The organism is Paenibacillus sp. JT31N11 (assembly GCF_056269285.1).
This window is the reverse complement of record NZ_JBWDNQ010000005.1, coordinates 115,344-230,686: the sequence shown is the minus strand read 5'-3', so window position 1 is coordinate 230,686 and position 115,343 is coordinate 115,344. Positions and strand designations below refer to the sequence as shown.

General features: G+C 53.2%; 106 protein-coding genes and 2 riboswitches (2 of these 108 cut by a window edge). Of the genes, 28 read left to right on the top strand and 78 right to left on the bottom strand.

Going from position 1 to position 115,343, the window contains the following annotated elements; all coding sequences use genetic code 11:
* The 9 genes from AC0YNV_RS19635 to AC0YNV_RS19595 all read right to left on the bottom strand — a co-directional run.
* On the bottom strand, positions 1–1,762 hold the 5' portion of the coding sequence (locus AC0YNV_RS19635; protein WP_475769539.1) for a DEAD/DEAH box helicase. The gene continues 296 nt to the left of window position 1, outside the view; 1,762 of the gene's 2,058 nt are visible here — the first part of the coding sequence; its start codon is at positions 1,760–1,762; its stop codon lies off the left edge, out of view.
* Between the two features lie 143 nt (positions 1,763–1,905).
* Positions 1,906–2,988, bottom strand: coding sequence for a GerAB/ArcD/ProY family transporter (locus AC0YNV_RS19630; protein WP_475769538.1), 1,083 nt, complete (start codon positions 2,986–2,988; stop codon positions 1,906–1,908).
* 16 nt (positions 2,989–3,004) lie between these two features.
* The gene (locus tag AC0YNV_RS19625; RefSeq protein ID WP_210039124.1) at positions 3,005–3,229 is read right to left on the bottom strand and encodes a hypothetical protein; all 225 of its coding nucleotides are present in this window, start codon (positions 3,227–3,229) and stop codon (positions 3,005–3,007) included.
* A 1-nt stretch (position 3,230) separates the two neighbouring features.
* Positions 3,231–4,448 carry a Ger(x)C family spore germination protein gene (locus AC0YNV_RS19620; protein ID WP_475769537.1) on the bottom strand — a complete coding sequence of 406 codons (1,218 nt, stop codon included), beginning with the start codon at positions 4,446–4,448 and terminating at the stop codon, positions 3,231–3,233.
* A gap of 7 nt (positions 4,449–4,455) precedes the next feature.
* Positions 4,456–6,000, bottom strand: a complete 1,545-nt coding sequence (locus AC0YNV_RS19615; RefSeq protein ID WP_475769536.1) for a spore germination protein — start codon at positions 5,998–6,000, stop codon at positions 4,456–4,458.
* Positions 6,001–6,193: 193 nt separating this feature from the next.
* A complete protein-coding gene (locus AC0YNV_RS19610) occupies positions 6,194–8,419 on the bottom strand; it encodes a methyl-accepting chemotaxis protein (protein ID WP_475769535.1) in 2,226 nt (741 codons plus the stop codon).
* A 170-nt stretch (positions 8,420–8,589) separates the two neighbouring features.
* Positions 8,590–9,699: a nitric oxide synthase oxygenase gene (locus AC0YNV_RS19605; RefSeq protein WP_475769534.1), complete on the bottom strand. Its 1,110-nt coding sequence runs from the start codon at positions 9,697–9,699 to the stop codon at positions 8,590–8,592.
* Positions 9,700–9,734: 35 nt separating this feature from the next.
* Complete coding sequence (locus tag AC0YNV_RS19600) at positions 9,735–11,732, bottom strand: GTP-binding protein (protein WP_475769533.1); 1,998 nt, start codon at positions 11,730–11,732, stop codon at positions 9,735–9,737.
* 157 nt (positions 11,733–11,889) lie between these two features.
* The gene (locus AC0YNV_RS19595) at positions 11,890–12,780 is read right to left on the bottom strand and encodes a DMT family transporter (protein WP_475769532.1); all 891 of its coding nucleotides are present in this window, start codon (positions 12,778–12,780) and stop codon (positions 11,890–11,892) included.
* A 155-nt stretch (positions 12,781–12,935) separates the two neighbouring features.
* Between AC0YNV_RS19595 and AC0YNV_RS19590 the strand changes: the two genes are divergently transcribed.
* The 5 genes from AC0YNV_RS19590 (at position 12,936) to AC0YNV_RS19570 (ending at position 17,980) form a co-directional block, all read left to right on the top strand.
* Positions 12,936–13,799 (top strand): LysR family transcriptional regulator, encoded by an 864-nt coding sequence (locus AC0YNV_RS19590; protein ID WP_475769531.1) that lies wholly within the window; start codon positions 12,936–12,938, stop codon positions 13,797–13,799.
* A gap of 184 nt (positions 13,800–13,983) precedes the next feature.
* Positions 13,984–15,588 (top strand): plastocyanin/azurin family copper-binding protein, encoded by a 1,605-nt coding sequence (locus tag AC0YNV_RS19585; RefSeq protein ID WP_475769530.1) that lies wholly within the window; start codon positions 13,984–13,986, stop codon positions 15,586–15,588.
* 11 nt (positions 15,589–15,599) lie between these two features.
* On the top strand, positions 15,600–16,520 hold the full coding sequence (locus AC0YNV_RS19580; protein ID WP_475769529.1) for a cupredoxin domain-containing protein: 921 nt from the start codon (positions 15,600–15,602) through the stop codon (positions 16,518–16,520).
* 141 nt (positions 16,521–16,661) lie between these two features.
* Positions 16,662–17,234: an RNA polymerase sigma factor gene (locus AC0YNV_RS19575; RefSeq protein ID WP_210039132.1), complete on the top strand. Its 573-nt coding sequence runs from the start codon at positions 16,662–16,664 to the stop codon at positions 17,232–17,234.
* Complete coding sequence (locus tag AC0YNV_RS19570) at positions 17,231–17,980, top strand: anti-sigma factor (RefSeq protein ID WP_475769528.1); 750 nt, start codon at positions 17,231–17,233, stop codon at positions 17,978–17,980. The genes AC0YNV_RS19575 and AC0YNV_RS19570 overlap by 4 nt, the downstream gene beginning before the upstream one ends.
* A gap of 66 nt (positions 17,981–18,046) precedes the next feature.
* Here AC0YNV_RS19570 and AC0YNV_RS19565 read toward each other — a convergent pair whose 3' ends face one another.
* From AC0YNV_RS19565 to AC0YNV_RS19540, 6 genes are all read right to left on the bottom strand, one after another.
* Positions 18,047–20,422, bottom strand: coding sequence for an ATP-dependent DNA helicase (locus AC0YNV_RS19565; protein WP_475769527.1), 2,376 nt, complete (start codon positions 20,420–20,422; stop codon positions 18,047–18,049).
* Between the two features lie 138 nt (positions 20,423–20,560).
* Positions 20,561–20,788, bottom strand: coding sequence for a cold-shock protein (locus AC0YNV_RS19560; protein WP_210039135.1), 228 nt, complete (start codon positions 20,786–20,788; stop codon positions 20,561–20,563).
* Between the two features lie 78 nt (positions 20,789–20,866).
* Positions 20,867–21,067 (bottom strand): cold-shock protein, encoded by a 201-nt coding sequence (locus tag AC0YNV_RS19555; protein WP_040951936.1) that lies wholly within the window; start codon positions 21,065–21,067, stop codon positions 20,867–20,869.
* A gap of 334 nt (positions 21,068–21,401) precedes the next feature.
* Complete coding sequence (locus AC0YNV_RS19550; RefSeq protein WP_475769526.1) at positions 21,402–21,851, bottom strand: peroxiredoxin; 450 nt, start codon at positions 21,849–21,851, stop codon at positions 21,402–21,404.
* Positions 21,852–21,917: 66 nt separating this feature from the next.
* Positions 21,918–22,385 carry a MarR family winged helix-turn-helix transcriptional regulator gene (locus tag AC0YNV_RS19545; protein WP_475769525.1) on the bottom strand — a complete coding sequence of 156 codons (468 nt, stop codon included), beginning with the start codon at positions 22,383–22,385 and terminating at the stop codon, positions 21,918–21,920.
* A gap of 131 nt (positions 22,386–22,516) precedes the next feature.
* Positions 22,517–23,341 (bottom strand): helix-turn-helix domain-containing protein, encoded by an 825-nt coding sequence (locus tag AC0YNV_RS19540; RefSeq protein ID WP_475769524.1) that lies wholly within the window; start codon positions 23,339–23,341, stop codon positions 22,517–22,519.
* A 117-nt stretch (positions 23,342–23,458) separates the two neighbouring features.
* Between AC0YNV_RS19540 and AC0YNV_RS19535 the strand changes: the two genes are divergently transcribed.
* Positions 23,459–24,682 carry an MFS transporter gene (locus AC0YNV_RS19535; protein WP_475769523.1) on the top strand — a complete coding sequence of 408 codons (1,224 nt, stop codon included), beginning with the start codon at positions 23,459–23,461 and terminating at the stop codon, positions 24,680–24,682.
* 33 nt (positions 24,683–24,715) lie between these two features.
* Positions 24,716–25,498 carry an ABC transporter ATP-binding protein gene (locus AC0YNV_RS19530; protein WP_475769522.1) on the top strand — a complete coding sequence of 261 codons (783 nt, stop codon included), beginning with the start codon at positions 24,716–24,718 and terminating at the stop codon, positions 25,496–25,498.
* Here AC0YNV_RS19530 and AC0YNV_RS19525 read toward each other — a convergent pair.
* From AC0YNV_RS19525 to AC0YNV_RS19505, 5 genes are all read right to left on the bottom strand, one after another.
* Entirely contained in the window at positions 25,495–26,067 is a 573-nt protein-coding gene (locus AC0YNV_RS19525; protein ID WP_475769521.1) for a CBO0543 family protein, read from the bottom strand. The genes AC0YNV_RS19530 and AC0YNV_RS19525 overlap by 4 nt on opposite strands.
* Before the next feature lie 73 nt (positions 26,068–26,140).
* On the bottom strand, positions 26,141–26,614 hold the full coding sequence (locus tag AC0YNV_RS19520; RefSeq protein ID WP_475769520.1) for a hypothetical protein: 474 nt from the start codon (positions 26,612–26,614) through the stop codon (positions 26,141–26,143).
* Between the two features lie 23 nt (positions 26,615–26,637).
* Positions 26,638–27,417 (bottom strand): hypothetical protein, encoded by a 780-nt coding sequence (locus AC0YNV_RS19515; protein WP_475769519.1) that lies wholly within the window; start codon positions 27,415–27,417, stop codon positions 26,638–26,640.
* A gap of 207 nt (positions 27,418–27,624) precedes the next feature.
* Positions 27,625–27,924: a hypothetical protein gene (locus tag AC0YNV_RS19510; RefSeq protein ID WP_475769518.1), complete on the bottom strand. Its 300-nt coding sequence runs from the start codon at positions 27,922–27,924 to the stop codon at positions 27,625–27,627.
* A gap of 97 nt (positions 27,925–28,021) precedes the next feature.
* Positions 28,022–28,621 carry a beta-xylosidase family glycoside hydrolase gene (locus tag AC0YNV_RS19505; RefSeq protein WP_475769517.1) on the bottom strand — a complete coding sequence of 200 codons (600 nt, stop codon included), beginning with the start codon at positions 28,619–28,621 and terminating at the stop codon, positions 28,022–28,024.
* Between the two features lie 154 nt (positions 28,622–28,775).
* On the opposite strand from AC0YNV_RS19505, the gene AC0YNV_RS19500 reads away from it, so the two are divergent.
* Positions 28,776–29,336: an N-acetyltransferase family protein gene (locus AC0YNV_RS19500; RefSeq protein WP_475769516.1), complete on the top strand. Its 561-nt coding sequence runs from the start codon at positions 28,776–28,778 to the stop codon at positions 29,334–29,336.
* 10 nt (positions 29,337–29,346) lie between these two features.
* Here AC0YNV_RS19500 and AC0YNV_RS19495 read toward each other — a convergent pair whose 3' ends face one another.
* The 3 genes from AC0YNV_RS19495 to AC0YNV_RS19485 form a co-directional block, all read right to left on the bottom strand.
* Positions 29,347–30,267: a helix-turn-helix transcriptional regulator gene (locus AC0YNV_RS19495; RefSeq protein WP_475769515.1), complete on the bottom strand. Its 921-nt coding sequence runs from the start codon at positions 30,265–30,267 to the stop codon at positions 29,347–29,349.
* A 178-nt stretch (positions 30,268–30,445) separates the two neighbouring features.
* Entirely contained in the window at positions 30,446–31,783 is a 1,338-nt protein-coding gene (locus AC0YNV_RS19490; protein ID WP_475769514.1) for an APC family permease, read from the bottom strand.
* Positions 31,784–31,866: 83 nt separating this feature from the next.
* A riboswitch (guanidine-I (ykkC/yxkD leader) is annotated at positions 31,867–31,974 on the bottom strand.
* Between the two features lie 286 nt (positions 31,975–32,260).
* Complete coding sequence (locus tag AC0YNV_RS19485; RefSeq protein WP_475769513.1) at positions 32,261–33,007, bottom strand: SDR family NAD(P)-dependent oxidoreductase; 747 nt, start codon at positions 33,005–33,007, stop codon at positions 32,261–32,263.
* A gap of 135 nt (positions 33,008–33,142) precedes the next feature.
* Between AC0YNV_RS19485 and AC0YNV_RS19480 the strand changes: the two genes are divergently transcribed.
* Positions 33,143–34,042, top strand: a complete 900-nt coding sequence (locus tag AC0YNV_RS19480; RefSeq protein WP_475769512.1) for a LysR family transcriptional regulator — start codon at positions 33,143–33,145, stop codon at positions 34,040–34,042.
* A gap of 152 nt (positions 34,043–34,194) precedes the next feature.
* Here AC0YNV_RS19480 and AC0YNV_RS19475 read toward each other — a convergent pair whose 3' ends face one another.
* Positions 34,195–34,977 (bottom strand): YheC/YheD family protein, encoded by a 783-nt coding sequence (locus AC0YNV_RS19475; RefSeq protein ID WP_475769511.1) that lies wholly within the window; start codon positions 34,975–34,977, stop codon positions 34,195–34,197.
* Between the two features lie 410 nt (positions 34,978–35,387).
* On the opposite strand from AC0YNV_RS19475, the gene AC0YNV_RS19470 reads away from it, so the two are divergent.
* Both AC0YNV_RS19470 and AC0YNV_RS19465 read left to right on the top strand, forming a co-directional pair.
* A complete protein-coding gene (locus AC0YNV_RS19470; RefSeq protein ID WP_475769510.1) occupies positions 35,388–39,593 on the top strand; it encodes a hypothetical protein in 4,206 nt (1,401 codons plus the stop codon).
* A complete protein-coding gene (locus tag AC0YNV_RS19465) occupies positions 39,590–41,830 on the top strand; it encodes a hypothetical protein (RefSeq protein WP_475769509.1) in 2,241 nt (746 codons plus the stop codon). Before AC0YNV_RS19470 ends, AC0YNV_RS19465 begins: the two co-directional genes overlap by 4 nt.
* A 154-nt stretch (positions 41,831–41,984) precedes the next feature.
* Here AC0YNV_RS19465 and AC0YNV_RS19460 read toward each other — a convergent pair whose 3' ends face one another.
* The 5 genes from AC0YNV_RS19460 to fdhA all read right to left on the bottom strand — a co-directional run bounded on the left by AC0YNV_RS19460 (position 41,985) and on the right by fdhA (position 48,690).
* Complete coding sequence (locus AC0YNV_RS19460) at positions 41,985–42,947, bottom strand: phosphotransferase family protein (protein ID WP_475769508.1); 963 nt, start codon at positions 42,945–42,947, stop codon at positions 41,985–41,987.
* 178 nt (positions 42,948–43,125) lie between these two features.
* Positions 43,126–43,914, bottom strand: a complete 789-nt coding sequence (gene fdhD, locus AC0YNV_RS19455; RefSeq protein ID WP_475769507.1) for a formate dehydrogenase accessory sulfurtransferase FdhD — start codon at positions 43,912–43,914, stop codon at positions 43,126–43,128.
* Positions 43,915–44,088: 174 nt separating this feature from the next.
* The gene (locus AC0YNV_RS19450) at positions 44,089–46,443 is read right to left on the bottom strand and encodes an FdhF/YdeP family oxidoreductase (protein WP_475769506.1); all 2,355 of its coding nucleotides are present in this window, start codon (positions 46,441–46,443) and stop codon (positions 44,089–44,091) included.
* A gap of 503 nt (positions 46,444–46,946) precedes the next feature.
* The gene (locus tag AC0YNV_RS19445; RefSeq protein ID WP_210039154.1) at positions 46,947–47,309 is read right to left on the bottom strand and encodes a Na-translocating system protein MpsC family protein; all 363 of its coding nucleotides are present in this window, start codon (positions 47,307–47,309) and stop codon (positions 46,947–46,949) included.
* Between the two features lie 163 nt (positions 47,310–47,472).
* Entirely contained in the window at positions 47,473–48,690 is a 1,218-nt protein-coding gene (gene fdhA, locus AC0YNV_RS19440; RefSeq protein WP_475769505.1) for a formaldehyde dehydrogenase, glutathione-independent, read from the bottom strand.
* A 427-nt stretch (positions 48,691–49,117) separates the two neighbouring features.
* Here fdhA and AC0YNV_RS19435 point away from each other — a divergent pair, with 427 nt between their 5' ends.
* The 3 genes from AC0YNV_RS19435 (at position 49,118) to AC0YNV_RS19425 (ending at position 51,370) form a co-directional block, all read left to right on the top strand.
* Positions 49,118–49,630: an acyl-CoA thioesterase gene (locus AC0YNV_RS19435; protein WP_475769504.1), complete on the top strand. Its 513-nt coding sequence runs from the start codon at positions 49,118–49,120 to the stop codon at positions 49,628–49,630.
* Positions 49,631–49,685: 55 nt separating this feature from the next.
* Entirely contained in the window at positions 49,686–50,195 is a 510-nt protein-coding gene (locus tag AC0YNV_RS19430; RefSeq protein WP_475769503.1) for a cupin domain-containing protein, read from the top strand.
* A 185-nt stretch (positions 50,196–50,380) separates the two neighbouring features.
* Positions 50,381–51,370 carry a Gfo/Idh/MocA family protein gene (locus AC0YNV_RS19425; RefSeq protein WP_475769502.1) on the top strand — a complete coding sequence of 330 codons (990 nt, stop codon included), beginning with the start codon at positions 50,381–50,383 and terminating at the stop codon, positions 51,368–51,370.
* 263 nt (positions 51,371–51,633) lie between these two features.
* On the opposite strand, the gene AC0YNV_RS19420 is transcribed toward AC0YNV_RS19425, so the two are convergent.
* From AC0YNV_RS19420 to AC0YNV_RS19400, 5 genes are all read right to left on the bottom strand, one after another.
* The gene (locus AC0YNV_RS19420) at positions 51,634–51,963 is read right to left on the bottom strand and encodes a hypothetical protein (protein WP_475769501.1); all 330 of its coding nucleotides are present in this window, start codon (positions 51,961–51,963) and stop codon (positions 51,634–51,636) included.
* Positions 51,964–51,978: 15 nt separating this feature from the next.
* Positions 51,979–52,677, bottom strand: a complete 699-nt coding sequence (locus AC0YNV_RS19415) for a pirin family protein (RefSeq protein ID WP_475769500.1) — start codon at positions 52,675–52,677, stop codon at positions 51,979–51,981.
* A gap of 217 nt (positions 52,678–52,894) precedes the next feature.
* Positions 52,895–53,149, bottom strand: coding sequence for a GlsB/YeaQ/YmgE family stress response membrane protein (locus AC0YNV_RS19410; protein WP_210039161.1), 255 nt, complete (start codon positions 53,147–53,149; stop codon positions 52,895–52,897).
* Between the two features lie 385 nt (positions 53,150–53,534).
* Entirely contained in the window at positions 53,535–54,533 is a 999-nt protein-coding gene (locus AC0YNV_RS19405; protein WP_475769499.1) for a LacI family DNA-binding transcriptional regulator, read from the bottom strand.
* A 378-nt stretch (positions 54,534–54,911) separates the two neighbouring features.
* Positions 54,912–55,319, bottom strand: coding sequence for a VOC family protein (locus AC0YNV_RS19400; RefSeq protein WP_475769498.1), 408 nt, complete (start codon positions 55,317–55,319; stop codon positions 54,912–54,914).
* Between the two features lie 131 nt (positions 55,320–55,450).
* Between AC0YNV_RS19400 and AC0YNV_RS19395 the strand changes: the two genes are divergently transcribed.
* The 3 genes from AC0YNV_RS19395 (at position 55,451) to AC0YNV_RS19385 (ending at position 57,819) form a co-directional block, all read left to right on the top strand.
* Entirely contained in the window at positions 55,451–55,669 is a 219-nt protein-coding gene (locus AC0YNV_RS19395; RefSeq protein WP_475769497.1) for a DUF1540 domain-containing protein, read from the top strand.
* A gap of 351 nt (positions 55,670–56,020) precedes the next feature.
* Complete coding sequence (locus AC0YNV_RS19390) at positions 56,021–56,590, top strand: beta-class carbonic anhydrase (RefSeq protein ID WP_475769496.1); 570 nt, start codon at positions 56,021–56,023, stop codon at positions 56,588–56,590.
* Between the two features lie 104 nt (positions 56,591–56,694).
* Entirely contained in the window at positions 56,695–57,819 is a 1,125-nt protein-coding gene (locus AC0YNV_RS19385; protein WP_475769495.1) for a stalk domain-containing protein, read from the top strand.
* 188 nt (positions 57,820–58,007) lie between these two features.
* Here the strand turns inward: AC0YNV_RS19385 and AC0YNV_RS19380 are convergent, their stop codons facing one another.
* The 12 genes from AC0YNV_RS19380 to AC0YNV_RS19325 form a co-directional block, all read right to left on the bottom strand.
* Entirely contained in the window at positions 58,008–58,847 is an 840-nt protein-coding gene (locus AC0YNV_RS19380) for an ABC transporter permease (protein ID WP_475769494.1), read from the bottom strand.
* On the bottom strand, positions 58,844–60,037 hold the full coding sequence (locus AC0YNV_RS19375; protein ID WP_475769493.1) for an extracellular solute-binding protein: 1,194 nt from the start codon (positions 60,035–60,037) through the stop codon (positions 58,844–58,846). Before AC0YNV_RS19375 ends, AC0YNV_RS19380 begins: the two co-directional genes overlap by 4 nt.
* Before the next feature lie 24 nt (positions 60,038–60,061).
* Positions 60,062–61,102, bottom strand: a complete 1,041-nt coding sequence (locus AC0YNV_RS19370) for an ABC transporter ATP-binding protein (RefSeq protein WP_475769492.1) — start codon at positions 61,100–61,102, stop codon at positions 60,062–60,064.
* Positions 61,103–61,147: 45 nt separating this feature from the next.
* Positions 61,148–61,972: an ABC transporter permease gene (locus AC0YNV_RS19365; protein WP_210039170.1), complete on the bottom strand. Its 825-nt coding sequence runs from the start codon at positions 61,970–61,972 to the stop codon at positions 61,148–61,150.
* A gap of 149 nt (positions 61,973–62,121) precedes the next feature.
* Positions 62,122–63,126 (bottom strand): LacI family DNA-binding transcriptional regulator, encoded by a 1,005-nt coding sequence (locus AC0YNV_RS19360; RefSeq protein WP_475769491.1) that lies wholly within the window; start codon positions 63,124–63,126, stop codon positions 62,122–62,124.
* Positions 63,116–63,862 carry a glycerophosphodiester phosphodiesterase gene (locus tag AC0YNV_RS19355; protein WP_475769490.1) on the bottom strand — a complete coding sequence of 249 codons (747 nt, stop codon included), beginning with the start codon at positions 63,860–63,862 and terminating at the stop codon, positions 63,116–63,118. The genes AC0YNV_RS19360 and AC0YNV_RS19355 overlap by 11 nt, the downstream gene beginning before the upstream one ends.
* Before the next feature lie 11 nt (positions 63,863–63,873).
* Positions 63,874–64,869, bottom strand: a complete 996-nt coding sequence (locus tag AC0YNV_RS19350; RefSeq protein ID WP_475769489.1) for a CehA/McbA family metallohydrolase — start codon at positions 64,867–64,869, stop codon at positions 63,874–63,876.
* Complete coding sequence (locus AC0YNV_RS19345) at positions 64,866–65,333, bottom strand: hypothetical protein (RefSeq protein ID WP_475769488.1); 468 nt, start codon at positions 65,331–65,333, stop codon at positions 64,866–64,868. The genes AC0YNV_RS19350 and AC0YNV_RS19345 overlap by 4 nt, the downstream gene beginning before the upstream one ends.
* A 336-nt stretch (positions 65,334–65,669) precedes the next feature.
* Complete coding sequence (locus AC0YNV_RS19340) at positions 65,670–66,422, bottom strand: hypothetical protein (protein ID WP_475769487.1); 753 nt, start codon at positions 66,420–66,422, stop codon at positions 65,670–65,672.
* A 124-nt stretch (positions 66,423–66,546) separates the two neighbouring features.
* Positions 66,547–67,503 (bottom strand): MBL fold metallo-hydrolase, encoded by a 957-nt coding sequence (locus tag AC0YNV_RS19335; protein ID WP_475769697.1) that lies wholly within the window; start codon positions 67,501–67,503, stop codon positions 66,547–66,549.
* A gap of 159 nt (positions 67,504–67,662) precedes the next feature.
* Positions 67,663–67,941, bottom strand: coding sequence for a hypothetical protein (locus tag AC0YNV_RS19330; RefSeq protein WP_475769486.1), 279 nt, complete (start codon positions 67,939–67,941; stop codon positions 67,663–67,665).
* Between the two features lie 55 nt (positions 67,942–67,996).
* Positions 67,997–68,896 (bottom strand): diacylglycerol/lipid kinase family protein, encoded by a 900-nt coding sequence (locus AC0YNV_RS19325; protein ID WP_475769485.1) that lies wholly within the window; start codon positions 68,894–68,896, stop codon positions 67,997–67,999.
* A gap of 235 nt (positions 68,897–69,131) precedes the next feature.
* On the opposite strand from AC0YNV_RS19325, the gene AC0YNV_RS19320 reads away from it, so the two are divergent.
* On the top strand, positions 69,132–70,148 hold the full coding sequence (locus AC0YNV_RS19320) for a GTPase (protein WP_210039179.1): 1,017 nt from the start codon (positions 69,132–69,134) through the stop codon (positions 70,146–70,148).
* Positions 70,149–70,198: 50 nt separating this feature from the next.
* Entirely contained in the window at positions 70,199–71,152 is a 954-nt protein-coding gene (locus AC0YNV_RS19315) for a TRM11 family SAM-dependent methyltransferase (protein ID WP_475769484.1), read from the top strand.
* 50 nt (positions 71,153–71,202) lie between these two features.
* Here AC0YNV_RS19315 and AC0YNV_RS19310 read toward each other — a convergent pair whose 3' ends face one another.
* The 9 genes from AC0YNV_RS19310 to AC0YNV_RS19270 form a co-directional block, all read right to left on the bottom strand.
* Positions 71,203–71,742, bottom strand: a complete 540-nt coding sequence (locus AC0YNV_RS19310; protein WP_475769483.1) for an RDD family protein — start codon at positions 71,740–71,742, stop codon at positions 71,203–71,205.
* A gap of 149 nt (positions 71,743–71,891) precedes the next feature.
* Positions 71,892–73,514 (bottom strand): nickel pincer cofactor biosynthesis protein LarC, encoded by a 1,623-nt coding sequence (gene larC, locus AC0YNV_RS19305; protein ID WP_475769482.1) that lies wholly within the window; start codon positions 73,512–73,514, stop codon positions 71,892–71,894.
* Positions 73,511–74,200, bottom strand: a complete 690-nt coding sequence (gene larB / locus AC0YNV_RS19300; RefSeq protein WP_210039182.1) for a nickel pincer cofactor biosynthesis protein LarB — start codon at positions 74,198–74,200, stop codon at positions 73,511–73,513. Before larB ends, larC begins: the two co-directional genes overlap by 4 nt.
* Before the next feature lie 61 nt (positions 74,201–74,261).
* Entirely contained in the window at positions 74,262–75,080 is an 819-nt protein-coding gene (larE, locus tag AC0YNV_RS19295; RefSeq protein WP_475769481.1) for an ATP-dependent sacrificial sulfur transferase LarE, read from the bottom strand.
* Positions 75,081–75,126: 46 nt separating this feature from the next.
* Complete coding sequence (locus AC0YNV_RS19290; RefSeq protein WP_475769480.1) at positions 75,127–76,005, bottom strand: aldo/keto reductase; 879 nt, start codon at positions 76,003–76,005, stop codon at positions 75,127–75,129.
* Between the two features lie 200 nt (positions 76,006–76,205).
* Positions 76,206–77,108: a carbon-nitrogen hydrolase family protein gene (locus tag AC0YNV_RS19285; protein WP_475769479.1), complete on the bottom strand. Its 903-nt coding sequence runs from the start codon at positions 77,106–77,108 to the stop codon at positions 76,206–76,208.
* Positions 77,109–77,124: 16 nt separating this feature from the next.
* Complete coding sequence (locus AC0YNV_RS19280) at positions 77,125–78,663, bottom strand: GNAT family N-acetyltransferase (RefSeq protein WP_475769478.1); 1,539 nt, start codon at positions 78,661–78,663, stop codon at positions 77,125–77,127.
* Between the two features lie 308 nt (positions 78,664–78,971).
* The gene (locus AC0YNV_RS19275; protein WP_475769477.1) at positions 78,972–79,337 is read right to left on the bottom strand and encodes a winged helix-turn-helix transcriptional regulator; all 366 of its coding nucleotides are present in this window, start codon (positions 79,335–79,337) and stop codon (positions 78,972–78,974) included.
* 155 nt (positions 79,338–79,492) lie between these two features.
* On the bottom strand, positions 79,493–79,834 hold the full coding sequence (locus AC0YNV_RS19270; protein ID WP_475769476.1) for an MGMT family protein: 342 nt from the start codon (positions 79,832–79,834) through the stop codon (positions 79,493–79,495).
* Between the two features lie 143 nt (positions 79,835–79,977).
* On the opposite strand from AC0YNV_RS19270, the gene AC0YNV_RS19265 reads away from it, so the two are divergent.
* A complete protein-coding gene (locus tag AC0YNV_RS19265) occupies positions 79,978–80,232 on the top strand; it encodes a hypothetical protein (RefSeq protein WP_475769475.1) in 255 nt (84 codons plus the stop codon).
* Positions 80,233–80,250: 18 nt separating this feature from the next.
* The gene (gene dnaN / locus AC0YNV_RS19260; RefSeq protein ID WP_475769696.1) at positions 80,251–81,369 is read left to right on the top strand and encodes a DNA polymerase III subunit beta; all 1,119 of its coding nucleotides are present in this window, start codon (positions 80,251–80,253) and stop codon (positions 81,367–81,369) included.
* A 46-nt stretch (positions 81,370–81,415) separates the two neighbouring features.
* On the opposite strand, the gene AC0YNV_RS19255 is transcribed toward dnaN, so the two are convergent.
* Positions 81,416–83,158 carry an ABC transporter ATP-binding protein gene (locus tag AC0YNV_RS19255; protein WP_475769474.1) on the bottom strand — a complete coding sequence of 581 codons (1,743 nt, stop codon included), beginning with the start codon at positions 83,156–83,158 and terminating at the stop codon, positions 81,416–81,418.
* A 122-nt stretch (positions 83,159–83,280) separates the two neighbouring features.
* Positions 83,281–85,023: an ABC transporter ATP-binding protein gene (locus AC0YNV_RS19250; protein ID WP_475769473.1), complete on the bottom strand. Its 1,743-nt coding sequence runs from the start codon at positions 85,021–85,023 to the stop codon at positions 83,281–83,283.
* Positions 85,024–85,099: 76 nt separating this feature from the next.
* On the opposite strand from AC0YNV_RS19250, the gene AC0YNV_RS19245 reads away from it, so the two are divergent.
* Positions 85,100–85,336 carry a hypothetical protein gene (locus AC0YNV_RS19245; RefSeq protein WP_475769472.1) on the top strand — a complete coding sequence of 79 codons (237 nt, stop codon included), beginning with the start codon at positions 85,100–85,102 and terminating at the stop codon, positions 85,334–85,336.
* A gap of 205 nt (positions 85,337–85,541) precedes the next feature.
* On the opposite strand, the gene AC0YNV_RS19240 is transcribed toward AC0YNV_RS19245, so the two are convergent.
* The 4 genes from AC0YNV_RS19240 to AC0YNV_RS19225 form a co-directional block, all read right to left on the bottom strand.
* A complete protein-coding gene (locus tag AC0YNV_RS19240) occupies positions 85,542–87,641 on the bottom strand; it encodes a glycoside hydrolase family 36 protein (RefSeq protein ID WP_475769471.1) in 2,100 nt (699 codons plus the stop codon).
* Positions 87,642–87,775: 134 nt separating this feature from the next.
* Positions 87,776–89,104: an ABC transporter substrate-binding protein gene (locus AC0YNV_RS19235; RefSeq protein ID WP_210039194.1), complete on the bottom strand. Its 1,329-nt coding sequence runs from the start codon at positions 89,102–89,104 to the stop codon at positions 87,776–87,778.
* A 121-nt stretch (positions 89,105–89,225) separates the two neighbouring features.
* Complete coding sequence (locus AC0YNV_RS19230; protein WP_475769470.1) at positions 89,226–90,869, bottom strand: response regulator transcription factor; 1,644 nt, start codon at positions 90,867–90,869, stop codon at positions 89,226–89,228.
* On the bottom strand, positions 90,847–92,694 hold the full coding sequence (locus AC0YNV_RS19225) for a sensor histidine kinase (RefSeq protein ID WP_475769469.1): 1,848 nt from the start codon (positions 92,692–92,694) through the stop codon (positions 90,847–90,849). The genes AC0YNV_RS19230 and AC0YNV_RS19225 overlap by 23 nt, the downstream gene beginning before the upstream one ends.
* A gap of 181 nt (positions 92,695–92,875) precedes the next feature.
* Here AC0YNV_RS19225 and AC0YNV_RS19220 point away from each other — a divergent pair, with 181 nt between their 5' ends.
* Both AC0YNV_RS19220 and AC0YNV_RS19215 read left to right on the top strand, forming a co-directional pair.
* Positions 92,876–93,775 (top strand): carbohydrate ABC transporter permease, encoded by a 900-nt coding sequence (locus AC0YNV_RS19220; RefSeq protein WP_379114410.1) that lies wholly within the window; start codon positions 92,876–92,878, stop codon positions 93,773–93,775.
* Positions 93,776–94,606, top strand: a complete 831-nt coding sequence (locus tag AC0YNV_RS19215; RefSeq protein WP_475769468.1) for a carbohydrate ABC transporter permease — start codon at positions 93,776–93,778, stop codon at positions 94,604–94,606.
* Between the two features lie 110 nt (positions 94,607–94,716).
* Here the strand turns inward: AC0YNV_RS19215 and AC0YNV_RS19210 are convergent, their stop codons facing one another.
* The 6 genes from AC0YNV_RS19210 to AC0YNV_RS19185 all read right to left on the bottom strand — a co-directional run bounded on the left by AC0YNV_RS19210 (position 94,717) and on the right by AC0YNV_RS19185 (position 98,943).
* Complete coding sequence (locus tag AC0YNV_RS19210; RefSeq protein WP_475769467.1) at positions 94,717–95,283, bottom strand: NADPH-dependent FMN reductase; 567 nt, start codon at positions 95,281–95,283, stop codon at positions 94,717–94,719.
* A gap of 12 nt (positions 95,284–95,295) precedes the next feature.
* On the bottom strand, positions 95,296–96,354 hold the full coding sequence (locus tag AC0YNV_RS19205) for an LLM class flavin-dependent oxidoreductase (protein ID WP_475769466.1): 1,059 nt from the start codon (positions 96,352–96,354) through the stop codon (positions 95,296–95,298).
* A gap of 69 nt (positions 96,355–96,423) precedes the next feature.
* Positions 96,424–96,867 (bottom strand): MarR family winged helix-turn-helix transcriptional regulator, encoded by a 444-nt coding sequence (locus AC0YNV_RS19200; protein ID WP_210039304.1) that lies wholly within the window; start codon positions 96,865–96,867, stop codon positions 96,424–96,426.
* A gap of 165 nt (positions 96,868–97,032) precedes the next feature.
* Positions 97,033–97,470 carry a DUF6526 family protein gene (locus AC0YNV_RS19195; protein WP_475769465.1) on the bottom strand — a complete coding sequence of 146 codons (438 nt, stop codon included), beginning with the start codon at positions 97,468–97,470 and terminating at the stop codon, positions 97,033–97,035.
* Positions 97,471–97,691: 221 nt separating this feature from the next.
* A complete protein-coding gene (locus AC0YNV_RS19190) occupies positions 97,692–98,636 on the bottom strand; it encodes a DUF1861 family protein (protein ID WP_475769464.1) in 945 nt (314 codons plus the stop codon).
* Between the two features lie 31 nt (positions 98,637–98,667).
* Positions 98,668–98,943, bottom strand: coding sequence for a helix-turn-helix domain-containing protein (locus tag AC0YNV_RS19185; RefSeq protein WP_475769463.1), 276 nt, complete (start codon positions 98,941–98,943; stop codon positions 98,668–98,670).
* 436 nt (positions 98,944–99,379) lie between these two features.
* Between AC0YNV_RS19185 and AC0YNV_RS19180 the strand changes: the two genes are divergently transcribed.
* From AC0YNV_RS19180 to AC0YNV_RS19170, 3 genes are read left to right on the top strand one after another with little or no spacing between them, the layout of a single operon-like run.
* The gene (locus AC0YNV_RS19180) at positions 99,380–100,561 is read left to right on the top strand and encodes a glycosyltransferase family 4 protein (protein ID WP_475769462.1); all 1,182 of its coding nucleotides are present in this window, start codon (positions 99,380–99,382) and stop codon (positions 100,559–100,561) included.
* On the top strand, positions 100,561–101,664 hold the full coding sequence (locus AC0YNV_RS19175; RefSeq protein ID WP_475769461.1) for a glycosyltransferase: 1,104 nt from the start codon (positions 100,561–100,563) through the stop codon (positions 101,662–101,664). The genes AC0YNV_RS19180 and AC0YNV_RS19175 overlap by 1 nt, the downstream gene beginning before the upstream one ends.
* Positions 101,657–102,736, top strand: coding sequence for a mannose-1-phosphate guanylyltransferase (locus AC0YNV_RS19170; RefSeq protein WP_210039205.1), 1,080 nt, complete (start codon positions 101,657–101,659; stop codon positions 102,734–102,736). Before AC0YNV_RS19175 ends, AC0YNV_RS19170 begins: the two co-directional genes overlap by 8 nt.
* A gap of 330 nt (positions 102,737–103,066) precedes the next feature.
* On the opposite strand, the gene queF is transcribed toward AC0YNV_RS19170, so the two are convergent.
* The 6 genes from queF to AC0YNV_RS19140 all read right to left on the bottom strand — a co-directional run bounded on the left by queF (position 103,067) and on the right by AC0YNV_RS19140 (position 109,515).
* Positions 103,067–103,567 carry a preQ(1) synthase gene (queF, locus tag AC0YNV_RS19165; protein WP_210039206.1) on the bottom strand — a complete coding sequence of 167 codons (501 nt, stop codon included), beginning with the start codon at positions 103,565–103,567 and terminating at the stop codon, positions 103,067–103,069.
* Positions 103,568–103,591: 24 nt separating this feature from the next.
* Positions 103,592–104,320 (bottom strand): 7-carboxy-7-deazaguanine synthase QueE, encoded by a 729-nt coding sequence (gene queE / locus AC0YNV_RS19160; RefSeq protein WP_475769460.1) that lies wholly within the window; start codon positions 104,318–104,320, stop codon positions 103,592–103,594.
* Positions 104,310–104,756, bottom strand: a complete 447-nt coding sequence (locus AC0YNV_RS19155) for a 6-pyruvoyl trahydropterin synthase family protein (protein WP_475769459.1) — start codon at positions 104,754–104,756, stop codon at positions 104,310–104,312. The genes queE and AC0YNV_RS19155 overlap by 11 nt, the downstream gene beginning before the upstream one ends.
* On the bottom strand, positions 104,753–105,424 hold the full coding sequence (gene queC / locus AC0YNV_RS19150; protein ID WP_475769458.1) for a 7-cyano-7-deazaguanine synthase QueC: 672 nt from the start codon (positions 105,422–105,424) through the stop codon (positions 104,753–104,755). Before queC ends, AC0YNV_RS19155 begins: the two co-directional genes overlap by 4 nt.
* Before the next feature lie 168 nt (positions 105,425–105,592).
* Positions 105,593–105,637, bottom strand: a riboswitch (PreQ1 riboswitch).
* A gap of 84 nt (positions 105,638–105,721) precedes the next feature.
* Positions 105,722–108,847 (bottom strand): MMPL family transporter, encoded by a 3,126-nt coding sequence (locus AC0YNV_RS19145; RefSeq protein WP_475769457.1) that lies wholly within the window; start codon positions 108,845–108,847, stop codon positions 105,722–105,724.
* A gap of 68 nt (positions 108,848–108,915) precedes the next feature.
* Positions 108,916–109,515, bottom strand: coding sequence for a TetR/AcrR family transcriptional regulator (locus AC0YNV_RS19140; protein ID WP_475769456.1), 600 nt, complete (start codon positions 109,513–109,515; stop codon positions 108,916–108,918).
* Between the two features lie 263 nt (positions 109,516–109,778).
* Between AC0YNV_RS19140 and AC0YNV_RS19135 the strand changes: the two genes are divergently transcribed.
* Positions 109,779–110,942, top strand: coding sequence for an epoxide hydrolase family protein (locus AC0YNV_RS19135; protein WP_475769455.1), 1,164 nt, complete (start codon positions 109,779–109,781; stop codon positions 110,940–110,942).
* A 163-nt stretch (positions 110,943–111,105) separates the two neighbouring features.
* Here AC0YNV_RS19135 and AC0YNV_RS19130 read toward each other — a convergent pair whose 3' ends face one another.
* The 5 genes from AC0YNV_RS19130 to AC0YNV_RS19110 all read right to left on the bottom strand — a co-directional run.
* Positions 111,106–111,936 (bottom strand): S-layer homology domain-containing protein, encoded by an 831-nt coding sequence (locus tag AC0YNV_RS19130; RefSeq protein WP_475769454.1) that lies wholly within the window; start codon positions 111,934–111,936, stop codon positions 111,106–111,108.
* Positions 111,937–112,069: 133 nt separating this feature from the next.
* Complete coding sequence (locus tag AC0YNV_RS19125) at positions 112,070–112,981, bottom strand: response regulator (RefSeq protein WP_475769453.1); 912 nt, start codon at positions 112,979–112,981, stop codon at positions 112,070–112,072.
* 9 nt (positions 112,982–112,990) lie between these two features.
* Positions 112,991–114,283 carry an ATP-binding protein gene (locus tag AC0YNV_RS19120; RefSeq protein ID WP_475769452.1) on the bottom strand — a complete coding sequence of 431 codons (1,293 nt, stop codon included), beginning with the start codon at positions 114,281–114,283 and terminating at the stop codon, positions 112,991–112,993.
* Positions 114,284–114,380: 97 nt separating this feature from the next.
* Positions 114,381–115,031 carry an amino acid ABC transporter permease gene (locus AC0YNV_RS19115; protein WP_210039215.1) on the bottom strand — a complete coding sequence of 217 codons (651 nt, stop codon included), beginning with the start codon at positions 115,029–115,031 and terminating at the stop codon, positions 114,381–114,383.
* A gap of 15 nt (positions 115,032–115,046) precedes the next feature.
* Positions 115,047–115,343, bottom strand: the 3' portion of a protein-coding gene (locus tag AC0YNV_RS19110) for an amino acid ABC transporter permease (protein ID WP_475769451.1). 357 nt of this gene lie beyond the right edge of the window; the window shows 297 of its 654 coding nt (coding positions 358–654); its start codon lies off the right edge, out of view — the gene reads right to left on this strand; the stop codon is at positions 115,047–115,049.

Below are 115,343 nucleotides of genomic sequence, written 5' to 3'. Positions count from 1 at the left end.
CGCCAGACCCGTACGCTTCGCGGCCTTCGCCGCTGCGCCGGCCACCAGCCGCTCGCGCTTCGCTTCCGCGCGCTGCGCCAGACCCGTACGCTTCGCGGCCTTCGCCGCTGCGCCGGCCGCCAGTCGCCCGCGTTTCGCTCCCGCGCGCCGCGCCAGACCCGTACGCTTCGCGGCCTTCGCCGCCGCGACGGCCACCAGCCGCCCGCGCTTCGCTTCCGCGCGCTGCGCCAGACCCGTATGCTTCGCGGCCTTCGCCGCTGCGCCGGCCACCAGCCGCCCGCGCTTCGCTCCCGCGCGCCGCGCCAGACCCATACGCTTCGCGGCCTTCGCCGCCGCGTACCACGCCCGCCCGGCTGCCGCCTGCGATGCGTCCCGCTGCAGCCGGCCTCCCGGCACTGCGCCCTGCTCCAGCGGCGCGTCCTGCGCCCCACTCGAATGTCTCGCCACCAGAGTCCGCGCCGCGTCCGCCCGAGCGCCCGCGTCCGCGTGAATCCGCACGGACCGGTGCGGTCTGCCTGCCGCCGGAACGGCCTCTTGAGACCGGCTTGCGCTCTCTGCTATCCCGGTCATTGCGGCGCCCGCTGGATCTGCCCGCGCCTTGGCGGTCAGGACGCACTTCGGCGGAGTCCCCATGCAGCGATACGCCGCTTGCGCTTCCCCGCTCGCGCTCCAGCTTTTGATTGATGCCCTGCTCGATCGCAGCCATCTCCGGCCTTTCGCTCGGCACCACAAGCGTTATGGCCAGGCCTTCGCCGCCCGCCCTCGCCGTTCTGCCGATCCGGTGAATGTAGCTGTCTACATCCTGAGGAACATCATAATTAAATACATGCGTTACCCCTTCCACATCAAGACCGCGGGCAGCCACATCCGTCGCCACCAGAAGCTGAAGCTTCGCATCGCGGAAACGCTTCATGACCTGCTCGCGCTTGGCCTGCGACAAGTCGCCATGCAGCTCGTCGCTGACATAGCCAAGCTCCTGCAGCGCTTCGTTGAGCGCTTTGGCCCGGCGCTTCGTCCGGCAGAAAATCACGCCCAGATACGGGCGCTGCTCCTCAATCAGACGGACCAGCGCCGCCTGTTTGCCGCGGTCGGAGGTCTCAACCACCAGCTGGCGAATCCCTTTGACCGTCACCTTCGGGGCCTTGACGGTAATATCCTTGGGCTCCAGCATAATCCGGGCAGCCAAGGTCCGCACACTGCCCGGCATCGTAGCCGAGAACAGCATCGTCTGCTTCCGGTAAGGCAGCTTGGTCATAATTTCCTCAACCTCGTTCAGAAAGCCCAAATGCAGCATTTGATCCGCTTCATCGAGCACGAACATTTTGACCGAAGACAATGAAATCGTCCCGCGGCGTATATGATCAAGCAGTCTGCCCGGTGTCGCCACGATCATGTGGACGGCACGCTTAAGCTTCCGCATCTGCGCTTCCACATCCTGCCCGCCGTAAACGGCAAGCACGCTGAACTCCGTCTTCGAAGCGAGCCACCGCTTGAGCTCGGTCGTGATTTGCAGCGCAAGCTCGCGGGTCGGGGTCAAAATCAGCCCCTGCAGCTCGTCCTTATCCGGTTTGATCTTCTCCAGCATAGGCAGCAAAAAAGCAAGCGTCTTGCCTGTTCCCGTCTGCGCCTGGCAAATGACATCGCTCCCGCTCAAAATAACGGGAATCGCCCCTTCCTGAATCGGGGTTGCTTCCTGAATGCCACCCATGTGCAGAGCGGCAGCCCGCTCCTTCGCAATACCTAACTCCTCAAAACCTGCCAATACATCCACCTCATTTTATCATTAAACCTTCCGTTACGATTCGTTCGGAAACCGGCTTCCCCTATCGTACCACATTACCACTCCCCGCATGTACCGAAACTTGCCGTGCCTGCCTGATGCCCCGGGCACCGCCGCCGCCCTCTTCAATTGATCCGTTTCCGTATCAGCGCCGCCAAATAGATAAGGACTGGAAAAACAAGAAAGCCTGTTAAAATATAAAAAGTGCCCGCCGTAGAAACGAATCGCGCCAGCGTCTGGAAATCCGGCAAGGACCAGAAAGACATGATCAGCGCGAGCAGGCCCATAGGAGCCGCAATAACCCCATGGTTTTTCAACCCAAGCGTCTCTGCCATACTGAGGGTGGCGGCATAAAAAAAGACGCTGATTTTAATAAAGGCTCCGAATACCCATACCAGCAGCACCATGACTTCCACATGCTCGAGAAAATCCGACAAGCTGATGTAACGGGCTGCTACAAAAACAGAATAGTTGTAGATGGCGGTGGAGTCTCCCTGGAGCATCAGAACCGCGAGATTCGTGACACACATGGTCAGCCCCATTGCCGTTACGGACAGAAATCCCCATTTCATGACTTTCTTGTCATCCTTGACCTGAGGCAGGAAATATAAAATCAACAGGAACTGGCAGTACCAGCCATCCACCACAAGAGAGCTTTTCAAAATCGGCGTCAGGCCATTCTCAAATACAGGAAGTATATTGTTGGCCTCGAAGCCCGGGATGGAGAGAAGAAGCGCCAGCAGCAGGAAGAATAAGATGAACGGAGCAAATAGCTGTGTGCATCTGGCCAACACTTCAACTCCCGCTTTGAGCACCCATATGCAAAGGACGATCATGCTTCCGCTAACCACAATCAGCGGTGTTTTCACAAAAAAATTACTGACAATAAAGTCCCCGTAATCGCGGATAACGATGGACAAAATATGCATCTGAAAACAAACAAACAGAATGCCGCAGACTTTGCCCAGCGTCTTGCCCAGCACCCACTCTATCAAGCCGGCGAAGGACCCCTCGGGCGATAGGCGGTAAAGGCGAACCGCGATCCAGATCATTAAATAACCTACCAGCGAGCTTATGATCGGAGTGATCCACATATCCCGGCCGGTTAGCCGCGTTGTGATGGCCGGCATCAACAATACACTTGAGGCTGCCACCGCCTGATACAACAGTATGGCTGCCTGCAGGGCAGAAATTTTACCTCGGTCCATATGTCCCCTCCATTTATTAGGGCTCCAGCAGCCTGGAGACCGGTTTGTAAATGGCCGTTATCCACTGGGTAGGCCCGGGCAGCCTGCTGTTAATCAGAAGGCCGATCGACAGCAGCAGCCCCAGAGCTCCAATCACACAATAAACGATGGTCTCGCGTTTTCCCGCCAGCAGCGATTTTCGGTCCAGGCCATAGATGAATCCGCAGATAATCCAATAAATCAAGACCATGACGACAAACATATCATTTCTCCTCCCCGGGATTAAGCGTGCTGATATTGGGACTCACAATTCCCATGTGAATAATACGTATCTTTACATTCGCATCAATATCCACCAGTGGAAAAAGCTCACCCCAATTCATCTTGGCCTGCTTCCACTGCTTGGGATAATGCCTCCTGAAGGATTCTCCGATGCCGAATATGTCAGCCTTCATGTTCATCTGGATCTGTTTGAGCGCCCGCTCGATTCTGTCCCGGATGAGGTCATTTGCCCCCTGATTGATCAGCTTAATGTTGCCAGGCTTCATCAGGTCAAGCTTTGTCGTATTTTCTACAACATCCGCCATCCCTACGATGGACACGACCATCTGCCATTTGCCGTTGCGGTCAATATGGGGATGGAAGGTCGTTGAGGTGCTTATCAAATTAATCGATACTGTTCCTTCCGAGTCCTCCGGAGTCAGGGTGATGACTGAAGATTTAATGCGGTCGGTCAGCCAGAATACCCCGCGGGTAAGGTCATCATCCACATGACCTACCATCACCCCCTGCTTGAAAATACCTACGCCATTAAAATAGGACATGTCTGTCTTATGCAGATGATGCTCATCCGATATTTTACTTCCTGCTTGCACGTAGGGAAGAAAAAACGTTTGTTCCGGGTTTTCTATCATGTTCTGGATGATGGTTTTGAGATCAATCTCCGTGCTTACCTCCAATTTAGACAGCTCGCGAAGCGCCTCCATGGAGCTTCGCTCAAGCCGTGGAAGTATCTTCATAATGTCGATCGCTTTTCCCCCTGTTACATATACATCGGCCCTCTCGCGCATTTGGCCAAACCGGAGAATGAAATCCAGATCATCCTTAATGCCGGTCTGCGCCCGTTTTCTCCCGAAAACAAACACATCGCTATGCCCCCAGAACAGTTTACGGGAGAGCCGCTCCTGAGTATGGGACATTGCATCGGCAAGCGAACTGCCTTTGGCCGTACTGACCGTTGTTTGCCCCTTCGTCCTGTTCACATCTACTGTATCCCCTGAGGAGCCGGTGCCTTCCTTGCCCGAAGGAACATAAATCTGCACCGTAAGTTCAACCTCCCCTTTTTCCCCTTCATCAACACCTGCGGCCAGCACGATAGCCAAATCATTGATTTCCCTTCGGTCCCAGCAGCCGGACAGCAGAGGAACGAAAAAGGACAGAACGAGGATTCGTGCAATCTGCCGGATCGTTCTTCGCTTCATCGGCCTCTCACTCCCCCTCTTTCCTGGGAGCAGTTGGACGAAGACCGCTTGACCGGCGGATGCCGCCGCCAAGTCCGGTCAACCGCGGCCTTCGGGAAGGGCTCCAGGCGGGGGCTCTTGCCAGAATATCTTTCAATTCCCCTTCCATTAGTGGGGCAATCGGAGAGAGATACGGAACGCCGAAGGAACGCAGGGAGCACAAATGTATAGCGATTGCGATCAATCCCAGCAAGACGCCAAGCAGCCCCAGGAATCCCGCTAACAGCATAATCGGAAACCTCAGCATGCGAACGGTGATACCCAGGGTGTACTGGGGCAGCATAAAGGAGGCAATACCGGTTATGGCAACGACCATGACCATGGGTGAAGAGACAAGTCCCGCTGATGTCGCCGCCTGTCCGATGACGAGAGCGCCAACGATACTGACAGCCGCACCTACCTGTTTCGGCAGCCGGACGCCGGCCTCGCGAAGCGCCTCGAACATAATTTCCATAATAAAGGCTTCAACAAGTGCCGGAAAAGGAATCTCCTCTCTGGATTCTGCCACGTTCAGCATGAGGGAGGTTGGAATCATTTCCTGATGATAGGTGAGAATAGCCACATAAACCGATGGAGCCAGCATCGCCACAAACATAAATATATAACGCAGCCAGCGGATCGCCGTGGAAATCATATACCGCTGATAGTAGTCCTCCGGCGACTGCAGCATGGAGATTAAGCCAATGGGAGCCATGAGCGCGAAGGGTGTGCCATCGGTCAGAATGACAAAACGGCCCTCCAATAAACCTGCAGCAGCCGTGTCCGGCCGTTCGGTCGAAACAATTTGCGGAAAGGGCGAGTATGGCTGATCTTCAATATATTCTTCAATGTTGCCGCTCTCGAATATGCCGTCCACTTCAATTCGAGTAAGGCGTTTCTCCACTTCTTCAATTAATCCGGGTTCGACCAGGCCATCGACATAGGCCAGGGCAACCCTCGTTTTGGTATAAAGCCCTATCTCACGCAGCTTCATTTTCAACTCAGGCGATCTGACTTTACGCCGGAGCATGGCCATATTATCATTAATGGCCTCCGTAAAGCCTTCCCGTGGTCCTCTGACAACGGATTCGGCAATCGGTTCGTCAATCGCTCTTTTTCTCCAATCGGCCAGCATGAATGTATGGCCTTGTGCCAAGCCGTCCACAAGCAGTATGACATTTCCAACCGTGATCTCGTCGGCCAGCTGCTTGAACGTATGAATCTTGTGGCAGGGCAGGTAATCCAGCTTTTCCCGGACCACAAGCTCCACCTCAGCGGCGCCGGCTTCCCCGATTCTCGGCACGGTTAACGTATCCCGAATTTCATTCAACCGTTCCTCATTGGCAAGGCCGTCAAAATAAACAAAAAATCCCCTGTATTCCGGGGTGAACGGACACTCCAGAAAAATAATATCGCAGCAATCCTGATACATGTGCACCAGTCGGGTCCGGTTCTCTTCAAGACTCGCCGTGAGTTTGTCATTGGATTCGTTCCAGGCCTTGTTCATATCTTCCGTCCTCAGATCTGTCATCATGTTGTCATGCCTTTATAGTTGCCATAATCAGGACTGAATAATCAGATATGGCAGCAAGCGGGCAAAGCTACCTTCAATGAAGAAATTCACCGGAAAGCAAAAAAACACCCATCCAAATCACTGGCGGCACCGGTTAAGCCGCCTGTGATTCTTGAAGGGTGTTGCGAGTGCCGTCAGTCCGACGGCAGCATCTCTATCTTCTGCGCTTCTCGGTTAGTTGGAACTGCCCGACCAGCTGCTGCAGAAAGGCGGTTATCGCCTCCACGTGACTGGAAGTATGGCGGACATTCATGAAGTCCGTTTGAAGCTCCTGGACATTGCTTTCCACTTCCTTGGAGATGAGGCGGTTATCTTTGCTGACCGTGGCGATTTTCTCCATCAGGACTACGACCTCATCAATAATTTGCGTCTTCAACGACTCATCCGCGCCCGCGTTTCTCAGGATTTCCGAAGCCGCCGCAACAAGCTCGTTGCCTTCACTGACCACCCGCGTTCCTTCCGCCATAGTTGTCGTTGCTTCCTGCGCGTTGCGATAGATGTTATGCACGATTTCATGGACTTCCTCGGTGGATTTCCGGGTCAGATCGGCCAGCTTCTTGATTTCCGCGGCTACAACTGCAAACCCGCGGCCCTGCTCGCCAACGCGCGCCGCCTCGATCGAGGCGTTAAGTGCGAGCAGATGCGTCTGCGCCGAGATTTCCTCGATGACATTCAGCACGTTGCGGATTTCATCCGTCGTCTGCATGAACGCTTCGATCGTAAGATTGGTGTGCGCCACCTTATCGGAGATTTGCACCATTTTGTCTCCGATCCGCACCAGTTCTCCCTGGGCGATGCCAATCTGCTCGGAAGCTTTGTTCTCCAGCATCCGCAAAGTAACACGCATCTCGTCAGCCACGCTCTTGGCAATATCGATATCCTTCAACTGGCTGCGGATGCTCTTGATCATGTCGCTGACTTTGCCGCTTACCCGCTCTGTTGTTCCCGCCGTCACAACTGTAGAATCACTCAGCAGCCGCTGGCTTGTCAGCACATCGGTTGAAGCCAGCTTCACCTGCAGCATGATGCCCTCCAGGGAATCGATCATATTATTAACCCACTTGGACAGCTCGCGCATTTCATTATTATCGAATGAGCCGGTGTCCAGCCGCTGGGTAAGATCTCCCTTGCCCTCCGCATTAACCCGGATAAAGCGGTTCAGTCTCCGCATCTGGCGGACAACCCGGTTGCTGACCTTGCGGTTCAGCGAAACCATCATCACAAGTCCCAGCAGCAGGTTGAAGACCCCGATCAGCAGCGCCTCTGCCAATCTTCCGACATGACCGGCCAGCAGATAGGCCAGCAGCGCGCCAAACACGCCCAGCAGCGTTATCCAGCCCAGCAGATGCTTGAACTGCGTCCATTTGATACTGCGGATGCGGTATACCTCCTCCAGGTCGCCCTCGCACATCATGCCCCACAGATCGGGACAATGCGGCAGCTGGAAGGTAACCCCTTTTCCAATAACGGAAATGTGGCGGTAATCGGAATATCCGGGAAACTCAACAAATAGATTGCTGCCGTTGCGGATCGTATTCGCTACACCAGGATGAAGCTGACCGGTGGCCGGGTCGGTAAACATGATCTCCAGCTCCGTATGCTCCTTAACCGATACGATGCCCCAGTCTGTAGTCACCCCGTCCTTCAGATTCTCCCCGTGCGTGAAGGTCCGGTCTTCGAACCGGCTGCGGGAGAGCGCTGTTCCGGGGGCGATATGGCTGCTTAACCCGGGCTTCGCCATAAAGATATAATTATCGCCGGAATCCGGATACACGTGGCCGGATTCCCGTTGAATAAGATCGCCGATGACATCGTTGGGGACACGGCCGCACACGGCACCGCACCAGACTCCCTCTTCCATAATCGGCGTAATGAAGAGCAGCGTCATTTTGTCGTGAAAGGATGAGGAACTGGGGCCGATTTTCAACGTCCACGGATCTGCATAAGGTCCGAACAGGCATTTGCGGCCTTCCTTCGTTTCACGTGAATAGCTGATTCCGTCCGCGATGGGATCTTCTTTGCCGTATTGCTGGCCAATGTGACTCTCGCAGGTTGAGAACACCACTTTGCCTGCCGCATTCAATAGATAAATTTCCGAGAAATCCGATGCCCGGGTATGAGTGCCTGTGAATAAACGCTCCCATATTGTCTGATTGTCTGCGCTGAGAATGGAAGCCCCCTGTCTTAATGCGGACAGCTGGCCAGACAAGCGGTCCAGATGATCCCAATACTCTGCCGTCCATGCCTGCAGCAGGTTCATCCTGGTGTCCGCAATGCCCTCAAAGCTGTCCTCCACATCCTCTTTCAGATCGGCATTCAACCGATAAGACCACCATAAAGGAAGTCCCTTGCGCCATCCAAGCCAGTCGAACATAGGCATCCCCAACCCTCTGCATATCTATTTTTTATGTCAGTAATTATAACATAAAAAATGGGACAAAATACTTAATATCTTAACAATTGATGTAGAATTTTAGCTTTAATTGGCAAAAAAATGCGCCTTTCGGCGCATTTTTCATAGGATTTGTCCAAATCGGCTAGCAGCCCCGCTTACGTTGCCCTGTCTTCCCGATAGAAGAAATTCGGCTTTACTACCGCATCGTCATAACGGTTGTGGAAGATGGCAGTCGTGGCCGGGGAAAGCGGCGGAATCAGCCAGGACCATCTGCCGGTGACCGCCCGCCCGCTGCGCGTCTCCTTCTCGACGAAGAGCCCGAACTGCTTGCTCGCCGTATGATGGTCCACAATGGTTACCCCTTTGAGCTTGAACGAATGCAGGACGGCCACATTGAGCTCTACGAGCGCCCGGTCCTTCCACAGCGTAGAATCCCTGCTTGTGTCCAGCCCCATCTTGGCTGCAACCTTCGGCAGCATGTTATAGCGGAAATCATCAGCCAGATTGCGCGCGCCAATCTCCGTTCCCATATACCAGCCATTGAAGGGAGCCGCCATATATCTGATCCCGCCGATTTTCAGTACCATGTCCGAAACGATCGGCACTGCATACCACTGCAGCCCAAGCTCCGCCACAGCCTCCAGATCCGGATGCACGATTGGCACCTGCATGACCAGATGTTCCGGAATGGCGAACCATCGGGGAGCCTGTCCGCCAATTTGAATGACAAGCGGCAGCACGTCAAACGGTGTGCCCGCCCCCCGCCAGCCCAGCTCCAAACACATGGACGTGAAGGGTACAGATGCCGGATCGCCAACAATGCCGGTGCTCGTTTCATAACCCGCATAGCGGATCAGCTGGTGGTTGTGAATCCGGATTCCCGAGCCGTTCTCTGCGGGATCGGGTGCAAATACTGTAATAACCGGACGTATTTTGCCTCCATTGGTGGCATGCTCGATATGATCCAGCAATGCCTCTGCGGCGTCCTCTTCCGTCTGTGCTTTGCGGGCGTCCTGAATGGCCAGCGAATCCCAGAAGAACCGGCCGATGCAGCGGTTGCTGTTGCGCCAGGCCATTTTAGCCCCGTGGCAAAGTTCTTCCTCCGTATGCTCGTAGCTTCCGCTGTCCTTGATTGATTGTTCGATCTCTGCAAGCCGCTGCTCCGCTTCCTGCCCGGATTTGCCAAGCTCGCTGTAGCAGGCGCGAATAAAGGTAGCAGCCTCTTCCATGCGCTGTTTATTGTCGATGATGCTTAATTCTTGCATATAGAGTCCTGCCCATCTGTGTGAGATCGTTTTAATTAATTTTGCGTTAAAGCATTGCGTGCCGCCAATATATATTTGGGCTGATCCAGCGGATTGACTCCTCTGCGCACCCGCTCCACATGAACGTCCGGCGGACAGTCCCGATAGCCGTGGAAGAAGGTTGACAGCGTTCCTCTGCCTCTTGTGAGCGAACCGAGCCTCGCGGGGAAATCCAGCGTGGTCGCCACCGGCAGCAGGCCTTCGATCTCCATACGCTCCTGACGGACCACCGGCGCGTCGAATTCGCCCCGCATGACAACCAGCTCGCCGAGCAGCTTGCCGCCGTATTCCTCCGGTATGGACAAGCGGAACTTCAGCATCGGCTCCAGCAGCTTCGTACCGACATTGGCCAGCCCATTCATAATTCCCATCGGCGTGGCAATGACAAAATCAAGCGGATGCGTATGCCAGACATGATGCTCCCCTTCCAGCAGAGTCACGCGAAGATCCGTTACTTCCCAGCCGAGCATGCCTTGGGAGAGCGCCTCCGGCACGCGCCGCGCCACTTCATTCTGGTAGCTGTCCAGCAGCTGCTCCCCCCTTACCAGGGAGGAATACGCAAGACCGCTGCCCCGCTCCGCTGGCTCAATAAGAAATCGCAGAATCGCCCAGCAGGGCTTTGGGGACAAATAGGCGATGAACCCTTCCCCTGCAGCTGCGGGAGTTTCCTTATAAATAACGGAGGGAGCTCCGAAGGTCACATCGAGCCCGAAGCGGCTTTGCATCAGATGCGTCAGCACCTCCATCTGAATAGGCCCCATGACCTTCAGGTGCAGCTCGCGCTCATCCTGCAGCCACTGGAGATCCAGCAGCGGGTCCTCATCCGCCAGCTCACCGAATGCGGCCACGATGGCGGGATATTCCGCCTCGTTGCGCCACTGCACCTGCACAGTGAGCAGCGGGACGGCAAGCCGCTTCTCTCCCGGCACGCGGTCCGGCGATCCCAGAATATCTCCGATCCGGGCCCGGTTTAGGCCGTATACCGCCGCAATATCGCCGGCCTTCAGCAGGCCGATATCCTCTGTTTTCTGTCCGTGCACCCGGCGGATTTGCGTCACTTTATCCTGGATATCGCGGGTAAAGTTGGACAGCGTGTCGCGATTGCGGATGGTACCGTCATAAAGTCTGACATACGCAATCTTGCCCATCGCCGGGTCCTTCTCCATTTTGAACACAACACCGGACACAGGAGCATCCTCGGAACCTTCCGGGGGCGGCAGAAACCGAACCACCGCATCCATCAGCTCCTTCACGCCGATTCCCCTGTTCGACGCCCCGAACAAGACAGGAAACAGCTCCGAACGGCGAATCCCTTCCTCCAGGACTGGCAGCAGCCTGGCAGCAGGCAGATCGCCGTCCTCCAGATAGCTGAACGTCAGCTCCTCATCCTGTTCCACAATCGCCTCCACCATCATATCCCGATAGGGCGATATCCAATCGGCCTGAACAGATCCGTCCTCTGCCAGCAAATCCAGTGAACCTGCAAAATCCCCTTCCGCACCCTCCGGCGCCTGAACGGGAACAACGCCATGTGAGAGCAATCTGCCGATCTGCTTCAATACAGCCAGAGCATCAGCCCCGACACGGTCCATTTTGTTTATATAGATCAAGGTTGGAATCGACAGCTCGCGGAGTGCCTGCCAGATCACCTCGGTCTGGGCCTGAACGCCTTCAACCGCCGAAATTATAAGCACGGCTCCATCCATGACGCGCAGGGAGCGCTCCACCTCGGAGAGAAAATCGACATGTCCTGGCGTATCCACCAGATTGACCGGCGTCTCATTCCACATCATGCGGGTTACCGCCGCTCTTACCGATATGCCCCGCTCCCGCTCAACGTCGAGCCAATCCGTCTGGGAGGTTCCCGAATCGACGCTGCCCAGCGAGCGCATATGTCCGCTCAGAAACAGCATTTGTTCCGTTGTTGTTGTTTTCCCCGCATCAACATGGGCGAATATGCCAACATTCCGCATGGCTTGCTGCTGGTGCCCCATTCTTCTCGCTCATCCCCTTATAACTGCTGCTCCTATTATAGCGCAAGTTGCAAAGAAGAAGCGAGAAGCGGCGCAGCGGACAAACAGTGCCGGCTGCGCCGCTTCCCGGCGTCTGAAACAGGCCTTCTCCAGGCAAAACATCAGCGGATTCTGCGCCTCAGCCTTGCTGCGGCATCTCCTTCGGAATAACGATTTCAGCGCGTTTCCTGCTGTCCCAATTCACCAGAAAAATTCCTAAGCATATGAACGCTCCCCCCATTCCGACATACCACTGCACCCTTTCGTCCAGCATCATCCAGCTGAAGATTACGCCAAAGAGCGGCACAAGAAAAAGAAAGGCGCTCGTCTTGGCAGGATCGCCGCTGCGCAGCAGATAGAACCATACCGAGAACTGAATAATCGAGCACAGGATCGCCAGTATCATTAGTACGGTGACAGAGGTGCTGTTAATGATGAAATAAGGATGACCCGTAATGACACTGAGCAGGAGAAGTATGACTCCGCCGGCAAGCATTTGATAGGCGGCAAGCACTGTCATATCGAACGCCGGCCCCCACCGTTTGATGAGCAGGGTCGATACGGCAAAAAAGACGGCTCCCGCAAAGCTGATCAGAGTACCGGGCTGAAGGCCGATATGAAAGCCGAAAGTAAAGGCAACGCCGACGAAGCCAACCGCTACTCCCAGCCATTGGCGGCCGCGGTAGACGGCCCCGGTGAACAGGGTGCCGAGTACGATAACAAGCAGCGGATTAGTACAGGTTATGATGGAGGATTCACCGGATGTGATCCAGTGCATGCTGTAGGATGCGCAGCCCATAACTCCCGCAGATTGAAAAAGTCCGAGTACTGCGGCTTTCCACCATTGGCTGCCCCGGGGGCGGGGCCTTCGGGCAACGATAACCGCCAGCAGGCTCCCGGCAATGATGAAGCGGGCCCCCATGAGGAAGAACGGGGGCGCATAAGTAAGTCCGATTTTACTGATTGGAAATGCCAGCCCCATTAATATTGTTGTCAGCAGCACCAGGCTAATATAGAGATATTTATTCATAGGACAGCTCTCCCTTTAATCTATGATGAGAATGTTTATATTGTAGGGGAGGCATGGTTTCATGTAAAATGATTATATAAGATATTAATTATCATTATTAGAGATACCAGAAATGTACATGTGTTAATACTTCAAATAGATGGAGGCGTGGATTCATGGAGAGTTCCGATTTGCGCGTATTTCAAATGGTTGCCCGGGAAGGGTCGATTACGAAAGCGGCCGCCCGGCTTGGCTACGTTCAATCGAATGTCACCGCACGCGTCCAGCAGCTGGAATCCGAGCTTGGCACCGTGCTGTTTTTCCGTCACAACAGGGGGATGAGCCTTACATCCGGCGGCAGAACGCTGCTTGGCTATGCAGACAGGGTCGTCGGCCTCCTGGATGAGGCCGCCATGGTCTTCTCCTCTTCCGATGAGCCGAACGGTCCGCTTATGATCGGATCAACCCAGACAGCAGCGGCAGTCCGGATGCCCGCGCTGCTTGCTTCTTATTACAGCCATTACCCCAAAGTTCTCTTGTCGCTCACAACCGGAAATTCGCAGTTTCTGATGGACAAAGTACTCCATTATGAGCTGGACGGAGCCTTCATCGGCTGCCCGTGCGATCATCCCGAGCTCCAGGGCGCTCCCGCCTTCACCGAGGAGCTAGTTATCGTATCCGCTGCTGCGGTGCCCGACCTGTCAGAGGCGGCGAAGAAGCCCATACTTGTATTCAGCACGGGCTGCTCCTACAGGGATGTATTGGAGCAGTGGATGCGGACAAGCGGTCTTCATCGGTCCGTTATTATGGAATTCGGCACGCTTGAGGCGATTATTGGCGGCGTCTCCGCCGGACTCGGCATATCCCTGATGCCGCGGAGCGTCGTTCAGAAGCATGAGGCGGAAGGCACCGTCCGCATACATGAATTTCCGGTCTCCCTGCGCCAATCCGAAACAACCTTCATCACACGCAGGGACTCCTTTATCAGCAGCGCACTGCGGGCTTTCATCGACAGGCTTCCCGCCGCTCAAGAAATATAAAATTTGCCTTGACCCTTCTCCGATATTTCTGAGATGTAGAAACTTGCTGCGCTGCCGATGAACGGCAGCGCAGTTTCTCCTATTGCCCGAAATATTTTTTCGCAAGAATGGCAAAAAACTCAAACCGTTTGTCTCTGCCGTTCGTTAGCTTCTTATGAAAGTGATAATAAGAGGAGGCATTCTAATGGGGAAAGCCAGGTTTGGGTCATTATTTATTGTATTATCATTATTTGCAGCACTGCTGCTGCCTGCACTCGGCGCTTCAGCCGCCGAAGCGGCCGGAGGCGCAGCCTCTGATGCGGACACAGCCGCACAGCTGGGTCTGCTGCTTGGCGATGGAGATGGCGTGAGCGCAGCTTATTTGGGCAAAACATCGACACGTCTGCAAGCCGCAATTATTTCGCTCCGTCTGCAAGGAAAGCTGGAAGAAGCCCTTTCCTACACCGGCACGAGCAGCTTTACCGATGCGAACCTGGTGGGCAAAGCCAATAAGCCCGTACTGGCGTATCTGAAAAATCATCCCGAGCTGGGCTGGTCCGGCACAGGGGGAGGCTTGTTTGATCCTTCAGCCATCATCAGCTCCCAGCAGCTGTACAAGGTACTGCTTGAAGTGATGGGTTATCCATCCGGGACTGACTATACTTATGCCGAAACCGAAACATTCGCCAAGTCCAAGGGACTCCAGCAAATTGCCGGCATGGCTTCGCTCACGAATGCACATATCGCAACAGCGCTCGTTGAAGCTTTGGGTGCGCCTACCGCACATGGCCACTCCTTATTCGATATGCTGAAAGAGGCTGGCGTTCTCCCGGCATCCGCGACGCTTCCGCAGGGCACGCAAATCGGTCTTGGGCAGAATGACAAACTGGGTGCGTATCTCACCGACAAAGCAGGCATGACGCTGTATTTCTTCACCAAGGATGCCGAGAACGTCAACTCCTGCCAGGGCGATTGCCTGAAGTCGTGGCCCATTTACTATGCGGACCAGCTGCAGGTTCCCGCTTCGCTGAACGCAGCTGATTTCACTACGCTCACACGTGAGGACGGCACCAAACAAACCGCTTACAAAGGCTGGCCGCTCTATTATTTTGCCAAAGATGCAGCCCCGGGCGACGTGCTTGGCGAAGGCGTCGGCGGCGTATGGTTCACGGCCAAAGCGGACTACTCGGTTATGCTCGGCACCTCCTCCGCGCTCGGTAATTACCTGACGGACGATCAAGGCCGCACCCTGTATTATTTTGATAAGGATACGAAAGGAAAAAGCGCCTGCGAAGGAACCTGCCTGGCCAATTGGCCGGCTTACAACGCTTCCGGAAAAAGCGCTCCTACCGGCGTCTCGAGTGCCGATCTTGGCATAATAACCCGTACGGACGGCAGCAAGCAGTCCACTTACAAGGGCTATCCGCTCTATTATTTCATTCAGGATAAGGCTCATGGCGATACCAAGGGGCAGAATGTCAGCGATGTATGGTTCGTGATTGACCCGGCCAAATTCGCGGGAACAACGACGTCCGATACGACTCCGGCATCTCAAGCCAAAACCTATCATGTCGATATCAAGGAGTATTCATTCGGCACCGGGCCGCTTACCGTGGAAGCCGGCTCCACCATCATCTTCACCAACTTCGACGACATGAAGCATAACGCGGTTGCCGTTGACGGCAGCTTTGCCACGCCTTTGCTTGCCAAAGGAGACACCTACACGATTAAACTGGATAAACCGGGAACCTATGATTACTTCTGTGAGCCGCATAAAGCATTCATGACCGGCCAGATCATCGTGAAATGAGTGGACAGCCAATGAGAATTCTTCATTTTCGAACGACCTTGTCCCTCTGCGCGCTGCTGTGCATCCTGCTGCTGGCTGCATGCAGCAGCGGAAACGGGAATGGTGAACCTGCAGAGAACCATTCCAATATGACAGCTGACGAGATGGCAGGCGGGATGAACGGCGAAATGGCAGGCGGCACGGGAAATGCGGCAGGGAATGCGGCAGTGTCAACGAATCAGAACGACTCTGCGCAGCCTGCCGATACTTCCGGCGGACAGGCGGACGCGGGGGCAGGCAGCCCGGGCAGCAGCGGCTCCGCTGTCCAAGGTCAGCCTGCTGCCGACGATGACAATGCTCCGGCGGAAGGCGATAACAGCCCGAAGAATACGGCTCAGGGTGATTCCGCAAGCGGGGATGCCGAATCGCAGCAGGCGGTCAAAGGCAGCGATGCCGTCAGCCCTGAGACAACGAAACCGGATCCGGCAAAAACGGAATCCCCGAAACAGGAGTCCGTAAAGCCGGAGACACCGAAAGCCGATTCCCCCAAACCGGAGACGCCAAAAGCGGAGTCACCGAAACAGGAGGACGCGTCGGCCGGGAACAAAGCCGCCAAGCCGGAAGAGAACAAACCGGCTGCACCAACCAAAGCCGACACGGAAAGCGCAGGCAGTCCTGCAAGCGCGGATGACAAGGCCGGGACTGTTCATGTAGTGGAAATCGTAAACTTCGCTTTTACTCCAAGCAAGCTGGAGATCAAAGCCGGAGACATCGTCAAGTTCGTCAACAGGGATGAAATCCGGCACAGTGCAGTAGCCGATGACGATTCCTTTGATACCGATCTGCTGGGTCAGGATGAAGGCAAAGAGGTTACTTTCGACGAGAAAGGTGAATTTTCTTATTACTGCTCGCCACATCCGGCCATGAAGGGTACAATCGTTGTAACGGAGTAGCAGCTTGCTTTTAACCTGTAACGCATTGATAGCGATAAGGTCCAGAGAGAAGAAACGCGCTCGCCGCTTTTTAAAGGCGCAGCCGTTTCTTCTTACATTTGTCGGCTTCAACATTATTCCTTGTCCCGGAGGACTTCCGTAATGCAGAATCTTTCCGATTACGAACTGATGCTGCTGATCAAGCACAAACGGCATTCGGCGCTTTCTGTCCTGTATGACCGCTATTCGGCATTGATCTATTCCTTTGCCTGGAAAGCCCTGCGGGATGAGCCGGCGGCCAGGGATATTGTCCAATCCGTCTTTATGCGGCTGTGGACCACCGAATCGGAATATGATCCGGACAAAGGCCGCTTTACCAGCTGGCTGCTCACCATAACGCGCAACATTACGACGGATTGGCTGCGCCGAAAGCGCCGGGAGGATGCGGGACTTGCCTCTTTTCTGCCGGAGGAGCTGGAGCAAATTCCCGATACCTATACAGCTTCGCCTGAAGACCGCGTGGAGCGGGAATCGTTGAAAGAGGAGATACGCGATGCCTACTGCCACTTGTCCAAGCAGCAAATTATGCTGCTGGAGCATTTCTACTGGCAGGGCTACAGCTTGAACGAGCTGGCTCTTCTTTACAATCAGCCGCTAGGCACGGTCAAAAACAGGCTTCATCAGACGTTAAAAATATTACGCAGACATCTGCTTGCGGGAAGGGAGGGAATATGATGCGGGATGAGCGGCCGCCGCAGCATTGCGATTTATGTCTGGACTATATCTCCGGCCTGCTGTCCGGCGATGAGAAATCAGCCTTCGAGCGTCATCTTCCCGACTGCGAAGCCTGTCAGATCGAGCTTGAAGAACTACGATTCGTATGGGAGGCGCTTCCTGCCGATATGGAGCATATGGAACCACCCGAAGATTTAAAGCAGCAGGTCATGGATGCCGCAAGGGCGGCGGATATGCAGGAGCAGCGTTCCACTCCCGGAAGACGGGTAAGAAGCAGACGGCCCTTCTATACGATTGCTGCTTCTGCACTGGCTGCCCTTGTCATTATCGGCACGATCTGGAATGTGCAGCTGTATCGTGACAGAACGGGGGCGATTCCCTCTATCGAGCAAGCCTTGTCGGTTTCTGCCTCTCAAATCAAGCAGATCATACCGCTGCAGCCAACCGCAGAAGCTGCCGATTCGTTCGGGGTTGCTTGCATCGTGGATAACGGAAAGACCAGGCAGTTTGTTGTCTATGTATTCGGCGCGCCGCAAACGGACAGAAAGGAAGCGTACCAGGTATGGCTGGTTAAGGACGGGCAGCGCCGCAGCGCAGGGACATTCCGGGTTGCCGACCAGGGAATGGGCGTACTCTCCATGCCCATTGCATCCAATACCCTCGCATTCGATACGATTGGCATTACGCTGGAGCCCGATGACCGCGGCGACGAGCCGCGCGGCGTCAAAATATTCGGTTCGGCATAATTTCATGCCAGCCATTCTAATCAGCCAAGGAGGCATCCGGTTAAGGGATAACCTCCTTGGCTGATTCTATTTTTGCCTCGTGAAGCTCTCCCTGCCGCTGTCATCCCTATTGCCGTATTGTTCGGGAATCATTGGAGCGCCGCCATCCGCGGTCTTCCATTCCTGGGGCAGCAGACGCTGGTACCGGGGTTGAAAATAACGGTCATCAATCAACAGCAGCGTGCCTCTGTCCTGCTCCGACCGGATCAAGCGTCCCCCGGCCTGCAGAACCTTGTTCATACCCGGAAAGACATAGGCATACTCGAAGCCGTCCTTGCCCTGCCCATCAAAATAATCCTTGATAATATTGCGCTCCAGGCCCACCTGCGGAAGCCCGACCCCCACCACTACAACCCCCGTCAGCCGGTCGCCTACCAGATCGATGCCTTCAGAGAACATACCGCCCATGACCGCAAAAGCAATAAGGGATTCCGGGTTATCCGCATCGAAGGCCGCAAGAAAGGCTTCCCGTTCATTCTCCGTCATGCCGGCTCCCTGTATCATCGTTGTCGATGTAAACTGCGTCGTGAACAGCTCATAAATATCATTCATGTAAGCGTAAGACGGGAAGAAAACGAGATAATTGCCTGTCCGTTTGGCCGTAAGCTTACCGATCAGCACCGCAATGGATTCCCTCGTATGCCCGCGGTCCCGGTAACGGGTCGACAGCGGCTCCATATACACCTCAAGCTGCTCGCTGGAGAAGGGAGAGGGCACAACGACGGAATAATCCGTTTCCGCATCGCCGCCGAGCATGTCGATATAATAACTGAGCGGCGACAGCGTGGCGGAGAAGAGAATATGGGAGCGGAAGCCCTTCCCATTCTGTTTCAACAGATAGGACGGGTCCAGGCAAAACAGCTTGATTTGCACTTCATTGCGCACGCTTTCCACATAAGTCACATATCGTTCATCATACAGCTTGCCAATGTCGATAAAGCCTTGTGCCGCATAATAAAGATCCAGCAGCTGCCCCGCTTCGCGGCCGCCTGCTGCAAGCAGCTCACTCTGCGCATGCTCCACAAAAATCTCCAGCAGCTCCAGCAGCTGTCCCGGCAGCTCCGGTTTCACTTCTACCCCGCTGTCGCCGACCTCTTTACGAAGCGCGATAAAAAAATCATTGACCGCTTTGGCAGCACGCTGAAGCTCGGCATGCCTGCCTTTATATTCCCGCTGAATCGCCAGAAAATCCGACTTTCTCAACTCGCTGGAGTACATCTCGCGGGCCCGGTCCACCAGATTATGCGCTTCGTCGATGAGCAGGACGGTCGAACGTTTATGTTCTTCCATCAATCGCTTCAGCTGAACGCGCGGATCGAATACATAATTATAATCGCAGATGACGGCATCTGCCGCGTAAGCCGCATCCAGCGAGAACTCGAACGGGCACACCGTATGCTTGCGGGCGTACTGTTCAATCGTACTGCGCGTCAGCAGCGTCTCATGGGAGAGCATATCGATCATCGCCTCGTTCACCCGGTCGTAATATCCGTCCGCATACGGACAATGCTCCCTGGTGCAGTTCATTTCCTCCTGGAAGCAGACCTTATCCTTGGCGGTAAGCGTCACCACATGCATATGGAGCCCTCTGGCTTCCAGCATGGCATAAGCCTCTTCCGCCGCAGTACGGGTAATCGTCTTGGCAGTCAGATACATCATCCGCTGCAGCAGCCCTTCCCCGATCGCTTTCACAGCAGGAAATATCGTGGAGATCGTCTTCCCGATCCCCGTTGGCGCTTTGGCAAACAGCTTCCGCCCATCCGCAATGCTCTGATAGACCGATCCCGCAAGCTTTCGCTGCCCCGCCCGGTACATCGGAAACGGAAATTGCAGCGCTTTAATGCTGGCATCCCGCAGCCCGCTATGCCTCCGCTTCTGCTCAGCAAAGGGATAATAGCCCTGCACCAGCTCAAGCATGAACAGCTCAAGCTCCTGAAAAGACAGCTCCGCCGCAAAACGCTTCTGCTCTTCCGAAGCTATCTGCACATAGGTAAGCTGAACCCCGATGCTGCCCAGCTCCTGTTCCTTCGCAACCATATAGGCGTAGCATTTGGCCTGTGCCCAGTGAACGGGATAAGACTGCTCATCAATAGAGGCCAGATCCCCCGCAGTCGACTTGATCTCGTCGATTGTAAGTCCATGGCTGCCGGCAACCGTATCCGCAGTTCCGGCAAGCAGCCCATCGCATCTTCCGTCAATGACAAACAGGAGATCCCTATAGGCGATCTCCGTTGATAGATAGACTTCCTTCCGGTCAAGCTCCCCATACTGCTTCTGGACCTTCTGATGGGCCTTCGTCCCATCCGTAAGCGAGCTGACCGAACGAAAACCGGACTCAATACTTCCGCTGCGAAATACATACTCTACGAGTGATCTGACCGATAGTTGGACGATGTCCGTCATAGCGACTCCTCATTGTCCGTCATAGGAACATTTGTTCTTTCATCTTAACATGAACAACGGATCATGCGCTACTTGCGAAGCTTCGATAAGCTTATATGCGCAATAAAAAAACCGCCCCGCAGTGCTCAGGGGCGGTTCTTATATTTGTACACCCTTTTTCAAGGCTTTGAGATCGCCATTCGAATTGTTCAGCGCCGGCAGCATTCTCATGCTTTTTACCATAGGGGTATGACAGACATGACAGGTCGGTACATACTCGAAAGCGAAATTATCACGCATCCAGCTTTTGCAATCGTCTTTCGGGCAGGACCAGATGACTGTATTTTCTTCAGGGATATCCTCTAACGGTTTTTTCCTGTTGTACAAGATGATTCCCTCCTTTGATAGAAAAAAACCGCCCTCAACTCATGTTAAGGGCAGTCTTTACCTTGCAGCTTGTTAAGACTACAGTTTTACAACGTTTTCGGCTTGTGGTCCACGGTTGCCTTGAACAACGTTGAACTCAACGCGTTGGCCTTCGTCAAGGGATTTGAAACCGTCGCCAACGATTGCACTAAAGTGTACGAATACGTCGTTGCCGCCTTCAACCTCGATGAAACCAAAGCCTTTTTCTGCATTAAACCATTTAACTGTTCCTGTTTGCATAGGTAAAACCTCCAAAAATAAATTAACATGTACCTTTTTATTCAGAGAAGCAAATAAAAAATTCACACATTGAAAAAGGAATCATTCTCACAAATGCCAACCCTTTTCAATGAGTGAATGCAGGTTCTTTGTTTACGAGTAACCTTATAATAGCACAGCCATTTCTATAAAGCAAATGTTTAGACACATTATTGCCCAATTTATTTTTCCAATCATGTTGAATCAAGGAAAAGCCGCCATTTTCTCTCCCTGACCGGAAATAAAAAACCGCTTCTCCGCGGCGGAGAAACGGTCACCTGCTGCGCATCATGACAATCTCCCGTTCCATTACGTATCATTCAGTTGAGCCGATGGCTGCCAGAATTTCTTCCGTCGGGCGGTTGCCTTTCCTGGCATAAATGATCCTGCCGGACTTCCCGATCACATACACAACGCGCTGCTGCGGCTGTCCGATGATCCCGAGAATCCCTTTCTTGACGTCATAGCTGTCCTTGATGCGGCTGTCCGTGTCCGTAACCAGCGGAAAATCATAATTATTCTTCATCGCAAAACGCTTGTGATGCTCCAGCGATCCAGGATTAACCCCCAGAACGAGCGCATTGGCAGCTTCGTACTGTTTGCTGGAATCGCGGACAGCGCACAGCTGCTTGGTGCATAACGGGGTTTCGTCCTGCGGATAAAAAATCAGTACGATCGGCTGTTTGCCCAAATGGTTTTGCAAAGCTACCTTTCCTTTCGTGCTCTCCGCTTCAAATACAGGCGCCTGATCTCCAACTTGCAGCATTGTGAACTCCCCCCGTGTTGTATAGCCTTTCTTCGCCTGGCTTGATGGTTTCCGCCTGTCCGTCTATCAGCTTGTGCCGGACTGCGGCATAGCTGCATTAATCTGCGCCATCAATTTCTTGATCTGGCCGTTCAGCGCCGTCAATTCCTCCAGGGGCAAATTGCTGGAAGCAAACAGCGATTGCGGTATACACACCGCCCGCTCCTTCAGGGCAAGCCCATTCTCGGTAATCCGCACAATAACAATCCGTTCATCCTCCGTCGAACGTTTTCGCTCCACCAGATTCGCAGCTTCCATGCGCTTGAGCATCGGCGTCAGCGTTCCCGAATCAAGATCAAGCGTCTCGCTGAGCTCCTTCACGGTGCTTTGGCTGCGTTCCCACAGTACAAGCAGGACCAGATACTGCGGATACGTCAGTCCAAGCTCGTCAAGCAGCGGGCGGTACATCCGGGAAATCGCTCTGGAGGCAGCGTATAGGGAGAAGCATAGTTGATTGTCCAGCTTCAAATATTCATGTTCATTTTGGCTCATCATTTTACTTTGCCCTCTCTAGTTGTCAAATTCATTTGTGCACAATTAAATTTGATAGACTTATCATAGCTCAATCTGGAGCGGAATGTCAACTTCGCAGCATGCACCCATCCTGAACTGCTGTCCGGCCGCTGTCAGCGGCTGCTGCTTGTCCGGAATTCCTCCGGTGTAACGCCAACCGCCTTCAGGAAAGCCCGGTAAAACTGGCTGGTGCTGGAGAAGCCAAGCTTTACGCTCATCTGGGTTATGGTGCAGCCCCCTTGGCGAAGCTGCTTCTTGGCCTCCTCCATTCTCAGCCCCAGGACATACTGGTACGGAGTTTTATGGGTATAGGCCTTGAATGTCCTTATAAAATGAAACCGGCTCTGGAGCGCGATGGCCGCCAATGTGTCGATATTGATTCGATCCGTATAGCTCGCGTGTATATAATCCAGCACTCTGGTCATATGCCTGTCTGAAGAGGTCAGCCCATCCCCCGGCGCGCTGAAGGGTACCGGGTTCCCTCCATTAATGGCATGACTGCCCTTCAAGCTGTAATACAGGAAGGAGAGCACCCGCGATTCCGTCTCGTCCACAGCGAGCGGATCGGCCGGATCGCCCCTGAACAGCTCCGATGACCAGCTCTGGAACTGCTTCATAATAAGAGAAGGATCGAATGTCTGCTGCATGGCAAAATCAACCTCCGGCTCGCGGAAGAAATCACTGGGCCGGTCGTTGCGTATTTGAATGACGATCACGCTGGAATCCTCCCCGATGCGGAAGCTGTGTTCCTGCGCGGAGTACTGGAGCAGGCCATGGCCGTCCCTGATACCGTAATCCTTGTTCTCCTGTGTGAGGTAGCAGATTCCCTTGGTTGGAATCGTCAGCTGGAGCCGGTCCTCATGGACATGCGGCAGATTGGAAAAAGCCTCTTCTATCCGCCACAGCGCAAGCTGCGGCGTTTCAATTATGATTTTCATCTGTCTTCACCTGTGCTTATTATAGCAATTATTGCTCCCGCGAATAGCACTTTTCGCGGCGACTTCCGCCGCTTCCCTCCTGTAAAATAAGGAAATTAAAAAGGGGGATGATAACCAATGCCGCAATTGAAAGGACAAACAGTATCGCAAGCCGTTTCCCTGAACAAGCCCAATCGCACAGCCTTCTACATCCTGCTCGGCGTCAGCCTTGCCCATCTGCTTAACGACGCCATGCAATCTGTCGTCTCGGCCGTATTTCCCCTGTTTCAGAAATCCATGCAGTTAAGCTTCGCCCAGATCGGCTGGGTTGCGTTCTGCTTAAGCATCACGGCATCGATTTTGCAGCCTCTGATCGGTTATTATACAGATAAGAAGCCTATGCCTGTCCTGCTGCCCGCCGGCATGGCGTTCACGCTGCTCGGCATGATCGGGCTGGCCTTTTCTACTGAGCTGTGGATGCTTCTGGCTTCTTCGGCGCTGATTGGCGTCGGCTCCTCCGTGCTGCATCCGGAGTCCTCCAGAGTTGCCCATATGGCGGCAGGCCAGGGCAAAGGGCTCGCGCAGTCGATCTTCCAGGTCGGCGGCAATACCGGACAGGCTCTGGCGCCTTTGATGGTCGCTTTTGTCATAACGCCTCAGGGACAGCTCGGCTTCCTCTGGTTTACCGCTCTCGCCGTAATCGGTATTGCCGTGCAGCTTGCGGTCAGCAGATGGTACGGCAGGCAGTCCCGGTCCGTCAAGACTGCGGCTCCCAGGACGGCTGCCCCAAATACACAGCAGCTCGGCAGAAGAACGGTTAACTTCGCCATTGGCATCCTTATCCTGCTGCTATTCTCCAAGTTTGTTTATATTGCCAGCATGACGGGCTATTATGCTTTTTATTTCATGAACCGCTATCAGCTCCCCTTGGAGCAGGCCCAAATATGCTTGTTTGCCCTGCAGTTCGCTGGCATGATCGGCACGCTGCTCGGCGGACCCTTGGCTGACCGCTTCGGCAGGCAGCGGATGATCTGGTTCTCCATTGCCGGCACAGCGCCCTTCTCCATGCTGCTTCCCTATGCCGACGCCTTCTGGTCCGTTGTACTCTGCCTGTTTATCGGCGCCATCCTGATGTCCGGCTTCTCGGTTATCATCGTCTATGCGCAGGAGCTGCTTCCCGGCAAGGTCGGGACGGTATCCGGCTTGTTCTTCGGGCTCGCCTTCGGACTCGGCGGTCTTGGCTCGATTGTGCTGGGCTGGCTGATGGATGTGACCAGCGTTTCACTTGTCATTCATCTATGCGCCTATCTGCCTCTGCTCGGTGTATGTGCATTCCTTCTGCCCAAGGACCGTCGGATTTAAAAACTTTGCAATGGAAATGAGGACCTTCATAATATGGAAACGATTATTGATATGCAGGGAGTAAGCTGGCAGAGAGAGGACCGGCTTTTGCTGAATGAGGTCAGCTGGAGGGTATTGCCCCGGCAGCACTGGGCGCTGCTTGGCCTCAACGGATCAGGCAAGACGACGCTGCTGAACATGATTAACGGCTATCTCTGGCCGACAAAAGGCAGCATCAAGGTGCTTGGCCGCACGCTCGGCGAAACGGATGTCCGCCATTTGCGCCAGTCGATCGGCTGGGTCAGCTCTTCCCTTCAGGATAAGCTGTACGGCACCGATTCCGGGGAGCGTATTGTGCTAAGCGGCAAGTACGCCACGATCGGGCTGTATGACCGTCCCTCTGAGGAAGATATCAGCTACGCCTACGCCTGCATGGAGGCCTTGCAGTGCACGAAGCTGTGGAGCCGTGAATACCGCACCTGCTCGCAGGGAGAGAAGCAGAAGCTGCTTATCGCCCGCGCCTTGATGGCGAATCCGCAGCTGCTTATCCTTGACGAGCCCTGCAATGGGCTGGACTTATTTTCCCGCGAAAGCCTGCTATCGGCGATTACAGCCCTGGCGTCCCGTACGGACACGCCGACCTTGATCTATGTCACTCACCATACCGAGGAAATTTTGCCTCTCTTCAGCCATATACTGCTGCTGCGGCGCGGGCAGGTCGTTCAAGCCGGCGAGAGGGAGTCGGTCATGAATGCTGATATTCTCAGCGCCTTCTTCGAGAATCGCGTTACCGTGGAAAACCATGATAATCGGATTTATCTCCGCCCTCATTCTTAGGGCAGCTGGCGCCGCCGGGCGGCGGAACTGTGCATAACTCTTTCCGTCACCCAGCGGACCGCTATTGCCAGAGCAAAATAAATAGGAAACGAATAGATATGCTTCCAAAGATGCGGTTCATAGATGCCCAGCCATTCCATAATCGGTTCAAATACAAAAGCGAACACCGCAGACAGAATCAGGTGGACGATCATGAACGGCTTCCAGCTTCTGAAATATTGATAGGTGAGCATGTGGATGACAGGCAGCATGCTATAATCGACGGAAATCAGCCGCGGAGATATACGAAGCAGCTGATAGGGGTATGACCAGTACATATTCATCGAGCCGATATCATCCAGACAATCGACCACAATAATCGTAATCAAACCCAGAATAACAATTTGCGTTAACCGCGAACGGTCGACCAGCTTCCACCAGATCACCCATGGTATGATCAGCGCAGCCAGCAAAAACCACCACTGCGGCGTAAATAAGTCGTGATGCAGCCAGTACCCGTTCCTGAGTTCCTTCCATTCCTCGCTTATTTCCTTTATGTCCTCAAAGGTAGGACTTTCCTTAACCGCCATCTTCAATCACCCTTTTTACGATGCAATGAATGCGTCCGATCCCTTTCAGTGCCTTTTGCTGCCGTTTCCCGCCTCATGCAGTCGGCTCCTCCTTGTTGAAGACGGTGATGCCAAGAGCCAATTGGTTCCACAGCAGATCCTTTACCTTCTCTGTCTGATACTCCTTGCATTTGACCATGACGAAAACATCGATCCGATTATCGCTCTTGTAGGTCTTCTTCTTGCCTTTATTGGTATGCCAGTAATCCACGACGAATCCGATGAGAATTCCGGCTACAAGTCCGATTAATGCCCACAGTACAGGTCCCCATTTCAGTAAAAAACCGTATATGCCCCCCAGCAGCATCAGAACCGCTCCGATAATGGCCGATAAGTCCACAAAGCTCTTCCCGTCTGTATAATGAATGGTATCCAGGGTGTGATTGGGTTCTGTTCTTTTATCAAGAGGCAGAACCAGGATGGACTGTTTCGAAACGCCGATTTTCTGGATTTCCGCAATCGCAAGCTCGAGCCTTCCGGAATGTTCAAACGAGGCGACGACATACATGATTGATCTCTCACTCCATTCCTTCAAATTGGCATGTCATACAGCTGGTCCTGATAGTCCTGCTTGAAATAGGCGGCCTGCTCCTTCTTGAACAAGCGGTTGTACTCCACGGTAATCACGTAGGCATCGTAAGCCACAAAGGTATAAAGAGAAGGAAGATTAAGAAACCATTGAATGTTCAAATCCGCTTTGGCAGCAGCAAAGTGAAATTCCATGCTGTCATGGATGGCGGGAAGAATGCCGGAGAGGTAAACTACGCCCATGAACCAGCCGATGAAGATGCAGGCTGATGGAAGGGAGTTGAGATAGATATGCCCGAGACCGGGAGCCAGGATGGACCACAGGAGCGACATCAGTGGCTTTCTCTTTACCAGATTGTTCCTCTCGAGAAAGGATATATTATCTGATAAGACGTTGAAGCCTTCCGCGCTGCTCAGCGCATAATCATGATTGTACTGGACCGTTTTCTTGTAGACGTCCCATATAGAGAAGAGATACGCCGTTATGTAAAACAAAAACCACTCCGTATCCAATGCCTGGACAGCCAGCTCAAATTGACCGGTAATGGAGTAGAAAATAGCCATATTAATTCCTGACGCATAATTCACGACGGATTCCCAGAGAATCAAAATAAATGCAGTGATATTCTTGCTCAGCATCATATGGCCCAGTCCGGGATAAGCAGCAGACCACCAGGCGACGACCCAGGGATTCCGGACATGCATAAGGTTAATATTATAGGAACTGATATAGGCGGAAACGTACCGTTGGGACGACTTGACGCCATTGTTTTTGGAGGGCATGATCGGTGGACTCCTGTTGGTTGTATTGGAATAAGGTTATCTTTGCCACATCCCGTGCAAATATTCCGGATCAGCCAAAATCCCGCTCTCGCGGATTCACGCAAGGCGGGATATGCAGAGTGACTTGTTATCCAAAAAAAAAGAAGCGTCCTGTGCCTGCCAGGACCGCTTCTTCCATATTAGAAAGACAAAGATGTACAAGATGTCCTAATGCTCGTCCAGCTCTTCTTCCTCCGGTTCATTGCCGACCCCATTGAGCAGGTCTGTGCCGTGGAATTCCTCCTGCGGCGCAGCCGGGTCAACAGGAGTGCTGTCGACATCGGCTTCCGCCTCGGCAACTCTATCTTCATCCGCCTTCAGGACCGCATCGTAGGGATAAACCTCCAGCAGCTCGTCCACATCGCCCTGAACCTCATCCTCCGGAATCTCATCGGCAAACAAGCCGGCATGCTTATCAATATCACGCTGTGTGACCAAATCTTTATCTTCGCTGAGTTTCTTATCCATTCGGGCGGCCTCCTTGATGATTTATAGGCTATCGGGTATATATTACCCCGATTGTCCGGATCCGGAACGCCGGTCAAGAATTTTCTTGCCTCGCTGGTTACAAATCCGTTAGCTGTAAGCCCGTAAACACTGCCCAGCGCGCCGGAGTCTCCCCGCCGCCATGCGAACACAGACCGGGCTTGAACGCTCCCGCTTCAAGCCCGGCATACCGCCCCATCTCCGTCCAGATGCCGTCTTCGCTCTCCAGAAAACGCGCCGCCGCCTCATTCCCGCTCCAGTCCAGCTGAAGCCGGATTGTTCTGGCATCCGTTGCCATCTTGACGAGGCTGAGAACCCGGGTTGCCCCTTGAACCTCGACGGCCAGCACGACCACATGCTTATCGTTTACAAGCTCCTTGACCAGCTTGATATAATTATCATCATCCGCATAAAGCAGCAGTCCCGCCTGCTCCGAGTTCCGCTCCGGCGCCAGCGTTACTTCAACTTCCAGTCGGACAGCCCCCGTAAAGCCCTTGCTGCGTACGAGAATATTGCGTGCGTTATTGCTGTCTTCCCAGAGACTTCCCGGAAGAGCGGCAATATGCAGCGCTTCTCCCTCTGACCGCCATCCAGCCTTGTCCTCTCTCAGCCATCGGTAACCTTCTTCTGATAAACGGGAAAAATGGACTTCGTTTGCTGCTTTGTGCTGACCTGCCATCCCTTTCACTCCATTTCATAGTATAGATTCATAAACAATAACCGCAGATGACCCGTTCCTAATCTCGCAGCTTCAACTATTATATTATAAAATCATTCCACAGCCTTGCATTCTTCCAGAGCGCAGGCGCCGCATAACCAATGGGAGGTACCGTATGATTATTCGTCCAGCTGCACCGGAGGATGCCGGGCAGGTCATTCCGCTGCTTTATGATGCGATCGGCAGCATTGCTTATGTACTGACCGGAACCGATAATCCTGCATCTGCTATCCACGCTATGAGCGAGTGGTACAAACAGCGCAACAATCGGCTGAGCTATGAAAATGTGCTGGTTGCCGAGAAGGACGGTGAAGCGGTCGGAGCAGCCTTGTTCTATCATGGCAGCCGGATCGCGGAACTGGACCAGCCGCTGCTGGATCGGCTGGCCGCCAGGAAAGGCATTATACTTGCCAGCTTCCCGGCGGAGTCGCGGGAGAACGAATTTTATCTGGACTCGCTCGCAGTGAATCCCGCTTGCCGGGGACAAGGAATTGGCAGCCGGCTGATGCAGGCGTTCGAAGCCGCGGCCGCCCGGCAGCAATATGACCGGGTCGCCCTTATTGTCAGCTCAGACAATCCCCGGGCCAGGAAACTGTATATGAGCCAGGGCTATGTTTCGGATGGACAAATCGATATTGCGGGCGCTGAATACGATCATATGGTCAAGCTCCTGTAGGGGTTTGGAATCATGATTGATAATGCAGCATCATATTCTCCACCTGCTTCCGCAGCTCGGCAATTAATTCGGGCGGATCGGCTACCATGACATACGAGCTGTAGCTGAGAATATTCTGAATGGCCCGCTCCATTGATGAATAATGGGCGTTAACCGACAGCGTGCCATCCGGATTCTCGGTAACGACATCAAAGCCAAATTCATCCCTCACCCTGGTCTTGACAGCGGGATCAAAACGCAAAGCAGCGCTCACCTTTGCGAAATTGGCCTGACTCATAAACCGCCGCTCGACATCCTGCAGGGTGTAATTGCGGCGGATGAACGTATCCGGCAAATCGGCAAGCTTGTTGACGCGGCTGATTCGGAATACGCGATAATCCGATCGGGCGAGGCAATAACCGTACATATACCAGACGTAGCCCTTCAGAAAGATCCCCATGGGCTCAACCGTCCGCTGCGTTTCTGTCCCTTGGTTATCCAGATAGTCGAACCTGACCAGCTGCTGCAGTCTAATCGCCTGATGGATAGGCGCAAGCTTGTCCTTATCGTTGGGGGTCGGGGTAAAATCAAGATCGACTTTATAGGTATCGGCAGACTTTGCTTTACCCGGCATCAGAGCTCCTATTCTCGTGAGCAGTCCGTCGATATCCGGGTTGTCCGTTGCGGAACGGGCTCCGCGCAGTGCGCTGCAGATCGATGAAAAGTCTTCAAGCGACAAAATCTGCTTGTCCAGGCGGTAGCCGGGCAATATCTCATAGCCCCCATCCGAGCCGGGAAAAGAAACAATCGGAATGCCAGCCAGATTAATCGAATCCATATCCCGGTAAATCGTCCGCAGAGAGACCTCGAACCGTGCAGCCAGCTCCGTTGCGCTGACCCGGGTCTGATTTAGCAGCGTCATGGTGATGGCGAGCAGTCGATCCAGCTTCAAGCTAAGCACCTCCCTCACCTTTATATATGATTTTATAATTTAGATCACAATTATTTTCTTCTACAAAGCCGATGAAATGACCTTCTTCTCAACGAATTTGTCGAGAAAGCCCGGCTGGAGGAAGAAAGGGTCGAACAGATGAAGCCTGCCCGACCCTTTGAGATAGCTGCGTTTTGATCTAGATTTGAGTCTCCGCAGGTCTTGGCTTGAGTCTTTCCCCGGCTGCCTGGGAAGTTCTTGTCCGGTATAGATGATAGACAATGCCAAGCAGCATCCATAAGGAGCCTGCAAGAAGCGCATTCCGGTCCAGCTGGAACAGCAGGTAAATGATAAAGCCGGCCCCAAGGAGCGGTGACACCAGATAAAGCAGCGTTTGCTTCAACGAGCGCTGGTTGTCTTTCAGATAACGTTTTGCGATAACGGACAGGTTGACGAAAACGAAGGCGGTCAGCGCGCCGAAGCTGACGAATTTAACCGCGGCGTCCAGGCTGATCGTCAAAGCCAGCAGCGATATGACGCTTGTAATGATAATATTGCGTGTCGGTGTTTTGAAGCGCGGGTGCAGGTAACCGAATATCCGCTTGGGCAGGATCGAATCCCGGCCCATCACATACAGCAGTCTCGAAACACTTGTAATCGACGTCAGTCCCTGGGTGAAGATCGCCAGGATCAGAATCGTGATGAACAACGCGCTCAGCCCGGCTCCGCCGACCATTCTCACCAGTTCGAAGCCGGCCGAATCCAAATTGACAAAGGAAAGCTGCGGATACGCCAGCTGCGTCAAATAGGAAGGAATCAGGTACATGACGCCTGCGGCTATGATAATAATGAGGATGGCCCTTGGAATCGTCTTCCTGGCATCGACGGTCTCTTCCGCCATCGTGGTGATGGTGTCGAAGCCCAGAAACGAGAAACAGATAATAGAAGCGCCAGCCAGTATAGTGGAGAACGGGATCCCCGCATGGACAAACGGCTGCAGCGGATGGATGGCTTCCGCCCCGGTCAGCCCTTTGATCAGGAAGAAGCAGAATACGGCGATGAATGTAAGCTGAAGCAGGACGAACAGCTTGCTGATAATCGCAGAGAAGTTAATGCCGATGATATTGACGACAGCAAGTGCCGCGTTGAGCAGAACGATCCAGACAAAGGTCGGGACGGAAGGGAATTGCGCGTGCAGATAGATCCCGAAGGTCAGACAAGCGATAATTGGCGAGAATAGATAATCCAGCAGGAGCGCCCAGCCGACGAGGAAGCCGACATAAGGATGGAGCGACTTTCCGGCGTAGGTGTAAGCCGAGCCTGATGCAGGATAGGTCCTGGCCATAACGCCGTAGCTGCGGGCGGTGAAGAAGATGGCGATAACCGCAATCAGGTACGCCACCGTCAGCATCCCCCGCGAGGTATCATAAGCAATGCCGTAGACGGTAAAATAAATCATCGGCGTCATCCAGGCAAGCCCCAGGAAAACAACCTGAAACAAGGTTAAGGTCTGGCGAAGCTTTACTTCTTCTTTCATGATCTCTCTCACCCTTCGTCAAGGACTGACAGGCCCTTCAGGCACCGAAAATAAAAATGCCCGGGTGATATCATCATCTGATATCCTCCCGGGCTTTTGTCCCTCCGTGTACACAGCAAAGGCCCTGCTGTGCGTCTTCTCTTGGACCGGACCGGTGGCATGCCAACCGCGGAACCCTAGAAAACTTGTGAATTATTCATATTTGATGGTAGATTAACATACATTCTTGTCTGAGTTGGATAAGCAATGCCATGCATTCATATTTTATGTAAGATAATATAACATAACAAACAGGGTTTTGAAAACCTTTTTGTTTAATTATTTTTATTCACCTAACATAATATGTTATATATGACCTGAGTAACCCACTAAGAAATCCGGTAATTCCGGTTAATCCTCTGCGGGTGCAGATGAAAAAAAGCAAGCCCTCCCACGGCTGAATTCCTCCGTAAATGGCTTGCTTGTCTCAAATATCCGCTACAGCGTCTGCCCGCCGTCCACCGTAATGATTTGTCCGGTCATCGATTCCTGCTCCAGAGCGGCGCAGATGATGGCGGCGATATCCTCGGGCGTCGTAATGCGCCGCAGAAGCAGCTTTCCGCCCCGTTTGTGCATTTGTTCCTCCCGGCCTGTCCACCATCTTGTCGCAACTGCTCCCGGAGCTACGCTGCTGACCCGGATCTCCGGCGCCAACGCGCGGGCCAATGATTTCGTCAGGCCGTGCACCGCCGCTTTGGATACCGCATAGGGCAGAGAGGAGCCTGAGCCGGTTAGTCCCGCTATACTGCCCAGATTCACAATAGCACCCTGCTTATTTTTCTTCATCCAGGGGGCGACAGCGCGGGCACAGTAGAACATGCCTTTGACATTGACAACATACAGCTCATCCCAAACATCATCCCCTGCCGCCTCCAGGTCATCAAGAGGAATATGCCGGGTAATGCTTGCATTGTTGACGAGCAGATCGACAGAACCAAAATGCCGGATAATGACGTCCACCATCTGCCGCACTTCTTCGTCCCTGGAAACATCCGCCTGAATCGCGATTGCGCGCCCGCCGCCTTCGGCAATCAGCTGTACCGTCTCATCCGCCTCGGCCTTCGAGCGGGAATAGTTGACGGCTACTGCCGCTCCCTTCGCAGCCAGCAGCAGGCTTACCGCCCGGCCGATTCCGGTGCCTCCGCCTGTAACGAGAGCCACTTTTCTGTTCAAATCCACTGGCATTCACTCCTTGTTTGTGTGTAGGCTTGGTCAGTATCCGATCTTGGCTTTATTTTAAAGGGTTATCCCGATTTTGTATAATTGAATAAATTGAAGACTTTGTTCACTATAATTGAACTCGTAACGGAGGTTGCAAGGATGGATATGAAAGCTTTAAACACCTTTCACAGGATCGTGGCCCGCGGAAGCTTCCAGAGCGCCGCCGAAGAAATGAATTATGCCCAATCCACCGTAACGATGCAAATTCAGAAGCTGGAGGCCGATCTGGGCGTACAATTAATCGAACGAGGGAAAAAAATCCGGCTGACAGAGGCAGGAAGACTGCTGTATGAACAAAGCCTGCCCATCGTCAAGGATCTACAGCAGCTGCAGAATCGTCTGGTAGATTTGAAGCTTGGGGATGCCGGAATGATCCGCCTTGGAGCAACTGAGCCTGGCGCCAGCTACCGGCTGCCCGTCCTGCTCGGGAAATTCATGAACCGGTTCCCCAATATCCGTATCTCCGTTGATATCGCCAGCACACCGGCTTTATGCGAGCAGCTTCTCCACAGTACTCTCGACCTTGCGCTCTGCTCAGCTCCCGAGCTTGCTTCCGGGCTGTATTTCGAACCTTTATATACGGAGTCGTTCGTCGTATTGATGCCCGAGGGACACCCGCTTGCCAGGCAAGCCGTCATCAGACCGGAGGATATCCGCGGGCATCGCCTGCTCATTACTTCCATAGGCTGCCCTTACCGCCGGAAACTCGAGATAGCGCTCCAGGAATCAGGAACGACCGCTATCGACATGATGGAGATCGGGAGCATGGCCGCTCTGAAATATTATGTCGAACAACGGCTTGGAATCGCCCTTGTCCCCCGGATTGCCTTGAATCCCGCCCCGGCCGGAACCACTATGCGTTCGCTGGACAGCCCTATTACAGACATGACCTGCGGCATCGTCTGCAGAGCCCCGGATTATCCGCTGAAGCAGGCTGGGGCGAGAGTCTTCCATTTCCTTAAGACAGAGCTGCAGGAACCAAGCGGCAGCATGGCCTGAGGAGCGTCCCGTTTCCTGTTGAGTACCCGCACAACAAAAACGACTCATGCCCGCTTGCCCATGACAGAGCCATTCTGCTTAATCCGGATATTCCGCCGCGTACTGCAGCTGCTGCCGGCGTTCCGAACGACCACCCTTTGCATTACGCTGTTTCAATTCCCGCTGCGCCTGCCATAGCTTCTGGCAAACGACATCATGCGACGATAAGCGGAGGGGTATATAGTCTTCAACGCATGGAACTGCGGGCTATGGGAATTGACCTCCAGAATCCACAGCCGATGCCTGGGGTCCAGGGCCAAATCAATACCCAGCTCATGCATGCCTGAGCGCCTGGCATTCAGTACCTTTGCAATAGTCAGGGACTTGAACGTTATCCGCTTCAGGCAAGCGCTCCGCGCCGCGGGTGACATCCCCTTTTTTTGCAGAAGCGAATGGAGGGGTTGCATATTGGCGCCTTGATAAAGGTTGGTAACAATCCGGTTCCGCGCTCCGATCCTAGCCGCTATTCCCGTGCATACCCAGGAGCCTCCCGGCTTGCGCTGGACCATGCTGCGGATATCATACGGCCGTCCGGCAAGCCGGCCCAGTTTTACAGCCTGTTGAATGATCATTTTCTGGCCTCTCTGCCCGGCTTGAATATGGCGGAAGACGGAAGAAATATTCCGGAAAATTTTTCTGGTCTGCCTTTTATTGCGGGAAGACAGCAGCTCATAGCCTTTGGACATCCGATTCAATTTATAGACGCCAATGCCAAGCGAACCGATATCCGGCTTGATGTACAGCGATGAATACCGCGCGGACATGGAGTACAATTGGGGCAAGGTCAAGCGGACAGTGTATGGAACATTTTCCCTGAGCGAACGGCTTGCCGACAGGTATTTGCAGACGCGCAGCTTGCCCCAGATCGTATTGCTTTTATAATTCTTTCGATTCAATGGTCTCACCTCCTGATACTATATGCCGCTCGTATCAGGGGCAATTGTGCAACCGTACAGATAAGGCGCGGATATCTGTTCCTGTCATCACGGGCAGGGACAGGGCGAATCCCCCGAGGCTGCCGCTTGTATAATCCAGCTTCATTCGACAAGCAGGCGAAGAAGGGGTCGGAATGCATCTGAGAAATAGGCTGAAAGTTGGACCCGCTACGAGTCCGGACGACTATATTTCTCCTTCAGGGCGATATGTTATATTGAACAGGAAAATGTTAAATTCCCTTGATTTCTATCTCCCGCTTCCCTTCTGTCTCCCTCTCCCTTGTTCATACCCGACGGCTTCGCTCATCATGCCGCTTCCCGATGACCCCTCTTCGTCCAATATAAGGCGCAAGCGCGAGAGGAGACTTATTATGTTCGAATGGTTCGAAAAGCTGATCCGGGATATGATCTGGAAAGCGATCGCCGATTTTGTGGAAGCTCTTCCAGGAATGGCGGAGGACAAGCTGTATGAGTTTCTGAGAGGTCTTAAGGCAGGGGAAGTCATCTCTCCTTCGCCGCTGATCAAAATCATCGCCGTCAACGATCTGGAAGAGACGATCACCCTGCTTCTGCGGGGGCCTTTCACGTTCTCCGGCTTAACGGCGTTCATGCGGGTGGAAGTGATTGTCTCGCGGGCACGCGAGGACATCCGCATAACAGGCGAGGATCCGCCAATCCGGATCACGCATTGGCAGACGGTACTTGGGGATCTGACTATCGGGTCAAAAGACAAATACAAGGGAAGTCTCGGCTTCGGCTTTGACGCGCAGCAAAACAGCTGGATGGGCCAAGGCTCGCTGAAGCTGATTCCGCTCAGCATTGGCGCGGCCATCTATGGCGGATTCAGTGATCGCGGGCTGGTGCTGGGACTGGACGGGGAGCTGCCCAAGGGCGTTTCGATTCCGCTTGGGCCGACCGGGCTTGGGCTGCGGGGAATCGGCGGCGATTTTGCATACAATTTTGTGGCCCGCCTGGAGAAGGAGGGACTGCCGATCGCAGAGCCGACAGCGGCCGATTATGTCAAATGGGCGCGGGAAACCAGCAGCATCGACCGCTGGATGGCCGGCCCGATTGATCAAACCTCGGTAGGTGTGGGAATCCGAACGGTGATATGCACCAAGGCCGACGAAGGCTACGCCATTGAGCTGAATCCCGTCGGCTTCGCTTTCCTGCTCCCCGGCGGCACGTTTATTTTTGGAGGGAAGGGCGTCCTGCTGAAGCAGAAAGGTTTTGGCGCCGAAGGCTACTTTGTGTTTGACGCAGAGAGCGCCTCGCTCGCCCTTGGAGTAGGCGTCAATATCGATCTGGAGCTGCTGAAAGGCAGCGGCCAGCTGGATATCTTCTTCTCGTTCTCCGACCCCACTGCCTGGTATCTGGATCTGGGTACCGAGAGCAAGCCGGTGAAGCTGGAGGTGCTGCAGAAGATTCCTGTGATCAGCCTGCTTTTCTCGCAGAAGGCGGAAGCGTATCTTCGCATCAATCATCATCGCATTGCCTTCGGCGCGACGCTTGCTATCGGCGGAACGTTTGAAATCGGGGATATTCTGAAGCTCATCTCCAAGCTTGCCGTCTCACTTCATGCCTATATGGGCTGGGACCCGCTGCTGGTGAACGCCCGCATCAAGGTACATGGCGAAATTGGCATAAAAGTGTGGAAGTTCGAATTTATTCTCAGCGGAGATGCGGAAGCGGAGGTATATTTTCCAAGCCCGACCCTGTTCCGGTTTCAGATCGCAGGCAAGCTGAACCTCCCATGGCCGATTCCCGATGTTCCCTTCAGCAAGTCCTTCGGGGACGATATCGTGAACCCCCCCTCCATATCCTCGCCGCTGGCCGCCGGAACCTATATTATTGGCGGAATGCCGACGGTTCAGAAGCAGCCGGTTGATGCCATTCACGTCGTCAGCGACCTGCAGTGGAATCTGGACACGGACAAGCCTTGGCCGGATCTGGAACTGGTCGTGCCCTTCAGCAGGCGGGTAACCGACCGGACGGGCAAAGTGGAAGCCAGCCAGGCGGTCAGCCCGTCTGTTCAAGGCGGCTATACGGTGACGGACGAGCTGCTGGAGCTCGAGCTGACCGACCTGGTCCACGCTATTCCGGTACCGGATGTGCGGGCGGTATGGGCGGATGGGCCGGGCGGCGGCATGGCGCAGCTTCATGTGCTTGGCTGCGACCCGTACGCATGGATGACCTCGAAGCTTGACACCTCAACCTTTCCGCTTGATTCTCCCGCAAGGACTGTGGATACCTTCTTCGGATACGGGCCGCCCCAGCTCCTGCCTGTGCAGCCGCGGCGCTTCGCATCGCTTGAGCTGACGCCTGCAGCCGAGGGGGACCGTCTGCTGACAGCATTCAAACCGGACATTCCGACGCGGATACTGCAAACAAGCGGCTTTACCCTCCGATTTGTGACAAATGACGGCGAATCCCTTCAGGTCTCGAAGATCGTGCTGTTCCTTATTCTCGCCCGGTCCACACGCTTCGTGACTTATCCTTCGCTTGTGTCTGAAGACGGGGCAGCGGCGGTTTTCCAGGACCACGGCGCCGTCTTTCAGAACCTGCGGCTTGTCTCAGCCCGGTTCGATTTCCCGGCTCCTGTCGATCAATTCCGCCTGCGGGCGGCATCCGGGCGTCAGCCCCTTTACATTTATGCGATCCGTTATCTGGAGTCTGCCAAATCCTGGACAGGCATCTTAAGCAAGAAGCTGCTCATGCCCGGCCGGTACCGCCTTCATATCAAGGGCGCGTCAAACGCGGTCCATCCGTCCGGCGGCGGCGCTTCCTCGCCCTTCCCGCCTTCGAGCCCCGTGGAATGGTTTTATGACAAAGATTTCGAGGTTGCGTATCCGGAAACACTGCGTCCTTATATGTATTATTCCACCTTCGGCGATATGAAAATCTTCGCCAAGGCTCAGCATCCCTGGACGCAATGGACGCTGAATACGTGGGATCCGACCCAATTCGGCTTCGGATTTCCGCTTTACAGAGGCTATAAGACTGCCGTCCGCTTCATGGTGCCGTATGTAAGCGGCATCTTTGCGGAGACGCCGCTTAAACTTCGCATCACCTATGAGAGCGGAGGCGAGATAACAGAAACCCTCACGCCCCTGCCCGCCGCCGACGGCGCCAGCTCGCTTCCCCCGGAGAGCCGCAGCTGGCTTGCCGCTCACGGAGGAACCGCTGCTCCCGATCAGGAAATCGTGATGAATTCGCTGCCTGGAGAATCCGGACCGGCCAAGCTGACCATTCTGTTCGAGCATCCACAAAACGGAGAGGTCCGCATCGATGAATGGTCCGGCTGCGTGTCTGCTTTCATGGGCTTCAAGGCTCATCTGGCCTGGCCGCATACGGGCTTGTCCACCTATTATGACAGCTCAGGCAGGCACAGCGTCGCCGAGTGCCCTCTGCCCCAATCAGGCAGGCCTGTCAAATACGGTAAAATCGACCCTGTCCGTCATTACCGCGGGGCCAGCGGCATCGGCAATATTGTGCTGAACAAGCGCCTGCCCGCGAACCCGCTGCTTTCTATCAATGAGCTCACGCCGATTGCGGACTTTCCAATCGTCACCACTCCGCTCACTCCCTTCCCCGATGAACTGGAGGCGCCGCCAAGCCAGTGGAGACTGCCAGCCCCGCTTGCTTCCCAGATCGGCCCGCTGAACGAAACCTCCGCCCTGCGCTTCACGAGGTTCGCAGCAGAGAGCGGAGCACTGTTCGGCCTCGGCGGCGCCGCGCTGGCCGATATTAACGATACGGTCCCGGCGACCACGGTCGAAGCGGTCTGCGATGCCCAAGGGAGACCGTACGCCATATGGCTGCGCACGCCTGAGCCTGTCGATTGGCGGCGGGTGACGCTCACCCTCGCTATCCGGCATGTCGAGCCGGCTGCCGGCTGCCCGACCGGCTATACGCACCGGCGTGCCTTGGAGCTGGAGATTTCCGTGCTGCCCGGATTCGACGGGAGCTCCGCTTTTCTAACCGGATCGTTAGGCGGCATTCCGACACGGCTGCCGCGGGGCGACTACACGCTTAAGCTGACCTTTGATCCTTTTAGAGCCGGACTGCCCCGGCTTTACCCCGGGGACTCCGCTGGGCTGCTGCCGGAAACGGCTGTATTACGGTTCGTGCAGCCGCTTGGTCTCACCTGGCCGCTGCCTTCCGCCCGGCCTCCGTTCCCTTGGGATCTGCCGGACATCCCGATACCGGTCCCTGGTCCAATCCCCGGACCGATTCCTTTTCCGGAACCCGGTCCTTTTCCAATACCTGGTCCTGTTCCGTTTCCAGTAGTCAATCCGGGCCGGATGGCCGAACCGTTAAACGATGCCAGCCTCCGGCAGGCAGATGACCTGGTGCACAATATTCATACCCTGCAGAACCTGACAGTACATGCAATCGGGAATATCGAAGCGGGGAGCAGCGGAGGAAATACAGGGGATACGGAGGATTCCGGTTCTGATGGAGCACCTCCGCCAGTCGATGCCGACAGGAAAGCTTTTATTCATCTCCCGCTGCCCGGGGAGTTTCCAAGGGTTGATCTGACATCCGTTATCGAATCAGGAGGCGATAAGCCATGACGATTTATTTGTCATCGATAGGCTGGTTGAGCGAAACACCGGCAGGCAACCGGCTGCGCTGGCATTTTCCGCTTAGGGAGCTTGCGGACGGGGGCGGATACCGCGGTTTGCCGCAGGCGGTCATTATTGAAAGGGCCCCCCTGAACCTGCGGATGGTGCCGTCCCGGGTATCCCTGTCGATTTATCCGCCGGGCTGGTGGGACTTGCTGGGAAGCCAGTCGGTGGGCGGATTGCTGCTGGCAGATGAATTTAAGCTCCCCGGGCCGGCGCAGGCAGTCACCTTCGTTTGGAGAGGGGCGCCTGCCCGGATCGAGTTTCAAAATTCGCAGACCGGTGAGCTCGAGGCTGTGCGTTCGGTATCGGACGGCACAGTTGTCTACGTCGAAGGACAAGCCATGGATACGGTTGCGATGCTCGGCACGGGAGGGATGCTTGAGGATTTGCGCATGCTTGATTTATTCCGCGACCGCCAGCTGAACTGGGAACGCATCGCTGAAATTGCCGTGGAGAAAAGTCTTGATGCCGACTTGAATACAGCAGGCAAACGTTATGGCCAGCCCGTCACGCTGACGGAGGAACAATGGGCCGATATCGTCCGCACCGGGCAAAAGGCCCGAGCATCCGTTCCCGCGGATGCCATCGCCGGGGAACCCACGGATTGGGAATTGTTCGAGCTGCTGCTTGGACTGCGCTGGGAGATTGCGCTGCTCTGCGGCTTTGCTTACCATGATGGACCGGACACAGCCGGCAGCGATCTGGACAATCAGCTCGCAGCGCCACTGGAATCTCCGGATCACTTTGGGTTTGCCTACCGGATTCGCGACGCGGACAGCGGGGAAACCAGCAATGTGACGGTTGTGATGCCGACAACGGCCGCAGAACTGGGAATTCCAGACATGCCCCAGTATATCTCCGCGGAAGTGCGCCTGCCGGAAGCCGTATCCCCGCAGCCCGCCGTGCCTGTTTCGATCAGCCGGACACTGGCAGCCTTCAAGCCTCTGCCTTTTCTGGCGGACCGCTTTGAAGTGCGGTTAACCCATCTGACCAGGCAGTCCGACATTAGGGCTCATGGCGTGGAGCTGGAGGAGATCGTCACTGCCAGCCCTGCGACAGGGGAGCGTGAGCTTAACCGGACCTTCTTCAACCGCTCCCGGCTGCCGGAGGACCCGCCGCTTGTCTACTCATCCGCCCGCTCCTTCGACGTCAGCTTCCCCGACGTGCTGCTGCAGTCCAGAGCACGGGCCATCGACGGCTGGGACCGCGTCAGCGGGTATTCCGCCTGGACGCCGCCAACGCCGTTGACGCTGCGGCATGATCCGCCTCCGCCGCCTCTGGAATCGGCTGCTTATGAATCGGGGATGGCGCGCATTATGCGGCGGACCGATATCCCCGGCGAAGCAGACTGGAAGCCGGATTCACTCGTCCGGCGCACGGGAGGGAGGCTGGTTATTTACAGGCAGAACGCCGCTCCGCGGACGACGGACGCCGGGTTTGGCAGCGCTGTTCCAGCCGGCGACGGCCTATACCGCGCAGCCGTAACGGGCGTGAATGCGCTCAATGATTTTATTGGGGGCATATTCTCTACCGGCGGTGTGACCGAGAACATTGTTGCCGTTAGCGGTACCGACATTGTCTTCCGTGTTTCCGGGAATGCCGGCTCGGGCAGCATGGCTTTCGGCTCCGGGTCCGGCAGATTGGTTCAGGACCTCAAGCATCCTTCCCTATGGGTGCAGGCGGCAGATTTCCCGGTCGACAATCTGCCGAAGGAGCTGGTTTTCAGCGACCCGCTTCCTCCAGCAGCGGCAACTGCTGTCGTTACCTATATGGCCAGGCTGGCCTATTATGGCCGCAGCGGCCCGCCAGGCGGAGTCGTGAGAGCGGTGAGGCTGCCGGCAATTCCCGACGTTCCGCCGCCATTCACAGCAGAGCTGCTTGGCATCGATTTCTTTCACCGGACACTGCTGAAAATCCGCTTCACCACGCCGGCTGTTTCCGGCCGCTATACCGTTTGGTGGTGCGACGGCGCTGCGTCACCCGAAGAGCTGGTGCGGCGCGGCTCGCCAGGCACCCATCAGGCGCAGGAAGCGCAAAACGGCCTTCATCTGTACGAGACGCTGGCCCTGCCTATTCCGCAGCATATGGACCGCCTCATCACAATTGGCGTCCAGCAAGTGAGCGAGGGCGCCGTCAGCGGATTTGCCGTCATTCCATTCCCGCTACCGGCGCTGCAGGCTTAGCGTTCCGCCCGCAAACCGATCATTGCGGCAGCTGCCAGCGCTGCTGGATCCCTACAAATTATTCCTGCTCATGTTCATTATCCTTCGGAACAGCACAAAGAAGCTGTAATGGCGTCCAATCCATTACAGCTTCTTTGTGTGGTCCCCGGACTGGCTATAACCAGTCTGCGCATTGCTCCAGACTTGCGGTAGTCTCCTCCAGCTGCTGCTCAAGTTGAGCGCGCGGCCATCTGTCGTCATCCCGTGCAAGGTCGCCCTGGATTAAGCGGAGCATCCAGATGGAGAAGATGGAGGCAAACAGCATGTACTCCCTTATAAAAGCCGCCGCATTTATTCCGGATAAATAACCCCTGCCTTCAGCAGCCTCCAGATACGCTTGCAGAATTGCATTGCGGCTGTCCGCTGTCATTCTCTTCGGAAACAAGGGATGAGACATATCGATCATATGATACAGATCCCATAACGGGGAGTTGAGGTGGGTGTGCTCCCAGTCCAGCACGACCAGCCGGCCCGCTGCAAGGGCATAGTTGCCTGAATGCAAATCGCCATGGGAAACAACCCGAAGATCCGGAAACACCGACTGCGCCATAGCCTCGTACAGGGTCTCCAGCCGCATTCGCGGAATAGACACATCCGATAAAGCCTCAATCGTTTCGGCTTGATCACGAAGAAGCTCGCCGACGATCGCTTCAATGGGGGGCTTGGGCCCCCTAAGCGGCGCATGGAACAGATGGTCCGTACTAAGCGAATGCAAGCCTGCAACCTGTCGGGCCAGCTCTACGGCCACCGGTTCCCGAAATCCGTGCTCCAGATGGCCGAGGTCTTCGAAAATGATGGTGTGCCGTCCGGTTTGAAGATTGAAGGAGCTGAGCAGCATTCTGGGGTAAATGGGAGGAAGCGACGGCAGGATGTGATCGTAGACCCACTTTTCTTTTCCCCACTGGTCATCATTCGTTAACGGCTTATAGATATAGCTCTGCCCGGGCAAGATGTAGATCCGTTCAACCGCCTGCCCGTTCATTCCCCGGTATATGATTTCCCGCCTGCTGATCAGCTCGCTGTTCAGCGTTCCGTCCGGCAGCATCACACCCTCAGGCAGTTTGGGTTCTGCTTCCATGTCATGACACCTTTCGTTTCTCATGGTTAAACTCTATTTTCTTAGTCTACCACGCGGACGGCCAAATTTGAATTTGCCAATCCTTAATCCGGGAAATCGGGGAACATGAAGCCATGTCTCGGCAGTGCTGAATATTCGAGGGTAGGGGTTGCTTTGAACAACCGGATCGCCGGGGCTGCTAAGAGCGTATCCGCTCAGGATGCGTATAAACATTCATGCTGCCGCGGCGTATGAACCCCGCACAGGTGATGCCGAGATCCTCGGCAAGCTTCAGGGCCAGATCGGTGGGAGCGGACTTGGACAAAAGAATGCCGCAGCCGATCTTCGCCACCTTCAGCACAACCTCGGAGGATAGGCGCCCGCTGAAAGCAATGATTTTGTCCCCTGCCGGTATGTGGTTCTGCAGGCTGTGGCCATATATTTTGTCCAGTGCATTATGACGTCCGATATCGGTTCGTACAGCGATAATCCCATCCGACGTGCAGAGCGCCGCATTATGGACGCCCCCGGTTTGATGAAAATCCGTCGAGCTCTCCTGCAGCAGCCGCATCAGCTCCAGACACTGCTCCGCCGCAATTGGATGACGGCTCATAATCGTTTTCGCCGTCCTTGCGTCATTGTGAAAATAAAACTGCCTGCTCTTGCCGCAGCATGACCCGATAAACCGTTTGGAATGGAACTCCTTGCCCGTCGATTGCTTGATATGAAGCTCGGCATAAGCATAACCCCGATCCTCGTCCAGCGTTAAGGATTTCAATTCATCGAATGTCCGGATTACGCCTTCGGAGGCGAGAAACCCGACAATCATATCCTGCAAATCGCTTGGCGTGCATACGATTGTGGCAAATTCCTCGCCATCCAGACGGACAGTCAGCGGCATCTCCGTCGCGATTTCGTCATCCTGCTCCTCATGCTGACCGCCGTTGAACCGGATGACGCGCCATCCGGTAGTTACCTTGTTATCCACGCGCTGCACCTCCTTTCTGCCAACGCCTTTATAAGGCCGATGATTCACTGCCGGAACAAGTGGAAGACATATTCACATGCACAGCCAGTCTATTGGGCCGGCCGGACGTTCGGGAACAGCTCATATCAAGCCTTGTTTACCTGCCGGTTTCCTGGCAAAATGCCAGCTGTACGATCAAGACGGTATATCCATCTCCAGCTCATCAATCCGCTTCTCGACATATTTGGTATCCTTCAGCGCATGGAAGGTCTCGGCCTTCTCGATGACAACCGAGGTATTATATTCGGGAATACCCGCTTTCGGCTCATAGACGCCCTTGTGGAACAGCACATTTCCCTCCGGCCAGAACAGTTCAATATTGCCCGGGGCGATGTCCGCTTTCTTCGCCCGGGCATGCATCAATCCGCTGCGGTTATAGATCACGACAGCGCTGCCTTCGACGATCCCAAGCGCCGCGCAGTCGCCGGCATTCATCAGGACATCATACCGGTCCGCCCCGTTGAAAGCATCGGTATCGCTGTACACCATGGAATTGAACTGCTTGCCGCGGCGTGTGGTCGCATAGAAATTCCCCTCGGGCTTACGCAGCTCCGGCAGCTCGATCGCAATGAGATTGCCCTTGCCGTCTGACGTTGGGCAGAGGCCATCCTCACACAGCCATGCACCCCCGTATTGAAAAACATCGCCCTTCCCCTGCAGCTTCTGGATGCCGTTATACGCGGGGGCCGCCTTGGCAATCTCCTCGCGAATGACAGCCGCGCTCGCAAATGCCGCCCGATTCTGCTGTCCGGGCTTCACTTTGGCCGCAAGCTCCGCATAGATCTGCCACTCCGCGCGCGCCTCCTCCACCCTTGGGCCGGCAATCTCCGGCGAGAAATAAACCATCCGCTCCGTCGATGTGGAGGTCCCTCCTCCCGGCTGCTCGTACCGGGTCATCGCCGGCAGCACAATCACTTCCTCCTGCGCGTCCGCAAGCGTCGATGTGTTCAGGACGATGTCCTGATGGACGCGAAGGTCCACAGCCTCCAGACATTCTCGCACAAACTCCGGATCGGGCATGGTCTCGAGAAAATTGCCTCCGGACGTATAGAACACCTTCAGCCTGCGTTCATGATCGTCAGGAAGCTGGGTATTCTCCAGCGATACCCCCACGATATCCCCCTGCCAGCGGGGAAGCTCGAAGCCCCACACCTGCTCGATCCGTCCGATATCGTCCCCCTTGAATTCACCGCCCGGCAGACTGAAGGGATCGGCTCCCATCTCGCCGGAGCCCTGCACGCCGCTGTGTCCGCGGATGGGCATCAGGCCGCAATGCTCACGCCCAAGAAAACCGCGCAGGAGAGCCAGATTGGCTACCTGCGAGATGTTGTCCGTGCCAAAACGGTGCTGGGTCAGCCCCATGCTCCATACGAATACCCCGGACTTCGCCCCCGCCAGCAGCTGCGCAAATTCGCGCATCCGCTCCTTGGTTAGTCCCGACGACTTCTCCAGCAGCCCCCATTGCTGGCCCATCACATGGGTCCGCAGCTCCTGAAATCCGTTCGCATGCTCCCGTACAAAATCATGGTCGATTGCCGAGCCCGGCTGCTCTTCCTCCATTTCAAACCAATGCTTCATCACGCCGTGCATGAAAGCAATGTCTCCGCCGATATTGACCTGATAAAAATCATCCGCGAGCTTCGTTCCAAACAACGCCGATTCGGCAATAGAGGGAATCCAATAGCCCTCCATCGCAGGCTCCCGGTAAGGGTTGATCACGATGATTTTGGTCCCGCGCCGCTTGGCCGCATACATATATTTGGTCGAGACCGGCTGGTTATTCGCCGCCACGCTGCCCCAGAAGATCAGCACATCCGTCCCGATCCAATCCTTGTAATTGCAGCTGGATGCTCCGATGCCCACGGAGCGTTTCAGTGCCGTCTTGGATGGCGAATGGCAGATGCGCGAAGCGTTGTCGATATTATTCGTACCGATGAAACGAGCCGCCTTGGCGGCGGCATAATACACTTCATTCGTAATGCCCCGCGCAGTCAGATAGAAAGCGAGCTGCTTGGGATCTATGCTGCGGATTTTGGCGGCGATCCGCTCCAGCGCTTCATCCCAGGAGATGCGGCGGAACGAGCGCTCCCCTTTGCGCCTTAGAAGCGGATACGGCAGCCTTCCCAGCTTGCGCAGCGCGGTGCTGTCCAGCTTCCGCAGCTCATCGATGTCCGCATGAAGCAGCTCCGGCCTGATCGCCGGCATCGTGTTCAGGCGCAGCACATTCAGCCGCGTCGTACACAGATGCGGGCCGGTCAGCGTCTGGTCGTAAAGACCGGATACACCAAGCGCGCAGCCGTCGCACACACCCTGCGTCAAGATGCGGTAGGCATACGGAAGATTATCCCGATTGTCCCATACCACCTTCACCGTATCCCGAATGTGATGCGGCTTCAATTTGCCCAGGCCGAACGGCGCCTTGCCCACCCACAGCTTCGGGTCCGGCTTGCTCGGCAGCTTGATGCGGCCCGAATGCAGCGTCTTTCCCATATGATTCATCTCCTCTTGCTTCATGAAATAATACAAAACCAGCATTCGCCATCTTCGGTGGCGAAGTTGGCCCCCCTCAGATAATTGGATCCACGAAACCCCGCTGCCCGAAACACCCTCTAAACAGGTTTGATCCTGCTTAGAGCATGCCTCCACCTCTGTTCGGATGCTCACGGTAAAACCTTACTGTTGCTGCGCCGCTGCTCCTTGCGACTGCCCAAAACGCCCTCTAAGCAGGTTTATCCCGCTTAGAGCATGCCTCCATCTCTGTCTGGATGTTCCAGCACGGGAAAACCTTACTGCAGCTGCGCCTTGATTCCTCGCGAAACAACCTCAAAGCCGGCCGAGATTTCTTCCTTCTGAACACGAGTCATAGAGCCTCGAAGAACATGTAACTTTCTATCGTTTAAAAATAAAAAGCCGCAGGAAAATGATTTCATCACGAAATCATCATCATGCGGCTGGTCCTGGGCAGGAACGCTGCCAAGCGCCAATCCTCTCCATTATAGGGAACCGAACTTCTGCTGAATGTCCTGATCGAATACGAAGATGGACATCCCGAAATCCTTATCAATATCAATATCAACGAATAAATCCATCAGCTTCGCCCCCAGCAGCTCTTCCATCTCGACGGGAGGCTCTTTGCGGTACATATCCTTCACCCACTGCGTGCGGGCTTCGCGCAGAATATGCTTTCCTTCCTCTGCTGCGGCCATAAACTTCTCCACCGGCGACAGATTGCCTTCCATCTCGCAAATCGCCCACTGCTTGCAGAAGGTCGTTGTGATCCGGCTTGGCCCTTTGCCCATATGCCGCTTCCGGTAAGCCTTGACCAAATTGCTGAACTCCGCTTCATAACGATTCATGGTTGATCCTCGCATGCCGGTGGACAGGCGGCAGGTTCGCTGCTCCTTATCGAACGGCCTTAATTTCTCATTATATGACCAACTTATCGCATTTATGACAAAGCCGCAACCCATATCCGGCTATAAGAATTTACAGCCGGGCTGCAAGCTCCTGCCCAAACGTTCAGGCTTTAACCAGTCCATGCGGATCGATAACAAATTTCTTGGAAGCGCCTTTGTCAAACTCGGCGTAAGCCGCAGGAGCCTGATCCAGCGAAATTTTCGTTGCGTTGACCGCTTTGGCGATTTGGGCTCTGCCGCTTAGGATAGACATCATCAGATCCCGATGGTACTGCATAACCGGAGTTTGTCCGGTTACGAAGGTATGGGATTTCGCCCATCCCAAGCCGAAGCGGATTTTGAGCGTGCCATGCTTGGCATCCGCATCAATCGCGCCCGGATCACCCGTTACATATAGGCCCGGAATACCGAGGCGTCCGCCGGCTCTCGTTACTTCCATAATAGAGTTGAGCACCGTCGCCGGCGCTTCGCCGTGGGAATGGCCATGACCGTGCGCTTCGAAGCCTACGCAGTCAACCGCGCAGTCCACTTCGGGCACGCCCAGAATCTGCTCGATTTGCTCGGACAAGTTCGCATGCTCCCGCAGATTGACGGTCTCGCAGCCGAAGCTTCTGGCCTGCGCCAATCGCTCGCTGTTCAGGTCGCCCACGATAACGACCGCCGCTCCTAGCAGCTGGGCCGAATGCGCGGCTGCCAGACCGACCGGACCCGCTCCGGCCACATAAACCGTCGAGCCGGGCTTGACGCCTGCGCTGACAGCCCCATGGTAACCCGTCGGGAAAATATCCGAGAGCATCGTCAGATCCATAATTTTCTCCATGGCCTGGTCCTTGTCCGGGAATTTCAGAAGCTGAAAATCGGCGTAAGGGACCATGACGTATTCCGATTGTCCGCCTACCCAGCCGCCCATATCGACATAACCATAGGCTGAGCCGGGACGATCCGGATTCACGTTGAGACATACATGCGTGTTGCGCTCCTTGCAGCTGCGGCATCTTCCGCAAGCGATATTAAACGGAACGGAGACCAGGTCCCCTTTCCGGATAAATTCCACATCCCGGCCGACTTCGATGACCTCTCCCGTTATTTCATGGCCCAGCACCAAGCCGCTGGGAGCCGTTGTGCGTCCTCTGACCATATGCTGGTCGCTGCCGCAAATGTTGGTGGTCACGACCTTCAAAATAACGCCATGCTCACATTTGCGTCCCACATTAAGCGGGTTCACTCCCGGTCCGTCGCGAAGAATCAAATCCGGAAAGGAAATGTCCTGCACCTCAACTTCCATAGGTTTCACATAAGCCACCGCACGATTTCCAGCCATTCACGTCACTCCCTTTGTGATGATAGGTTTGAATTAACAGGTTCATTCGAAATTAAAATAGCCCTATTATTGTAAGCGCTATCACTAGCAATCTGTGTAAAAGTATACCATATTGCCTCTCATTTCACCACACCGGCAGGAAGAGAACTCGGGATAGTCTGCCAGCGGGTTCCAGGGATTACTGGGCGGCTGAGGCTGTCCTCCTGCTCACGTGCATGCTGCAGGATGAAAAGACGGTTGACCGTCGGAATAGACATTCGACAGCATGCAGTACGAGCCATATGACCCAGTCCTGCTGCGCTCTGCGTTTGCTGATCCCAGTTGACTGCGCAATCTGTACAATTCGGGTGTATGGGCAATTCCAAGTTTGCAGCCTGCGGCAAATAAGGTAAACTTGGAAGAAAAACGATGGAGGGCATCCAAGCTTATGGAACAACGCTTCGTCAAGGAATCCCGCTGCTACAAAACCGCCAGGATTTTCCCGACCGATGTGAATAACCACAATACGCTGTTCGGGGGCAAGCTGATGGCCTATATCGATGATATTGCTTCCATCACGGCATCGAAGCACTGCCGCAAATCCGTCGTCACGGCCTCCACGGATTCCGTGGATTTCCTGCTGCCCATACGTCCGACGGATTCCGTCTGCCTGGAATCGATCGTGACATGGACGGGCAGAAGCTCGATGGAAGTGTTCGTTAAGGTGATCACGGAGGATTTGCGGACGGGGATCCGGGCGATTGCGGCAACTTCGTTCCTTACCTTCGTGGCCCTGGACGAGAACCGCAAACCGGTGATGGTTCCGGATATCGTACCGGAGACGGCGGAGGAGAAGCGGCTGCACGAAACGGCCACACAGCGCGCCGAAATGCGGCGTTACCGAAGAGAAGAGAGCAAGAAATTCGCAGACTTCCTGCAAATGAGATTTCCTTGGGAATAATACCGGCTTAAGCAGCAAGATAGCTGCCGGATCAAAGAGGAAAGAAGGTTGGAAGATGAAACTGCCTGAGATCAGGACTTATCTGTTTCAAGACGACGGGACGATACCGAACAACCGGGTTCTGCCTGTTGTTCTCTATCCTGGCGCTCTGAAGGATCAAGCGGCGCAAACGGAGAACCTGTTCAACCGCCATCATTGGCTGAACAGTTGGACCAATGGCGTATTTCCTTACCACCATTATCACAGCAACGCCCATGAAGTGCTTGGCGTCATTCGCGGATCGATAGCGCTGCAGCTTGGCGGAGAGCAAGGGGAACATGTGGAGCTGAGCGCCGGCGATGTTGTCGTGCTGCCGGCGGGAACCGGGCATAAGCGGCTGTCGGCATCCGCTGACTTTCAGGTCGTAGGCGCTTACCCGGACGGGATGGACTATAATCTTCGTACAGGAAAAGAAGGGGAACGGCCGCAGGTTCTGCAGGAAATTGAGCGGGTTCCCCTGCCGGATTGCGATCCTGTATTCGGCGTGTCGGGCCCGCTGCTCAGGCTTTGGAAGGGTTTGTTCTAGGAGGAAACGGCTAACGCCGTCCTCTGGCGGATAAGCCGCGTTTTTTCCCTCGGAAATATAAGCAAAGTATAATGGAATTTCATACTTTTCCTATATTTCAAAAAAAGTTTAATCGTGACCGCTGAAGTGATAACATAAGGGTTATAAGTTTGTTTATTCAATCAACCAACTAAAGGAGACTGTATATGACTGATAAACGCGTCATCCAATGGGGCATTATGGGCCCAGGCGGTATCTCAGGCACTTTCGCTTCCGAGGTTGCTCATGCCCCGGATGCCAAGATCGCAGCCGTAGCCGGCCGCACCCTCGAGAAAACGGAAGCTTTTGCAGCTAAATTCGGCATCCCGCAGGTTTATTCAAGCTTTGAGGAGCTGGCAAACGATCCCGCAGTGGATATTATCTACGTCGGTACGCTCCATACGATTCATAAGGAGAATGTGATGACCTGTCTGAGGGCAGGCAAACCTGTTCTCTGTGAGAAGCCTTTCACGATGAACGCAGCCGAGGCCAGGGAGATCGCCGATTATGCCAAGGAACAGGGCGTATTCGTCATGGAGGCAATGTGGACACGTTATCTTCCAGTCATCAAGAAAGTCAGAGAATGGCTGGCGAGCGGCGCAATCGGCGAGGTCAAGCTGCTCAAGGCTGAATTCGGCTTTGACGCCGGCTGGAATCCCGAAGGCCGGCTGCTGAATAAGAATAAGGGCGGTGGCACCCTGCTGGATGCCGGTATTTATCCGATTTCCTTTGCTTCGATGGTATTCGGCTCGCAGCCTACGAAAATTCTGAGCTCCGCCTTCATCGGAGAAACGGGCGTGGACGAGCAGTATTCATTGATTTTCGATTACAATGGCGCCGCTACGGCTTCACTGCATGGAGCGATCCGCTTATGGATGAATAACGATGCATGGATCTACGGGACGAAAGGAAAAATCCATATTCCCGAGTTTCTGTCTGCCAGAAAGGCTACATTATATGTAAATGGCCAAGAAGAAGAAACCGTAACCGACGACCGAACAATTACCGGGCATATGTTCCAGGCGCTGGAAGCCATGGAATGCGTGCGTGAAGGACGCACGGAGAGCTCCATCATGCCGGTGTCCGAGACGGTTCAGCTGATGGAAACAATGGATGCTGTCAGAGCCCAGTGGAACCTGACCTATGCGGGTGAATAATCTCGTAACCGCCCGGACTAAATTTCCGTTCTAACAGGAAGTTGCGACTGCTTTCTTCCATAACCAAGAACAACCCTCCGGTTCCGCTGCAAGCAGTGGTATTGGGGGGTTGTTTTGCAGTGCTGTTAATGGCGTGGGCCGCTGCGTATGTATGAAGCTCACCACATCATGCGCCTTGGGATGAATTTCACACATCAGGACAACAATCTGCACTTTCCGGTTCGGAGATAAGGTTTGTTCTCCATTAAACTTCCGCAACAGCTCTATTGCTTCATGAAGGTATCCGGCACATATTCGATTCGCGAATCCGCCACGATAGTCAGCTGCTCCGAAGCCGCGTCGTATTCGACCGGACCCTCCTTGATGTAGTACCAGGTCTTGACTGTTGGCGCATCCTCGAATTCGCGAAAGAGAAACATGTTAAGCTCATGGCTGAACTGCAGCAGCTCACGGATTTTCTCGTTCAAAGGCACCGATACCGTGAATTTCCATCCCTCGCCAAAGGGCTCCACCGTATAAGGAACAGCTTCTTTCTTCGTGTCAATAAAGATCGGTCCTCCGACCGCATGCTTGACGATAAAGGTTTCCTTCATGGACTAATGCCCTCCTTATGGCAGATCGATCAGCATGACGAATGAAGCCTCATCAGCCGATAATGTCAACCGGGATACGGATTCAATCCGCGCTGTATCTCTTGCAGCCATTGGCGTTCCGTTCACAGACAAAGAGCCTTCGATGTTAAAAAGGAACATCCGCCTGCCCTCTTCCTGCTTGAAGATCAGCTCCCTGCCGGCCTCCGGCCTGCCCAGATAAATCGTCATATCCTGCTGAATGCTCGCAGTCTGTCCTGCCCCATCCGGCGTCACAACCGGAACCAGCGTATTGATCAGCTGCTCCGCATCGTATCGGCCAGTTTCGTAAGAGGGAGCGAGCCCCCGCTCTCTGGGCATGAACCACAGCTGCAGCAGGTTCAGCTCTTCCGTCTCCGAGGGATTATATTCGGCATGCACAATTCCGGTGTCAGCGGACATGCGCTGAAGCTCGCCGGCCGATGCCGTCTCCACGTTGCCCAAACTGTCTTCATGACGAATTTGGCCCTTCAGCACAATACTGACAATTTCCATATCGCTGTGCGGATGAGCGCCAAAGCCCTTCCCCGGATCGATAAAATCGTCATTGCACACGCGCATCACACCAAAGCCCGTATTGGCCGGATCAGCATATTCACCGAAGGAAAAGCTGGGACGTCCGCGCAGCCATCCATTATCGATCGAATATCTTTCGTCTGCGGGAAACACCTGGATCATACCGGTCTCCTCCTATCTATATTTTTGATAGATTCCAACCAAATTATAGTTATTCGCCCTATGTAATTCATCCATTTCTCCGTTTCCTCCGGAAACTCCTTCCCTTCTTAGCTCAATAAAAAGCCGTCAGCGGGAGTTGGAAATTCCAACGGCCCTGCCGACGGCTTTATTACTGTTCACTATTCCAAGAAAACTGTTGTATTCCGCGCTTCCCGTACTATGTTCTTCTGCTGCCGCCGCGCATGATGGCGCTCAGAATCAGAACGACGATGATGGCGCCGATAATGGCAGGAATAAGAGCGAAATCCGCTATATTCGGACCCCAGTCACCCAATATAAGCGTACCCAGCCAAGCGCCGACGAAGCCGGCTACTATATTCCCGATAATGCCGCCCGGTACGTCCCTGCCAGCAATCAATCCCCCTAGCCAACCGATAATGCCGCCAATAATCAATGTCCATAACAAATGCATGTGCATATCCCCCTTTTGTGTTCATCAATTATCAGTATTCACAACTGAGTATAAGGTTAATACCCTGTGAGGCAATGGATCAACCATGCTGTTCAACCGAGCCTTTCCCTATTCTATAAGCTTAAGGTATGAAACATGCCTATTGTCCGTCTGTTATGCAGAAAGTCCCAACACGAAATGCCATACATAATATGGCTTACATTGCGAAAAAGAATGAATCAACAATTTCTTTCACGAATAAGCGCAATTTATGACGAAAATGCTCTTATAATGTAACAAGAACAGAAAATGAAAAAAACCTTACGGTAAGTGTTTTCAGGCACTTAAAGTAAGATTCTTGATTCCAGGGCCGGCTCTGTGCGTCACTGACTATAATGCTGCATTATTATTCTGGAACTCTGCTCGTGGAAGCTCTGACTACCAATTGGACATCAAAAACCTCCTGCAGCGCTTCCTCCGGGGCATTAAGGCCGTGGATGATATCTATCAGCGTCTGGGCAGCTTTCATGCCCATCTGCTTGACCGGCTGCCTCACAGTCGTCAGTGGCGGATACAGATCAGAGCTTCCCGGGACGTCATTCGCCCCTACGACGGAGATATCCTCCGGAATACGGATGCCCTTCGAACGGAAATGGCGGTATAAAGCCGGAATGAACTGATCGTTGGTCACATAAAGGGCCGTCGTTTGGGGATACCACAGCAGATAATGGTCGATTTGGGCGCATATGTCCATCTCGTCGAGGTTGGACACATTGATCAAATGATTTTCCGTAAAATCCTGGAGACCAAGAGTCTCCGTGGCTTCTCTGACTCCGGCCAGCCTCTCGTGATGATCCGCCGAATGGATTTCGTCCACAACGGCAATATGCTTATGATTCATATGGGCGAGATGCTGCACCGCAATAAATCCTCCTTTGCGATGATCGGCACGGATATAGTGGACCTTGTAATCCTTGAGCTGATTGAACAGCAGAACACTCGGGATCGCTCTGGCAATATCGTTGTAATGCTCCTCGTTATACGGAATCGACGTAAAGATTGCCCCGCCAATTCCTTTCTCGGCAAAGTAGCCGGCCAAATCATTGCGCTTCTTGGGCAGCTCGTCCACCGGGCACAGCTTGATGCTCAGCTTCTCGGCAAAAGCCGCCTCGCTGATCCCAGCCAACATGCTGTTCTCCAGCTGCAGGGATTGCGCCGTCGTGAAGAAGGCCAGATCTTTGGATTTATTCAAATTCGCACCCAGTTTGGGCATGAAATTCGCGCTGTGTATGATCTCCAGCACCTTCTCGCGCGTTTTGACGCTCACGGCTGCCGGATTATTCATGACTCTGGAGACGGTTGCAATGGAAACCCCTGCTTGTTTGGCGATATCGTAGATGTTCATTTCATTCTCCCTGATCATTTTTCTTTCATTATAACACTATATATGTAAGACTTACAACCTATGCAATCCATACACCCAATATATGAGGAAGAGAAGAATAATTGATGAAATTTAAAATGTAAGAGTTACATTTATGCTTGACAGGACCGCTATTGCCGATTATGAATGCAGCTGATGAAGCGAGTAGAGCTGCGAAAAAAAGAGGAAAGAGCTGCGAAAAAGCCAAATAAGCTGTTGAAGGGCATGCGTCCGCACATTGAAATCTATATACAAAAAGAGAAGCAAGAAAAGAGGCTGCACTGATGGATAGCCACTTTTCTTGCTTCTTCTGCAGATCTGGTTTCAATCATGGTGAAGAACAACTCTATGTTTATACGCTCAATCGTACCCATTCCCTTCCCCGCCCGTAAACGTAGCGAGGTACCAGTGGTTGCCGAAGGGATCCTCGATTCCTCCGCTTCGTTCTCCGTACGGCATGTTTGCCGGCGCATAGAGTGAGGCTGCACCCGCTGCCAAAGCGCGTGTGTAGCATTCATCTGTATCAGCGACAAAAATATGAAGCGTATTGGTTCTTGCAGGAAATTGATCATTGGCCTCCGACAGCTCAATAATTGAATCGCCAATGCGAACCTCGGCATGTGTAATTCTACCTTCGTTATCCGAATTGCGGCTGAGCTCCTCCGCATGAAAAACCTGCTTAAGAAAGTCCATCAGGCCAGCGGCATCCTTTGCAATGAAATAAGACGTTACTGTGCTGTAATTACGCGGTTTATACGAATTGGACATGATATTTGCTCCCTTCGTTTATTTGTATTTCTGCGAGTGCTAATATAATGAATCATATACGCTCCGTGTTTAATCTGTCCATATCCGTGGTATGTACACATACACGACACTTAAGGAGAGGTGAACCTGCAATGGAACATCCTATGGTGAAATGCAGTGTTGCAAATTGTCAGCATTGGGAATCCGGCAACAACTGTGTGGCGGAGACGATTATGATCGAGATCAATGCGCATGCAGACAGCCCGCTTCCGCAAGGCTCAGGAAGCGAGAAATACGACACAAAGCATCAGGATTCTGCTGGTGGCGTAACCGATACCTGCTGCCACACTTTTCAGGAGCGTACTCATTAAACGGCATTCAAGCGGGTGGCTTACAGTGCGCCGGTTACCACAATCGGATATATGCCAGGCTAAGCAAACTCATGTAAGCGGTGAGTTTGCTTTTTTATTTACACGATAAGCAGGATAAAAATTGGCTATATGCTGCTTCTATTTCTGAGGAAAGAAACTGGGCTAAGCAGCCCGAGGACGGCGACAGCCGGTTCTTCTGGCGCTGCCCCGCGCCATTTTGATAAGTTTGAACCCTGCCGCCTTTTTTGTGGAGATTGATGCTCGCATTTATCCATTATTAACAAACTCTTCATATTTGACTCGGCTGCTTTTTGGGAGAATAATTAATAACAGGAAGGGGGAGGAATCTCAATGTCATTATTACCCACACTTATGGAATTCAACAAACAATTCGTGGAACAGAAGCAGTATGAAGCCTATTTGACCGACAGGTTCCCCGAGAAAAAAATAGCTATCCTCTCCTGCATGGATACCCGCTTGAGCGAGCTGCTGCCAAGAGCGCTCAACCTGCGGAACGGCGACGCCAAAATCATTAAAAATGCCGGCGCTATCCTCACGCAGCCTTTCGGCAGCGCCATGCGCAGTATTCTGGTCGCGATCTATGAGATGGATGCGCGCGAGGTGCTGGTCATCGGGCATCACGGCTGCGGGATGACCAATCTGGATTCCGCTGCAATGGTCGAGAAATTTCGGCAGCAGGGAATTCCTGACCTGGCTATCTCGACCCTGGAGAACGCAGGGATCAGGATGGACCGGTTCCTGAAGGGCTTCTCAAGCCCCGAGGAGGGTGTGAAACACAGCGTTTCGCTCATCCGGAATCATCCGCTGGTGCCCCAGTCCGTGCTTGTTCACGGTCTACTGATCCATCCCGAGACCGGCGCGCTGGAGGTCTTAATGGAGGATTACAGGGAATCGCCCTGATCCTGTGACCGGATGAATTATATAGCCATTGGCAACATTTGATCCGGCCTTCCCGTCTTAGGAGTGGGTAATACTGACAAATTCATTCCAGGAGGGATAGCCTCATGAAAAAAAAGGGATGGCTTGCGCTTGCCTTATCGTCCATGCTGCTTTTACCTGCGGCTGTTCATGCCGGCGCTCCGGCCAATTACAGACTGGGCTGGTCCGGCGGAGGCGTAGAATCGGGCGGATCTGCCATGATCAAGAACGGTGTAACCTATCTTGATGCCATGGGAATCGGCGGCTCGGCAGGGCTTACGGTTCAAGCGGACGCTTCGGGAAGCCGGATTCAATTCGACGGCTGGGACAAGCATTTTGCCATTCGCATTGGCTCAAGGACCGGCATGCTTGACAGCAAGCTGACCGATCTTGGAGCCGTCGTCATTAAGCAGGGAGAACATGTGTATGTTCCAGCACGGTTTCTTGTCCATGCTCTGGAAGGCGGAACGGTTAGCTGGGATGCCAAGAACAACCTGTTCATGGCTAATGGACTGCATTTCTTTAAACAATACTCCCAGACCTTCGAAGGGTCCACTTACTCGGTCAACGTAGAAAACGGCGAGCTTTTTGTCACAAAAGGCACAGGAGAACCGCGCAGACTTGCTTCCCTTGGTCCCTATGCCGATCTTCTCAGTATGCAGTTTGCCAAGACGAAGGGCGGGCTGCTCGTCCTGACCGTCAATAACAATTATGGTGAACCGCATATCAATCATCAGACGCTTACATTGGTGCTCAAGAACGGGAGCCTCATCCGGCAGTCGGACGTCAAGTACTGGATGCGCTGGGAACAGAATGTCACGCAATACGGGGATCAACTGCTGCTTACCGACGGCAGGACGCTCCGCCTCATTCAAGATGGAACGGGAGCCGTTACACAGACGATTGACCTGGTGAAGCTGGGCGGTGAGGACGACAGCTATTTCATCGAAGCCTTCGACAAGGATTTCCTGCTGATCCGCCCCAACCAGAAAGGGCTGCTCACGCTCATTGACCGTACGACAGGAACGAGCACTCTCCTCTACAAGAAGCTGCTGACGGCTGAGGAGCAGGATTATGCGGAGAATAACGATGTTCCTTATTACGGCGATCAGCTGAAGTACGTGAAGCGTGAAGGCGGCACGCTATATTTCGTGAACAATGCCGATGACTCTTCCAAGCCGGAGTATACCTACACGCTTGGAGGAGCTTAGCCTATTCAGCGCCATACCCGAGCAGCAAAAGGACGGTCTTCAGGGTCAAATCGAGCCTGGAGACCGTCCTTTATCGATCTTATAGAATGTATAAGTTTCACGCCTGTACATTTCTATAAGGTCGAAGGGAAGAAACTAACGGCGCCGCAACAGGACGGCAGCAGCCGTTTCTACTTGTTTGGCAGCCGTCAACCATTGGCTGCCTCTTCTTTTGCCATCGAACGAATGTAGAAGAATCCCAGCACCGAGCACAGCAGGAAGGTGAAGAATGCCATCGCAGCGGCCTGCTCGCGTTCCTGGAACACGCCGAATACCTGCTGCATGGACACGCCGAGCATTTGAGGCGAGTTGGCGCCCAATAGAAACGGCGCGGTAAAGGACCCGATAACGCCCATGAACACAAAAGTCAGCGCAACAAGAAAAGTCTTGTAGGACAAGGGAAAGATGAAGCGCAGAAAAATCCGCAGCTTGCCTGCTCCCATGTCGCGCGCGCTCTCGATGATGGAAGCCGGAATACCTGCCAACGCAGAGCTCAGCAGCATCGTTGCGAACGGAATATTAAACCATAAGTTCGCTATAATGATGCCCTTCTCATCGAAAATAATTCGCGGCAGGACAATCCCGAGCGGCATCAGGAGCCGGGCCAGCCAGCCGTGATTGCCCAGAAGATTCATCAGCCCGTATGTGGCGATTACACCCGGAATGAACAAGGGTATCATATACGTTTTGCGGATCCAATCGACCAGCTTTCCCGAACTGAACCGCATATAAAGCGCCATCGAGTAGCTGACCAGCAGCACCAATGCACAAGACAGGAGAGTAACCTTAATCGTGAAAATGATGTTCGAGCGCATCCCTTTATCCGTGAACAGGAACTGGTAGCGGCTCAGATCGTAACCGCCCGAATCGTTGCCCAGACTGGAGATGAGAGACTGTACGATCGGAATGACGACAATGATCAGCAGAAGAAGAAAAGAAGGGCTGACCATAATCAGCCCCGCTATCGCTTGCTTGACTTCCTTCCTCATTGCGCAGCTACGTCGCTCTGCCAGCGTTTGTTGATTTCGGTGCCGAGGTCCCCGATATTGAATGTGCGGAATCCTTCGGAAACGCCTTTGAATTTATCCTGCATCTCCTGCGACATTTGCGTGAGCTGAATGCCCGGGAAACCGTTCATTTTGTCCACGATAACCGCTTGCGCTTCCGGAGACAGAACGAAATTCAGAAACTGGTTGACGGCGTCTTTCTTCTCGGAAAGCTTGTTCACCATCAGATAAGTCGGTCCGCCGTTGAAGCCCGGCGTAATTTGCTGCATTTTCACCGTGTCCGGAAGCAGCTTCTCATTCAGCTGCTGGAGCACCATATCCGACCAGGCCGGAATCATTTCCACTTCGCCGCTGGTCAGCAGATCAAGCGTACCCTGATTCTTCTTCGGATAAATCCCTTTGCCGTAAACATATTTGCCAAGCTCCTTCAACGTATTGAAGCCGCTGTCCCACTTCGCCATAATGGCAGGATCGCTGTTATGAATTTCTTCCTCTGGCAGATCTTTGTAAAGCACTGTGGTGACAAAAGAGCTTCCGGCACCGCCGGTGGACGGATCGTTATAGGCGAATTTCTCCGGATTTTGTTTGATCCACTCCAGTAATTCATCCAGGGTGGATGGGGGGTTGGTTACCTTCGAGCTGTCATAAGCAAGCAGGACAGCGGAAGAACGGTACGGAACAGCCAGATTGGAAACGTCGCTCATCGTCTCTGCATCGATATTGGCGAGATTAGGAATGCCGGCAGTGTCAAGCGCGGACCAGACATCGTCTTTGCCGCCCTGGGTAACTACGTTGATGCCATCCTCGTAGAGATCGATATCGCCGGAGCCCTTGCCTGCCTGCTTGGCAGCCAAAATCCGGTCATAGGTCGATTCGGAGCCCGTTCCGGAAGGAATATAGACCTCTTTTACTTTGACTTTATCGTTCTGCTTCTCGAACATCGGGATCAGCGTATCCCACAGATCCTTCACGTTCTGGGAGCCCGTAAAATAAAACTGGAATTCCACCGGTTCTGCGTTCTCAGCAGGCGAAGCGGCGTTGGATGTTGTGTTGTTGGCCGCAGCGGGAGTCCCCTCTGCATTTGAGTTATCCTTGCTGCCGCAGCCGGCCATTACCATTACGGTCAACGTCAATGCGCACAATGTCGTCAATGTCTTTTTCAAGCGTATCATCCCAATCATCCTCCTAAAGTTTGCTTATAGGTTATTTGGATAAGCGATCATAGCAGCAAAGCCAACATGAACCTTCTGTCCCGCCTTAAGCAGCTGGACAGCTTCCTTGGATTGAAAACTCCGAATTACTCCGTGCTTGTCCAATTCGACCGATACTTCGGCATAATGCCCGAGAATCATAATTTGCTTTATTGTCCCGGTCAGACCCTGCCCTTGAAAAGGTTCCTTGCCCAGACTGACGTCCTCCGGCCTCACGGCCACCTTGACTTGTCCCGAAAGACGTTTCGTGTTCGGCCATGCAAGCGGCCCTACCCGAATCCGTTCTTCGTCCACCACCCCCTCCAGGAAATTCATTTTGCCAATAAACTCGGCGACGTATAACGTCTCCGGCTCGTTGTAAATGTGCTGCGGCTGCGCAATTTGTTCAATATGGCCATGATTCATGACAACGATCCGGTCCGACAAGGACAATGCCTCTTCCTGATCATGGGTGACGAACACCATCGTAAGGCCGGTCTGCGTCTGAATCTCCCTCAGCTCTTCCCGCATCTCATGCCTCAGCTTCGCATCGAGTGCGGAGAAGGGCTCGTCCAGCAGCAGCACAGCCGGCTTGAGCAGCAGCGACCGCGCCAAAGCTACCCGCTGCTGCTGGCCTCCCGACAGCTGGCCCGGATATTTCTTCTCCGCCCCGGGCAGACGTACAAGCCGAAGCGCATCCGCGACTGCGCTCTTGATATCCGCTTTTGGCATACGGCGAATCTTCAGGCCGAAGGCCAGATTGTCGAATACGGACATATGCGGCCATAGATTGTAGCTTTGGAACACCATCGAAGTCGGGCGTTTCTCTGGCGGCAGCTTGATCACGCTTTGGCCTTCGATCAGGATATCTCCCGAATCGGGCTCGAGAAAGCCTCCGATACTGCGGAGCACGGTTGTTTTTCCGCAGCCGGATGGTCCGAGCAGCGTCACCAGCTCGCCTTTGTTCACTTCAAGGTTGATGCCGGAGACGCCCTCGCCCGTTTTGTACCGTTTGGTCATGCCGCGGACGGCTAATTGAATGCTCATCTATTCCAATCCTCCTCTAACGAAACCGGATGCTGCCCAAATCCGTTATTTCACTTGAAATCCGCTGGCGAGCACGTCCGCGCTCACAAGACGCTGTGCAGCCAGCAGCAGAATAATGGTCGGCGCCGTCAAAATTATCGAGAATACTGCGCCGGCGCTGCTCGGAAAGTCCGAAATAATCGAATACATGATAACCGGCATCGTCTTGTAATCGGGAATCCCGACGAGGAACGTGCCCTGTGCTTCATCAAGCGAATTCAAAAAGGTAAACACCGACGCCACGATAATGCCGGGCATGGCCATCGGCAGCGTAATACTCCGGAATACACGGAATGGAGTTGCTCCGACATCCCGGGCGGATTCCTCCTGCGGAGCCTGCACATTGCGGAAGGCGGCCGTCGGAATCCAGGTCATGAACATCAGCACATTGATCATATGAATGAGTACGACTCCCAGCAGCGTGTTCATCAGCCCCACCTTATAGAAGAGCACTGCTATCGACACATAAAGCCCCATCTTCGGAAACGCGTGCGTCAGCAGGAACGAGAATAGAAACACTCTTTTAAACGGAAAGCGGATGCGGGCGAACGCATAAGCTGCGGGAACGCACAGAACAATGGACAGCGCCGTCACTATTGCCGCGATCATAAAAGACAGCCCGATCGATTGGGCAATATCATCCTGCTTCAGCACGAAGTCCCACCATCGGAAAGACCACTGCTGCGGCAGCATATTGGGGTAGTTCCACTGATCGCTGAAAGCCAGTACGACCAAATTCAGAAGCGGACCGGCGAAAAACACGGCGAACACCGTCAGGAGAATAAACTCAATGATCCTTCGTTTACCGACGGCTTTAAAATACCATCCCAAGTAATTCCCTCCTTCAAAGATCGGTGATTAACTGGCGGAGCAGGCGGAAATAGTCTGTAGAAGCGTAAAGCGTTCGCCTTTGTACCCCGAATTTAACAGATAGAGGGCTGAAGACGATTCCGCATGCGCAGCCAGATTTTTACCGAGGCTTAGGTCGATTGGCGAAGCATGATTTCACTTGCGTATTCGTACAGCTTGGACAGGTCCTGATCCTGGTGAATCAGTCGATCAAGCAGATCGACGGCGTCATGACCCATCTGGTCCGTGTCCACCTTTACCGTTGTGAGCGATGGCGTATATGCGGCTGCAAAATCAATATCGTCAAAGCCCATAACCGCCACCTGGCTGGGGATCTGGACGGATTTTTCCAGCAGAACCTTCATGGCGCCAAGCGCCAGCATATCGTTCGTGGTGAAGAGGACAGTATATCCGCCGCGATTGAATGTTTCCCAATGCTCGTTCAGGAGACGGCAGCCATGCGCAAAGTCCGATTCCATAGAAGGGATGACGGACACATCCGATTCGTCGACGCCCAGCTGCTCCAGACCCAGCCGAAAGCCCTTTAGCCGCAAATTATGGCTTCGATGCTCCTGCGGACCGGCGATGACGAAAAACTTCCGGTGTCCGAGCCCATGCAGGTAGGCTGCCGCCCGTCCTCCGCCCACCTCGTCATTGCTGACGAGATGAATCACGTCTGGATCGTCGGTCGAGCCGTTCACCATCAGATAGGGCACATTGAATTTTTTGACGTGGTCGATGACGTTCTTCTGCAGTCTGCTGATCAGAATGAGACCGTCGACGCGCTGCTCCAGCATATAATCGGTCGAACGCACCGACATCTCCTGATCGGTCTTGAGAAATACCGAGTAGCCCCGCCGTTCGGCAGCCATCAGGATGGAATCGATCAGCTTGCCATACAGCGGATGGGAGACGATCGGCTGTTTCTCGCGGAAGACGATCACTCCGATGTTGTTCGTCCGTTTGGCGACCATCGCTCTTGCCACCGCGTTCGGCTTGTATTGCAGCTGCTCCACAACCCCGAGGACGCGGTCCCGCACTTCCTGACTGGCATAGCCTTTGCCTGAGATGACTCTCGATGCGGTCGATTTGGACACGCCGGCCATCGAAGCGATTTCTTTGATGTTATAGCTCATCCGCCGCACTCTCTTTTCGCCATTGTTGTTTGACAAGCAGCAATGCCGCTACGTCTCTGGTTGTTATGGAACCTACGCCCATCGCGGCGTACTTTCTCATTTCCTGCGCTTCGCTGACCGTCCAGATATAGACGGACAGCCCTTTATCGGCAGCAAAGTCCATGAGTTCAGGACGAACAATCTGATAGGGTACATTGAGGCCGAAGCAGCCGGAGTCTGCCGCTTCCCGGCAAGCCTGCCCGACCGCGTCCATAAATTCGTTGTTCCTGAAGCTGTTGATATCTACGTTCAACAGCTTCGCGATTCCGTTATCATGGCTGTTTGCCTGCAGGGCTCTGTCATATTCGCAGCCGGTCAGAAACACCCGGTCGACGATACCCAGCTTCCGGACCAGAGCGGCAACCGGCCCGATGCTGTCATCCGTCTTGAGGTCGAGATTCATTCGCGCGCCCGGATAGTTATCCAGCAGCTTCAACACCGTCTCCAGAAGAACAATCGGCGCCGCCAATCCTTCATTCAATTCCTGAAGCGCCAGACCCGACACGCTTCCCTCCCGCCCATCGGCCAACCCTACCCGGTCATCGTGGCTCAGTACGGGAATTCCGTCGCGAGTGACCCGGATGTCATCCTCGATAATATCGGCCCCCAGCGAAAGTCCTTCACGGGCGGATGCAGCAGAGTTGTCCGGCATTCCCATACATCCGGTATGGGCCGTCACAAGCGGAAATTCGATCATCTCACCAGCTCCTATTCAAAGTAAATAGCGTTCGTAAAAGCAACCATCGTCCTGACGCCCCGGACGATTCCCCGCAATTCGGCCCGGATCCACAGCAGCCCTTCCCGCGGCACGGCGAAATGCAGATCCTGCGTTCCATCGGATGCTTCAAGCGGACGCTCCTCCAAGACTCCGTTATTGCTCGTCAGGAGGATGCGGTAATCCGGATTTGGCAGGTCCCACAATCCGCTGCGGACAGCGAAATCTATCGTGATGCGCGCCGAATTACTGGCCTCATCAGCCGGTACGATGCTCCCAAGCCTGTAAGCCGGTCCGCCCCCGGCCGCCCCCAGCTCCAATGTAACGAGAGGGCCGATCGTGACCGATACCCGTCCCTGACGGAGCGCCTTCACCGCTTCTTCGCTTACCTGTCCCGCTTCGTCTTCCAGTCCCAAATACGTGACGGAGACCGGCTCATCCGTCTCTGATTGTTCGTGCCAATCGCGTCCCGAGGTTGCCGCCAGACGATAGCCCTCGTTCAGCTTATCCGTCCACAGCGAGAATGCGCGTGAATTATCCGTCTTGATCGGAGCGAAGGTTCCCGACCACACCTCGATATAATCGAAGCTGTTCCAATCATCCACCTCGTATTCCCAGTAGCAGCCTGTACAAGCCGGACTTCCTATCCGGTACGGATGAGCAAGCCCCGCAGCTCCCCCGTGGTGATGAACGGCGGATACGCCGCTGTGGATATTGCCCCGGGTCGCCTCGCGCCAGTCCGCGAATGCCGACAGCCCGACGGTGACCATATGCCCATAGAATGTCGTCCATTCCATGCCCGGAAGAATGACCAGTCCCGTGGCCTGTTCCACCGCTTCCTTGTCCGCCAGACCGGACATCGTATTATGATCGGTGAGCGCAAGGCCATCGAAGCCGAGCTTGGCCGCTCCGGCTGCCAGTTCATGCAGCGTCTGCTTTCCGTCGCTGTGAAGGGTGTGGGTATGAAGCTCGCAGGCTAACCATTTCATGACTTCTCTTCCTCCTCCGGAATCCATGCTTCCAAATGATAGGTGCACTCCTCCGTAACGATGGAATGGAAGCTTAGCGTTATTGTCCATTCCCCCGCTCCAATTCTTCCCTTCGCAAGTCCTGGGGAAGCCTCGCTATGCGAAAGCAGGAATTGCTGCTTCGGATCGTGCCGGTGGCAAGCTCCGCGATAGCCGTCCTGATCGTCCACCGATAAGGTGATGAGATTGCTCAGCGGCAAGTAGCGTTCGATCCCGGCTATAGCCAGTTCTCTTTGCTCCGGCAGGACATACAGCTCCATGCTTTGTTCCAGCAATCTGCGCGCCTTGCTATCGTCCTCCAGCAGCTTGGGCGAATATTCAAAACGAATCCGCAGAGCATCAGCAGGCTGGTCCAGTGTAAACGGATAACGGATATGTGTCCGGGAGTCTCCCGGTTTAACAGTCGTTTGTATATCAATCAGCATGAGAGTATTCCCCCTGATGTCATTATTGTGGGAACGGTCCCATGGCTATAATTTAACCCTCATTTATTAGAGCAATGTCTTCTGGACAATAACAGTTTGTAAAGATGCGCGGAAGCGAAGACTATGTATGAATCCATCCAAGCGACCCGTCATGCCCGAAAAACGGGAAGAAACGGCGGTCTTTCGTCCGCTGATGGGCGAAGTCATGCGTTTTCGCAATATAATATAAGGATGATATGGTAAGTATTTATATTTTTCGTTTTCAAGAAAAAAACCGTACCAATCACAAGAAGTGATCGTACGGTTCTCTATCATCCGCCCAGGTTCAGATTCTGATCAATCTTCATCCTCGTCGCGTTTCTCTTCAGGTGGAGGCACAATCATAGCCTTTTTCCGGCGTTTTCTGCTTGTGATTCTTCTTATGAGCAGAATAACCAGCAGCACGGCCACTACCAGCAGAATCCCTGCACCGATCAGGATATGCTTGATATTGGGGATCAGGAACGCGAACTGGATCTCTGTCGGCTTCGTCATCGAGAGGTCCCATTTCATCGTATGACCATCAACTTGATCGGCATTATTATTTCCGAAGGTGGAGATCGGCAGCGTGAGCAGAAAATCAAGATTGAGCTGCGAAAGCGCAAGCTTGATGAGGGTATCCGGCACCTTCAGCCAGTCCTGATTCCGGATCAGCGGATCAAGATATTTTCCGATATCGACCGTCAGGCGGATTTCAACCCGGGTATAAAAGAAGTGCTTCGTCGTTTTGACGATATTTTGTTGATCCGCGAAGTTCCACTGCTTGATGCCCTCCTGCAGGGAACCGAAGCTCTTGTGGAGCAAATAATCAGTCCCGGTGCCCTCTTCCCTGGTCTCATAGTCGATGCCCAGCTCCTCAGCCTTGGCCTGCAGCATCTCCCCCAGCTTGCCGCCCACGAGCTTCTGCGTGCTCTCCTTCAAGGTGACCTTCATATCCAGATCCGCACTGCCGTCCTTGCGGAGTGAGACATGGGCGGAACCGTTCGCACATCCCGCAAGCAGCGCGATCACGAGCGCGCATATACCCCATTTCAGCCATCTGCTGTACATAAAACATCCCCTAGCTTCTCTTCCATCTGTGGTACAGGTTTGTCATTTTCAGGAGTCGATCAAGCGATACAAATATGACAAAAATCCCCATTCGGCTTTGCTTGACCAAATAGGGGATTTTGCTTTATACCGACCTCCACCAGGGAGAAGTCGGATAGTCGGGTGCTCCGAGAACCAGCGTCTGTCCGATCTGCGGGGCAGCCAGCGCTACTTTGTTTTCTCTGGCGGCTTTGGACACCCTCTCGATGGGATCGGTCCATTCATGCATGGCCAAGGTGAATGCCCCCCAATGGATCGGGATCATCAGATTGCCCCTTACATCCAGATGGGCTTGCACGGACTCCTCCGGCAGCATATGGATGCCTGCCCATCGCCGATCGTATTGCCCGCACTCTATGAAGGTTAAGTCGAAGGGGCCGTATTTCTGTCCAATCGCTTGAAAATGATCCCCATACCCGCTGTCTCCGCTAAAAAAGACGCTGACATTCCGGCCTTTAATGACCCAGGAGCACCATAATGTGGCCTCACGGTCGCCAAGCCCCCTGCCGGAGAAATGCCTGGCCGGCGTGCATACCAGCTGAAGCCCTTCATATTGAAATTCGCTCCACCAGTCATGCTCCTGGATCTTCGCTTTGTCCACGCCCCACCTCTCCAGATGCGGGCCCACGCCCAAGGGAACAATGAACTGCTTCACGCGGTCCTTGATTCTCTTGATCGAGCCGTAATCCAGGTGATCGTAATGATCATGGGAAATCAGCACCGCGTCGATGAGGGGCAGCTGCGCAAGCTCAAGCGGAACGCTCCTGCTGAAGCGTCTGTTTCCGAATATCTGCACCGGCATAGGGGCTTTACCGAACATGGGGTCGATCAGCAGTGTCTTCCCTTCCAGCTCCAGCATGAGCGCGGAATGGCCGAACCATCTGACAACGGTCTGATCAGGGAGCTCGGCGTACGGCACAGCCGACGTCACGATCCCAATCGGTCTGGCGGGCTTCCGGTTCGTATTGGTCCGCATATAATCTCTCAATATACTGATTAATGTCTTGGGATCCATCGCCATTGAGGTCGGCGTGGCATTCATGAACCTGCCTTTGGCGTAATTGCCCGATTGCTTGTAGATCTCCAGGGTTTCACCCGACGCCCGTCTCCCAAAGGCCGGATTAAGCTTCAGGAACAGATAACCCAGCAGAATCAGTCCGATAATGATAATAAGTACAGTCAGGATGATCATCATTCTCCTCTAGTCCTCGTAGCCCGCGATCCCCTTCTCCATCAGAAAATCCATTTCGGCCTCCAGAATGGATTCCACGGTCGGCTCGTCCAGCTTGATATCAGGACGGCTGAGCACATAATCCACAAGCTCGTCGCTGTCGACCTCGACTTCGCCTTTGGCATTTTCCTTGGCGCTGTTGATGAAGGTCTGTTCATGCTTCAATACCAGCTTAATGCTGGCTGCATTGACTTTTACCTGATCGGCTATGTACTGTACAAGCTCCTGCTCATTGACTTCTTCGCTCATGGCATTGTCATCTCCTCAGTTGTCTGGAATGCTGTCATTGTAACACAGTGCAGGCTTAATTTCTAAGCCGCGGGAAGTCCCCCACCAGCACGGACAAATACTGCTTCAAATTCTCCAGCTCGTCTGGTGTCCGATCGCCAATCTCGCCGTCGCAATCGATTTCCTGTCCAGGGGAAGCCGCAATGGAAAGCTTGCCGGTCTTGAAATAACGGATGGCGCCGCCCTCGGGCATTTCATTGGTCAGCTTCAGCGCAATGGCCTTCCAGGCCAGCTCCATAGAGGTTTCCTTGATGATCAGAACATCGAACTTTCCATCCTCCAGATCGGTTTCCGGAAAGAAGGTCCGCATTCCCCCGGTGAAAGCGCCGTTGCCGATAACGAGCAAGCAGGCAGTATCGTCATAATCGAAATCCGCACTTTTGATTTTCAGGGAGAAGGGCTCGAATCCCTTGATCGACTGCGCGGCGGAAATATAATAGGAAAGCTTGCCGAACCGTTCCTTCTTGTCCGAGTCCACATTGTTCGATACCAGCGTAATCAGTCCGATTCCCCAGAAATTGAGAAAATAGCGGCTGCCGGATTTGCCCACATCCACCTGCTTCACCTGATTGGCCAGAATCTGCTCCACCGCGAGCAGAGGGTCCTGATTCATTCCAATCGCCCTGGAGAAATCATTGCATGTGCCCCCGGGCAAAATAGCAAACAATGGCCGCCGCTCCAGGGGACACAGCGCATTGATGAGCTCATGGACCGTCCCGTCTCCCCCTGCGCCAATTATCAGATCAAATTCGCTGGCATGCTTCCCGATATATGCAGCGCCGTCACCCGCAGCCTCCGTTGTATAAACGACAACTTCTTCATAGCGCTGCTTAAGCTTATCTGAAATAATGCCGATTTGATTCACCATCGTGGATTTGCCTGCAGCGGGGTTGAGAATAATAACTGCTCTTTGCATGCTCATTCTCCTTTACCAGCCGTTTGGAAGATATATTTCCATTATATACAAGCTGCGGCGGCAGAGAAAGCCGGACCTGACAGAGCTGACGACAGAGCGCATGGAAGGAATGAAGTTCCATGACATGCGGATAACCCGTGGGAGCAGCGACTTACCGCCCTGTTTGGCATAGCCCGCTCGACGTGTAAATAGGTTATACTTACTACATACGAATAGACGAAAGGGGCAGCCCCTAATGGATATCACCAGCAAGCAGTGGGAAGATGAAATCAAAAAGGCGGCAGCAGAAGCCTACGATAAGGAAATCGCAGCGATTAACAAGCAGCTGGAGCAGGAGATTCTTTTTGCCTTGATTGGCGATGTCAATGCGGGCAAGTCTTCCACGATCAACAAACTGATCGGCGAGGAAGTGGCGGGAGTCGGTGCAGAGCCTGGCGAAACCACGGAAATCAAGCCTCACGCATACACGGACAAGATTTATTTTGTCGACACGCCGGGCTTGAACGATATCAATCACAAAAATTCCGAGGAAACGCTGAAATATTTCAAAAACGCCGATGTCGTGTTATTCTTCCTGAATGCCGCCGGCACCGTCTTCTCCGAATCGGAGAAGGAGTCCTTCCTCCAGATAGAGAAAATCAACAAAAATATACTGGTGGTCCTCAATAAAATCGATGCCGCCGACGAAATCGACCGGCTTGTCAAGCGGGTGCGCAAGGAAACCGGCGAGAAATACGAGGTGGTGCCGATCTCATCCCGTACGGGTGAAAACATCGATCTGCTGCGGAACAAGATTCTGGAGATTCTAAAAAAAAAGAGCAAGGATATTCTGTTCGCCAAAAGCATTAAAGAAAAAGCTGCAACCGCCCATACCTGGATTATCGGTGCGGCAACATCAGCCGGCGCCGCGGGCGCGCTGCCGGTTCCCGGTTCGGATATCATCCCGATTACCGCTATCCAGATTGGCCTTTTGACCAAGCTTGCCGCCCTTTATAACAAACCCCTTTCCAAGGAAACCGCCAAGGAAATCGTGCTGACGACCATTGTCGGCAATATCGGCAAAAGCATTTTCCGCCAGGTGCTCAAGCTGTTTCCCGGCGCCGGCTCCATCGCTGGCGCAAGTGTTGCAGGAGCGATGACGCTCGCGCTTGGTTATGCCATGAAATATGCCTATGAGCACAATATCGAAATTACCGGCAAAAATATTAAAGAGATTTATACGCGCTATCGCGAGAGGGCCGAAAAACAATAATCGATGAACCGTACAAACCGGATATTCATGCGACAGAGGATGGGAACAGATTGGATAACACGAACCGGATGCCTGCGTATATTTATACGTATGCCTGCCGCGAGGATGAAATTTCTTTATGTCAATTGGAACTGCGCTCCTTGTTTGGTATGGAGACGCAGGCGAATCTTTTCAAAACAGATATTCTTGTCGATGTCAGCCGCAGCCCTTTTATTAAAGAACGCATCGATGTCATGTATGAAGGGGACAAGCTTGCCGATATTTATGAGCAGGTGGAGCAACTCGATCTGGGGAGCGCGACCTTCAAGGCGATATTCGTCAAAACCAATGATCTGGCTCCCGGGGACAAGGTGGAGTACGCCGAGCGGCGCATCATTGAGCGGGAGATCGGCATGCATATCGAAGGGGAAGCGGATATAAACAAGCCAGATCTTCTATACGGCATTGTTGCCTTCGGCGGGCGGTGGTATTTTGGCGGCTATCACAAGAATACGGCTCTCTGGCTGCATCATATGAAGAAGCCGCGCAGCTATTCCATTGCACTGAGCACCCGGGTGGCCCGGGCGGCCGTTAATATTGCCGTTCCCCGGCCTGAAGGAATCAGGGCCATCGACCCCTGCTGCGGGATCGGAACGGTTCTCGTCGAGGCTTTGTCTATGGGAATCAACATGGTTGGCAGGGATATCAATCATTTTATCGCCCGCGGCGCACGGGAGAATCTCGCTTTTTTTGGACTGGAGGGCGTGGTTACACGGGGGGATATTGCCGATATTGCCGAAACCTACGATGCCGCCATTGTTGATATGCCCTATAATCTTTACTCGAAAATAACGCCGGAGGAGCAGTTCTCGCTTCTCCTTCATGCCAGGCGCATTGCAAAAAGAGTCGTCGTCGTCTCCATCGAAGCCATCGACGAGATGATCGGGAACGCCGGCTTTACCATTACAGACCGCTGTATTGCGAGAAAGGGTTTATTTTCCAGGCATCTGCTTGTTTGCGAGTAAGCAGTCTTTGACATTCCAAAGAGGCCGGCTGGAGCAGATCCGATAAAATCCTATCCCTTGTACCTGATTACGGTTCCGGAGATGGCGTCATACAGCGTTTGATTTTGTTTGCTCCATAAAGAGCTTAGCAGGTAAAGGAACACCAATCCGTAGACCACTGCCAATAAGCAATAAATTAAGATGTCGGGATACCCCGAAGGTATAATCATATGCCAAATCGTAAAGTGAGCCAGCTCCCACGGGATGAATTTAATGGCGGAACGGCGGAACGAGTGCCCATAGCCGACGGGTTGACCGCGCATGCCTGCCACCACGATCCCCATTTTACGTTTTCCCCATGTCGCATGCGATTTGGAGCCTTCGCATAGGGCAAAATAAAGATAGACAGGCAGTGTAATCAATAGAAATCCGGTGAGCTCCGCCGTCGCAGCACTGGTCTGAAAAAGCGGAACCAGCAGCGGTCTTGCAGGAAAAGATAACCCGACAAGCAGGACGATATATCCCAGAATGAGGACATAATCCCATAAAAATGCGATGATGCGTGTTCCAAACGAGACACGCCCGGGATTTTCCTGAATCTGTTCCTTCACTGCTTCAACTCCTCTCTTTCATCCTCTGGCAGCAAAGCTGGTTCCACACTGAGTCCCTCTGGGAAATGATAGCCTCGGGATAATATTAAAGCTATACGTTCAAAAAACATCGCAGCCGTTTCCGGACGGCTGCGATGTTTTTCTATCTGTCAGGCCGAGTGGTTGGAGACATATTCCTCTCCTGCCGATACGGCCAGCTTGTACATGTCCTGAAAAGGCAGCCCATGCTCGCGTGCCGCTTTTGCAACATCCTCATACTCGGGAGAAAAGCGGAACACGCGGCCCTCCCGGATAGCCAGCTTGATCCTTACCGGACCATAGGCGGTGGCGACCAGAGCCATCTCCCGCTTCAGAATCCGTCTCGTCCACTTCGTTCTCCGCACGCCAAGCGTAGTGGTTTCGAGCAGCAGCACATCCTCACAGCGCGGCACAGCGGCGTCCGGTGCCAGTACAGTAACCAAAGTTGCCGGACGGTTCTTCTTCATATATACCGGGGTAAAAAACACGTCAACCGCTCCGGCCTCGAAGAGCCTCTCCATCGTGTAACCAAGCGCTTCGCCGGTCATATCATCCAATTGGGCTTCCATCACCATGACCGAATCCTCTTCATCCGTGCCTGCCTGCTCCATCAGCAGCGCCCGGATCACATTGGGATGGGCAAATTCTTTGGTGCCCGCGCCGTAGCCGATCCTCTCGATGGTCAGGGCAGGGATATCGCCGAAGCCTTTGGCAAGCGCCTTCAGAATTCCTGCGCCGGTTGGCGTTGTCAGTTCGCCGGCCGCATCCAGCTTGGCGATCGGAATCCCGATCAGTATTTCCGCTGTGGCCGGGGCTGGAATCGGATATAGCCCATGCGCCATTTTTAGTTTTCCATGACCTGTTGGAACAGGGGACGCATAGATTTCTTCGATTCCCAAATTCTCCATCGCCAGACATACGCCGATCGTATCGATAATGGAGTCCATGGCCCCCACCTCATGAAAATGCACCTCTTCCGGGCTCATCCCATGGATCTTTCCTTCTGCCTTGGCTATGGTTTGAAAAATGGCCGTACTGCGCTGCTTCACCCGCCCTGGCAGTCCGCTCTCCGCGATCATCCGCAGAATATCGGAGGCTTTGCGGTGATGGTGTTCATGGTCCCCGCCATGAGTATGCTCATGGCTATGTGTATGGCTATGGCCGTCATCGTGCGTATGGGCATGACTATGGCTATCGCCGTCATCGTGCGTATGCGCGTGGCTGTGGCTATCGCCGTCATCGTGCGTATGGGCATGACTATGGCTATGGCCGTCATCGTGTGTATGGGCATGACTGTGGCTGTCATCGTGCGTATGGGCATGGCTGTGGCCGTCATCGTGCGTATGCGCGTGGCTGAGGCTGTGGCCATCATCGTGTGTATGGGCATGGCTGTGGCTGTGGCCATCATCGTGTGTATGGGCGTGACTATGGCTATGGCCGTCATCATGAGTATGCGCGTGACTCTGAGTGTGGCCATCATCATGGCTGTGCGCATGACTATGGCTGTGCCCGTCATCGTGCCTATGTATGTGACTGTGGCCCTCGTCATGGCTGTACCCGCCAATATGCAGACGCAGCTTTTTCGCCGAAATCCCCTTTTTAATAACGGGATCGACGGCGATGCTGAACGGATCAATCGGAAGCGCCTTTAGATGGCTTTCAATATAGGAGAGATCCGCACCCAGGTCAATTAATGCAGCCAGCGCCATATCTCCGGCAATACCGGAGATGCAATCCAAGTAAAGTACCTTCACCGTGCTCCCGCCTCCGTCACCAATTGCTGAATAATAGCAGCCTGATAGCCTGCTCCGAAGCCGTTATCAATATTGACCACGGTGACTCCCGCCGCGCAGGATGTCAGCATCGACAACAGCGGGGTTAGCCCCTGAAAATGAGCCCCGTACCCCACGGAGGTTGGAACGGCGACGACCGGTCGACGGACCATGCCTCCAACGACGCTTGCAAGGGCTCCCTCCATGCCTGCCACCACAATCAGCACATTGGCTTCCTGAAGCTTGTCGCGATAGGCAAGCAGACGGTCAATGCCGGCAACGCCCACGTCATAAATTTTCTCCACCTCGCAGCCCATCCACCGGGCTGTGCCTGCCGCCTCCTCGGCCACAGGCAGATCGGACGTGCCTGCACAGAGAACAAGAACCTTCCCTGCAAAACGTACAGAAGGCTCCCCTAATGTAATCAGGCGGGATGTCGGATTATATACGGCCTCCGGAAAATCTTCCTGCACGGCAAGCGCCATTTCTTCCGTAGCCAGCGTTACCAGCGCCTTGCCGTGGGCATTCATCAAACGCTCCACGATTTGGCGTACCTGGTCAACGGTTTTGCCTTTGCCGAATATCACCTCCGGAAAGCCCGTTCTTTCTTCTCTGGCGTAATCCACCTTGCTGAAACCAAGGTCTTCGAATTGATTCTTGCTGTCCATTTTATCCTCCTGCCAGGATGATCCCGGCCCCAATTTGATCCGATACCAGTTACCCGTGCGGTTACTCCGCCCCTGCTCCTACCTTCAGCGCCTGATTCATACTTCCGCTGCGGTAGCCGACCAGATCCAGCGTGACATAACCGTAACCATATGATTTCAGCGTTGTTGCGATCTGCTCGAAGTGGCTGACCACAATCGGCATTTGCGCCGTCTCCACTTCAATTCTGGCGATTTCCCCATGCGTCCGCACCCGGACCTGACGAATGCCCAGCGATTTGATAAAAGCCTCCGCTTTGTCGATCTTCGTCAGCTTCGCCTGCGTAATCATTTCCCCGTAAGCAATCCGGGAGGACAGGCAGGCAAAGGATGGCTTATCCCAGGTATCCAGGCCAAGATCCTTGGACAGGGCTCTGATCTCTTCTTTATACAGATTCACTTCGGCAAGCGGTCCTCTGACCCCATGCTCTTGTGCTGCTTTGACGCCGGGCCGGTGTTCGCTCATATCATCCGCAATCAGGCCGAACACCATATTTTTATAACCCTTCTCAGCCAGAATCGGCATTAAGTGCTCAAATAAGCTCTTCTTGCAAAAATAACAGCGGTTCGCCGTATTCTCGCTGTAACCGGGTATTTCAAGCTCCGAGGTCTCGATCACCTGATGCGGAGCGCCCATCTGCTCCGCGAGCTTCTTCGCTTCAAGCAGCTCCGAGGAAGGGTATGTCTCCGAATCTGCCGTAACCGCCAGAACGTTGTCCGCACCCAGCTCATCCAGTGCTACCTTGAGCAGGAACGTACTGTCCACTCCACCGGAGAAAGCGACCACGACACTTTCCATCTCTCGAAGCTTGGCCTGCAAGGCCTCTAATTTCTGCTGCGGCATGCTCTTTCTCCTCTCGTCTTCCATTCTCATCCCCATGTTCTACGCTTTAAGCAATTGATGTCGGCGACTCGAACACAGAGGTGTAACCGCTGATGGCACTAAGAATCCGTGCTGCCTCCTCATCGTTCATGGAGCCAAAGCGCTCTACGGCATCAACGATTTTGGGGAACAGGTGAATGTCACCTGCACTGGCAAATCCCGCGATACCGGGAAAAGAGAGCACAAAGTGCACGCAGGCATCGATAACCTCCTGCTGGTCGAAAGGCTCATACCAGGTCGCATAATTGCGCTTCTGATTTTCGCCCCAAGGAGCCTTCGCAACAGCCTTGATCACACGGACGGCTGCATCCTGTTTGCCCGCCTCTTCCATCAGAGCGTCAAAATCTGCGCGGTACTCCGGCAAAGAATACATATAATAATTAAGTGGAAGCAGAACCGTTGCGAACGGGAACCTTCTAAGCGCTTCCAAATGAGTAGCAGGCGCCTGATGTCCGTGACCTGTAATTCCGATATTTTTTACAATGCCTTCATCCCTGGCTTCCAGAGCGGCTTCAAGTGCGCCTCCCTTTTCCGTGCAGCGGTCCAACTCCTCAATCGTGCCCACAGCATGCAGCTGAAGCAGATCGACGGAATCCACCTTCATACGCTCCATTGAACGATAGATCTCTTCCTTCGCTTTGGCCTTCGTGCGCTCGCCGGTTTTCGTGGCAAGGAAAATATCGCTGCGGATGCCGCTGATGATTGGTCCCATCCTTAGCTCCGCATCGCCATAGCTTGCCGCCGTGTCAAAATGATTGACGCCATGCGCCCGTGCAAACGAAATCGACTCATCCGCCTCTTCCTGTGTGACATTCCCCAAGCTCGCGGCACCAAACATGACCACAGATCCTTCATAACCCAAACGGCCTATCCTTCGCTTCAACATGCGTGAACGCCTCCCAGAATTAGAATCGCACTTTGGATCAATCGCCTATCTATTCCTATTATAAACCTGTATTTCCGATTTGGCTTCAACAAAACGCTCGATATTTCTCACACTTGGCGATTCGCATATCCCGGTTACCCTGTTAGGAAACAAAAAGAAACGGTCAGGAGGCCGTTTCTTTTGTTATAGAGGTTCTATTTTCAACCTGAGGTCAATGGTATCGTGCTTACCGCATGTCCCTTTCTCAGCTCCGCATAAAGCTCCGGCCTGCGGTCCTGATAAGGAGCGACCGCACCGCGAATCCGGTTATCGCGCAGCTTGGCAAAATCGGCACTGGCCAGCACGACGGAATCCTGATTCATTTCCCCGATCGCAGCAACGCCTTCTTCCGTGAAGGGAAAATCACAGGGCGTGAACAAACCCGCCTGGGAAAATCCCGTATCAATCTGGGGGCGTCCCTCCGTGAGCACACCCACGATGCCGCTTAACGCAACGAAGAGCTGATTCTCAACCGCCCGCGCCTGGCAGCAGTGACGAACGCGGTAGTAGCCGAAGGCATTGTCCGTGTAGGATGGGCAGAGGATCAAATCCGCGCCTCTTTCGGCTGCAATCCGGGACAGCTCGGGAAACTCAATATCGTAGCAAATCAGAATAGCCGCCTTGCCCCAATCGGTCTCGAACACTACCAGCTCCTCGCCTTTGAGCAGCGGCCAGCGGTTCTGCTCCTCCGGGGTCAGATGCAGCTTATCCTGCATTTCAATCCGACCGTCCGGGAAGAAGATGAACGCCTTATTGACGAACCCTTCCTCCTCCCGGCATATATGCGTGCCTCCGAGAATGACGATTTGCTGCTCCCGGCTTAAACCTTGAAAAAACTCCACATATTTCTCGGTGAAGGAGTCCAGATATTCGCATGCTTCCAGATGCGTAAGTTCAGGTACAATGCCCAGCAGATGGGCGGTTACATACTCGGGAAAAATTATCATGTCGGCGCCTTGCAGGGCGGCATGTGTAATTTTTGCTTGCAGTCCCGTCCAGAATTGTTCCTCAGATTGGATATCTGTCAGATCATACTGAACGGCTGCGATTGTCAGGTTCTCCATGTCCACCTCCGTAGCTTCAGGAACGAATCTGCAAGGAATAAATATCTGTACGGCGGTCCCTGAACGTCAGTACATCCTTGGATTTGCGAAAACGCTGCAAAGTTTCCATATCTACCTCGGCCATAATGACCGTTTCCGTGTTTTCGCTGCATTCACCCGCAATGCCATCCGGCGGGAATGAGAAGTCTGCCGGCGTATATACACCGGACTGCGCATACTGAATATCCACATTATCGACATGGGTCAGGTTGCCCACCGTACCTGAGGTGACGGTGAACACCTGATTCTCAATCGCGCGCGCCTGGGCGCAGTATTTGACCCGCAGAAAGGTTTGCCGGTCCTCCGCGCAGAAGGGAACAAAAATAATCTGCGCCCCTTCTTCAGCGACGATGCGCGATATTTCCGGATACTCAATATCGCTGCTCAGCTGGATCGATATTTTCCCGCAGTCCGTATCGAACACTTCCAGAACGGAACCGCCGTTGATGCCCCACCATCTGCGCTCATTGGGCGATATATGAAGCTTATACTGCTGGGCGATCGTTCCATCCCGGCGGAACAAATGGGCAACCGTATAAATCCGGTTATTCTGTTCGATGAAGTGCGAGCCGCCTATAATATTCACATTATATTTCACGGCAAGCTCCGAGAATAGCTCCACATACTGCTCCGTGTAGGTGCTGAGCTTGCGGATAGCCAGGCTTGGGGACCGCTCTTCAAGAAAGGAAAGCAGCTGCATGGTGAAATTTTCCGGAAATACGGCAAAATCCGACTTGTAGTCGGAAGCGACATCCACATAATGCTCGCACTGCGTAGCGAACTCGTCGAAAGAGTCGATCTTCTTCATCATATATTGAATGACGCAGATACGGACGGGAAACGACAGCTTGTAGTGGATTTTGTTGGCGCTCGGTTTGTAATCAATATTGTTCCATTCCAGCAAAGCGGCGTAATTCATCGAATCCTCGTCATCCGATAGATAATTCGTAATAATCCGCTTCAGCGTAAAGCCGTTCATCATTTGGAAGGTCAGCACCGGATCATAAATATTTTGCTGCAGCACCTCTTCCGCATAGGCTCTTGGTGACATTTGATCACTATATTTATGATAACCGGGAATGCGTCCGCCGACAATAATACTTTTCAGATTCAGCTGCTCCGCAAGCTGCTTTCGGGCTTCGTAGAGACGGCGGCCGATCTTCATGCGGCGGAAACTCGGATGGACCATGACCTCCATCCCGTACAAGCTTTCGCCGCGCGGGTTATGGTTGCGAATATAGCCGTTATCGGTAATTTCCGAGTAGGTGTGCTGCTCCAGATAGTCATCGAAATTGACGATCAGACTCGAGCAGGATCCGATAATTTCGCCATCCAGTTCCACGCACAGCTGCCCCTCAGGAAATATTTTCTTGTGGCTTTCCAGCTGGTCAAGCTTCCATGGAGACATACCTGGAAAACAAATATTTTGCAGCTCAATGATTTTCCCAAAATCCTCGCGCTCAATCGTCCGAATAATAATTTTCTTCTCGAATTGTGAAATTTGGTCACCTGTCATATATAAACCCCTCATCCAAGTCATTAATCATTAATGATACACCGCCATATTCATAGCCGTATTAATGCACTATCATTGCTTTGTAAACTTTTTCAGGGATTTGTAATCATCGCGAATGGTTCTACCGTTATTATATGCCAGGAATACTTAAGTCATTAGGCATGCTGAACGAATTCCTTTCGCAAGCCCTGCCAGCGTTCAAGATTGTCCTTTCGTGCGCCGTACTTCCAGGTGAGGGGACAACAGGTTCTTATTGGACTCGTTCCTGATTCAAGCAAAAGCGGACGAAAGATTCTTATTAAAAATAATTACGATTTATTGTCTTTCGCTGGCGGATTGGATTGTATGAAATCCAGATGATCATAGCCCCAACCGCACATATCCGTCAGAACTGAGCCAAGGGTTCGTCCATGCGCGGAGAGGGAGTATTCGACCTTTGGAGGAATTTCCGGATAAATCTGCCGCTCGATAAGCCCATCCGCCTCCAACTCCCGCAGCTGGCTGGTCAGCATCCCCTGTGTAACCTTAGGAAGCAGGCGTCTCAGTTCTCCAAACCGCTTGGTCCCCTGATTCAGCAAAATAAACAAAATCAACGGCTTCCACTTGCCGCCGATCGCATGCAGGGTTGCCGCAATTCCATCCGTCGCACCTCTACTGTCTTCCTTCATGCGCATATTGTTCACTCCCTTCAATCGAACCGCTTGTTCCCCCACTATCAGCCATGTTATCAAAATGAGCATATTTTAAATAGTACTACTGATTTCCATACTTGGTATGATTAATGTACCATGTGTTCTCAAAGGCTGAGCAGTCGCTGATTCTTTAATTGTTAATCTGGTGGCAACTCCGGTTCTTCGTGACCCTCAACGGGATAATGCCGGCAGATCTCCAGTCGAACCCGTCCCTCGCCATCGAAGGGAACGCCTTCTTCCTGCAAATACAGCTTTTGCAGAAAACGGGATTCATCCTGCTGTACAGCAATTTCTCCCAGTCTATTGACAACTCTGTGCCATGGCAGCTCATGTGTTTTGCTCATAGAATGCAGAATTCGCACAACCTGCCTGGCTCCTCTCGGGCTTCCGGCTGCTTCCGCGATTTGCCCATAGCTCATGACGTATCCTGCCGGGATGCTTTTAATTATCTCAATGACGCGCTGCGTGAATAGCTCCAAGTCTGTACCTCCCTAGAAAGGATATCTGTCCTTATATTACAGAAGGAGGCTGCCCTATTGTCAATGGAAGAGAATATATGGTAAGGTTAATTTATAATAACATTGATTAAGGTAACCTGTATCAATAAGAGGATGTATTGCTGATGACAACAAAGAAAGTGAAGCTGGGCGTTCCCCGTCAAGAAGGTCAGTTATCCATGATGTTTCCCAGAGGAGGTCCCCGGGAAGGTGCCGGAAGAAAGGCAATCGGCGAAACCAAAAAAATCTCCCTAACCCTATCTAAAGAAGCATGGCAGGAGATTGAAAACCAATGCAGCGAGCTGGATAAGTCGAGATCTGAACTGCTTCGTGAAATTCTGGAAGCTCATTTTCATGAGAAAGAAGTGAGGAAGGAGTGATTCCGCTTGCTGGTTAAGGTGAGTCAGAAGTTATTACTTCATGCATTACATCATGTTGCTCCTGCAGTATCGTCCAGGAGCATAATACCCTTGCTGTCCGGAATTCTGCTGCAAGCCGATTCGCAGAGATTACGGCTCAGTGCCAGCAATACCAGCATGATGCTGCAGTATGAGCTGCCGGCGGAAGACAATCGGATTATCGTAGAGTTGGGCGGAAGCGTCGTCATCCCCGCACTTTATTTTATAGATATTATCCGGCACTGCCCATCTTCCATGGTTACACTGGAGTGCGATAACAGCCTGATCGTCAGTATCCGCTCGGATACTTCGGTCTATCATTTGTCCGGCATGAACGCCGAGGAATATCCGCGTATGGCGGGTGACAGCCGGTCCAATAAAGTCAGTCTGCAAAGTTCTCTTCTGGCGGGGCTTATTAAGAAGGTTGCCTTCGCTGTCTCCGCTTCGGAATTTAGGCCTATCCTGACAGGCGTGTCCTTTACAGTCGAAGGGAAGCAGCTGCGGCTGCTGGCTACTGATGGCGTACGGCTTGCTTCGCAGGTGACGAATGCGGCTTCAGCATCCCTGATCAAGGATTCTGTATCCATCGTAATCCCCGGGAAGCATTTGCTGGATTATTCGAAAATGCTGCAGGATGAGCAGTCAAGGACGGATATCAGCGTTGGAGATCGAAGCATTCTCTTCAGAACCCATAACCTGCAAATGCAGTCTTCTCTCCTCGACGGGAAATATCCCATACCGGATAATCTGGCCAGCAAGGCCGTCACCACGGTTATGATGCTGGATTCCGTCATGTTACTGCAGGCCTTGGAGCGTGTTTGTCTGCTCGCAGATAAAAGCCATGTCGTCAGATTGTCCATTATAAGAGAAAACACAATACTGCTCTTCTCCAAAACGACGGAAATCGGCGATGTCAGTGAAGAGCTTATTGTGAATGCGCTGAATGGCGACGAGATCACCATATTCTTTAATGGGAAGTATATGATAGATATCCTGCGGTCGATGGGCAGCCATCAGGTAATCGTAAAGTTCTCCGGGAGGTGGAGCCCTATAATCATTCAGCCTGATAATAGCCCGGAGACCTTATACATTCTTACTCCGATCAAATCAAATAGCTAAAGGGGATAAGCGGATACCGCCGTAAGACTCTGCCATCCTGACCGGGCTAAGAGGCCTTCTCCCCTTTTTGCAGCTGATACATTTTGAAATAGCGGCCTCCGAGCGCCATCAGCTCATCGTGGTTGCCCCTCTCGACAATTTCGCCGCGGTGCAGCACCAGAATTTGATCGGCCTCGCGAATCGTTGACAGCCTGTGGGCAATGATTAAGGTTGTCCGCCCTTCACTGACCACCTTCAACGCCCGCTGGATCAGACCCTCGGTCTCACTGTCGATACTGGCTGTCGCTTCATCCAGAATCAGAATGGCAGGATCGAATGCGAGCGCCCTGGCAAAAGAGATCAACTGACGCTGTCCGGAGGACAGCGTGCTTCCCCGCTCTACCACCTGCTCGTCATAACCGTGAGGCAGCTGCTCGATAAAGGGCGCCGCCCCCACATCACGCAGTGCGCTCTTCACCTGGTCAAGTGAAATTTCCTCATTATAGAGACTGACATTGAATTTGATATCCCCTGCGAACAAGTATGGATCCTGCAGAACAATCCCCATATGCTTTCGCAGCGCCTGCTTGGAGAACGTCGTGATATCGCGTCCATCGACGGTAATAAGGCCATGGCCGGGTTCATAGAAGCCCAGAAGCAGGTTGATAATGGAGCTCTTGCCTGAGCCGGTATGGCCGACAAGCGCCACTGTCTCTCCTTTTCTGGCCTCGAAGGAAATTTGCTTCAGCACATCCTCGCCTTCTTTGTAGGCAAAGGTTACGTTATCGAACTTCACCACGCCCTCCGGACGGCTTACGTCAGCGGTTTTCTCTACCTCCATGCCCTCCAGATCCATAATCGCAAATACTTTATCGGCGGAAACAAAGGCCCGCTGCGCATTCGTCAACTGATCGAAAATCCCGATGATCGGCTGAAAAACCCGTCCCAAATAATCGATAAATGCATAGAACACCCCAAAGGCAATTGTAGCCTGCAGGGCATCGCGGCCAAAGTAATAAATCACCAGCGCGGTTACCAGACTGCCGATCGTGCCCACGATATTCCGTGAAGACAGGGAAAAAATCCGGAACTGCTTGATCTGGTTCACATAGCGGTCTTCATTAAGTTCCTCGAATTCCTCAAGGGTCACTTTCTCGCGGCGAAAAGCCTGGATAATCGGCATAACGACGATGGATTCGTTAATCATGGCATTCATATCGCTGAGACGGGCCCGCATAATCGTGATAAAAATTTTGGAGTATTTCAAATGGACAATCATGATGACCACAAAGATCGGTGGCAGCAGCAGGCAGTACAGCGCCAGGCGCGCATCCAATATGAACAAGGCTACGAAAATCCCCGTCAGCTGCACCATGCTTACGACAAAGGTGGCCATGAAGCTCATGAACAAATCGCGGATGGCCTCCGTGTCATTGGCTATTCTCGATACAACCTGCCCGATGGGCGTATTATCGTAAAAGCGCAAGGGAATCCGCTGGATATGCCGCATCAGATCCATGCGCATATTTTTGATAATTTGCAGCGCTGTCGCCTGCAGGATATAAGCCTGCGAGAAATTGCCGACGCTGGCGATGAGCAGCAGTCCCATATAACCCCCAAGGAGCAGAAGTACGGATCTCAGATCCTCTGTGCCGGGGGTGAGATATTTATCAATAATAGTCTTCGTAATGAAAGGTCCGCCGAGCTCAGCGCCTACGGAACAGCATAGAATGAGCAAAGCGCCGATAATTCTGAATTTATAAACGAGCGCATACGCGAATAGTCGTCTCGTTGTAGATGGTTTGGACATTCAAATAGCCCTCCTGAGCTTTTTTGTGCAAGCTTCCCTGGACGCTTGACCGCAAGGTTATAAACCGTCCAGCCGTGAAGCATATCTCCAATCTCAGCCTGATACGCTGCTTATCGTTTATCTTACTCTTCCAGGCTGGCTTCCATCTGCTGACGTTCCCACTGCTCTTTGTACCAGCCGCCAAGCAGCATCAATTCCTGATGCGTGCCTTCCTCCAGTATCCTTCCGTCCTCCAGTACCAGAATCCAGTTGGCATGACTGACGGCAGACAGCCGGTGAGTCGTAATGATCGTGGTCCGGCCTGCGCGTGCCTTGCGGATATGATGAAGAATGCGGTTCTCCGTCCGGGCATCCACCGCCGATAATGAATCATCAAGGAGCAGAATCTCCGAGTCGATGAGCAGCGCCCGGGCAATCGCAAGCCGCTGCTTCTGGCCGCCGGAAAGCATAACGCCATTCTCCCCGACTATGGTGCCGAGCCCCTCCGGCATCTGGGCGATATCGGAGGTGAAGGAGGCCATTTCAACCGCTCTCTCCACTTCCGCAAGCGTCGCATCCGGTTTGCCCAGGGCGATGTTCTCCTGGATGGACTTGGACAGCAGCAGATGCTCCTGCGGCACATAGGCAACCCAGGACTTCATTTGTTCCAGGGTGATCTGTTCGACGGGAATATCCGAGATGAACAGCCGGGCATCATCTACGGGATATTGACGGAGCAGCTGCTTGAGCAGCGTACTTTTCCCGCTGCCGGTCTTCCCTACAATCCCCAGCGTCTCCCCCCGTTCCAGCCGGAAGGAAATATTGCTGAGACTTGCATGGTTGGCTGTTGGATAGGTGAAGCTGAGACCTCTCATTTCGATCCGGGACGGGATAGCCAGAGCCACCGGAGCTTCCGGATCCTGCAGATCCGCTTTCTGCGCCAGCGCGGTTTCCACACGGTCTGCCGAAGCGCTGCCGCGCTGCAGGACGTTAATAAATTCCCCGAATGAGATCATCGGCCAGATGAGCATGCCCAGATATATATTGAATGAAATCAATTGGCCTAATGAAATTTCTCCTTCAAAAACAAGATAGGAGCCGTAACCGATGCCGATGGAATAGCTGATGCCGACAATCAGCGAAATCAGCGGCTGAAAGAGAGCATTAAGGATGGATACCCGCTTGTTCTTGTCCCTGACCTCGGAAGTCATCGTATCGAAGGCATTCAGATCGTGGTCTTCCTGCACATAGGAACGGATGACGCGAATGCCGGAGATCGACTCCAGCGCATGCTCGTTCATTTTGCCGAAGGAGGCCTGTGCCTCAAGAAACCGGGTTCTTACCTTCTTCCCGAGCGAGCTGATCACAACCACAAGAAAAGGCAGCGGAATGAGCGCCGCAAGCATTAATTTGAAGCTGATAAAGGAGATCATGGTCACGATAACGACAGAAGCGCCTACCAAGGTGTTCACAAGCGTCATAACACCGTAACCCGATGTTTGTCCGATCGCGAGAATGTCATTGGTCGCAAGCGCCATCAGCTGCCCGGTGCTGTTGCGCTGGAAGAAGGCCGGCGTCATTTTCGTCAAATGGGCCAGAAGCCGCCCGCGCAGCAGCTTCTCGATGAGCGCCGAATTGCCGAACAAGGTAGTAATCCATATGTATACCATGCCGTATAAGAGCAAGGCGAGTCCGACAAGCAGCAAAACCGTCTGGTTGAGGCCTGCCGAGGTCAGATTCTCCTGACGGATATGATCGATGGTATTCCCAATCATCTTGGGCGGTATGGTTGTCAGCAAACTGACAGCTGTCATCAGGCCGATGGCAATCGCATAGCTGCTCCATCTTGTTTTAAAAAACCACTGCAGCCGTGTCACAAAAGACAAGGCGTTCACCCCTTTTCGGAAATAACAATAGACATACACAGTAAGTTTACAGGTTAGTTTCATACAAGTCTATGTATTGGAAAAAGAAAGCCATCGCGCAGCTCGGATACAGACTCTCCCCTCAAGCGCCCTATATCATAATACCAAACATATGTTCCCGTTACAAATCTTTTTTGAAACAGCAAAAAAGGCAGCCGTTAAGCTGCCCTTGCGTTCAGGGCTGGAGGTTCTTCTTAACCTGACGATCAAGCTCAACTCTCCAGCAAGGTTTTTCCTGCTTGCAGACCTGCTCGCCATGCAGGAATGGCTGTAAAAAGGAATTTCCTTATTAGAGGCTCTGTTTGGGCTTGGCAGGAGTCAAATCAGTAATGCAGCAAGGTTTTTCCTACCTGCCGAGTCACCTCCTACGGTTGGAATAACTGGAGGAAGGAATTTCCTTACTGGAGACACCCTTCGTCATGTAATTAAAAATTTTGGCTCTCAGTCACCACGTAAGTTAGCTGTTCCCCTGCCGCCCATTACGGGGTCTTGATATGAATTTCAAACAGTCTCGACGTATTCGCACCCGGCATCCGGACATTAAGCAGGGCTTCACGGGCGCTCCATTTCCAGCTGCAATCATGCTCGGCCGGGTACGCGCAGCGCACCTCAAGCTCTTGGTCCTGAAGCCCGGGAAGGGGAAGCAGCACCTGCGTCGAATCGCCGCCAAGACGCCAGACTGCCAGATAAATCCGGCTATCCGCCCTGAGTCCAAGGCTGACCCAATCGTCCTTATGCCCGGGTAGTCCCAGAGGCCAGAATGGCAAGGCTTCCGGAATATCCTGACGGATCGTCTTGTAATAATCGAGCGCCTCCTTGACCAGTTCCCTCCGCCTTGGGCTTAATTCGGCCAGATGGCCGCTTTGATGGATGCGGAGCAGCAGCGCATTGACCATGTTGAAAATAACCTCTTCATCATCGCCTTCCCGCAGCGGATAGGACCAGATGGCGGATTGCTCGGGCGTCAGCGCCGCCGGCGATCCTGCTGCGATGGCCGCATATTTCCTGAAGTCCTCCTGATCGCTGGTGGATTGAATGCTGTACCGGCTGAGCATCGCATAATCCATCCGCATGCCGCCGCTAGAGCAGTTCTCGATTACGAGTTCGGGATAACGGGCGAATATATTGTCCAGCCAGGCAAGATAAGCCCGGTTATGCTGCAGCAGACCGTCGCCGAAGCTGTCCGCTTCGGTCTCCGTTCCGATTCCGGCATTGATATTGTAGTCCATCTTGATGTAGCCGACTCCGTAATCCTCAACAAGCCGCCGGATCACTTCATTGGCATGCGCAATCACCTCCGGATTCCGGTAATCCAGTTGATACCGGCTGCGGTCCTTGACCCGCTTGCCATGGCGCATGAAGAACCAGCCGTCATTGGCATCGGCCAGCTTCGGACTGTTGATGCCCATAACCTCCAGCTCCAGCCACAAGCCGGGAGTCATGCCCTTTCCGCGGATATAATCAAGCACATATTTGATGCCTTCGGGGAACCGTTCCGGTGAGGGCATCCACTCCCCGACGCCGTCCCACCACTCGCCCGCCGCATACCAGCCCGCATCGATACAGAAATATTCGCAGCCGACTTCGGCGGCAGCGTCAATGAGCGGAAGCAGCTTCGCAGTCGTCGGATCTCCCCATAAGCAGTTCATATAATCATTGAAAATCACCTGCAGCTTCCGGTTATCGTCATTGGGACGGCGTATTCTCCGCCTGTAGGCAGTCAGCTGTCCGATCGCCTGTTCAAATCCGCCCTGTACGGAGCCGACCGCAACCGGAACCGAGACAAACTCCTGCCCTGGCTGAAGCTTGATCCACCAATGGTTGTCATGCTCCGTCGGACCGCTGACCAGAACCGTCAGTCTATCGAACTGGTCCACGATTTCCCAGTGCCAGGAGCCGTTGTGCTCAATCTGCCAGAACAGGCTCGTCCCCGCTTCCCTGTTCTCCAGCACAGCCATCGGAATATGCTCAGCCGCCGACCATGAACCGGTATTGCTGTAAGCCAGCCGCTTCGTGCCGCGGTCGATCAGATGCGACATCCCAAGCTCCGGAAGCGTGTAAGTACGCCACTGCAGCTCGCTCTGCCAGCCGTTGTGGGCCACAGTAAGCCGCATTTTCTCATCCCGGTCCTGAGCGCCCTCCTTATCAAGACCAGTCAGCGCAAAGGATGAAACATACTCCACAGCAACAGGCCCGCCCTCGTTGACCAGGACCGTCCACGTCCGGACAGTGGAGACGCCGTTATAGAACTGAAAATGCGCTTCAGCCTTCAACGCAGTTACAGGGTCTCTCAGCACAATCTCCAGCTTCCGCCCCGGACCGCCGAAGTAATCGCGGTGTGTCTCATACTGCATGCGAAGCCCCGGGAATGAGGCCCGATGTGTCCGTCCGTGATATTCAGCCCGGTCCTCGCCGGTCAGCTGCAGCTCCATCAGCCGGAAGCCCGGCTTTTTCGATTCATCAATGGAGGACGCATCATAAGGGCTGCTGCCAAAATGCAGCAGACGCACGTCCAGCTGCTGCGTCACCTCAAGCACCAGGTATAGTCCATTTTCCGTCACTTCAATATTGGTATTCATCAAGCATGGCCTCCCCATGTAAATCTGCCGTTTATCAAACGTAGCCCAGCACCTGATAAAAGGCGCTGAGCTACGAAGTGTAGAATCGTTATACGCTTACCCGGCTGGCATTCGTGCCCGGTTCAGGCAGACGTTTACTGGGCTGAGCCCAATTGAATCCATGCTTTTTGGATTTCATCAACGGCTTGATCCTTGGTTTTGCTGCCGCCGATGTAGGCTTGCATGATTTCCCCGAATTTCTGATGGAACGTATCCAGGGAGTAGTTGATCGACAGATCGCCGGATTTTTCGGTTTTCAAGATTTCATTCATTTGCTTCGGCATATCCAGATCCGGTATTGGAGCATCCTTGATCGGAGGTATCACCTTCGCTACGTCGGAGAACCATTTTTTCCCGTAATCCGATGTGTAAAGCCAGTTGAAGAATTCCACTGTTTCTTTTGCGACAGGCGAATCTTTATTGATCCGCAGAGCCTGGTCGGCACCGGTAATGATGAACGATTGTTCAGGCTTGTCGCTGACCGGGTAACCCATGATTCCGATTTGAATATCCGGGGTGATTTTCTTGATCGCTTCCTCGTCCCATGCGCCTTTACCGGTCATGAATGCGGCTTTGCCTGCGGCGAAGTCGCTGACTTCGGCATTGCTGTCGCGCTCAAGCGGCTTGTTGGTGCCATGCTTGACCGTCAGATCGATGAAATCAAAGAAGTTGTTGTAAAGCACCGGATGGTCTTTGAACGTTGCTTTGCCCGCGATAAAGTCAGCTACAAGCTGCTTGGCATCCGTGCCCGCATCCATTGCCGCAGCATCCACATAGTGCTGGAAAATATGCTTCCAGACCCACCACTCTTTATAAGCGTTAGCGAATGGCGTAATGCCTTTGGCTTCCAGCTTGGTAACCGCATCCTGCATCTCGGCAGTTGTTTTTGGCACTTCCGTAATACCGGCATCAGCCAGAAGCTTCTTGTTGTAAACCAAGGTGAACAAATTGCCCTTCACCGGCAGCCCCAGCACTTTGCCGTCCGTGGATGACATGTTTGCTCGCACCGCATCGGTCATCGCAGCAGCCAATGGCTCATTGGTGAGATCGGCGCTGTACTCCGCATAGGTATCGATATCGCCGCCAGCCGTCGTCTGGAATACATCCGGCGTGCTGCCTGAGGCGATTTTGGATTTCAGAACCGTGTTGTAATCCGCCTGCATAATCTCCAGATTGATTTTGACGTTCGGTTTGACCTTCTTGTACTCCGCAATATAGGCGTTAAAAGCGTCGGTATATTCCGGCGATGCCGTGAACATATTGATCGTCACCGGCTTGGAATCGTCTGCAGCGTTGCCGCCTCCGGCTTCCGTGCCGTTATTGGCCGCTCCGCCATTGTTGGCCGTATTATTGCTGCCGCAAGCCGCCAGCACGCTGATCAGCAGCACCATACTGATGGACAGCGCTAGTAATTTCTTAGACATGGTTTAGCCCCCGTTTTCGATGTGTTATCGTCTTTCACCGCTTATTCTAAAGAATTCAAAATGAGATAAGAATGCAGATAAGTGATGAATTGAGGGTAAAAAAGTGGAGTCCTGCCGCTGTTTACTTTTTATCCGCTTCTTCGTTCGAACGATACTCCGACGGGGAAAATTGATAATAATTCCGGAAGGCCTTGCTGAAATAATTTTTGTCCTTATAGCCCAGCATCTCGGAAATCTCCTGGATTTTCAGGCCCGGATCACTCAGCAGCTCCTTGGCTTTATCCATTCTGATCTTCTGCACATATTCATGAATGCCGTATCCGAACTGCTGCTTGAACAGCTTCATCAGATACTCCCGGCTTAAGAAATACTTCTCCGTAAACATCGAGATCTTGATATCCTCAAAATAAAAATGGTCGATGTACGCCTTGATCTCGGCAATATCGAATGGCCGGTCGGCGGCCATGGAATGGCGGATCTCATCGCTGTAATAGGACAAAATTCGGTTCAGCACCGCTTCATACTCGCTGAAATTAACGAAATCCGTCCCGATTCCGGCACTTCTGAGCGGATTCTCTCCTTCTGGCTGACGGCGTTTGGCAGCAGCTCCCCGCTCCAGCGCCAGATCGCTCAACAGCAGGACGAATTCATGCAGGATGCGATCCGCCTCGCCTAAGGTGAATCCGCCGGAAGCCTGCATCTGCTTCGTAAAGTCGCTCAGCATATTGCGGGCATGGTTGAAATTCCCCGCATCCAGCGCACCCCGGATAAGAGGCATGCGGCTCATAATGGAATGGCTCTCGCCGCCCCCCGTTTTGCCTGCCGCTCCCGCTACAACGGTCCCATTCATCTTTAGAAGATCAACGCCATTGATGGATGCCTTGGCGGATTCATATGAGTCCGCGATATGCATCACATCGCTGCCATCCGGGCCGATGGCTGCAGCCACGCTCATGCCGAACAGCTGCTGCAGCGCCGCTGCCGTTTTCTTCGCCAGATGGGCGCTGCGGAAGCTGGCATCCTCCGGATAACCGCCTTTCATCGTATAGACGGCGATCATTTCCCGCTCCTGCTTGGGGCTTGCGAAGCTGAAGCACTGCACGGAATCGCCCGCCACATCGCCTATGACATTGGCCACGGCAAAATGAAGCAGCCCGATATCGCCGTTGAATCTTCCTGCCAGAACTTGCTCCAGATTCAGAATCCTCAGAACAACCGCCCCGAACCGGCCGCCGGCATCATCCGCTCCGATCAGAGGCAGGAAGGCTTCATTCGTATGCTTCTTGAAGCTGCGTTCGATGATCGAGAGATAGATCTTCTCCTTCAGCTTGGGCAGCGACATGTTGAGTGTAATGTTCTTCGTAATAAATTCGCTCTGCGTTTTCCGCTTGGCCGCAAGCACGCCGATCGCCTTGCCAAGCGCTTCATTCAAGTCCGCCCGGTTAACCGGCTTCAGCAAATAATCGACGACCTTGGCGTGGATCGCCTGCCTCGTATATTCAAAATCATTATAGCCGCTGATGACAATGGCGAATAAATCCGGGTAATCCCGTTCAATAATTTGCAGAAAGCGGACTCCGTCCATTTCCGGCATTTTCATATCCACCATAACCAGGTCAATCCGGTGCTGCTCCAGGAGAGCAAGCCCGTCCTTCCCATTCGTGGCCTCCAGTATTTCTTCGACCCCAAGATTCTTCCAGTCCCCCAAAATGCGGATTGCCTCGCGCAGCGGCTCCTCATCGTCAATAATCAACACCCTGTACACGGCTGCCGCCACCTCCCTCTATTACCATTCTCATTTCCGTTCCGGTTTTATTCGTCCTGATCTCCAGACCTGCCGTTTCCCCATACAGCAGCTTCAGGCGGGTATTCAAATTCGTAAGGCCGATATTGTCGTTCTCCCTCTCCTCCCAGCTGCTCTGGAATGACCCCAGCACCTGCTTCAGCCGTCCGGGCGGAATACCCGGACCATTATCCATCACGGAAATAATGGTCTGGGTCGGTGTCAGCTCCGCCTGGATGATGATGGTCACGGTCCCCGAAACCCGCTCAACCGCATGCTTGATCGCGTTCTCCACCAGCGTCTGGATGGAGAGCTTCGGAATTTGCAGCTCCATCAAGGATTGATCCCACCGGATCTCGACATGAAGTCTGCTGCCGAATCTCGCCTTCTGCAGAACCAGATAACGTTCGATATGCTTCAGCTCTTCCCTCGCATAGACGATATCCTTGCCGCTGATGCAGTACCGCAGTGTCAAAGCCAGCGCATCCACCATATCGGCAATCTCGAATTCGCTGCTTTTCAGCGCCCTGGTTGAGATCGCCTGCAGCGCATTATAGAGAAAATGCGGGTTGATTTCCGCTTCCAGCGCTTTGAGTATGGCGTTCTTCTCCACCAGCTTCATTTTGTACCGTTCATTGATCAGATCGTTGGTATTCTTCACCATTTCGTTGAAATGCCGGGTGAGGAAAGCAATTTCGTCCCTCCCCTTCACCTGGGCCTCCACATCGAAGCTGCCGCTGCTGAACAGGCTCATCTGGCGGGACAGCTTCTTGAGCGGCTTGGTGATGGCATTGGAGAGAAACGTGACCAGAATGATCGACACCAGCAGAAAAAGCAGACCGATCCCGTAACCCAGGTTACGCGTGGTTGTCGCAGCGGCATAGATCTCCTCATAAGGTATCGGTTTTATCAGCTTCCAATTTTGCTGCTCGCCCACATTATAAACAACCAGATAACGTCTGTCTCCGTCCGACCATGTCAGCTGGCCCGCCTTGCTCTCCCCGATCCGGCCAAGCCAGCTGGAGCGCTGAACCTCTTGATAAAAGGCGGGATTATCCACATGGAAGGCATGGTTATCCGGGTCCAGAAACATCAGATGCTCACCCTCATTAAACGGAATATCCTTCATAATTTCATCCATCCCGGTGGATTTGAAATAAAAGGTAAGCACCGCCTGGGGCTGCCGCGTGGCAATCGACCGCAGCACCCGGTGATACGCCATGAAGCTGGTTTCCCGATTTACGGCATAGCCTGTTTGGGTTTCAGGCAGAGCAAGCGATTGAAAAGCCTCATTCTTCGGGCTTGCCACAGCCTGCTTGTACCATGACTGTTCGGGAATCGCGGCATCCTCGCCCACACGGACCATAATGTTATAGTTTTCCCGCGAGATGGAATAATACTTATGCTGGTCGATCAAATACAGGTAGATCGCTTCCAGATCATTGCGGGAATAATACAAGCTTCTCAAATAATCCTCCAAATACATCTTGGAGGCATAATCATGGGCTTCGTTCACAATCGCCCCGTTTATTTCATCATAGCGGATTTGGGGCAGGGACAGCTGCTCGATCCCGGCCAGGTAATCCTCCAGATTCTGATTGACGAGCATCAGGTTGTTGGAGGTGCTCTCGATGCTGCTCTTAATGGATTCCCGCTGGAGCATCTGATACGAAATGACCGTAAGCGACACCACGACAAGGATAATGATGGAGGTAAACAGCAGGATCAGCTTATTCACCAGCCTTCGCGAAATCTTGTCGAACAGCATGCTTATGGAATAAGCCATTTTTCTTGCAATACTACCCATATAGCAATCCCCTTTGGCGGAGTACAGTTCACCTTTTTACCCCTAACTGTTTTCTTAAATCCATTCTTTTGCCCAAGACCAGCTGTTTATAATTATTATAGCTCATTCGCAGTTCCCGGGTAGGCCAAGGGCAAGCGCCCCTTCCACATAGAACAGCAGTATAAAAAAGAGGTGCACAAGGATGAAATCAGAAAAAATGAGATTAGGGAAAAAGTGGTCCCAACGGCTGGAATTCGGGATATTCACAGTTCCGGTGCTTATATGCATCGCAGTTGCATTCTATATTCCGTTTGCCATGACGATCCGTTATTCCCTGACCAAATGGAACGGAATTTCCAAGCATCCGACGTTTATCGGCTTGGACAACTTCAAACAAATCTTCATGGGGGATTCCAACTTTACCAGCGCCGCCTGGTTCACGGTAAAATATGCGGTCCTGTACATTATTCTGGTTAATGTGCTGGCGATTCTGCTCGCCGTTCTGCTGGACATGAAACTGAGAAGCACCTCCTGGCTCAGAGCCGCTTTCTTCGTGCCCTATATTCTGAGTCTGGTTATTGTCGGCTTCATATGGAAATTTATTTTCATGCAGGGCTTCGAATCGCTGGGCGCAAGCACAGGCTGGGGCATCTTCAATCTCAGCTGGCTCGGGGAGCCCGGGCTTGCCTTCATCTCGGTCCTGTTCGTGTCCATCTGGCAGTCCATCGGCTTCTATCTGGTTATCTATATTGCCGGGCTGCAGTCCGTACCGGACGATCTCAAGGAGGCTGCGACCGTCGACGGGGCGGGTCCCGTACGCAGGTTCTTCAGCATTACGCTGCCCCTGCTCGCGCCATCCATTACCATTTCCGTGTTCATGGCGTTGACCAACTCCATCAAGGTATTCGACGTCATTCTTTCCTTGACCGGAGGAGGACCGGGCGGCACGACTTACAGTATCGCGTACGATATTTACCGGGATACCTTCCAGAACAATCTGTACGGCTATGGAACGGCCAAAGCGCTGATCCTGTTCGTAGCGGTCCTGATTGTGACGATTATCCAATTGGCAATTTTCAAACGCAGGGAGGTTGAGGCATAAATGAAAACCAACAAAGCCGGCCGCTGGACGCTGGAGATCGGAATGATCATCCTGTCCCTCTTGTTCCTTTATCCCTTGTTCCTGGCCATCAATAACTCCCTGAAGAGCTTCTCTGAGGTCATGACCGATGTCATTGCCCTGCCGAAGCATCTGGCGTTCGACAATTACACTTACGTCTGGCAGTTCATCAATTACCCGCGGTTATTTCTCAACAATATGGTCATTACCGTGATTGGACTGGCCGGAATCATTCTGTTTGCCTCCGTCGCCTCCTACAAGCTGGCCCGGACAAAATCAAGATTAAGCGGCATTGTGTATTTTCTCTGTATTATGCCGATGCTCATTCCGTTTCAGTCCATTATGCTGACCGTCCTGCAGCTTGCCCGGAAGATTCATCTTTCCGACAGCACATGGGGACTCGGCATCCTGTATTGGGGCTTCGGGGCTCCGCTTGCGCTGTTCATCTATCATGGCTTCGTCAAAGGAATTCCCAAGGAAATCGACGAGAGCGCCACGATTGACGGAGCATCGGGCTTGCGATTATTCTTTCTCGTGATCTTCCCGCTGCTGAAATCGGTGACGACGACGATCATCATTATTGACGTAATGTGGATCTGGAACGATTTCCTGCTGCCGCTGCTCATGGTTAACGGCTCGCCTTCCACCAAGACATTGACGCTGGCCGCCTATACCTTCGTCGGCCAGTATACGTCCGACTGGCAGTATGCCATGACCGCCATGGTAATGGCCGTGCTGCCGTCCATCATCGTCTTCATTTTCCTGCAGAAATATATTGTCAAAGGGGTCGTAGCCGGAGCCGTAAAGGGCTGATTCCCGGGGCTTAAAATGCACGCAAACAAAACGCCGGAGCAGACGGTGCATGACCGCTGCCTCTGGCGTTTTTGTGTGTTTAATATTAAGTGTGTTTACTATTCAGGTACTTAAAAATCATATTCCGCATCTTTCACCTGCCGGACCCTGGCAAATGCATCGACAAGCAGTGCCGTATCTTCCACCAGCCTTTCCAATCGAAAGCGAACATCATCATTTACAATTTCCTTCCGGTTGAAGTCCTTCTCCTCGATAAAAACATAAGCGGGCACAATATGCGCCTTCATATACGCCAGGATTGGCTTTAATTGTTGTTCAGCCATCAAATAATGCTTCGCCGTTCCGGCTGTAACAAGCATGCTTACCACTTTATCCCGAAAAGCGCTGACCGGCAATAGATCAAAAATATTTTTTAGCGTTGCCGGAATGGATGCTTGGAACGTGGGTGTCCCAATAATAATGGCATCCGCAGCCATGATGGTTTCCGTTACAAGCTTCGTGTCGCCTTCATATTCCCGGTAATCGCGTCCGTCGCTGAACACGATATCGTACTCTGCAAGGTCAAGCAGCGTAATTTCTGCATCCTCATGCTTTTCCCGTGCTGTACGGAGCGCATAATCCATGGCCGTTCTTGTTTTAGAGCCTACGATAGAGCCTGAAATTCCCACTATCTTCATCTCGGACACCCCTTATTTTTTGGCTGTATGCTTCTTGATGGCAGGCATGATTTCTGCAGCGATAAGCTCAATATTTTTAGCGATTTTATCGAAAGGCACGCCGCCAAAATCGATTTGCGCCATAATGCGCTGGTGGCCAAATAATTCATATTGATAGAGCAGCTTCTCGATGATTTGCTGCGGGCTGCCAAGCAGTAATACATCGCGATAATCCGTAGACCGCGCGAATTGCTGCTTGGGATAGCCGACCCCGCGCAGGGCTTCCATACCGGAATTCAAGTGCGGATAGTACTCACGAACCGCGTCCTGTGAATTTTCCGCTGTATAGAATAAAGTCGTGGTTGCGACAGGCAAAGCTGCCGGATCAAAGCCGCTCTGCGCAGCTGTCTCACGATAAGCATCAATGATGGTTTTCGAATGGGCTGCAGGACCGCCAAGCTGCGCCAGCATAATCGGCACTCCTGTGTATCCCGCTTTGATCGCACTGGCTGTCGTACCGCCTACCGCACGCCAAATGGGAATATGGCCATTTTGAGGCTGCGGAAAAATAGGCGCATTTGCTAGAGGCGCACGGAATTGGCCTTCCCATGTTATGGTTTCTTCGTTATTCAACTTCAACAGAAGCTCCATTTTTTCTTCAAATAATTCTTCGTAATCCTTCACATCGTAACCAAGCAGGCTGTATACCCCTACCCTTGAACCCCGTCCGGCGACAATTTCAGCCCGGCCCTTTGAGATTAAATCAAGCGTAGCGAAATCTTCATAAACACGGACAGGATCGGACGTACTCAAGACCGTTGCCGAGCTGGCAATTTTGATTCTTTTCGTTGTTTGGGCAATCGCTCCCAGAAGCACCGTGTGCGCCTGTGTCGTAAAATGCGTCTGGTGACTTTCACCGACAGAAAATACATCAAGCCCAGCCTCATCAGCCAGCTTGCTTGCCTCAATAAATTCCTGAATGCGCTGTTCAGCGCTGATCATTGAGCCTGTATGCGGGTTCGGAAGGTGATCCCCAATCGAATATAAGCCGAATTCAATCCCTTTATCCGGATCAATACGGAATTTTTCCATGCTGCTCTCTCCCTCTCCATTTAAGGTAATTATTATAACTTGACTAGTCAACTGATAAGGTAAAAAAATTTACTCGGGCGGTATTTCTTTCTTTTGGCTGTGCTTATGGACGCGCGTCATCAATGAATACAGGGTTTGTTGTTCTTCTTCGCTTAGCACGTCGTCAAAAAAGGACGACTGGAAGGCAGATTGCTCGGGAAAAGCTTGTTCAAGAATAGACTCGGCTTTCATAGTGAGGCTGATTGTCTTCGTTTTCCAGTCATGCTTGCGTACAATGTAGCCTTCTTTCTCAAGACGTACAAGCATACGCGAAATGCCGCCCTGCGTAACCGTCACTTTCTCGGCTAATTCCATCTGACTAAGCGGCTGAAAAATGCGAATTTGCATAAGCACATCAAACTGGGCGGTCGTTAAATCAAAACGTTTTAAAAATTCATTCGACATCTGATTGCTTTGGTTCGTAAAACGCGTTAGACGTACCCAGATTAAAGACCCTAAAGTATGATTACGTATTTCGCATTCCCCCATCCGTAATGTTATCATCACTTTACTACTCAATTGATAAAAAAGCAAGAGGGGTCTGTTAGCAGATTTTCAGAAAATAATCTAAAAAGGCCTTCCTGAAAAGGGAGGCCTAGAATACGCCAATTATAAGCGATGCGGACATTGTTATGTGTTTTATATTCTCATCGTATCCGCGCGCCAATTCTTGATCGCCGCGTGTATATCGGCCGGCTTCAAACCCTCAGATGCCGCCCGTTCGCACAGCGCTGGAAATTCCTCATCGCCCGCATTGCGCAGCGCGATAATCTGGGCGAGCTTAATCCTGGCGTCCAGCGTCCGTCCTGTCAGACGGTAATGACGGAACTGCTCCTCCATGCGCACGATCCGGTCCTGCGTCCTGGTCGCATACGGGCGGATCCGCGAGACCACAAACAGCAGACAGAGAGCGAACAGGAACAGCAAAAGTGCGAGCGAGATTTGCCCATCCTCCTGAACAAAAGCCTGCACCAGATAAACGATGGACCAGATGAATACAATCAAGGCGAGCGGTACGGTGACATAATGATAAGCCCAGTCAAAGCGCAGCGACTTCCCTTTGTTCTGTTCGCTCATAATAAACATCCTCCTCAAAGTATGTATGATTCCACTAACAAATTGCCTTTATCTACATCATACCACCTGGTCCTCAGCAAACGTCCTGCTTATGGAGAAAAATATGCTTTTACTTGTCCAAATTATGTCACCCCGCACAAAAACGAGCCGCCCCGGGCTCCCGGTTTGCGGCTCGCTTCTTTGCTGGTTTATGTATCCAAGACCGGTCGGCATCCGGTCTCTTATTCGTATTCGGCAAAGGGATCCGGTATCTCGATCCGGTAGGCTTCGGCATCGCTGACGCCTACGGACAGCATGGCACGGCCATTGCCCAGCCTTACAAGCCCTCCGCTGAAGATCACATCCTCCAGGTCCGGACGCTTCCCCGGACCGGTGGGGAAATCGCCTCTTGCGGCAATAATTTTCAAAGGCGTTTTCTCCAAGGTAAGGGGATTCATGGCAAACACACAGGAATAATAATGCTTATGGCTTTGCTCGTCGAAACAGGCAATATGCCCCAACACCCCTACCAGCCCATTCTTGAGCAAATGGGCCTCATTCGCCCCTCCCCATTCTTCAGGGACAAATTGATCCTGGAGAATCTCCGCATTGTGGAAGGTTTGCTCATTGAGCTCATCCAGAGAACCGATAATGGTAAAGCCGATCTGCCCTCTTCCGCCTCTGGCTCCTTGAGGTCTGGTGAATACGCCGACTCGGCCATCGAGCAGCTCAATCAGCCGGATATCCTTCATATTGGCCGGACCGGACGAGAAGTGGCAGAGGGAATCGATATGGGTGCCCCGGTAAAATTGCGTGCACCAGGAGATAATCCGGCGCGGATTGTCTGCGGCGGTCACCAATTCAACGCCGCCGAAAACCAGCTCACCCTTGATGAGAGCCACACAGGGATCCTGCAAGTTGTACGTGTGGGTATGAGCCCTTGGACTCCATACATGATCCGCGCTCTGCGTGAAGAAAAAAACCTGTGAGAACTCGCTGTCCCGCTCCTCGACCCGGCCCATGATGACTTCTTCCCCGTCATAATGGAACGGGGCTGTAATATTATACACGTCGCGCCCGCCGACTCCCGAGAATATAAGCTTCTCGACCTTTGTGGCGCGCGGGGCCGCATAGAATTGTTTTAACAGCTGATTGGCGGTTTCCGGCTTGGTTTTTTTAATAATCATTCATATTCTCCCGGTGATCATTCATATCTTGTTAATGATCATTCAATTTCTCCTGATGTGAAGCGCCGTCATATCTAAGATCATTACCTTGATCATAATCCTCGATGACGATAAGCTGCCCTGGCGGGACATTGAAGTACGTACATAGCCTTAGCAGCAGATCACGGGGATACTGAACCATTTCATCCTTGTACATCCGGCGAATGGAATCAAAGTGATAATTAACATCCTTGGCAAGCTTGCGAATCGACAAATCAGGGTCATGTTTCTCCATGACGCTCTTCAAATTGCTGCGTATGGCTGGCATTCCAGCACCTCCTACAACAATATATATGGAATGCACAGGCCCGTCAATAATTTGACAAGAAAAAATGGTCATGTTAGGCTATAGGAAGGGAAACTGACTCTACGGCGCTCATTTTGCAATAAACGGCTTGCTTTGACGGCTTTACAGCTTGTTGAAGCGATTTAAGCACCTGCTCCCTTTGCTAAATAAATATTCGCGCAAATAATGAAGGAACCTATACTTCCTTATATTCAGAATTATTCAAGAAGAAACGGCTATCACCGGGTTCGGTGCAAAAGATTTTCTTCCCTTCTGAATATAGGCCAAAGCTATGGGAACTTTAATTTTCCGAATATTTAAACAAAATAACCTCTGCCATTTTCAGAAAATAAAGAACCTTTTTATTTTCTTTTTTTATTCCAATTTCAATGCATCACAAAATAGGGGAGGCTCTTGTATGAACAAAAACAACAGTAAAAATGTGGTGTTTCTGGGCACCAGCTTGCCGCGGGAATGCGGCATCGCCACATTTACACAGGACTTACTGGATCAATTCGCAGCAATCCAGGGCTTTAACCGTCCGCGCATCATTGCGGTCAACGACAATGAGTCTTATTCATACGGCGAACAAGTCATTCATCAAATCGATCAGCACAGCCTGCCGGATTATCTGGAGGCTGCCGACCTCCTCAACCTTTCCGATACCAATCTGCTTGTCATCCAGCATGAATTTGGCATATACGGAGGGGAAAGCGGCGAATACCTCCTCCCATTCGTTGAGAGATTAAATATTCCCTATTTGGTTGTTTTTCATACCGTGCTCACCGAGCCCAGCCGCAAACAGCGCCTCATCATGAGAAAGCTCGCTGAGACCAGCGTAAGGGTCGTCACGATGGCCCAATCCACCGTACATGATTTGCATACGATATATGGCATCGATAAGGATAAGATCGCATTTGTTCATCATGGCGTCCCTTATGTCGAGACGAAATCCAGACTGGAGCTTAAAGCGCAGTATGGATTCACAGACCGGAAAATTCTCTCTACCTTCGGGTTCCTCAGTCCGGGGAAAGGGATTGAATATGGAATTGAAGCGATGCAGGGTGTAATCGCCAAGCATCCCGAATCCCTGTACATCATTTGGGGCAAGACGCATCCCGTGGTGAAACGTGAAGTCGGGGAAGTATACCGGCAGAAGCTGACAGCACTGGTTGAAATTCTGGGGCTGAATAATAATGTGCTGTTCGTCGACAGATTGCTGACACAGGAGGAAGTGATTCAATCCCTGGTCATGTCGGACATCTATATGACGCCGTATTTGGGGAAGGATCAGGCTGTCAGCGGCACATTGGCATACGGTGTCGGTTACGGACGAGTTATTGTCTCCACGCCTTACCGCTATGCCATGGAGATGCTTGCAGGCGGAAGAGGGCTCCTGGCCGGCTTCCACGACTCCGCCTCCCTGGAGGATTGCATCCTTCAGCTGTTGGGAAATCCCGACCTGATTACCGAAATGGAAGCCCGCACCCTTGAATTGGGGACAACGATGATGTGGAGCGAAATCGCCAAACGTTATGCCGCGCTGTTCGAAGAAAGCATTTCCAGCGCCGCAACCCTATCCAACAGGAGTGTGATTTGATGAATATACAGACCGTACCGCAAGTGCAATCCCAGTATATGAACAGATTGACCGACGATACGGGCATCTTCCAGCATACCAAATTCGGCGTCCCTGACCGCTCCAAAGGCTACACCACGGACGACAATGCCAGAGCCCTGATTGCTGCTGTTCTCATGTACAGCATACACAAGGATCCGCAGACTCTGGCTTTGATCCAGACCTACATTTCCTTCATCCACCACGCTCAGAATCCCGACGGCAATTTCCGCAACTTCATGGATTATAACCGCTTCTTCATGGAGGACAGGGGATCGGAGGACTGTCAGGGAAGAACCTTGTGGGCGCTTGGCTTTACGCTATCGCATTCCTGCGTACCGGATAATCTGCAAAACACCTGCCGCTACATGATCAACCAGGCGCTGCCGCATGTGCACACCCTCGGATCGCCCCGCGCCGGCGCCTATGCCATGGTGGGACTCAGCTTCCTGCTGGAGACCCCGCGCGCCTGTGCCTATTCCTTTCCTTATCCTTATGCGGAGAACAGCAGCGAAGCCAAGGCGTTCCTGCCAAGCTCGGATATCGCCCAGCTTATTGAGGAAATGGCGGAGCGGCTGCAGGACCAATTCCGGCAAAATAAAGGCGGCGGCTGGAACTGGTTCGAGGACAGCCTGACTTATGGCAATGCCATGCTGCCTTGGTCTCTGCTCAAAGCCGCCCGTATCAGCGGCAGAGCCGATTTCAAGCAGACGGCCAAGGAGAGCCTGGACTTCCTGTCCTCCCGCACCTTCTCGCCGGAAGGGTATTTTAAGCCAATCGGCAGTCACGGCTGGCAGCTCCGCGAGGGAGAAGCCGCTCCCTATGACGAACAGCCCATTGAAGCCTGCGAGATGCTGCTGGCCTGCAAGGAGGCGGCTGGGGTCCTGGAGGATTCCTCCTATTCGAAAAAAGCGGCCTTGTGCTATGAATGGTACCTCGGTCACAATTCTCTGAATGTCTCCCTGATCGACCCGCAAACCGGAGGCTGCTATGACGGCATTCACGAGAGCGGCCTGAATCTTAACCAGGGCTCAGAAAGTATTATCTCCTACTCGATCGCCCATCTGGTGACTCATTATGGATAAGTTCGTCACGATACTTGCAGGCGGAGGCGGCACGAGATTCTGGCCGCTGTCCAGACAGGAGACACCCAAGCAATTTTTGAACATCAGCGGCAACGATATTATGCTGAATGAGACCATTGAACGCTTCAAGGGCATTATTCCTCAGGAAAATACGGTCATCGTCACGAACCGCTCCCAGTCGGTATTATTGGAGAGCATTATGCACAGCAGTGTGCTGAAGAGCAATATTCTCATTGAGCCCGTTGCCCGAAACACCTCCGCGAGCATTCTCTATGCCGCCCTGTTCCTAGAGAAGCAGCATGGCGATTCTCTCATGGTTGTCCTGCCGTCCGATCATCACATTACCAATGATGCGCAGTTTAGACAGACGCTGGACGAAGCCTGCACGGTAGCCATGGAGACAGACAAGATCGTCACGATCGGTATCAAGCCTTCCTTCGCCTCCACCGGGTACGGATATATCTGCTACGAGAGCAAGCCTTTTATGACCGTTCCCGCCGCCGTGCATGAGGTCAGCGAATTTGTGGAGAAGCCCAATTTCAAAAAAGCGCAGACGTATCTCGCTTCCGGCAATTATTTGTGGAACAGCGGCATGTTCATCTGGAAAACATCGGTTATCATCGATCATTTTCAACGGTTTCTGCCCCGGCTGTTCAAGTCCATGCTGCCGCTCCGCAATCATCCGGGCGGCGAAGAGTTAACGGCATTGCTCAATGAAATTTATCCAACGTTGCAAAATATTTCAATCGATTACGGCATCCTCGAGCGCAGCGCTGACGTGGTTGTGATATCAGGCAATTTCGGCTGGAATGACATCGGCAGCTGGGATACGCTGGGCGCCATCTTCCCTCCCGATGACGATGGCAATATTGTCAAGGCAAATTACCTGGGCATCGATACCCGCAACTCCATTATTTACGGCAATGGCCGGCTGATAACAACGATCGGGATCGACGGACTGATCATAGCGGACACGGGCGATGCCCTGCTGATCTGCCCCAAGGATAGAGCCCAGTCCGTCAAAGAGATTGTCGATATGCTGAGGGAAAAAGGTATGACGGAGTATATGTAACCTTCCCGCTGCTGAACGTTGCAGCCAAAACCCCCTAAGCGGCTGCTTTCGGGGGTTTTGGTCTGCATAGGCACGCGTGCGGCTGGCAACCGCATCTCGCGGGGGTCATACATGAATCATGCTGGTTCATCGCTCCCCCTACAGGTTGGCTGACCGGCTATATTTCGCTTCATGGATCATTTTCAGCATAAGCGCATCACAAACAGCCCGCGATAACATGATGCGGGCTGTTTGACGTTTGCGGATAAGAGGATTCACAACATGCGCATCTGCCGCCGAAGCGCACGGCATCAGAAGTCAGAGCATACCCAGGTTGCGGGAATGCCGCTCCTAGCGGTTGTCCACCTTCTCGGGATACAGATCATGCTGGAGCAGGCGATGCTCGGCCATCCCTTCATATTTTGTACCCGGGCGGCCATAATTGCAGTAAGGATCGATTGAAATTCCGCCCCTCGGCGTGAATTTGCCCCACACCTCGATATAGCGCGGCTGCATCAGCTCGATGAGATCATTCATAATAATATTGATGCAGTCCTCATGGAAATCGCCATGGTTGCGGAAGCTGAACAGGTACAGCTTGAGCGACTTGCTCTCTACCATTTTCAAATCGGGAATGTAGGCGATATAGATGGTTGCAAAGTCAGGCTGTCCCGTTATCGGGCACAGGCTCGTGAACTCCGGACAGTTGAATTTCACCCTGTAATCCCGGTAGGGATGCTTGTTCTCGAAGGTCTCCAATATCGATGGCGTATAGGTGGAAGGATACTGCGTCCCCTGGTTGCCAAGAAGGCTGATCCCCTCGCGTTTCAATTCCTCGCTGCTTCTTGTCATCCGTTCATTTCTCCCCTCTCTTGGTTAAAATCCCCGCTTGTTGCCCCAAAGCCAGGCATGCAGCTGCGGCAGCACCCGAATCCTGGTCAATTCCGCCGATGCCATAACCTGCTCCACCAGCCACATATACTTGGACAGGAGTGCCTGCAGCAGGAGTGATGTATCCTGCTCCTTCACATCCTCGTTGCCAGCCTGCACATAGAAAGGCACCCCATTGTAACGCTGATGGGTGGAAATCGCATACTGCAGATCCGTTTCATCAAACACAACGACCTTCAAGCTGAAATTCCGCTCTTGAGCGCTGAGCTTGCCGACAATCGTATCCAGCACATCCCAGTCCGTTTTCATGCCGGAGCTTGGAGGTTTGGGTGACAGCGTCAGCTCGTCAATGTGCAGAAACCAGTCCTGCCAGATGCTTCCCTGGGTCTCCAGCGCCACTCCGATTCCACTGCCGTGCAGAAGCTCGATCAGCTCGTTCAGATGGGGCAGCAGCGCCGGATTGCCTCCGGATACCGTTACATGCGAGTAGGTGTCGCCCGCGATGCTGTCTAGCTCGGCGGCGATTTCCGCTGCGCCCAACATACGAATCTCCGCCTTGCCCGAGCCGTCCCAGGTAAAGGCGGAATCGCACCATGAGCACCGGTAGTCGCATCCGGCCATGCGCACGAACATCGTTTTCTGGCCGATGACCATTCCCTCTCCCTGTACGGTTGGACCGAATATTTCAATGACGGGGAATTTGCTAGGAGCCATAGGAACCTCCCGCTGCTGGACGGAACACCACGTAGCTGGTCGGCGTCTCCCGCAAAAAAATCTGCACGCAGCGCGGCTTCGCCGGCATACGGTCCAGAAATTCCTGAATAAGCTCAAACATCGTACGGGCGACGATCTCCGTAGTCGGATACCGGTCTGGGTCCTTATCGCTGAATAACGCGGTGTGCTCATTGAGCAGAGAATGATCGAAACGGTCATGGATCAGCCTCTTGATATCGGAGAAGTTGACGAGAAACCCGTTCTCGTCCAGCTCATTCCCGGCAATGGTCACATTGGCGAAATACGTATGTCCATGCATATTGCCGCAGTGCCCCGCGCCCGGACCCGGAACATAATGGGCGGCGGCGAACTGCATATCCTTGTTAAGCTCGTACTGATAGGGATGCTGGGTGGACGGATAGATTTGTTGAATCATAAGCGCCGTCCCTCGCTTTTGGCCGCTTCATATTCCCGCAGTCCATTGGCGCGCAGCAGGCACGCCGGACATTCTCCGCAGCCGTCCGCGATGATGCCGTTATAGCAGGTTAACGTATGATTCCGCACCTGCCCGAATACGCCCAGGTCATCCGCGAGCTGCCATGTCTGCGCTTTGGTCAGCCACATGAGCGGCGTTTCAATGACGAATTCGTAATTCATGGAGAGATTCAAGGTCACATTCAGCGATTTGATGAATACATCCCTGCAATCCGGATAACCGCTGAAATCGGACTGGCTGACGCCGGTTATAATATGGCGCGCACCCTGCTGCTTGGCCAGTACCGCGGCGAAGGACAGGAACAGCAAATTCCGCCCGTCCACAAAGGTCGAAGGAAGCTCTCCTTCCTTCTGGTCAATGGCAATATCATCTCTTGTCAGCGCATTCGGCGCCAGCTGGTTGATCAGGGACATATCCAGCACATGCTGGCGGATGCCCAGATCAGACGCAATACGCGCTGCGCATTCCATTTCAAGCTTGTGGCGCTGCCCATAATTGAAGGTCACGACCTCCACCTCGCGGAAACGCCTCATGGCGTCATACAGACAGGTCGTGCTGTCCTGCCCGCCGCTGAAAACAACAACTGCTTTCTGCTCATTCATTATCATCTTCCTCTCCTATTCTGCCATTACCGAGCAAAAGCTTATAGAGATGCTAAGTACCGCATCTACTCCTTTCCCGGCCGGTCTTTTCCAGCGATACAGCTTCTTCCTTCGAATCGCATATGATGGGAATCAATATTTTCGGCATAAAAAAACGGCACCTAAGGAGGTACCGTTTCCTTAGTTTTTTATAGAGGGTGTTGCTAGAACCTCTCCCACAGCTGCCGTGTTTTAGCAACACATCCTGTGGATTTTTATGCTGTTGCTGCTTATTGTAGCACTAACTGGGGGCAGGGGACAATACTACCCATTTCCAGTTTTCGCTCTTACGGCATGCAGTGGACTGGCTTCGCTTGCGGCCTTTTTCCTGCTTTTGGCATCCGGAAGGACAAGCAGCGCGGGCAGAAGCATAGGGAGAAATATATAACAGAGCACGATCAGACCGACAATGACGGCACTGGCCAGCTCCACCAGCAGGACAAGCCCCGATGGAATGAGCGTTGCGAAGGTTCCGCCGAGAATCACCATGGCCGAAATGATAACTCCGCCAATATGCTTGGCTGCCTGCACGATAGCCGCTCTTGGCTCCATCACGCCCTCCTCCTTGTAGCGCATCATCAGGAAGATGCTATAATCCACACCTACCGCAATGATGATGATGAAGGAGAAGAAAGGGACGAAGGAAGATACGCCATCGGCGCCAATGATATAATGCGTCACAATATTGGTGGCCGTCATCGCAACATAATAGGAAGCGACCAGAGACAAAATAATATAAATGGTTGGCAGAATCGCGCGGATAACCAGCAGCAGCACGAGGAACACCCCGATGATGACGATGATGGCTGTGCCGTTAAAGCTCTCGATCTGCACCTTATTCGTATCATAAGTGGTCGAGCTCGGTCCGGCAGCCCCGTACTCGGCATCGGCAAGCGCCGTTCCGCTCAGGCTCCCGGCCAGCTCCTTGTTGATCTGCTCGATGGTGTCCATGGCTGCCGGAGAATAAGGATCATTGTCCAGCACGACAATGAGCTTGGTTGTTTTACGGTCCTTGGACATAAAGCTGTCCACCGCTTTATTGAAATCCGCGCTCTCCAGCGCCTCGCGCGGAATGAAGAATGTCCTGGACGACTTCAGCTGCGTCAGGAATTCGCCCGTCTTGCCGAGGCCGTCCGAGATATCGCCAAGACCGCTGCCGCTTTGGCCGAGGCCGTCCTTCAGCTGCGTCATGCCCCCTGAGAGCTGGGACAATCCCGTATTGAGCTGCTGCTGACCGTCCTTGATGCTTGCGAGAGCCGCGTTCAGCTTCTTCATATTAGCGGCGATTTCCTTGCTTCCCGAGCTGCCTGCCTGGAGACCCGTTGTCAGCTTGCCCGCGCCGCTCTCCAGAGCCGACAGCCCCGTCACCATCTGCGACTGCGCAGAAGCAATCTGCTTCAGCCCGCCCGCCGATTGGGCAAAGGAGGTGTTCAATTTCACTACATTTCTGTTCAGCTCCTGAAGACCGCCGCTAAGCTGGGCGATGCCTGTCTCCAGATCGGTTCCCGTCTTCTTCAGCGTAATATAATCCTGATCTCCGCTCAGCTCGCTGTATTTGGTTCCAAGGCTGCCGATCAGCCCGTTCATTCCGCCAAGTCCCTGCTGGATGCCGGGAAGCTGTCCTTCCAGCTTTTTGTACCCGTCTGCCAGAGAAGCATAACCGGTTTGCAGTGCTGACATCCCCCCAGACAGCTTGGAGGTGTTCGCTGCGACGGTCTTCAGCCCTGCCTTCAAGGAGGTAATCCCGTTCTTGAGATCCCCCGCCCCATCCGCGCCCTGGCTGATGCCGGAGGATACCTGGCTCAGCGCATCGGTAATTTGCGTGTAACCCTGCTGCACTTCCCCGGTACCCGATACCAACTGCTGGACGTTGGCAAAATCGGGACTCTGCAGCCCGTCATTCATTTGCTGCAGGCCGCCCTGGATCTGATCGACACCATCCTTGGACGCCGCAATACCCTCTGTCACGCTTTCCGTCTGGGTGCTGATATAGAAATCATCAACCGCCTCGCCCTGCGGCTGCGTAATGCTGGACACCTGCTTGATCCCCTCGATGCCCTTGAGCCTGTCGGTCAGCTTGTCAATGACGCCAAGCGATTCGTTCGTATTCAGCGCATTGTCGTCCTTAATCACGACCGTTGTCGGCAGCGCCTGCCCTCTGCTGAAATGCTCGGCTACAATGCTGAAGCCCTTGGTCGACGGATAGCCGTCTCCAAGCTCACCCAGCTGGTCAAAGGACAGCTTCTGCGAGCTGAACATCACCGCTGGGATCATCGCGATGAGAATAACAGCAGTGACCACAATCGGGTGCTTGACGGAGATAGCCGTAAGACCCGCCCAGAACTTGCTTTCCTTGTGGCCTGCGGCCACGTTCTTCGACGGCCAGAACAATTTGGTGCCCAGCGTCTTCATCAGGAATGGAGTCAGCGTGACAATTTCCAGCAGCAGGATGACCGTGCCGATGGCGACCACATTCGCAGACTTGTAAATGCCAAAATTCGAGAAGCTCAGCGCCGCGAAAGCGATGAACACCGTCAGAATGCTGTACAAAATCGTTTTGCCTGCTGTCCGGTACGTGTGGATAATGGCATCGTCAATGGTCCGGCCATGCGATAACTCTTCCTTGAACCGGTTGAACAGCAGAATATTGTAATCCGTTCCGATACCGAACAGAATGAGCACAAGCAGCATCTGTGTGACGCTCGTCACGGGGAAATTCAGCTTATCAATGACCTGTGCGGCAATCCCCATGGAGCACAGATAGGAGAAGCCGACCGCCGCCAGCGATACAAACGGAATAATAATGGAGCGAAACATAATAATGAGAACGGCCAGAATGAAAATAACCGTCAGAATGGCGCTTTTCTCCACTCCGGATGTAGAGGCTTTAATATAATCGTTCTGGATAAAGTCCTCCCCGCTCAAATAATACGGGACCTTCACATCCTTGAGCACCGCATCGAACTGCTCCTGGATCAAATCCACCCCGCGGCCGTCCTTATTCAGGCTGAAGCTGGCCATCAGCGTCGTCCCGTCCCCGGAGATCAGCGATGATTTAGCCTCCGGGAGCGAGAAGGGGTCCAGCAGCTCATCGAATCCAAGCTCCTTCTGGTGGACCTTCAGGTTCGCAATGCCCGCCTCAATGCCCTTCATATCCTCGTCGGATAGTTTATTCTCGTTATGAAAAACGATAATATTGCTCGTGCCCGTCGCACCCGTCATATCCTTCAGAATCGAAGCCGCCATCTTGGAGGGACTGTTATCCGCAAGCGGATCCTGCCCTCTTTCCTGCAAAATTGCATTTACATCCGGTTGAAATACCGTCAGCAGCACAGTGGCCGCGAGCCAAACTATTAATAGAATCCAGCGCCATTTGATGATTTTTTGCATATGCAGCAATTCCTCCCGAATACCCATAGTAAACAGCCGTTCATTATTGAAGCAAAAAAAATTAGATCCTAGCTTCTGTTTATTTTGTCGCCGATACCCGCGAAGTAGATGCGGATCAGCTCATCCACCAGCCGTTCAATCGTATCCCCATCCTCATAATCCCGCAAAATAATGCACATACCCTCCACAATGGTCGCCGCTATCATCCGCGCTGCCTGATTCTCTTCCTCCTGACGCCTTGCGCTTCCGCTGTTCTGGAACGTGTGAAAGGCCTTTTCCAGTATCGAGAAAATGACCGTCGTCAGCTCCTGCTTCACATTCTCATACTTGGAGCCTTCGCTCCTGTTCAGCAGAATGGACAGCTCGGGACTCGACTGGTTGAACAGCTTCACGATTGTACCCTGTATCTTGTGCAGATAGATCAGCGAGCTGCCCGCTTCCTTGGTATGGGTATTGTCCATATCCCGCCTGATCTCCAGCACATATCCGACGAACCTCTCGTAGGTAGGCTGGATGAGCTCATGAAGAATAGCTTCCTTGCTGGCAAAATACCGATAAATATTTCCTGGCGTAATGCCTGCTGTATGCGCAATTTGACGCATAGAAGCATCCCTGTAGCCATGCTGCTTGAATTCCAGCAGGGCAGAGCGCAGAATATTCTTTTTCATTTCTTCCTTGAGGACCTGCATAAATAAACACCCGTTTACTTTTGAATTTATGATTATTATATAGGGCTGCCAAGTCCGGGCGCAAGCCTTCTTCCCTCTGCCAAGCCCGCCATTTTGGGAATGTTCATCAAATGTTCAACTAATAATGGCGTCGAGCTGTTTTTCAGCCCCTCTGCACCCTGACATACAGCTGTCAGGGTGCATGGCTTAAGATAGAAATATAGCAACGAACAAGATAAACCAAACCCGAGGAGGCACTACCAATGACAATGACTCAACCAACATCACAATCCGCAGACACTGAAATCCGTCCTTTCCAGATCGATATTCCGCAGGCTGACCTTGATGACCTGCAGTACCGCTTGTCCCATACCCGCTGGCCTGATGCGCTGCCGGGAGCAGGCTGGAAATACGGCGTGTCGCTCGCGTATGTGAAAGAACTGGCAGAGTACTGGCAGAATAAGTACGACTGGCGCAAGCACGAAGCGCGTCTGAATGAATTCCCACAATTCACGACGACAATCGACGGCGCCCGTATCCATTTCATGCATGTCCGTTCGCCTGAGCCTGACGCGATTCCGCTCTTGCTCACGCATGGCTGGCCGAGCTCTATTGTCGAGTTCCTCGACCTGATCGGACCGCTTGCCAATCCCCGGGCCCACGGCGGCAATCCGGCGGATGCCTTCCATCTCGTGATTCCCTCCGTGCCCGGCTTTGGCTTCTCCGGGTCTGACCTTGAACCGGGCTGGAACATCTCCCGTATCGCCAGAGCCTGGGCAGAACTCATGAAACGTCTGGGTTATGAGCAATACGGTTCTCATGGCAGCGACCTGGGCTCGCTTGTATCCCGCGAGCTGGGTATCCGGAAGCCGGATGGTCTTCTCGGCATCCATGTGCTGCAGCTGTTCTCCTTCCCTTCCGGCGATCCGGCAGAGATGGCCGGGCTGACCGAAGACGATCAGAAGCGCCTGCAATTTCTGGCCAATTTCCATGAGCGGGCAGGCTTCAACGCCATTCAGTCGACCCGCCCGCAGACGCTTGCCTATGGGCAAGCGGATTCACCAGTGGGTCAGCTCGCCTGGATTGCCGAGCTGTTCAATGGCTTCGGCGACCACATCGATTTCATTGACCGCGACGCTTTGTTAACGAATGTTATGATCTATTGGCTGACCAATACAGCCGAATCCTCCGCCCGCCTGTATTACGAGAATGCGCATAATCAGCAGGGCGAGGAAGGGCCGAATACGGCTGCGACCGGCCTGGCTGTCTGCGCCCATGACTTCAAATCCATCCGGCGCTTCGCGGAGCGCGACAATACCAACATTGCGCACTGGTCGGAATTCGACCGCGGCACCCATTTTGCCGCCATGGATGCGCCGGATCTTCTGGCTCCCGACATTCAGGCCTTCTTCCGCCGCTTCAGATAAGAAGGAGCTTGCGGGAAGATTCCAAATTGACGCCTAAAACAAAAAGGATAGAGAATCAGATGTTAATCTGATCGCTCTATCCTTTTTTGTAAGAAAGCCGGTAAAAAAAATGATCGCGCAAACAGCTACTTCTAACTCCGCCAGCTATTTGCAGCTGTTTGGCTTAGCCTTCCGTTCCACCCGCGGCCGCATCGGTGCCGTTCGCCGCATCCGTCCCGCCGGCTCCTTCAGTTCCACCCGCCGCATCGGAACCGTCCGCTGACTGGGAACCGTCTGTCGCGCCTGCTCCGTCAACGCCATCCGTGCCTTCAACACTGCCGGCGCCATCGCCTGTGCCTGCTCCGTTATCCATGTCCTTGTGGCTCTCCACAAATTCAGCGGCATTGAACAGCATTACCGCTGCTTCCTCGCGTGTGATCAGTGCCTGCGGATGGAACTCGCCTTTATCATCCAGCGCTGTCAGCTTGTAGAGCAATGCGCGCTGAATTGTGCCCTGGAAGTCAACCGTAATATCCTTCTCATCTTCGATCGGGATAAACATTTTGACCGTTGGATACTGCCCGGTTTTCTCCAGACCCTGCACGAGATAATGTACGAAAGCTTCCTTGGTCATCGGGGCAATGGGATCAATATCCCCGGGAATATCGAGCTGGTTGGCGCGTGCAGCTACGAAGTTGTCCGCATACCAGGCGTCGCTGGTGACCGTAGTGTAGTAACCTTCTGCTGCAGGCGCCTTATTGAAGTCGATTGCCGCCAGGCTCAGCTGCATGCCTTTGACAACCATGGCGATTCCTTGTGCCGCAGTCAGCTCGGCGGCTGGGCGGAATTCGGTCGACGATATACCGTTGACCATCCCTTTATCCTGCAGGGCTTCAATTTGAGTCTTGGCCATGCTGTTGTCGATATCCGTGAAAGTGCTTGCAGCAAAGGCCTGAGCAGCCACAGACATAATCAGGGCGACTGTGAGCGTTGAAGTTATTACTATTTTCTTCATTTTCATTCTCCTCATCCGGCAGCTTGTTGTGTTTGTTTACCCATATAACGCACACAATCAACCGGATGTTGCAGCTTGGTTTTTCTTTAAGAAGCAGACGAAGCATGCGCAGCCAGATTTTCTCACCGTATTATTACATTTGCTGCTGCTCATCTCTTACACGATCCAGCACCTCCATATACAGGACTTGCATAAACTTTTTGATGTTCACCTTTCCTTTATCTGTTTTTAGATTCTCATCCATTTCCTTCATCTTCAGGCGCACGTCCTGAAAGTCAAAATACAGCGGCGCGTAATGCTCGAATTTGGGATTGCTGTAATCGGTCAACCCAATGCTGGCAAGATTGGTCAAGGCCCCCATGACCGTACGCCGGATCCGCTGCTCCACGGCCTTGCCTTCTTTCTCCGTATCGCTGTCCAAGCCTTTATTCGCCTGGGCTGCGACCTCGTACAGCTCCTTCAGAGGGGGGAGCGTCTCCGGGTGCTGACGATGGACCAGATGCTCCATAATTTCAACAATATCCCGGCTGCCGCCCTCGCCGATAATGCCCAGGTCCATCAGGATCGACTGGATAATTTCACGGGCTGTCCGTTTCTTCGGGCTGCTGCCCAGCTCTGGACTCAGGCTGTTCAACTTCGACAGGGACGCCTTGATTTCGCCCAGATAACAGCCGATCTTCCACTGTTCATGAACTCTAGACAGCACGGCCTCCACTTCCACCCGGTTAATGGGCTTCTGAATATAAAATTCAATGCCCGCCTGATAGGCCTTGCCGATCATTTCTTTATTTTCGATCTGCGAAATCATCACGTATTTGCCTCCGAAGCCATGCTGCTTCAAGTGGTAAATGGTTTCAATACCGTCCTGATCCGGCATCAATAGATCGATCAGCACAACATCCGGCTTCGCGATCAGGATGCCTTTCTCGCCAGTGGTCCCATTCCCGGCCGATATCACAACCTCGCCAAGTCCGCTTTTTTCAATAATGAACTGCAGCATTAACCGGCTCGCGGAATCATCATCGACAATGCCAAATGAGAGCATCCTGGTTCCTCACACTCCTTTTTTCAATGAATCAGTCGAAAAGACCAAAACAAAAGTGGTGTCATCTGCCTGCTCCGATGGCTGCAGACGCAGTTTCCCGCCAAATGCATGCACGATATCCCGGACATGGGACAGGCCGATGCCTGTCGCCGCATAACCCGCCTGATTGAATTTTGTCGTGAAACCAGGTTCGAAAATAATTTCCCTGTTCTGCTCCGCAATGCCCGTCCCCGTATCCGAGACCGCAATCACCGTCTCCGCTCCCTGCTCATCTATTCGTATGCGAACCCGGCCGTCCTTATCAATCGCCTCTACCGAATTGGATACGAGATTATTCAGCACCGTCAGCAGCAGAATATAATGATCGGTGACGTAGTCGGCTCTGATCTCACGCTCCATCCGGATTTCCTTCCGGAGCATCTGGCCGTAGCCGTGATTCGAGCGGAACACAAAATCAACGATTTCCGAGAGAGACATCTCTGTCGTCGTTTTCCGGTCAAACAGCTTCAGCAGACCGGCCAGTATGCGCTGGGAATCCTTCTTCACCTCATGGATCTGCTGCGTAATTTCCAGCATCGAGCGGCTGTTCGCTTTTTCTCCGGATTCGCTCAGCTTGCCGTATAAATTGTGGCTTTTGGCCGTAATCTGCTCAAGCGTGTCCATTGATTTCCGCAAATAAAAGACTTCGCCGTACAGGCCGGAGCCGATATTAAGCATCTGCTCCATTCTTTTTTGCTGCTCGTTATGGACCACCCTCATCTGGCTGATTGTAATGCTGCTGTACAGCCCTACGATAAAGTAGCTGCGCAGCACGGCGGTGGCTCCAAGCAGCAGCCACTGTGAGGAATACAAGTACCGATAACCGAACATGATACTCCGGATAAGAAGCTCCAGCTCATTCGACGTAAATTCAATCAGGGTAATAAAGCCGCCGAGCAGCAGCGGATGAAACTCGGATAATTTGGGCTTGATCCGGCTCATCCCCACTGCAAATATCATATAATAGATTGCCGCAGAGAAGTGGGTATGCAGGCTTGCTTCAAATGAAAACAAATCTAAGAGGTTCACCGCGTCCTTCAGAGTACGGAAGAGAAGCACCATAATACCGGTTGCAATCCCTGTGTACACATAAGGCAACTGCCTCATCAACAGCAGGCACAGCAGAAAGGCGCTGCTTCCGAGGCCAATCCGGAATACCTCTCCGCTGAAAGGCGTTATCTTGAACTCTCCGGCAACCGCGGTCACAATGGCAACCAGAAGCATCTGCGCCCATTCGGCGTAGTGGCGTTTTCGTTCCGGCAAACCGTTTCCCCCTATTCTACTTAGACCAGGATTCGCCAGCCCAATCAGCAGCGGGGAAGCAATGGCTGGATGACGGCAGGCTCGCGTCTGATTCTCGTCACAATAACCTGGATTCGAATCTTCTGGACAGCAGTGATAGGGCATAGTTTACCGTAAAATACAGGATTGCGGCAACAAGCAGCACCGGAAAGACATAATCATAGCTTTGGCCGATGACGATCTTGGAATGGTTCATCAGCTCCGGCAGTGAAATGATGACGGCCAGGGACGTATCCTTCAGCAGGGAAATAAACTGGCTGACAAGCGGCGGGACCATGCGCCGCAGGCCTTGCGGCAGAATAATATGCCACAGGGTGCGAACATAGCTGAGCCCCGAAGAACGGGCCGCCTCGATCTGTCCTTTATCGATGGAACTGAGGCCGCTTCGGACAATCTCCGAAATCATCGCCCCTTCGAACAAGGTCAGCGCCACAATGGCCGCATTCACAACCCCCAGCTTGATGCCGACATCCGGCAGGGCAAAGCGTGTGAAGAAAATAATGAGCAGGAGCGGCAGATTGCGGAGAATTTCGACGATGATGCCGAGAATGGGCGAAACAACCGGCATTTTGGTATAGCGAATCGTGCCGACAATACAACCCAGTACAAAGCTTAATACAATAGAGATAAAAGCGACCTTCAGCGTCACATAGAAGCCTTCCAGGATGAACATAAGGTTCTCTGTGGAGAAAGCATTGGCAAAATCCATCTGTTCCCCCTCCTTCTAGCCGCTGCGGGCCCATTTGCGTTCGAAGTGAAGTGCCATATAGCTCAAAGGAAGAGTCAGCGCCAGGTAGAAGAGCGCGACAAATATATAGGTATCGAAGGTAGCCAGCGTGCTGCTCGCCACCGAATCTGCAAAATACATCAGATCAAGTCCCGCAAAAACACTAAGCACCGACGAGTTTTTCACCAGATTGATGAACTGGTTGCTCAGCGGCGGTATAACAATCTTCACGGCCTGCGGCAGCACAATATACCTCATCGCCTGCACATAGGTAAGCCCAGTAGCCTGCGCCGC

Coding starts and splice junctions, on each gene's coding strand:
- AC0YNV_RS19630 (WP_475769538.1), bottom strand. CDS start 2,988: ATGGACCGAGGTAAAATTTCTGCCCTGCAGGCAGCCATACTGTTGTAT.
- AC0YNV_RS19625 (WP_210039124.1), bottom strand. CDS start 3,229: ATGTTTGTCGTCATGGTCTTGATTTATTGGATTATCTGCGGATTCATC.
- AC0YNV_RS19620 (WP_475769537.1), bottom strand. CDS start 4,448: ATGAAGCGAAGAACGATCCGGCAGATTGCACGAATCCTCGTTCTGTCC.
- AC0YNV_RS19615 (WP_475769536.1), bottom strand. CDS start 6,000: ATGATGACAGATCTGAGGACGGAAGATATGAACAAGGCCTGGAACGAA.
- AC0YNV_RS19610 (WP_475769535.1), bottom strand. CDS start 8,419: ATGCCTATGTTCGACTGGCTTGGATGGCGCAAGGGACTTCCTTTATGG.
- AC0YNV_RS19605 (WP_475769534.1), bottom strand. CDS start 9,699: ATGCAAGAATTAAGCATCATCGACAATAAACAGCGCATGGAAGAGGCT.
- AC0YNV_RS19600 (WP_475769533.1), bottom strand. CDS start 11,732: ATGGGGCACCAGCAGCAAGCCATGCGGAATGTTGGCATATTCGCCCAT.
- AC0YNV_RS19595 (WP_475769532.1), bottom strand. CDS start 12,780: ATGAATAAATATCTCTATATTAGCCTGGTGCTGCTGACAACAATATTA.
- AC0YNV_RS19590 (WP_475769531.1), top strand. CDS start 12,936: ATGGAGAGTTCCGATTTGCGCGTATTTCAAATGGTTGCCCGGGAAGGG.
- AC0YNV_RS19585 (WP_475769530.1), top strand. CDS start 13,984: ATGGGGAAAGCCAGGTTTGGGTCATTATTTATTGTATTATCATTATTT.
- AC0YNV_RS19580 (WP_475769529.1), top strand. CDS start 15,600: ATGAGAATTCTTCATTTTCGAACGACCTTGTCCCTCTGCGCGCTGCTG.
- AC0YNV_RS19575 (WP_210039132.1), top strand. CDS start 16,662: ATGCAGAATCTTTCCGATTACGAACTGATGCTGCTGATCAAGCACAAA.
- AC0YNV_RS19570 (WP_475769528.1), top strand. CDS start 17,231: ATGATGCGGGATGAGCGGCCGCCGCAGCATTGCGATTTATGTCTGGAC.
- AC0YNV_RS19565 (WP_475769527.1), bottom strand. CDS start 20,422: ATGACGGACATCGTCCAACTATCGGTCAGATCACTCGTAGAGTATGTA.
- AC0YNV_RS19555 (WP_040951936.1), bottom strand. CDS start 21,067: ATGCAAACAGGAACAGTTAAATGGTTTAATGCAGAAAAAGGCTTTGGT.
- AC0YNV_RS19550 (WP_475769526.1), bottom strand. CDS start 21,851: ATGCTGCAAGTTGGAGATCAGGCGCCTGTATTTGAAGCGGAGAGCACG.
- AC0YNV_RS19545 (WP_475769525.1), bottom strand. CDS start 22,385: ATGATGAGCCAAAATGAACATGAATATTTGAAGCTGGACAATCAACTA.
- AC0YNV_RS19540 (WP_475769524.1), bottom strand. CDS start 23,341: ATGAAAATCATAATTGAAACGCCGCAGCTTGCGCTGTGGCGGATAGAA.
- AC0YNV_RS19535 (WP_475769523.1), top strand. CDS start 23,459: ATGCCGCAATTGAAAGGACAAACAGTATCGCAAGCCGTTTCCCTGAAC.
- AC0YNV_RS19530 (WP_475769522.1), top strand. CDS start 24,716: ATGGAAACGATTATTGATATGCAGGGAGTAAGCTGGCAGAGAGAGGAC.
- AC0YNV_RS19525 (WP_475769521.1), bottom strand. CDS start 26,067: ATGGCGGTTAAGGAAAGTCCTACCTTTGAGGACATAAAGGAAATAAGC.
- AC0YNV_RS19520 (WP_475769520.1), bottom strand. CDS start 26,614: ATGTATGTCGTCGCCTCGTTTGAACATTCCGGAAGGCTCGAGCTTGCG.
- AC0YNV_RS19515 (WP_475769519.1), bottom strand. CDS start 27,417: ATGCCCTCCAAAAACAATGGCGTCAAGTCGTCCCAACGGTACGTTTCC.
- AC0YNV_RS19510 (WP_475769518.1), bottom strand. CDS start 27,924: ATGGATAAGAAACTCAGCGAAGATAAAGATTTGGTCACACAGCGTGAT.
- AC0YNV_RS19505 (WP_475769517.1), bottom strand. CDS start 28,621: ATGGCAGGTCAGCACAAAGCAGCAAACGAAGTCCATTTTTCCCGTTTA.
- AC0YNV_RS19500 (WP_475769516.1), top strand. CDS start 28,776: ATGATTATTCGTCCAGCTGCACCGGAGGATGCCGGGCAGGTCATTCCG.
- AC0YNV_RS19490 (WP_475769514.1), bottom strand. CDS start 31,783: ATGAAAGAAGAAGTAAAGCTTCGCCAGACCTTAACCTTGTTTCAGGTT.
- AC0YNV_RS19485 (WP_475769513.1), bottom strand. CDS start 33,007: ATGCCAGTGGATTTGAACAGAAAAGTGGCTCTCGTTACAGGCGGAGGC.
- AC0YNV_RS19480 (WP_475769512.1), top strand. CDS start 33,143: ATGGATATGAAAGCTTTAAACACCTTTCACAGGATCGTGGCCCGCGGA.
- AC0YNV_RS19470 (WP_475769510.1), top strand. CDS start 35,388: ATGTTCGAATGGTTCGAAAAGCTGATCCGGGATATGATCTGGAAAGCG.
- AC0YNV_RS19465 (WP_475769509.1), top strand. CDS start 39,590: ATGACGATTTATTTGTCATCGATAGGCTGGTTGAGCGAAACACCGGCA.
- AC0YNV_RS19460 (WP_475769508.1), bottom strand. CDS start 42,947: ATGGAAGCAGAACCCAAACTGCCTGAGGGTGTGATGCTGCCGGACGGA.
- AC0YNV_RS19450 (WP_475769506.1), bottom strand. CDS start 46,443: ATGGGAAAGACGCTGCATTCGGGCCGCATCAAGCTGCCGAGCAAGCCG.
- AC0YNV_RS19445 (WP_210039154.1), bottom strand. CDS start 47,309: ATGAATCGTTATGAAGCGGAGTTCAGCAATTTGGTCAAGGCTTACCGG.
- fdhA (WP_475769505.1), bottom strand. CDS start 48,690: ATGGCTGGAAATCGTGCGGTGGCTTATGTGAAACCTATGGAAGTTGAG.
- AC0YNV_RS19435 (WP_475769504.1), top strand. CDS start 49,118: ATGGAACAACGCTTCGTCAAGGAATCCCGCTGCTACAAAACCGCCAGG.
- AC0YNV_RS19430 (WP_475769503.1), top strand. CDS start 49,686: ATGAAACTGCCTGAGATCAGGACTTATCTGTTTCAAGACGACGGGACG.
- AC0YNV_RS19425 (WP_475769502.1), top strand. CDS start 50,381: ATGACTGATAAACGCGTCATCCAATGGGGCATTATGGGCCCAGGCGGT.
- AC0YNV_RS19420 (WP_475769501.1), bottom strand. CDS start 51,963: ATGAAGGAAACCTTTATCGTCAAGCATGCGGTCGGAGGACCGATCTTT.
- AC0YNV_RS19415 (WP_475769500.1), bottom strand. CDS start 52,677: ATGATCCAGGTGTTTCCCGCAGACGAAAGATATTCGATCGATAATGGA.
- AC0YNV_RS19410 (WP_210039161.1), bottom strand. CDS start 53,149: ATGCATTTGTTATGGACATTGATTATTGGCGGCATTATCGGTTGGCTA.
- AC0YNV_RS19405 (WP_475769499.1), bottom strand. CDS start 54,533: ATGAACATCTACGATATCGCCAAACAAGCAGGGGTTTCCATTGCAACC.
- AC0YNV_RS19400 (WP_475769498.1), bottom strand. CDS start 55,319: ATGTCCAATTCGTATAAACCGCGTAATTACAGCACAGTAACGTCTTAT.
- AC0YNV_RS19395 (WP_475769497.1), top strand. CDS start 55,451: ATGGAACATCCTATGGTGAAATGCAGTGTTGCAAATTGTCAGCATTGG.
- AC0YNV_RS19390 (WP_475769496.1), top strand. CDS start 56,021: ATGTCATTATTACCCACACTTATGGAATTCAACAAACAATTCGTGGAA.
- AC0YNV_RS19385 (WP_475769495.1), top strand. CDS start 56,695: ATGAAAAAAAAGGGATGGCTTGCGCTTGCCTTATCGTCCATGCTGCTT.
- AC0YNV_RS19380 (WP_475769494.1), bottom strand. CDS start 58,847: ATGAGGAAGGAAGTCAAGCAAGCGATAGCGGGGCTGATTATGGTCAGC.
- AC0YNV_RS19375 (WP_475769493.1), bottom strand. CDS start 60,037: ATGATACGCTTGAAAAAGACATTGACGACATTGTGCGCATTGACGTTG.
- AC0YNV_RS19370 (WP_475769492.1), bottom strand. CDS start 61,102: ATGAGCATTCAATTAGCCGTCCGCGGCATGACCAAACGGTACAAAACG.
- AC0YNV_RS19360 (WP_475769491.1), bottom strand. CDS start 63,126: ATGAGCTATAACATCAAAGAAATCGCTTCGATGGCCGGCGTGTCCAAA.
- AC0YNV_RS19355 (WP_475769490.1), bottom strand. CDS start 63,862: ATGATCGAATTTCCGCTTGTGACGGCCCATACCGGATGTATGGGAATG.
- AC0YNV_RS19350 (WP_475769489.1), bottom strand. CDS start 64,869: ATGAAATGGTTAGCCTGCGAGCTTCATACCCACACCCTTCACAGCGAC.
- AC0YNV_RS19345 (WP_475769488.1), bottom strand. CDS start 65,333: ATGCTGATTGATATACAAACGACTGTTAAACCGGGAGACTCCCGGACA.
- AC0YNV_RS19340 (WP_475769487.1), bottom strand. CDS start 66,422: ATGTACAGCAGATGGCTGAAATGGGGTATATGCGCGCTCGTGATCGCG.
- AC0YNV_RS19335 (WP_475769697.1), bottom strand. CDS start 67,503: ATGAATGCCACGCCGACCTCAATGGCGATGGATCCCAAGACATTAATC.
- AC0YNV_RS19330 (WP_475769486.1), bottom strand. CDS start 67,941: ATGAGCGAAGAAGTCAATGAGCAGGAGCTTGTACAGTACATAGCCGAT.
- AC0YNV_RS19325 (WP_475769485.1), bottom strand. CDS start 68,896: ATGCAAAGAGCAGTTATTATTCTCAACCCCGCTGCAGGCAAATCCACG.
- AC0YNV_RS19320 (WP_210039179.1), top strand. CDS start 69,132: ATGGATATCACCAGCAAGCAGTGGGAAGATGAAATCAAAAAGGCGGCA.
- larB (WP_210039182.1), bottom strand. CDS start 74,200: ATGGACAGCAAGAATCAATTCGAAGACCTTGGTTTCAGCAAGGTGGAT.
- larE (WP_475769481.1), bottom strand. CDS start 75,080: ATGCCGCAGCAGAAATTAGAGGCCTTGCAGGCCAAGCTTCGAGAGATG.
- AC0YNV_RS19290 (WP_475769480.1), bottom strand. CDS start 76,005: ATGTTGAAGCGAAGGATAGGCCGTTTGGGTTATGAAGGATCTGTGGTC.
- AC0YNV_RS19285 (WP_475769479.1), bottom strand. CDS start 77,108: ATGGAGAACCTGACAATCGCAGCCGTTCAGTATGATCTGACAGATATC.
- AC0YNV_RS19280 (WP_475769478.1), bottom strand. CDS start 78,663: ATGACAGGTGACCAAATTTCACAATTCGAGAAGAAAATTATTATTCGG.
- AC0YNV_RS19275 (WP_475769477.1), bottom strand. CDS start 79,337: ATGCGCATGAAGGAAGACAGTAGAGGTGCGACGGATGGAATTGCGGCA.
- AC0YNV_RS19265 (WP_475769475.1), top strand. CDS start 79,978: ATGACAACAAAGAAAGTGAAGCTGGGCGTTCCCCGTCAAGAAGGTCAG.
- AC0YNV_RS19255 (WP_475769474.1), bottom strand. CDS start 83,158: ATGTCCAAACCATCTACAACGAGACGACTATTCGCGTATGCGCTCGTT.
- AC0YNV_RS19240 (WP_475769471.1), bottom strand. CDS start 87,641: ATGAATACCAATATTGAAGTGACGGAAAATGGACTATACCTGGTGCTT.
- AC0YNV_RS19235 (WP_210039194.1), bottom strand. CDS start 89,104: ATGTCTAAGAAATTACTAGCGCTGTCCATCAGTATGGTGCTGCTGATC.
- AC0YNV_RS19225 (WP_475769469.1), bottom strand. CDS start 92,694: ATGGGTAGTATTGCAAGAAAAATGGCTTATTCCATAAGCATGCTGTTC.
- AC0YNV_RS19220 (WP_379114410.1), top strand. CDS start 92,876: ATGAAATCAGAAAAAATGAGATTAGGGAAAAAGTGGTCCCAACGGCTG.
- AC0YNV_RS19215 (WP_475769468.1), top strand. CDS start 93,776: ATGAAAACCAACAAAGCCGGCCGCTGGACGCTGGAGATCGGAATGATC.
- AC0YNV_RS19210 (WP_475769467.1), bottom strand. CDS start 95,283: ATGAAGATAGTGGGAATTTCAGGCTCTATCGTAGGCTCTAAAACAAGA.
- AC0YNV_RS19205 (WP_475769466.1), bottom strand. CDS start 96,354: ATGGAAAAATTCCGTATTGATCCGGATAAAGGGATTGAATTCGGCTTA.
- AC0YNV_RS19195 (WP_475769465.1), bottom strand. CDS start 97,470: ATGAGCGAACAGAACAAAGGGAAGTCGCTGCGCTTTGACTGGGCTTAT.
- AC0YNV_RS19190 (WP_475769464.1), bottom strand. CDS start 98,636: ATGATTATTAAAAAAACCAAGCCGGAAACCGCCAATCAGCTGTTAAAA.
- AC0YNV_RS19185 (WP_475769463.1), bottom strand. CDS start 98,943: ATGCCAGCCATACGCAGCAATTTGAAGAGCGTCATGGAGAAACATGAC.
- AC0YNV_RS19180 (WP_475769462.1), top strand. CDS start 99,380: ATGAACAAAAACAACAGTAAAAATGTGGTGTTTCTGGGCACCAGCTTG.
- AC0YNV_RS19175 (WP_475769461.1), top strand. CDS start 100,561: ATGAATATACAGACCGTACCGCAAGTGCAATCCCAGTATATGAACAGA.
- AC0YNV_RS19170 (WP_210039205.1), top strand. CDS start 101,657: ATGGATAAGTTCGTCACGATACTTGCAGGCGGAGGCGGCACGAGATTC.
- queF (WP_210039206.1), bottom strand. CDS start 103,567: ATGACAAGAAGCAGCGAGGAATTGAAACGCGAGGGGATCAGCCTTCTT.
- queE (WP_475769460.1), bottom strand. CDS start 104,320: ATGGCTCCTAGCAAATTCCCCGTCATTGAAATATTCGGTCCAACCGTA.
- AC0YNV_RS19155 (WP_475769459.1), bottom strand. CDS start 104,756: ATGATTCAACAAATCTATCCGTCCACCCAGCATCCCTATCAGTACGAG.
- queC (WP_475769458.1), bottom strand. CDS start 105,424: ATGATAATGAATGAGCAGAAAGCAGTTGTTGTTTTCAGCGGCGGGCAG.
- AC0YNV_RS19145 (WP_475769457.1), bottom strand. CDS start 108,847: ATGCAAAAAATCATCAAATGGCGCTGGATTCTATTAATAGTTTGGCTC.
- AC0YNV_RS19140 (WP_475769456.1), bottom strand. CDS start 109,515: ATGAAAAAGAATATTCTGCGCTCTGCCCTGCTGGAATTCAAGCAGCAT.
- AC0YNV_RS19135 (WP_475769455.1), top strand. CDS start 109,779: ATGACAATGACTCAACCAACATCACAATCCGCAGACACTGAAATCCGT.
- AC0YNV_RS19130 (WP_475769454.1), bottom strand. CDS start 111,936: ATGAAGAAAATAGTAATAACTTCAACGCTCACAGTCGCCCTGATTATG.
- AC0YNV_RS19125 (WP_475769453.1), bottom strand. CDS start 112,981: ATGCTCTCATTTGGCATTGTCGATGATGATTCCGCGAGCCGGTTAATG.
- AC0YNV_RS19115 (WP_210039215.1), bottom strand. CDS start 115,031: ATGGATTTTGCCAATGCTTTCTCCACAGAGAACCTTATGTTCATCCTG.